This window comes from Hydrogenophaga sp. (assembly GCF_030373245.1).
In the GTDB taxonomy this organism is placed as follows: Bacteria; Pseudomonadota; Gammaproteobacteria; order Burkholderiales; family Burkholderiaceae_C; genus Hydrogenophaga.
Genome location: NZ_JAUCZF010000001.1, coordinates 784463 through 899199, shown reverse-complemented (window position 1 = coordinate 899199; position 114737 = coordinate 784463). Strand labels below are relative to the sequence as shown.

Genomic DNA, 114737 nt, shown 5'->3' with positions numbered 1-114737 from the left:
CCCACGATGGGCGGCACATAGTTGAAGGCGTTGAAAAAGCTGTAGGGTGCGAGGTTGAGTACGCCGTCGGCCGCTCGGGTCGACACCCAGCCGATGGGTCTGGGGCCGACGATGGCATTGAACGGATCGTGCGGCAGGCCGTGGCCTTGGGCGGGTTCGTAGAAGTGGGTGGATTCTTTCATGGTGTCGCCATGCTAGCCCTGCGCTGGCGCCTGCGCTGTCACCGCCGGGCACAATGCGTCCATGCCCGCCCAGCCAGATGTCTCGACCAGCGGCAAGCGCGCCGCGGCTGCGCTCTCCGCCCCCCAGAAGGCCTTGCGCAAACTCGGCCTCGTGCGCGACATCGACCTGGCGCTGCACCTGCCGCTGCGCTACGAGGACGAAACCCGCATCGTTCGCATGAGCGAGGCGCGCGAGGGTGAGGTGGTGCAGGTCGAAGGCACGGTCTCCCACAACGAAGTGAGCTTTCGACCACGGCGCCAGTTGCAGGTGACGCTGGACGACGGCAGCGACACCTGCACCCTGCGCTTTTTCAACTTTTTTCCTTCGCAGCAGAAAGCGCTGGCGGTGGGCGCGCGCATCCGTGTGCGTGGTGAGATCCGGGGCGGCTTCATGGGCCGCACCATGATGCACCCGGCCTTTCACACGGCCGGTGGCGAGCTGCCCGATGCGCTCACCCCGGTCTATCCCACCAGCGCGCAATTGCCCCAGGCCTATCTGCGCAAAGCGGTGGCCAGCGGCCTGAAGCGCGCCGACCTGTCCGAGACCCTGCCGCCCGAGTTGCTGCGCGGGCTGAAGGACGTGGTGCGCAATGTCGAAGGACCGCTGTTCACGCTGCGAGATGCGCTTCATTACCTGCACCACCCTGGTCCTGATGTGTCGATGGCGGCGCTCGAAGACCGCAGCCACCCGGCCTGGCAGCGCCTCAAGGCCGAGGAGCTGCTGGCGCAGCAGCTCTCTCAGCTCACCGCCAAGCGCGAACGCGATGCGCTGCGTGCACCCTCTCTGGCCACACGGCCCGAAGGCTTGCATGAGCAACTGCTGGCGGCCTTGCCGTTTGCGCTCACCAATGCGCAGCGCCGCGTGGGTCATGAGATCGCGCAAGACCTGGCGCGCCCGGTGCCCATGCACCGCCTGCTGCAGGGCGACGTGGGATCAGGCAAGACGGTGGTGGCAGCGTTGGCCGCAGCGATTGCCATCGACAGCGGCTGGCAGTGCGCCCTCATGGCGCCCACCGAAATCCTTGCCGAACAGCACTTCGCCAAGCTGATCGGCTGGCTGGAGCCACTGCTCTCGCCGCTGGGCAAGCGCGTCGCCTGGCTCACTGGCAGTCAGAAGAAAAAGCAGCGCACCGAGATGCTGGCGCTGATCGCTTCCGGCGAGGCGGCACTGGTGGTGGGTACGCACGCCGTGATCCAGGACCAGGTGCAGTTCCAGAATCTGGCGCTGGCCATCATCGACGAGCAGCATCGGTTTGGTGTGGCGCAGCGGCTGGCGCTGCGTTCGAAAATGGGGCCAGTCACCGGCGAGGGAGCCTTAAGGCCAGAACGCGGTGGATCAGGCTTCGCCAGTCCGCACGCGTTGCACCTTGAGGCGCGAAGCGGCGACGCGAAGCGCACAAGCGAAGGGGGGGAGCCCCATCTCTTGATGATGACCGCCACGCCGATTCCAAGAACCTTGGCCATGAGCTACTACGCCGACCTGGATGTGTCGACCATCGATGAGCTACCTCCCGGGCGCACGCCGATCGTCACCAAGGTGATGGCTGACCATCGGCGCGACGAGGTGATTGCCCGCATTGGCGCGCAGGTGGCCGAAGGGCGACAGGTGTATTGGGTGTGTCCCTTGATCGAAGAAAGCGAGGCGTTGGATTTGTCGAACGCCACGCAAACCCACGCCGATCTCAGCGCCGCATTGCCCGGCGTGCTGGTCGGTCTGCTGCATTCGCGCATGAGCTCGCCTGAGAAGAAAGCGGTGATGGAGCTGTTCAAGGCTGGGCAAATGGGCGTGCTGGTGTCGACCACGGTGATCGAGGTCGGTGTGGACGTGCCCAACGCCTCGCTGATGGTGATTGAGCACGCCGAGCGTTTTGGCCTGAGCCAGCTGCACCAGCTGCGCGGCCGCGTCGGCCGCGGCGCTGCGGCCTCGGCCTGCGTGCTGCTCTACACCCCGCCCGATGGCGGGCGCCTGGGCGAGACCGCGCGCGAGCGCCTGAAGGCCATGGCCGAGACCAACGACGGCTTCGAGATCGCCCGCCGCGACCTGGAGATACGAGGCCCGGGCGAATTTCTGGGCGCTCGCCAGTCCGGCGCCGCCATGCTGCGCTTCGCCGACCTCGCCACCGACGGCCACCTGCTGGCCTGGGCGCGCGAGGCCGCCGAGCAGATGCTCAGCCAGCACCCCACCGCCGCCGAGCGCCACATCGCCCGCTGGCACGGCACCAAGGCCGAATTCCTGAAAGCATGAAGTGCCCCCCCGCGACGGCGAAGCCGGCGCGGGGGGAGCAAAATAGCTTTATGACCCTGACCGAACTCAAGTACATCGTCGCCGTGGCGCGCGAGCGCCACTTCGGCAAGGCGGCCGAGGCCTGCTTTGTCTCGCAACCCACGCTCTCGGTGGCCATCAAAAAGCTCGAAGAGGAGCTGGAGCTCAAGATCTTCGAGCGCAATGCCAGCGAGATCGCGGTGACGCCGCTGGGCGAAGAGATCGTGCGTCAGGCGCAAACCGTGCTGGAGCAGGCCGCAGCCATCAAGGAAATCGCCAAGCGCGGGAAAGATCCACTGGCCGGGCCGCTCAAGCTGGGCGTGATCTACACCATCGGCCCTTATCTGCTGCCGAATCTGGTGCGTCAGGTCATCGAGCGCACGCCGCAGATGCCGTTGATGCTGCAAGAAAATTTCACCGTCAAGCTGCTGGAGCAGCTGCGCCTTGGCGAGATCGACTGCGCCATCCTGGCGGAGCCGTTTCCCGACACCAACCTCGCGATTGCGCCGCTGTATGACGAGCCCTTTCTGGCCGCCGTGCCGGTGCAGCACCCGCTGGCCAGCCAGGCCACCATCACCTCGGAACAACTCAAGCGCGAGACCATGCTGCTGCTGGGCACGGGCCACTGTTTTCGAGACCATGTGCTGGAGGTCTGCCCCGAGTTCGCCCGCTTCTCCAACGACACCGAAGGCATCCGCAAGAGCTTTGAGGGCTCCTCGCTGGAGACCATCAAGCACATGGTGGCCGCAGGCATGGGCGTCACTCTCGTGCCGCGCCTGTCGGTGCCCAATTCGGCGCTCGATGGCAGCCCGGCCTCGGTGCAGGACTTTGGCGATTCGTCGTTCGTGCGCTACCTGCCGTTCGACGGCTCGCCACCCACGCGCCGCGTGGTGCTGGCCTGGCGCCGCAGCTTCACCCGCTACGAAGCCATCGCCGAGTTGCGCAACGCCATCTACGCCTGCGAATTGCCTGGCGTGAAGCGGCTTTCTTGAGATCCCCCCTGCGCCGCTTTGCGTCTTACCCCGAGGGGGACCACACCTGCAGCCTGGCTGAGCCGATTCTGCGGTGTGCTGGATTGTCGGGCGTGCCTACCTGAGCTGAGTCCTGCCGTGTTTTTCTCTTCATGTCGCGACTGAATCTTTATCTGGACCTGATCCGCTGGAACCGGCCCGCCGGCTGGTTGCTGCTGCTGTGGCCTTCGCTCGCTGCCCTGTGGGTGGCAGCGGACGGCTTCCCGGGCTGGCATTTGCTGATCGTGTTCACGCTGGGCACCATCCTCATGCGCAGCGCGGGTTGCTGCGTGAACGACGTCGCCGATCGCGAGTTCGACAAACACGTCAAGCGCACCGCGCAACGCCCCGTGACCAGCGGGCGTGTGGCCGTCAAGGAGGCGCTGGGCGTGGGCGCGGTGCTGGCGCTGGTCGCCTTCCTGCTGGTGCTCACCACCGATCTGGCGGCCATCGTGTGGTCGTTCGCCGGACTGGTGCTGGCCCTGGTCTATCCCTACGCCAAACGCCTGGTGTCCATGCCGCAGGCGGTGCTGGGGGTTGCGTTCAGCTTTGGCATTCCCATGGCGTTTGCCGCGGTCAACGGCGGTCCCATGTGGGAGCTGTTTGGAGCCACCAGCCCCTGGGAAGCAAGCGGCTTCTGGTGGGGTGTGTGGCACAGCGTGCCACCACTGGCGTGGCTGCTGATGGCGGGCAACCTGTTCTGGGTGCTGGCCTACGACACCGAATACGCCATGGTCGACCGCGACGACGACCTGCGCATCGGCATGAAGACATCGGCAATCACGCTGGGCGACGCCGACGTGCCCGCCGTCACCGCCTTCTACCTGGTGTTCCTGGCGGTCTGGACTGGCGTGTTGTGGGGGCAGGTGAACCCGGCCGTGTGGGGCGCCATGTTGGTGGTGGCGCTGGGCCAGGTGGTGTGGCACTGGCGGCTGATCAAGGACCGCACGCGCGATGGCTGCTTCAAAGCCTTCCGGCTCAATCACTGGTTGGGATTCACGGTGTTCCTCGGTGTGGTGGCGGGGATTGGCTTGCGCTGACCGCAGACCGAACCTTGCGCGGTTAATCTGATCGCTCGAAAAGTTGCCCGATCAGGACTGCCATGTTTTTTCCACTTTTCTCCGCGCGATCACGTCCTCAACGCCCTGGCGCTCTTTGTGTCGCCTCGCTGCTGAGTGCCTTGTCGCTGGTAGCGCAGGCCGCGCCGGCTTGTGTGCAGGAGGTTTCGATGGTCTTCATCGAAAGCGCTCCGCGCGATCGCTTCGAGATCCGCAACGACTCGTCGGCCGGGCAGCGCATCCAGAGGCTGACGCTCGATCTGTCGCCGTCGGCTGGGAAGTTGATTTTTGACACCATCGAAGGCGGCACGGGTGTGGAGGTGTTCCAGCCGTTTCGCGTCGAGAGTGGGGAGGCCAGGTTCAGGGGCTCGCCGGTGATTCAGGACGGCAGCGAGCGCCTGACGCTGGATTTCACCCGTTTCGAGCCTGGTCAGCGGTTTGTTTTTTCGATTGACGTCGACGATCAGCTGAACGCATCAGACCTGGGTCAGATCCGTGTTTCGGGGCGTGAGATGGAGGGCGCCCTGCTGAACGCCGTCTTCGGTCCGTCCGGCGGCGCCGGCGCCGAGCTGCAAGCCCGGGTAGATGGGAACAACCGCGCGCGGGCGAAAGCGGCCTGCCCCTGAGCTGGGGCGCGAGCCGCTTCAGCCGCCGAACTCCCGCCCCAGCTCGGCCGCGCGCTGTTCAGCAGCTTGCATGGCGGCGATGAAGCGTTGTTTCATCCCGCTGGCTTCCATCGACGTGATAGCCGCATAGGTGGTGCCGCCCTTGGACGTGACGCGTTCGCGCAGCGTCTGCAGCGGGTCGGTCGAGCGCTGGGCCAGGGTGGCCGCGCCGATGAAGGTGCCGATGGCCAGCTGCTGCGCCACCTCGGGCGCCAGGCCCATGCGGGTGCCCGCGTCGCGCATCGCCTCAAGGAAATAGAACACGTAGGCCGGGCCGGAGCCTGAGAGGGCGGTGACGGCGTCGAGGTCCGATTCGACGTTGACCCAGACCAGTTCGCCGGTGGTGCGCACCACGCGCTCGACCAGGGCCTTCTCGTCGTTGCTCACGGCAGCTCGTGCCATCAGGCCAGTCATGCCCAGGCCCACCAGCGCCGGGGTGTTGGGCATGGCGCGCACGATGCGATCGCTGCCCAGCCAGGTGGCGATGCTCTCGCTGGTGATGCCGGCGGCCACGCTCAGGTGCAGCGCCTGTGACACGAAAGGCGCGCTGGACAGGGCCGCGTCCTTGAAAGTTTGCGGCTTCACGGCCCAGACGACCAGCTCGGCCGGCTTCAGCGCTTCGCTGGCCTCAGGCAACACCGATACGCCAGGAAACTGCTGCGCCAGCCGGGCGCGCTGCTCGTCCCAGGGCTCAACCACCTGCAGGGCGCTGGCAAGGTGGCCCTGGCGCAGGAGGCCACCGATGATGGCGCTGGCCATGTTGCCGCCACCGATGAAGCCGATCTGAGGAGGTGAGGTGGGGGAAGTCATGCGGCGGTGTCCTGTGAAGCTCAGTGGCGTGCGCTGGCGCCGATGATGAATGGCCAGCTTGCGGTATCTTCGCAGAATGACTGGTTTCCGCTCCTCCGACTGCGTGCTGGCACTTGACCAGGGCACCACGAGTTCGCGCGCCATCCTGTTCGATCGCGCCGGTCAAGTGCTCGGCGTCTCGCAGCAGACCTTTGCCCAACACTTCCCGCAGCCTGGCTGGGTCGAACACGACGCCCGCGAGATCTGGGCGACGCAGCGGGCGGTGGCCAGAGCCGTGCTGAGCGAGCAGGGCGTGGCGCCGCAGCAGGTGGCTTGCATCGGGATCACCAACCAGCGCGAAACCACCGTGCTGTGGGACCGGCGCACCGGCGAGCCGGTCGGTCCTGCCCTCGTCTGGCAAGACCGCCGCACCGCTGTGCAATGCGATGCTTTGCGCGCCGCTGGTCACACCGCGGACATCCAGCAGCGCACCGGCCTGGTGATCGATGCCTATTTCTCGGCCACGAAGCTGGCCTGGTTGCTCGACGCCCTGCCCGGTGTTCGGGATCGGGCTGCGCGCGGCGAACTGGCCTTTGGCACGGTGGACAGCTGGCTGGTCTGGAAGCTCACCGGTGGCCGGGTGCACGCAACCGACCCGAGCAACGCCAGTCGCACCCAGCTGTTCAACATCCAAACCCAGCAGTGGGACCCTGCTTTGCTGGAGCTGTTCAACATCCCGGCGTCGGTGCTGCCGCAGGTGGTGCCCAGCAGCGGCGTGCTGGGTGAGACCGACGCCGATTTCCTTGGTGCCGCCATCCCGATCGCAGGCATCGCCGGCGACCAGCAGGCCGCGACCTTCGGGCAGGCTTGCCACCAGCCGGGCATGGCGAAAAATACTTACGGCACCGGCTGCTTCATGCTGATGAACGCGGGCAGCCAGGCCGTGTCCTCTCGCCACCGCCTGCTCACCACCGTGGGCTGGACGCTGGGCCAGGGTGCGCCCATCTATTGCCTCGAAGGCTCGGTGTTCATGGCGGGCGCCACGGTGCAGTGGCTGCGAGACGGCCTGCAGATCATCGACCGGGCATCGGATGTTGAAGCCCTGGCCGCCAGCGTCGATGACACCGGTGACGTTTGTCTGGTGCCGGCCTTCGCCGGCCTGGGGGCGCCACACTGGGACGGCCACGCCCGCGCTGTGCTCGTGGGCATGACCCGTGGCACCGGACGCGCCCACATCGCCCGTGCCGCACTGGAGGCCATTGCCCTGCAGAGCGCCGAGGTGTTCGCTGCCATGGTTGCTGACGCGGGTCTGCCGCTGCGCGAGCTGCGCGTCGACGGTGGTGCCAGCGCTAACAACCTGCTGATGCAGCTGCAAGCCGACGTGCTCGGCGTGCCGGTGGTGCGCCCTCGGGTCACCGAAACCACCGCCCTCGGTGCGGCCTTTCTGGCGGGCCTGGCCACCGGCGTCTGGCAGGACAACGCCGAAATTGCCGCCCTGTGGCAGGTGGACCGCGTGTTTGAACCCGCCTGGTCGGCTGATCAGCGCCAAGCCAAGCGCGCACGCTGGGACCAGGCTGTGCAGCGCAGCGCCGGCTGGGCGGCACCTGCCAGCGAAGAGTCCGCGCTTTGACGGCCGATGCCTTGAGCACCGAGCCGGGAAGCGTCAGGGCGCGAGCCTTTGCGCGACTGCGTCAGCCGGTCGTGTGGGACCTGGCTGTGGTTGGTGGCGGTGCCACCGGCCTGGGCGTGGCGCTGGACGCGGCCTTGCGCGGGTTTTCGGTGGTGCTGCTCGAATCGCACGACTTTGCCGGCGGTACCTCGTCGCGCTCCACCAAGCTGCTGCATGGCGGCGTGCGCTACCTGGCCCAGGGCAATGTGGCCCTGGTGCGCGAGGCACTGGCCGAACGCGCCACCGTGTTGCGCATCGCGCCCCACCTGGCGCAGCCGCTGCCTTTCGTGATGCCGTCCTACAGCTGGTGGCAGACGCCGTTTTACGGCATCGGCCTCAAGCTGTACGACCTGATGGCTGGCCGCGCCGGCCTCGGCCGAACCGAGTTCCTGAGCCGCGCTGAGACGCTGGCGGCACTGCCGGGATTGCAGCCCTTGCATCTGCACGGAGGCGTCAAGTACTGGGACGGTCAGTTCGACGACGCGCGCCTGGCCCTGGCACTCGCTCGCAGCGCCGAGGCGGCCGGGGCGCTGGTGATCAACCACGCCGACGTCACCGGGCTGCGCGCGTCTGAGGCCGACGCACAGGGCGCCGTCACCGAACTGGATGTGAGGGATCGCTTCACTCAGGCCGCCCATCGGGTCACGGCACGGTGCGTGATCAACGCCACCGGTGTCTGGGTGGACCATTTGCGCAACCAGGTGCTGAGCGCCCAGACAGCAGGATCCGCGGCGCGCATGGTCAGCCCGAGTCAGGGCGTTCACCTGGTTGTCGATCGCGAATTCATGCCCGGGCACCACGCGCTGCTGGTGCCCAAGACACAAGATGGCCGGGTGCTATTTGCCGTGCCCTGGCTCGGCAAGCTCATCCTGGGCACCACCGATACCCCGCGCCAGGATTTGTCTCGCGAGCCCGACGCTTTTGCCGAAGAGCTGGATTTCATCCTGAGCGAATCGGCCCGTGTCCTCACGCGCCCCTTGACGCCGGCTGACGTTCGCAGCGTCTGGGTCGGCCTGCGTCCACTGGTCGCGCCACCCCAGAGCGCTGATGGTGCAACCAAGACCATCTCGCGCGAGCACACGATCGTGGTCGACGCCCCAGGTCTGGTCACCGTGACCGGCGGCAAATGGACCACCTACCGAGCCATGGCCGAAGAGGTCCTCAACCGATGCTTCGAGGCAGGCCTGCTGCCCAAGCGTCCGCCCGCCGATACCGCGCACCACCAGCTGGTGGGGGCGCCTGCGCTAGGTTCGACCGCCACGCCGATTCACGCCGCGCCCGGGCTGCACCTGTATGGCAGTGACGCGGGCGCGGTGCTGGCCTGCCCAGGCGCCGGACGCCTGCTGGCTCCGGGGTTGAGCGAGGCGATGGTTCGGTTTGCGGTGCGATTCGAATACGCCCAAACGGTGGATGACCTGCTGGCCCGCCGCACCCGATTGCTGTTTCTGGATGCCCGCGCCGCCGCCGCCGCCGCCCCTGAAGTGGCCAGTATCCTGGCCGAGGAGGGCGCCGCCGACCCGTCGGTCGACGCCTTTTTGCTTTTGTGCCAGCGCTATCTGCCCCCTGGCCAGACCATTTGAGCGCCACAGGTGTTGACGGCCGCTTGCGGCAGTGACATAATTAGCGGCTTCGCCCGAAATGGCGAGGATTCTCTGCCCACCGACGTGGGTGCCCAAGGGTGCAATGCCCGGGTGCCTGCAACGACGGGCCCAAGACTGATCACTTCCGGCCACGGTGGCTGGACGGATTCAAGTTGGGACTACAAACAAATGATTCAAACGCAATCTCGACTCGATGTTGCTGACAACACGGGTGCGAAGTCCGTGATGTGCATCAAGGTGCTCGGCGGCTCCAAGCGCCGCTACGCCAGTGTGGGCGACGTGATCAAGGTCACCATCAAAGAAGCTGCGCCGCGCGGCCGCGTCAAAAAAGGCGAGGTCTACAGTGCTGTGGTGGTCCGCACCGCCAAAGGCATCCGCCGTCCCGACGGCGCCCTGATCAAATTCGACGGCAATGCTGCGGTGTTGCTCAATGCCAAGCTGGAGCCCATCGGCACCCGCATCTTCGGACCGGTCACGCGCGAACTGCGCACCGAGAAGTTCATGAAGATCGTGTCACTGGCCCCTGAGGTCCTTTGAGGAGTCCATCATGAACAAAATTCGCAGTGGCGATGAAGTCATCGTGATTGCCGGTCGCGACAAAGGCAAGCGCGGCAAGGTCGCGCAGCGCGTCGACGACAGCAAGCTGTTGGTTGATGGCGTGAACATCGTCAAGAAGCACGCAAAGCCCAACCCCATGAAGGGGATCACCGGCGGCATCATCGAAAAGACCATGCCGATTCACCAGTCCAACGTCGCCATTTTCAATGGCGTCACGGGCAAGGCCGACCGCGTCGGCATCAAGCTCCTGGCAGACGGCAAGAAAGTGCGCGTCTTCAAGTCCAGTGGCGAAGAAATCAAGGTGGCATAAAGATGACACGCCTGTACGAACAATTCCGCGACAAAATCGCGCCCGAGCTGGTGCAGAAGTTTGGCTACAAGTCGGTCATGCAAGTGCCACGCATCACCAAGATCACGCTCAACATGGGTGTGAGCGAGGCGGTGGCCGACAAGAAGGTCATGGACAACGCCGTTGGCGACCTGACCAAGATTGCTGGCCAGAAGCCTGTGGTCACCAAGGCCAAGAAGGCCATCGCGGGTTTCAAGATCCGCGAAGAGCAGCCTATCGGTTGCATGGTGACGCTGCGCGGCGCCCGAATGTACGAATTCCTCGATCGTTTCGTGACTGTGGCTCTGCCCCGCGTGCGTGACTTCCGGGGTATTTCGGGCAAGGCTTTTGACGGCCGTGGCAACTACAACATCGGCGTCAAAGAGCAGATCATTTTCCCTGAGATCGAGTACGACAAGGTGGATGCCTTGCGCGGCCTCAACATCAGCATCACGACGACCGCCAAGACTGATGAAGAGTGCAAAGCTCTTCTGGCTGGTTTCCGTTTCCCGTTCAAGAACTGAGGTGGCGCGTGGCTAAACAAGCACTACTCCAACGTGAACTCAAGCGCGAAAAGCTCGCGGCCAAGTTCGCGACGAAATACAAAGAGCTGCAAGCGGTCGCCAAGAGCGCCAAGCACAGCGACGAAGCGCGCGATGCCGCTCGCCAGGCACTGCAAAAATTGCCTCGCAACGCCAACCCGACCCGCCAGCGCAATCGCTGCGAGATCACCGGCCGTCCGCGTGGCACCTTTGCGCAGTTCGGCCTGGGCCGCGCCAAGATCCGCGAAATGGCGTTTGCCGGCGAGATCCCCGGTATCACCAAAGCCAGCTGGTAAGCACTAGGAGAACCACAAATGAGCATGAGTGATCCTATTGCCGACATGTTGACCCGCATCCGCAACGCGCAGATGGTCGAGAAGTCCACCGTGTCGATGCCGGCCTCCAAGGTCAAAGCCGCGATTGCCCAAGTCCTGAAGGATGAGGGTTACATCGACGGATTCCAGGTCAAGAGCGCTGACGGCAAGAATGAGCTGGAAATCGCCCTGAAATACTACGCCGGTCGCCCTGTGATCGAGCGCATCGAGCGCGTGAGCCGTCCCGGCCTGCGCGTCTACCGCGGGCGCAACGCCATCCCCGAGGTTCAGAACGGCCTGGGTGTGGCGATCGTCACGACGCCGCAGGGCGTGATGACGGACCGCAAGGCGCGCGCCACCGGTGTCGGTGGTGAAGTCCTGTGTTACGTCGCCTGATGCGCGCATTGAGGAGCTACTGAATGTCACGTATTGGAAAACAACCGGTCGCCGTGCCTGCAGGCGTGGAAGTGGCCTTGAAAGACGGCCTGGTCAATGTCAAAGGGTCGCTTGGCGCCTTGGCTTTGGCCATCAACCCCCTGGTCAAGGTGGAAAACAACGCCGGCACGTTGGTGTTTGCGCCGGCAGACGATTCGCGTCAGGCCAACGCCATGTCGGGCACCATGCGCCAGCTGGTGAACAACATGGTCAACGGTGTGAGCAAGGGCTTCGAGAAGAAGCTGACGCTGCTGGGCGTGGGCTACAAAGCCCAGGCGCAGGGTGCCAAACTCAACCTCACCGTGGGCTATTCGCACCCGGTGGTGATGGACATGCCGGCCGGTATCAAGGTGGAGACGCCGACGCCGACCGAGATCGTTATCAAGGGCGCTGACCGTCAGCGCGTGGGCCAGATCGCTTCCGAGGTGCGCGCTGTGCGCCCCCCCGAGCCCTACAAGGGCAAGGGCATCCGTTATGCGGATGAAAAGGTGACGATCAAGGAAACCAAGAAGAAGTAAGGACAGATCATGCTGACCAAAAAAGAGCAACGTCTGCGCCGCGCCCGCCAGACCCGCATCCGGATCGCCCAGCAGGGCGCCGTGCGCCTGGCCGTGAACCGCACCAATCTGCACATCTATGCCACCGTCATCTCCGACGACGGCACCCGTGTGCTCGCCTCTGCGTCGACCGCCGAAGCCGAAGTGCGTGCCCAGATCGGTGGTGCAGGCAAGGGTGGTAATACCGCCGCCGCTGCGCTGATCGGCAAGCGCATCGCCGAAAAGGCGAAGGCTGCCGGCATAGAGAAAGTCGCTTTCGATCGTTCGGGCTTTGCCTACCACGGTCGGGTCAAAGCCCTCGCAGACGCCGCGCGTGAAGCCGGCCTGCAGTTCTGATCGGACGGGACATACCAAATGGCAAAATTTACCGCAAACATCAAGAACGAAGCGAATGAGGATGGTCTTCGCGAGAAGATGATCGCGATCAACCGCGTGACCAAGGTGGTCAAGGGTGGTCGAATTCTCGGTTTCGCCGCATTGACCGTGGTCGGTGATGGCGATGGCCGCGTGGGCATGGGCAAGGGCAAGGCGCGTGAAGTGCCGGTGGCCGTGCAAAAGGCCATGGAAGCCGCTCGTCGCAACATGATCAAGGTTTCGCTGAAGAATGGCTCGCTGCATCACAGCGTGCACGGCGAGCACGGCGCATCCAATGTGATGATGCTCCCGGCCGCCAAGGGTACCGGCATCATTGCTGGCGGCCCGATGCGCGCGGTGTTCGAAGTGCTGGGCATCACCGACGTGGTGGCCAAGAGCCATGGTTCGAGCAACCCGTACAACCTGGTGCGGGCCACGCTGGACGCATTGAAGAACTCGACCACGCCAGCCGACGTCGCTGCCAAGCGCGGCAAGTCGGTTGAAGACATCCTGGGCTGATCGGAGCCATCATGACCACTCAAAATACCGTCAAGGTCCAACTGGTGCGCAGCCCCATTGGCACCAAGCAGTCTCACCGCGACACCGTGCGCGGCCTGGGTCTGCGCAAGCTCAACAGCACCAGCGAGCTGCAGGATACGCCTGCGGTGCGCGGCATGATCAACAAGATCAGCTATCTGGTCAAGGTTCTCTGATCGGAGACACAGACATGGAACTCAACACCATTCAGCCCGCCGCGGGCGCCAAGCATGCCAAACGCCGAGTCGGCCGTGGTATCGGCTCCGGCCTGGGCAAGACCGCTGGACGCGGTCACAAAGGCCAGAAGTCGCGTTCGGGTGGCTACCACAAGGTGGGCTTCGAAGGCGGCCAGATGCCGCTGCAACGTCGCTTGCCCAAGCGCGGCTTCAAATCGGCCCAGCTGCAGTTCAACGCCGAGGTTACCCTGGGCGACCTGAACAAGCTGGAAGCCTCTGAAGTGGATCTGCTCACGCTCAAGCAGGCGGGCCTTGTGTCTCAGCTCGCCAAGCGCGTCAAGGTTATCAAGACCGGTGAGATCACCCGCGCGGTGGTGCTGAAGAACGTCGGTGCAACCGCCGGTGCCAAGCAGGCCATTGAAGCGGCTGGCGGCTCACTGGCTGCCTGATCGAAACGGCTCAAAGGCTTTCTGTGGCAACTGCGTCTTCCACCCTGGCAAAAACCGGCAAGTACGGCGACTTGCGCCGTCGGCTGGTGTTCCTGCTGCTGGCGCTGGTCGTGTACCGCATCGGGACGCATATTCCTGTGCCGGGCATCGACCCCGACACGCTTGCACGCCTGTTCCAGGGTCAGGCGGGCGGCATCCTGAGCCTGTTCAACATGTTCTCGGGCGGTGCGCTGTCTCGCTTCAGCGTCATGGCACTGGGGATCATGCCGTACATCTCGGCGTCCATCATCATGCAGCTCATGACCTACGTGGTACCCACGTTTGAGCAGCTGAAGAAGGAAGGCGAAGCCGGTCGCCGCAAGATCACGTCCTACACCCGATACGGCACCCTCGCCTTGGCCATCTTCCAGTCCATCGGCATCTCCATTGCGCTCGAGGGCCAGGCGGGTCTGGTGATCGACCCGGGCATGGCGTTTCGCGTGACCGCCGTGATCAGCCTGGTGGCCGGAACCATGTTCCTGATGTGGCTGGGTGAGCAGATCACCGAGCGCGGCCTGGGCAATGGCATCTCGCTGCTGATCTTCGCCGGCATCGCCGCTGGCCTGCCCAGTGCGATTGGTGGTCTCTTGGAGCTGGTTCGCACAGGCGCCATGAACATCCTCGTCTCTTTGTTCATCATTGCGGTGGTCATTCTGGTGACCTACTTTGTGGTGTTCGTCGAGCGCGGTCAACGCAAGATCCTGGTCAACTATGCGCGTCGTCAGGTGGGCAACAAGGTGTATGGCGGACAGTCGTCACACCTGCCGCTCAAGCTGAACATGGCTGGCGTGATTCCGCCCATCTTCGCGTCGTCGATCATCTTGCTGCCGACCACGGTGGTGAGCTGGGTCAGCACGGGTGACTCCACCCGCTGGCTGCGTGACATCGCTTCCGCCTTGTCGCCGGGACAGCCGATCTACGTCACGCTGTACGCCGCAGCCATCATCTTCTTCTGCTTCTTCTACACCGCGCTGGTGTTCAACAGCCGCGAGACCGCGGATAACCTGAAGAAGAGCGGCGCGTTCATTCCCGGCATCCGCCCCGGTGACCAGACTGCCCGCCACATCGACAAGATCCTGCTGAGGCTGACGTTTGCGGGTGCGATCTACATCACCGCCGTTTGCTTGTTGCCCGAGTTCCTGATCCTGGAGTACAACGTGCCGTTCTACTTTGGGGGCACGTCCCTGCTGATCATCGTGGTCGTCACGATGGACTTCATGTCTCAGGTACAGAATTACATGATGTCGCAGCAATACGATTCGCTGCTCAAGAAAGCCAATTTCAAGACGTCGATTGGCAACTAACCGGATTGGTTTCCGGTTCTGCCACACAGCTCAGCGACAGTTCAAGATTTTTGAAAGTTTTAGGAGAAGACTATGAGAGTTTCGGCTTCGGTCAAAAAAATGTGCCGCAACTGCAAGATCATCAAGCGTCACGGCATCGTGCGGGTCATCTGTACCGATCCGCGTCACAAGCAGCGTCAAGGCTGACCGGTTCGTTCAGAGGTAAAACATGGCTCGTATTGCAGGCATCAACATTCCGCCGCACAAGCACGCCGAAATCGGCTTGACGGCAATTTTTGGCATTGGTCGCACCCGCGCTCGCAAGATTTGCGAAGCCTGTGGCATCGATTACGCCAAAAAAATCAAAGATCTGACCGACGCAGAACTCGAAAAAGTTCGCGACCAGGTCGGTGTGTTCACGATCGAGGGTGACCTGCGCCGTGAAACCACGATGAACATCAAGCGCTTGATGGACATTGGCTGCTATCGCGGCTTCCGTCACCGCCGCGGCCTGCCGATGCGCGGTCAGCGCACCAAGACCAATGCCCGTACCCGCAAAGGTCCGCGCAAGGCAGCCCAGTCGCTGAAGAAATAATCGGATTGAAGGATCTCCATGGCTAAGTCTCCCTCCAGCAGCGCCGCAGCCCGCGTTCGCAAGAAAGTCCGCAAGAACGTTGCCGATGGTATTGCGCACGTGCATGCCTCGTTCAACAACACCATCATCACCATCACCGATCGCCAGGGCAATGCGTTGTCCTGGGCCTCTTCGGGTGGCCAAGGCTTCAAGGGCTCGCGAAAGTCGACCCCGTTTGCGGCCCAGGTGGCTTCAGAGGTGGCAGGTCGTGCAGCGATTGAACAAGGCATCAAGAACCTGGACGTCGAGATCAAAGGCCCGGGCCCGGGCCGCGAGTCGTCGGTGCGTGCGCTGGGTGCCCTTGGCATCCGGATCAACTCCATCGCCGATGTGACGCCTGTTCCCCACAATGGCTGCCGACCGCAGAAGCGCCGCCGCATCTGATGCCCTACCGCGTCGCGCGGTACAATCAAAAGCTTTTTCGAGCGCCACTGCAAAACCTGCAGTGGCATTTTTTGCTAAGCCCACTGCCCCCGCCTGTCGGGTGGCTCCCGCAATGACGCCAATTGGCGCCGGTTGCGGCAGTGAACAAGGACTCCAACGTGGCACGTTACCTCGGCCCCAAGGCCAAACTCTCCCGCCGTGAAGGCTCTGATCTGTTGCTCAAGAGCGCACGCCGCTCGATCAGCGACAAGGCCAAATTTGATTCCAAGCCTGGCCAACATGGCCGGACCTCCGGTCAGCGTACCTCCGACTTCGGTATCCAGCTGCGTGAAAAGCAGAAGGTCAAGCGCACTTACGGGGTGCTTGAGCGCCAGTTCCGCCGCTACTTCGCCGAAGCAGATCGCCGCCGCGGCAACACCGGTGCCAACCTGCTGTTTCTGTTGGAAGCGCGTCTGGACAACGTCGTGTTCCGCATGGGTTTTGCCTCGACCCGCGCTGAGGCCCGCCAGATCGTGTCGCACAAGGCGATCACCGTCAACGGCAAGGCCGTGAACATCCCGTCTTACTCGGTCAAGGCTGGCGACGTGATCGCCGTGCGCGAGAAGTCCAAGAAGCAGGCCCGCGTGATCGAGGCCCTGGAACTTGCCAAGCAGATTGGCTTCCCCGCCTGGGTGGAAGTCTCGGTCGACAAGGCCGAAGGCGTGTTCAAGAAGTCGCCTGACCGCGATGAATTCGCCGCCGACGTCAACGAATCGCTGATCGTCGAACTGTATTCCCGTTGAGTTCGTTCCCGGGTGACGCCCTCCTGGCGTCGCTCGGCCGTTCTCCGTCTGCCTTATCGGTGTAACGAGCCGAGGGTCCTGAAGGAAGTTTGAATGCTTAACAATCTGCTGAAGCCCAAGACCATCAACGTCGAACAAATTTCGACAAACCGCGCCAAGGTTACCCTGGAGCCGTTCGAGCGAGGCTATGGCCACACGCTGGGCAATGCCCTGCGTCGCGTGCTGCTGTCGTCCATGACCGGACATGCGCCGACCGAAGTGACCATTGCTGGCGTGGTGCACGAGTACTCGTCGATCGATGGCGTGCAGGAAGACGTCGTCAACATGCTGCTCAACCTCAAGGGTGTGGTGTTCAAGCTCCATAACCGCGACGAAGTGACGCTGAGCCTGCGCAAGGACGGCGAAGGCCTGGTGACTGCTGCCGATATCCAGACGCCGCATGACGTCGAGATCGTCAATCCTTCGCACGTGATCGCGACGCTGTCGACCGGCGCCAAGCTGGACATGCAGATCAAGGTGGAAAAAGGCCGTGGCTATGTGCCCGGCAGCCTTCGCCGCACCGATGATCAGTCGCGCTCCATTGGCCGCATCGTGCTGGACGCGTCTTTCTCACCTGTGAAGCGGGTGAGCTACACCGTCGAAAGCGCACGCGTCGAGCAGCGCACCGACCTGGACAAGCTGGTCATGGAAATCGAGACCAATGGATCCATTGGCCCCGAAGAGGCCGTGCGCGCATCAGCCAAGATCCTGGTTGAGCAGCTCGCTGTCTTTGCGCAGCTTGAAGGTGTGGAGCTTTCGGCATTCGACCAGCCTGCTCAGCGCAGCTCGCAGCATTTCGACCCGATCCTGTTGCGCCCTGTGGACGAGCTCGAACTCACGGTGCGCTCGGCCAACTGCCTCAAGGCAGAAAACATCTACTACATCGGTGACCTGATTCAGCGAACCGAAAACGAGTTGCTCAAGACTCCCAACCTGGGTCGCAAGTCGCTCAACGAGATCAAGGAAGTGCTGGCATCTCGCGGGCTCACCTTGGGCATGAAGCTTGAAAACTGGCCACCCGCTGGCCTGGACAAGCACTGATACCGGAGCCTCTGACCCACAAGGGCAGACCCGGGCGAACCTGCAGTACCTGATACGGCTGCGGGCAAAACACTGAAAGGACAGAAAAATGCGTCACGGACACGGACTTCGTAAACTCAACCGCACCAGCGAGCATCGCCAGGCGATGCTTCGCAACATGATGAACTCGTTGCTCACGCATGAAGTCATCAAAACCACCTTGCCCAAGGCCAAGGAACTGCGCCGCGTGGTGGAGCCCATGATCACCTTGGCAAAGGTCGCGACCGTGGCCAACCGCCGTCTGGCGTTCGACCGCTTGCGCGATCGCGATGTGGTCGTCAAGCTGTTCAACGAACTCGGGCCGCGTTTCGCCAAACGCCCCGGTGGCTACACCCGCATCCTCAAGATGGGCTTTCGCGTGGGTGACAACGCTCCGATGGCCCTCGTCGAATTGGTGGATCGTGCCGATGAGACAGCAGCGCCAGCCGAAGACGCAACGAAAGCGTGATAGACTACAAGGCTTGTCGCGGAGTGGAGCAGCCTGGTAGCTCGTTGGGCTCATAACCCAAAGGTCGCAAGTTCAAATCTTGCCTCCGCAACCAAAAAAATCAAGCTCTTAGCTTGTCAACGAAGCCCACGGAAACGTGGGCTTTTTTGTTTTCTGGGCCTGTAGCCCATTCATAGCCCAGCTGTAGACCCACGCCTTTCGGAGGGTTGGGCTTGTGACCAAAGTGTGCTCATCTCCCGACCTGAGTCCGTAGCGCGCGCTCGGGAAGCCCACATGTCCACCTCGACCCGGATGGAGCGCTCGAAGAGCACTCACGCCAATTGAGTCAGTCCAGGCCCAGCGCCTTGTGTGCCAAGGCGAGAAAGGTCTTGCGTTCAGCGGGAGACAGCGGGCCAAGGATCTCGGCCTGCAAGGCTTCCACCACGGGTCGGATGGTGGCCAGCAGCTGCTCGCCCGCAGGGGTGATGTGCAGCACCCGGGCTCGACGATCCTCTTTGCTGACGGTGCGCTTCACGAGGCCCTTGAGCTCCAGCCGGTCGATCACGCCACCGATCGTCGCGCGGTCGAAGCTGATGGTTTCTGCCAGGCTGGCCTGGTCAGTGCCGGGTTGCTGCGCAATTGCATCGAGCGCAGCGAACTGAACCGATGTCAGGTCAAGGCCCGCCGCTTGGGTCTGCGCCTGAAAGATCTGCATCGACTGCTGATGCAGTCGCCGGATCAGGTGCCCGGCCATTTCCATCCTGTTCATGTGCGTGTCCCGCTGTTGCGACCCTCTCACGAAGATAGGGAATGTGAATGGGTGCTTGACCCATTTAATATGCATACATATCATATGCATAAATATTTTAATTGATCCGCAGACTACCTGAAAGAGACGCCATGCAGTACCACCAGAACGGTTTCCGGCCCGGAGATCCCGATATCAGTGTGACTTCGCCGGATCATCGCGCACGTGGCGACCGACTGCCCGATGCGGTTGATGTGCTGATCGCCGGATCGGGCCCGGCGGGCCTGTGTCTGGCAGCGCAGCTCGCCCGAGTGCCGAAGATTCACACCATGTTGGTCGAACCCAAGCTTGGGCCCATGGAAAAAGGTCAGGCCGACGGCATCAGCGTGCGGACAATGGAGATGTTCCAGGCATTCGGTTTTGCCGAAAAGGTCATGCGCGAGTCGATGTGGATCAACCAGACCACCTTCTGGGCGCCAGGCGCTGATGTCACTCTCACCCGATTCGCCCGGATACAAGACGTACCGGACGGCACCTCCGAGATGCCGCATGTGCTGATTAACCAGGCACGGGTGCACGACATGTTCCTTGACATCATGCGGAACTCGCCTCAGCGCCTCGCGCCAGACTACGGATGGAAGGTCGCCGATCTGAAGGTCGATCCGCACGCCACCCAATACCCCGTCACCGTGACGCTTGAAAGCACCGAGCCTGGACGAGAAGGTCAGTCCACCACCGTGCGCGCCAACTACGTGATCGGGTGCGATGGCGCGCGCTCCGGCGTTCGCCGCGCCATCGGCGGACAGCTCCACGGCGATGCGGCGCACCAAGCCTGGGGCGTGATCGACCTGCTGGCTACCACCGACTTTCCGGATTGGCGCATGAAGTCCTTCGTGCGATCGCCAGACGACGGCATTCTGATGGTACTGCCCCGCGAGGGCGGACACCTGGTGCGCCTGTATGTAGAGCTCAACAACCTGAGTGAAGACGAGCGCGCCGCCGACCGCGGGATGAACCACGACCACATCATCGCCAAGGCTCAGCGCATCTTTCACCCCTTCAGGCTGGACGTGAAAGAGGTGGTCTGGTGGTCGATCTACGAGATCGGGCACCGTCTGACCGACAAGTTCGATGATGTGCCCGAGGTTGAGGTCGCCAGCCGTGCGCCCCGCGTGTTGCTCGCTGGCGACGCCTGCCACACCCACAGCCCCAAAGCGGGCCAGGGTATGAACGTGTCAATGGGAGACACCTTCAACCTGGGCTGGAAGCTGATCTCGGTGTTGACCGGTCGCGCCGACGCGTCCCTGTTGCACAGCTACTCCGCCGAGCGGCGCGCCGCTGCCAAGGGTCTCGTGGACTTTGATCACAAATGGTCGCGGGTGGTCGGCGCTAGAGGCGAAGAAGATACTTCAGACCAGCTGCCCCGCGTGGCGCGCGCATTTGTTGACAATTTGCCATTCACCTGTGGCTTGACGATCCAGTACGAACCCAGCGCCCTGATCGGCGCCGACACCCACCAGCATTTGGCCAAGGGTTTCAACATGGGCATGCGCTTTCACTCTGCCCCCGTGATCCGCCTGGCCGATGCAAGGCCCCTGCAGCTAGGCCACACCATCGAGGCCGACGCGCGTTTCCGCTTGTTCATCTTCGCCCCTGCTGGGGACAATGGCGGGGCTGGTAGCGCCGTGGCCAGCCTGTGCGAGTGGTTGCAGTTCGACCCGGCCTCTGCGCTGCGCCGCCACACGGCTAAGGGCGAAGACCTTGACGCCGTGATCGACACCCGAGCGATCTTCCAGCAAGCCTTCGACACGCTGGATTTCACCGCCATGCCGACGCTGCTTCGTCCGCCAGTTGGCCGCTATGGGCTGTGCGACTACGAGAAGGTGTTTTGCGCCGATCTGAAACGGGGCGAGGACGTGTTCGATTTGCGCGGCATACACAGAGCCTCAGGCTGTGTAGTCATCGTGCGACCGGACCAGTATGTGGGCCACATCCTCCCGCTGTCTGCCCGCGGCGAACTCGCGGCGTACTTTTCCGGAGTCTTGCGCGTGCGCGGTTGAAGGGCTGCAGCTTTTCTGCTCAATGGGCCGCAGTCCGAGCTGGACCCAGGTCAATGATGTGCTCGACCATCGCCGCGCCAGGTCGAAAAGCCCTCTGCTTTGGCGTCCTGCACGGCATGAGTAGGACCGATTGGATCGCCCGCGATGTCGCGTTGTGACCAGGTTGGTCGGAATCTGCGCTGCATCGCAAGCTCGCTCGGCGTGCAAGGTCTCGCTGGCATGCTGGCCACCAAATACGATGAAGTGGCGCAAGGCTGTGGGGCTGAGGTCTTCAGATCCTTGTGCCACGGTGGTGGAATCCCTTGCAGCCCTTTTGGAGGTTCGCATGCACCCGGCGGGAAACTTGTCTGTTTGCGGCCTACAGGTACTTCTGAGCTGCATGCAGGCGTTGATGGAGCAGTTCAAGTTTGGTCAGCGCGCCGACCTCGGACGGTGACAGCTTGACGAGAGTGAGTTCGAGTTTCACATCGCCATCCCTGCTCGCTCCCACGCCAGTGATGATCAGGGTTCGAAGGTGTTGGTCGACTGACTGGTGACCGCAGCAGCGTCTGGTTCGGTGATGAGTTTGCGGCTGCAGCAGAGGGACTGAGCTGGAAGGGAGTTCAGAATGCACTCAACTTGATCGGCCGCATATGGCGCTTGGACTGTCGCTGCGAAATCGGCTGGCTTGGGTCCTCGCAGACGAACGTCACTCGATCGATTTCAACGGCAATCACGCGTGCGCCCGTCCAGAGGGTAGTGGGCATCGGGCTGGCTTTGAGCCTTCACATCAGCGAGTGTGAGGTGCCTGGCGCCCAGTGTCTGTCTGGGTAGTGCGTTTCCTGATGGCAGCCAGTCGTTAGTTAGGTCACCGTTTCGTCGTTTTTTTGAAAATCCAATGATCCGATGGTCCGCCGGATCTGTTGCAGGATGTCCACGGCCACTAGAATCCGCGTGTAGTACTTGTTACGTATCCGTTGCTGGATCGGAGCAGGCGGCAAACACCAAACACGAGCCGAGTCCATGTCGTTGGCGACATCCGCCCTTTCCAAACTCTCATCTGCGCTGAAAACGGACAAGTTGCGGCAAACCACGGCGGCAGCTTTCGCGGCTGTGTTGATGTTGTTTTCTGCTGGCGTGCAGGCCCAGACGTCCGTCAGCAATGTGGCCTCGATTGCGCCTCCCCCTAGCGTAGTCAACACCAACCCTTCGACCTCTTGCACGGCAGGTGTCTGTTCTGCTCAGGACACCGATGCGGTCACGCCGAGTGCCGACCTGAGACTGGTCAAGACCAGTGTCTCGCCAAGCGCGGCCGTTGGGCAGACCGTTACTTTCACACTCCAGATCACCAACGCGGGCCCCAGCCCGGCCGTCAGTGCCACGTTTGCGGACGCAGTGCCTTCGCAGTTCACGGCGGTTGCCGTACAGAGCCTCTCGGGTTCGGTCACCGCCACGGTGGTCGGCAACGCGGTCAGCGGAACGACCACCGTTCCTGTGGGTGGGACGACCACCGTCGTGATTCGTGCAGTGGTCAACAGCATTGGCGCGTACACCAACACGGCCTCCGTGTCGCCGCCACCGGGAACCATTGATCCCGTGCCCGGCAACAACACGGGCACCCAGACGGGTGCAGGCCTGGCTGCCGACGTCACGACGACGGTGAACCTGCCGGCCAGCGCGCCTGCGGGCAGCGTGATCACGGTCACGGCGACCTTCAGCAACATTGCCAGCGGCGGCACGGCCACCACGGCCAGCGCCACAGTGGGCACGGTCACGCTGTCCAACGGCGACGTTCGCACCTTCACGGTGGGCAACCTGGCGCCAGGCGCCAGCAGCACCCAGGTGTTCACCACCACGGTGCCAACGAGCACCGGCACGGCAGCGCTGACGGCCACCAGCACGGTGGCGACAGCCACGCCCGAGAGCAACACGGCCAACAACAGCGGCACCGACAGCCTGACGGTGCTGTTCAGCGACCCGGGTGTGGATGTGAACCCGATTCCTTCAGGCAGCCCAGGCACGACGGTGACCACCACCGTGACGCTGAGCAACAACGGCAGCACCACGGTGACCTTCACGCCGGTGGTGACGGTCAACGGCGTGACCACGACCCTCACGGCGGTGACGCTGGCGCCGGGGCAGACACAGACCAGTGCGCCGATCAGCGTTCCGCTGACGCCCACGGGTGCCACCGTCACGGCCAACGTGACCGCGCCGAGCGTGCCCGACAGCAACCCGGCGAACAACACCGACACCGAGACGGCGAACCCGCTGTTTGCCGACGTCACGACGACGGTGAACCTGCCGGCCAGCGCGCCTGCGGGCAGCGTGATCACGGTCACGGCGACCTTCAGCAACATTGCCAGCGGCGGCACGGCCACCACGGCCAGCGCCACAGTGGGCACGGTCACGCTGTCCAACGGCGACGTTCGCACCTTCACGGTGGGCAACCTGGCGCCAGGCGCCAGCAGCACCCAGGTGTTCACCACCACGGTGCCAACGAGCACCGGCACGGCAGCGCTGACGGCCACCAGCACGGTGGCGACAGCCACGCCCGAGAGCAACACGGCCAACAACAGCGGCACCGACAGCCTGACGGTGCTGTTCAGCGACCCGGGTGTGGATGTGAACCCGATTCCTTCAGGCAGCCCAGGCACGACGGTGACCACCACCGTGACGCTGAGCAACAACGGCAGCACCACGGTGACCTTCACGCCGGTGGTGACGGTCAACGGCGTGACCACGACCCTCACGGCGGTGACGCTGGCGCCGGGGCAGACACAGACCAGTGCGCCGATCAGCGTTCCGCTGACGCCCACGGGTGCCACCGTCACGGCCAACGTGACCGCGCCGAGCGTGCCCGACAGCAACCCGGCGAACAACACCGACACCGAGACGGCGAACCCGCTGTTTGCCGACGTCACGACGACGGTGAACCTGCCGGCCAGCGCGCCTGCGGGCAGCGTGATCACGGTCACGGCGACCTTCAGCAACATTGCCAGCGGCGGCACGGCCACCACGGCCAGCGCCACAGTGGGCACGGTCACGCTGTCCAACGGCGATATTCGCACCTTCACGGTGGGCAACCTGGCGCCAGGCGCCAGCAGCACCCAGGTGTTCACCACCACGGTGCCAACGAGCACCGGCACGGCAGCGCTGACGGCCACCAGCACGGTGGCGACAGCCACGCCCGAGAGCAACACGGCCAACAACAGCGGCACCGACAGCCTGACGGTGCTGTTCAGCGACCCGGGTGTGGATGTGAACCCGATTCCTTCAGGCAGCCCAGGCACGACGGTGACCACCACCGTGACGCTGAGCAACAACGGCAGCACCACGGTGACCTTCACGCCGGTGGTGACGGTCAACGGCGTGACCACGACCCTCACGGCGGTGACGCTGGCGCCGGGGCAGACACAGACCAGTGCGCCGATCAGCGTTCCGCTGACGCCCACGGGTGCCACCGTCACGGCCAACGTGACCGCGCCGAGCGTGCCCGACAGCAACCCGGCGAACAACACCGACACCGAGACGGCGAACCCGCTGTTTGCCGACGTCACGACGACGGTGAACCTGCCGGCCAGCGCGCCTGCGGGCAGCGTGATCACGGTCACGGCGACCTTCAGCAACATTGCCAGCGGCGGCACGGCCACCACGGCCAGCGCCACAGTGGGCACGGTCACGCTGTCCAACGGCGATATTCGCACCTTCACGGTGGGCAACCTGGCGCCAGGCGCCAGCAGCACCCAGGTGTTCACCACCACGGTGCCAACGAGCACCGGCACGGCAGCGCTGACGGCCACCAGCACGGTGGCGACAGCCACGCCCGAGAGCAACACGGCCAACAACAGCGGCACCGACAGCCTGACGGTGCTGTTCAGCGACCCGGGTGTGGATGTGAACCCGATTCCCTCGGGCAGCCCAGGCACGACGGTGACCACCACCGTGACGCTGAGCAACAACGGCAGCACCACGGTGACCTTCACGCCGGTGGTGACGGTCAACGGCGTGACCACGACCCTCACGGCGGTGACGCTGGCGCCGGGGCAGAGCACGCCGAGCGCGCCGATCAGCGTGCCGCTGACGCCCACGGGTGCCACCGTCACGGCCAACGTGACCGCGCCGAGCGTGCCCGACAGCAACCCGGCGAACAACACCGACACCGAGACGACGAACCCGTTGTTTGCGGATGTGACGACCGCGATTGATCTGCCGGCCAGCGCGCCTGCGGGCTCGGTGGTCAGCGGCACCGTGGTGTTCACCAACAGCGTGGGTGCGGGTGTCACCGCCAGCGCCACGGTGGGCACGGTCACGCTCTCCAGCGGCGAGGTGCGCACCTTCACGGTGGGCAACCTCACACCAGGACAAAGCGTCACGAGCACCTTCACCGCCACCGTGCCGAGCACGGTGGGTGCGGTGCTCGAGGGCACCAGCACGGTGGCGACTTCCACGCCGGAGAGCAACACCGCGAACAACACGGCCACGGCCAACGCGGGCAACGGCGGCCAGACCACGCCGCTGTTCAGCGACCCGGGTGTGGATGTGAACCCGATTCCTTCAGGCAGCCCAGGCACGACGGTGACCACCACCGTGACGCTGAGCAACAACGGCAGCACCACGGTGACCTTCACGCCGGTGGTGACGGTCAACGGCGTGACCACGACCCTCACGGCGGTGACGCTGGCGCCGGGGCAGAGCACGCCGAGCGCGCCGATCAGCGTGCCGCTGACGCCCACGGGTGCCACCGTCACGGCCAACGTGACCGCGCCGAGCGTGCCCGACAGCAACCCGGCGAACAACACCGACACCGAGACGACGAACCCGTTGTTTGCGGATGTGACGACCGCGATTGATCTGCCGGCCAGCGCGCCTGCGGGCTCGGTGGTCAGCGGCACCGTGGTGTTCACCAACAGCGTGGGTGCGGGTGTCACCGCCAGCGCCACGGTGGGCACGGTCACGCTCTCCAGCGGCGAGGTGCGCACCTTCACGGTGGGCAACCTCACACCAGGACAAAGCGTCACGAGCACCTTCACCGCCACCGTGCCGAGCACGGTGGGTGCGGTGCTCGAGGGCACCAGCACGGTGGCGACTTCCACGCCGGAGAGCAACACCGCGAACAACACGGCCACGGCCAACGCGGGCAACGGCGGCCAGACCACGCCGCTGTTCAGCGACCCGGGTGTGGATGTGAACCCGATTCCTTCAGGCAGCCCAGGCACGACGGTGACCACCACCGTGACGCTGAGCAACAACGGCAGCACCACGGTGACCTTCACGCCGGTGGTGACGGTCAACGGCGTGACCACGACCCTCACGGCGGTGACGCTGGCGCCGGGGCAGAGCACGCTGAGCGCGCCGATCAGCGTGCCGCTGACGCCCACGGGTGCCACCGTCACGGCCAACGTGACCGCGCCGAGCGTGCCCGACAGCAACCCGGCGAACAACACCGACACCGAGACGACGAACCCGTTGTTTGCGGATGTGACGACCGCGATTGATCTGCCGGCCAGCGCGCCTGCGGGCTCGGTGGTCAGCGGCACCGTGGTGTTCACCAACAGCGTGGGTGCGGGTGTCACCGCCAGCGCCACGGTGGGCACGGTCACGCTCTCCAGCGGCGAGGTGCGCACCTTCACGGTGGGCAACCTCACACCAGGACAAAGCGTCACGAGCACCTTCACCGCCACCGTGCCGAGCACGGTGGGTGCGGTGCTCGAGGGCACCAGCACGGTGGCGACTTCCACGCCGGAGAGCAACACCGCGAACAACACGGCCACGGCCAACGCGGGCAACGGCGGCCAGACCACGCCGCTGTTCAGCGACCCGGGTGTGGATGTGAACCCGATTCCTTCAGGCAGCCCAGGCACGACGGTGACCACCACCGTGACGCTGAGCAACAACGGCAGCACCACGGTGACCTTCACGCCGGTGGTGACGGTCAACGGCGTGACCACGACCCTCACGGCGGTGACGCTGGCGCCGGGGCAGAGCACGCCGAGCGCGCCGATCAGCGTGCCGCTGACGCCCACGGGTGCCACCGTCACGGCCAACGTGACCGCGCCGAGCGTGCCCGACAGCAACCCGGCGAACAACACCGACACCGAGACGACGAACCCGTTGTTTGCGGATGTGACGACCGCGATTGATCTGCCGGCCAGCGCGCCTGCGGGCTCGGTGGTCAGCGGCACCGTGGTGTTCACCAACAGCGTGGGTGCGGGTGTCACCGCCAGCGCCACGGTGGGCACGGTCACGCTCTCCAGCGGCGAGGTGCGCACCTTCACGGTGGGCAACCTCACACCAGGACAAAGCGTCACGAGCACCTTCACCGCCACCGTGCCGAGCACGGTGGGTGCGGTGCTCGAGGGCACCAGCACGGTGGCGACTTCCACGCCGGAGAGCAACACCGCGAACAACACGGCCACGGCCAACGCGGGCAACGGCGGCCAGACCACGCCGCTGTTCAGCGACCCGGGTGTGGATGTGAACCCGATTCCTTCAGGCAGCCCAGGCACGACGGTGACCACCACCGTGACGCTGAGCAACAACGGCAGCACCACGGTGACCTTCACGCCGGTGGTGACGGTCAACGGCGTGACCACGACCCTCACGGCGGTGACGCTGGCGCCGGGGCAGAGCACGCTGAGCGCGCCGATCAGCGTGCCGCTGACGCCCACGGGTGCCACCGTCACGGCCAACGTGACCGCGCCGAGCGTGCCCGACAGCAACCCGGCGAACAACACCGACACCGAGACGACGAACCCGTTGTTTGCGGATGTGACGACCGCGATTGATCTGCCGGCCAGCGCGCCTGCGGGCTCGGTGGTCAGCGGCACCGTGGTGTTCACCAACAGCGTGGGTGCGGGTGTCACCGCCAGCGCCACGGTGGGCACGGTCACGCTCTCCAGCGGCGAGGTGCGCACCTTCACGGTGGGCAACCTCACACCAGGACAAAGCGTCACGAGCACCTTCACCGCCACCGTGCCGAGCACGGTGGGTGCGGTGCTCGAGGGCACCAGCACGGTGGCGACTTCCACGCCGGAGAGCAACACCGCGAACAACACGGCCACGGCCAACGCGGGCAACGGCGGCCAGACCACGCCGCTGTTCAGCGACCCGGGTGTGGATGTGAACCCGATTCCTTCAGGCAGCCCAGGCACGACGGTGACCACCACCGTGACGCTGAGCAACAACGGCAGCACCACGGTGACCTTCACGCCGGTGGTGACGGTCAACGGCGTGACCACGACCCTCACGGCGGTGACGCTGGCGCCGGGGCAGAGCACGCCGAGCGCGCCGATCAGCGTGCCGCTGACGCCCACGGGTGCCACCGTCACGGCCAACGTGACCGCGCCGAGCGTGCCCGACAGCAACCCGGCGAACAACACCGACACCGAGACGACGAACCCGTTGTTTGCGGATGTGACGACCGCGATTGATCTGCCGGCCAGCGCGCCTGCGGGCTCGGTGGTCAGCGGCACCGTGGTGTTCACCAACAGCGTGGGTGCGGGTGTCACCGCCAGCGCCACGGTGGGCACGGTCACGCTCTCCAGCGGCGAGGTGCGCACCTTCACGGTGGGCAACCTCACACCAGGACAAAGCGTCACGAGCACCTTCACCGCCACCGTGCCGAGCACGGTGGGTGCGGTGCTCGAGGGCACCAGCACGGTGGCGACTTCCACGCCGGAGAGCAACACCGCGAACAACACGGCCACGGCCAACGCGGGCAACGGCGGCCAGACCACGCCGCTGTTCAGCGACCCGGGTGTGGATGTGAACCCGATTCCTTCAGGCAGCCCAGGCACGACGGTGACCACCACCGTGACGCTGAGCAACAACGGCAGCACCACGGTGACCTTCACGCCGGTGGTGACGGTCAACGGCGTGACCACGACCCTCACGGCGGTGACGCTGGCGCCGGGGCAGAGCACGCCGAGCGCGCCGATCAGCGTGCCGCTGACGCCCACGGGTGCCACCGTCACGGCCAACGTGACCGCGCCGAGCGTGCCCGACAGCAACCCGGCGAACAACACCGACACCGAGACGACGAACCCGCTGGTGGCCGACCCGGCGGTGGATGTGAACCCAATTCCCTCAGGTGTTCCGGGCACGACCGTGACCACCACGGTGACGCTGAGCAACAACGGAACCAACACGGTGACCTTCACGCCGGTGGTTGTGGTCAACGGGGTGAGCACGACCCTCACAGCGGTCACGCTGGCCCCGGGTGCGAGCACCCTGAGCGCGCCCATCAGCGTGCCGGTGACAACCACGGGGGCGACGGTGACGGCCAACGTGACGGGCTCCAGCCTGCCCGATACCGACTCGACGAACAACACCGACACCGAGACAGCCGCTGTTGCAGCGCCCACGGCGTCGATCTCCGGCCGGGTCTTCTTTGACAAAAACCGCACTCGGTTCTTCGAGCCGGCTACTGACGACGGCCTGGCTGGTTACCGGGTGGAGTTGCTGCAATTGCAGGGTGGAGCTCCCGTTGTTGTGGGCACAGCGGTCACCACCAGCACGGGTGGTTACGTCATCGCTGCACAACAACCGGGTACGGGTTATCAGCTGCGTTTCCGGGATCCATCAGGCAATGTGATCCTGGGCACGCCATTCAACCAGTCTGCGTTCACACAGGCCAACAACACTTCGACAGGTACCAACCAGCTGTTTGGCACGGTTCTTCCGGGGGCCGTGTTGCCTGTTGCGGGCGTGATTCAAGACATCACGCTGTACGACGGCGACAACGTGATCCAGCAAAACCTGCCACTTGACCCCAGTGGCGTGGTGTACGACTCGGTGACGCGACAACCCCTGGGCGGAGCGACGGTTCGCCTGGTGGGCCCCGCTGGCTTTGTTCCGGCCACTCAACTGGTGGGAGGTTCGGACGTCTACGTGACAGACCCCGCCACCGGTATCTACCAGTTCCTGTTTGTGAACAATCCACCGAGTGGCGTGTACACCCTGGAGGTGACGCCGCCCGCCAACTACGCTCCGCCCATCGCCTTGCTCGGTGGCGTGTCGACGCCAAGTGCCACCTTGACGGTGCCGGCGGGCGACACCAATGTGCAGCCGCAGGCAGAGGCGCCACCCGTGGGCACCAATGGCACACCGGGCACCACCTACTACCTGGCCTTGGACTTCAACTTCGCCAACCCAGGCAACGTGTTCAACAACCACATCCCGCTGGATCCGCTGTCGACGGGTGCGCTCCTGGTGAGCAAGGTAGGCGATCGTTCGGTGGCCGAGCTAGGCGACTCGATTCGCTACACCATCCGGCTGAGGAACACCACGGCACAGGTGCTGAACAACGTGGTGGTGGAAGACGTCCTCCCCGCGGGCTTCCGTTACATCCCAGGTACGGCGCGACTCGGAACCGCCACGCTGGCCGACCCAGCCGGCGCCACGGGCCGATCGCTGAGCTTCTCCCTGCCGGTGCCGTTGGCAGCCAGCGGCACCCAGGATCTCAGCTACTTCGTGCGCCTGGGTGTGGGTTCGCAGCAAGGTGACGGCATCAACCGGGCCACCGGTGTCTTCGATGGTCCGGGCGGGACCCGCGTGCGATCCAACACGGCGGCCTTCAAGGTCACCGTGCAGGGCGGCGTGTTCAGCAACGAAGGCTGCATCGTCGGCAAGGTCTACACAGACTGCGATGGCAACCATGTGCAGAACAACGCCAGCGGCTCGCGCGAGATCGGCATCCCGGGTGTGCGCCTGGTCATGCTCGATGGCTCGTATGTGATCACCGACAGCGAAGGCAAGTACAGCATGTGTGGCCTGAAGTCGCAGACCCATGTGCTCAAAGTCGACCGCACTACGCTGCCCAAGGGCGCACGCATGCTGCCTTCCAGCAACCGCAACGCGGGCGATGGCAACAGCCTCTTTGTGGACATGAAGGGCGGCGAGCTGCATCGCGCGGACTTCATTGAAGGCTCGTGCTCGGTGGACGTGCTCGATCAGGTCAAGGCACGCCGCGCGCAGGGAGGTGTTCAGGCGCCAGAAACCGAAAACGGAGGAGATCAGCGCATCCGCCCGGGAGGTGAGCTGCCTTTGCAGCAAATCCTGCCAGCGCCGCGCCAGAACGTCCTGCCGCCCTCGACCTCGGGGAGGGCCGTGCAATGAAACACCTCGCTTCACAGAACCAGCGACCGATCGCCGTGAATCACAAGACGCCCGTGGCCCTGGCCGCCGCCCTGCTGGCCACTGCCGTGCTCGCCCAGCCGGCCGCTGATACCACCAGTGCCGATGTGCCTGAGGCTCGCAGCGCATTCACCACGGGGGGCCAGCCCAGCATCGGCCCGCGGCCGTTTACCTCATTCCTGCAGCGCCTGGAGTCACCGGTGGACCGCATCTCGGTGCAGGTCGCTGGAGACAACCTGCCGGCCGATGGCGTGGGCTCGACGGATGTGGTGGTCACGCTCAAGGACAAGAACGGCCAGGTGGTGCAGGCCGATGTTGACGTCACGGTCGAGGTCAACGGCGGCGCACGTCTGATGATGCCGGGCCGGACCACCTCCGAATCCAGCGCCGACCGGGCCGACATCGACCGCATCGCACCGGGTACCCAGTCGCTGGTCTCTGGTGGGTTGCTGCGGTTTAAGCTGTTGTCGCCCTACAAGCCGGAAGCCGTCACTCTGCGGGTGTCGGTCAAGGGCGTGGCGGAGCAGGTGGTGGTGCGCTACGTGCCTGACCTTCGCGAAATGATCGCAGTCGGCTTGATCGAAGGGCGCTTGCGCTCCGACAAATTTGATCCGACGAAGATCGTGCCTGTGCGCGAAGACGATGCGTTTGACGCCGAGCTCAAGGGTTTCGAGAAAGAGTTCAACGGTGGCAGGTCGCGCCTGGGTGCTCGCGCAGCCATCTACCTCAAGGGCAAGATCAAGGGCGAGTACCTCCTGACGCTGGCCTACGACTCGGACAAAGAAACCGACCGTGAGCTGTTCCAGGACATCAATCCGGAAGACTTCTACCCGGTTTACGGCGACTCCAGTGTGCGTGGCGTGGATGCGCAGAGCTCCAAGAAGCTTTATGTGCGCGTGGACCGCAACCGCAGCTTCCTGCTGTATGGCGACTACACCACCATCGACGACAACGGCGCGCGTCGCCTGAGCCAGTACAGCCGCTCGGTGGCGGGCCTCAAGGGCCGTTACGAAGAAGGCCGCGTCACCGCCAACGCCTTCGTGGCGCAGGACAACCTGCGCCAGGTGATCGACGAGTTCCCGGGTCGAGGCGTCTCTGGTCCGTATTCCGTGTCCAACCCGAACGGGGTGACGGGGTCAGAAAAAATCGAAATCCTGGTGCGCGACCGCAACCAGCCCACGACCATTCTGAAATCCACGCTGCTGGCGCGCAACAGCGACTACGAGTTCGAGCCTTTCAGCGGACAGATTCTGTTCCGCGCACCAGTGCCCAGCTTCGATGACCAGCTCAATCCGGTCACCATCCGCGTGACCTACGAGGTCGACCAAGGCGGAGAGAAGTTCTTTGTCTACGGTGGCGATCTCAAGCTTGCCCTGACCGACACGCTCACCCTCGGCGTGGCCGCGGCCAAGGACGAGAACCCACAGTCCCCCTACACCGTGATCGGTGCGAATCTGCAGCTCAAGCTGAGCGAGCAGACCGAGCTGATCGCCGAGATTGCGCGCACCCGCAGCCTGGTCAACGACGGTGCCAGCGGATTCAACAGCAACACGAGCAACAGCTTCAACGGCAAGAGCGGCGAGCTCTCGGGCAGCGCTGTGCGGGTGGAGATTCGCCACAACGACGAGACACTGCGCGGCCGGGCCTATGCGGCCCGGGCCAGCGAAGACTTCAACAACAGCGCCGCCGGCATCACCGGCGGGCGCACCGAGATCGGTGCATCCGGTGTGTATCAGGTCACGCCATCGCTCAGCGTCAATGCCGAGGTGCTGCGCTCACAGGAAAAACTGGAACGCGTGACTGCGCCAGTGGATACCGAGTCCCAGGCGCTGTCGGCGGGTGTCGACTACAAGGTCAACGAAAAACTGACGGTGGGCGGTGGTGTGCGTGTGGTCAAGGAAGACGCCGCCACGCTGGCCAGCCTGACCAGCAGCGTGTGCTCCAACGGCACCACGACCAACAGCTCGGGCTACAACAGCGGTTTTGGCATCAGCCAGGTGGGTAACCAGGCCATCGATCCGGCCACGGGCCTGCCAGTGGTGTGCTCGCCCATCAACCCGACCGTGCCCACCGCACCCGAAGACCTGGACCGCACCTCGGTTTACGGCCGCGCCGCCTACAAGATGACCGAGCGCCTCACGCTCAGCGGTGAACTGCAGCGCGAACTGGGCAACGACGGCACCAACCTCTACCGCATCGGTGCCGACTGGCAGGTGGCGGACAAGACCCGCCTCTATGGTCGCTACGAGCGCTCCCGCGAGTTCGGCGGCGCCTACGGTCTGGGTGTGGGTGACGCGGCGAGCGCCTTTGCCATCGGGGTCGACACCCAGTACATGCAGGATGGTTCGCTGTACAGCGAGTACCGGCTGCGCGATGCGGAGTCCGGCAAGGACATCCAGGCCGCAGTCGGCCTGCGCAACGGCTGGATGCTGAGCCCGGGCCTGAGGCTGGTGACCAACGTCGAGCGGGTCACCGCCACCAGTGGCGACGCCACCGCGCTGGCCGCTGGCCTGGAGTACACCGGCAGCGAACTCTGGAAGTCCTCCGGGCGCGTCGAGTGGCGCCAGGATGCCGACAACACCAACCACCTGCTGACGGTGGGCGTGGCGCGTAAGCTGGACCGTGACTGGACGCTGCTGGCGCGCGACTACTTCAATCGCGTCAAGCCACGCACCGCGACAGGCAGCGACACGCGCCAGAACCGTTTCCAGGTCGGCTTTGCTTACCGGCCAGTCGACAACAACCGTTTCGACGCACTGGGTGTGGTCGAGCAGCGCAGCGAGTACATCGGCGGCACCGATGGCATCGACCGCGACGCGACCATCTTCAGCCTGCGCGGCAACTACCACCCGAGCCGGCCGTGGTGGCTGTCGGGCCGGTTGGCGCACAAGCGCGTCAACGAGGTGTTGCTGGGCTCGATCCGCGACAACTACAGCGCCAGCCTGGTGGGTGCACGCCTGACCTACGACGTCACCAACCGCTGGTCGGTCGGCGGCCTGTTCAATGTGCTGCAAGGCAGCGGAGCAGGCAGCGAGCGCCAGTATGCCTATGGCATCGAAGTGGGCTACGTGCTGATGGACAACCTCTACGCCACGCTGGGCTACAACTGGCGCGGCTTCAGCGACAAAGAGCTCTCGGGCACCGATTACACCAACCGCGGCTGGGTGCTGGGCCTGCGCTACAAGTTCGACGAAGACATCTTCCGCGCGAAAGACGCGGCTGTGAACAAGACCCTGTCGCCATCAGCGACCCAACCCTGACGCAAGGACGGGCCATGAAAGACACCACCGCTGCCAACTCCTTTGCAGGGCACCTTGTGAGCCGCCCGCACCCTGATCCGATGCCCCCTCTTATGCGCAAGACCTTCGCCCTTCCCCTTCTCTTGTCTGCTCTGGCGATCACAGGCTGCGCCGGTTTCAGCCAGCCAGCACCGGCGCCCACCGCGCAAGCCACCGGTCTGACGCCTCAGGCCGCGCGCATCACCGACGAGCGCATCCTTGGTGACCGCAAGACGATGGAGACGGTGCAGCAGCGGCTGCGCGCGCTCAACGAGGCTGGTGTGTTGCAGAACAACTACTCGCTGGCCAAGGCACAGTGCTGGCTGGACACTGCGAAGACGCAATACCACGAGAACGACCGCACCGGCTATGTGGAAGAGTCGCTGGCCGAGTCGATCAAGATCACCCAGGCGCTGGAGGCCGACAAGGCCGCGCGGGCCGGGCTGGACACGCCGCTGGTCGCAGGCAGCGTCAAGTTGCGCGACGATCTCTGGGCCAAGCTGGCTGGCTTCAAGAACAACCCTGCCACGCTGAGCTGCAACGCACGCACCGTTGCGTGCGCCGAAGTTCGTCTGGTGCGCGCCGGACACGCCCAGGAGCAGACTGGCTGGCGCCAGGCCACGCCGCATGTGGCCATGGCTGAAGACGCGGTGCGCCGCGCCGCCGACGAGGCGGCCAGCTGTGCCGTTCCCGCCGCTGCCCCAGGTGCGGGACTTGCGCCGGCACCGGCCCCCGCACCGGCGCCGGTCGTTGTGCAAAAAGAGAGCATCGTGCTGCTCGGCGATGCGCTGTTCAAGTTCAATAAGGCCGGGCGCGACGACTTGCTGCCGGGTGGCCTGGAGCGACTGCGCGAAGTGGCTGAGAGCCTGAAGAAGTACCGCAGCATCGAGACCCTCGACTTCATCGGTCACACCGACCGTTACGGCAGAACGGCGTACAACGATGCTTTGTCCCTCACGCGGGCCAACACGGTGCGCGCCTACCTGGAAGGCCTGGGCGTCAAGGCTGCAAAGACCACCACCGAAGGCCGTGGGTCGCGCGAACCCCTGGTGCAATGCAGCACCACGCCACCCAAAGCCCAGCAGGTGATTTGTCTGCAACCCAACCGTCGGGTGCAGATCGAGGTGCTGGGCATCAAGTGATGCGAGGCGGTCTGGGTGGAGGGCGCTCGCCGCGCCTGTTCATCCGTCCGTAAAAAAAACCGCTCCGGGTCAAGGCCCGGAAGCGGTTTTTTTCTGGTGTGCACCGATGAGGCTGCGCCTTCAGGCGTCGGGCAAAACGGCCGTGACCTCGATCTCCACCCGCGCGCGCGCTTCGACCAGGGCGCTGACCTCCACGCAGGTCATGGCGGGAAAGCACTTGCCCATCACCGCCCGGTAGGCCTCGCCCAACTCACGCAGGCGGGCGTTGTATTCCACCCGGTCGACGATGTACCAGGTCATGCGCACCATGTGCTGCGGCCCGGCGCCTGCGCAGGCCAGCACCGCGTGCACGTTGTCCAGCGCCTGCCGGGTCTGCTCGATGAAATCGTCGCTCTCGAATTGTTGCGCGGCGTTCCAGCCGATCTGGCCCCCCACAAAAATCAGTGTGCCGCGCGCAGCCACGCCATTGGCATAACCTTTGGCGGCGGCCCAGCCAGGGGGTTGCAGCAGTTGCATGAAGGACTCCTGTTCAGGTGCTGGCGCTCGCGGCCAGCTTGCGCAGGGCGAAACGTTGCAGCTTGCCGGTTTCGGTGCGCGGGAGCTGGTCCACAAACACCACATCGCGCGGGTATTTGTAAGGCGCCAGGGTGTTTTTCACATGGTCTTGCAAGGCCTTGGTCTGCGCACCATCGGGCAGCTGACCCGGCTTGAGCACGACGTAGGCCACGATCACCATGCCGCGCTCGTCGTCGGGTCGGCCGACTACACCGCATTCGGCCACCGACGGGTGGGCCAGCAAGGCCGCCTCCACCTCCGGGCCCGCCACGTTGTAGCCCGACGTGATGATCATGTCGTCGGTCCGGGCGTGGTAGAAAAAGTAGCCATCGGCATCTTGCCGGAACGCATCGCCAGGAAAATTCCAGCCGTCCCGCGCGTAGCTGCGCTGGCGCGGGTCGTCGAGGTAGCGGCAGCCGGTCGGGCCTTTGACCGCAAGCCGCCCCACTTCGCCGATGGGCAGTTCGTGGCCGTTGTCGTCCACGATGCGCGCGGTGTAGCCTGGCACCACCTGACCGATGGCGCCGCGGCGCACCGTTTCGGGCGCGCTTGAAATGAAGATGTGGAACATCTCGGTGGCGCCGATGCCGTCGAGCATCTCGATGCCACTGGCATCCTTCCACAGCTGGCGTGTCGCATCGGGCAGGCCTTCGCCCGCGCTCACGGTGATGCGCAGGCGGCCCACGCCGTGTCGCTTCGCAAATGGCGCCATCTGGCGGTAGAAGGTGGGCGCGGTGTAGCAGATGGTGGCACCCACCTGCGCGATCAGCATCACCATGGCTTCGGGCGTGTAGGGGATGCTGGGAAAGTAGACCGATGCACCAGCCCACATGGGGAAAATCAGCAGGCCGCCCAGGCCGAAGGTGAAGGCCAGTGGCGGCGAGCCGACCACGATGTCGTCGGGCGTGGCGCGCAGCACATTGCGCGGCCAGGTTTCACAGGCAGCCAGCACATCGCCATGGCTGTGAACCGCGGCCTTCGGGCTGCCGGTGGTGCCCGAAGTGAAGGCGAGCAGGGCAATGTCGCTGGCGGCGGTGGGGCAGGGTGAGGCGTGGGTGGACTTGGCTTGCGCCAGTGCTTCGAGCGAACCCGGAGACACGTCGGGCGTATTGAAGACCAGAAAGGGAAGGGCGGCTCTGGCCGTGTCGGACAACCATGCGCTGCGCAGCTCATCTTGCAGATGCACGTCGCACAGGGCGGCGCTGGGCTGCGCCTTGTCGAGGATGGTGGTGAGTTCGCGCGCGCGCAGCAGCGGCATGGTGGCCACCGCGATCAGTCCGCTTTGAACCACTGCGAGCCAGGCCAGCGCCATGGCGATGGAATTGCCCCCGCGCAGCAGTACGCGGTTGCCCGGCACCAGGCCCAGCTCGCCGGTGAGCACGTTGGCGATGCGGTTGACCTCGATCTGGGCCTGGGTGTAGCTCAGCGTGCGAACGTCGCTGCGCAGCATCGGTCGCTCGGCGTGTCCGTTGGCGGCTGCGCGCTCAAAGAGCGTCTGCACCAGGTTGAGCTTCGGCGGCAGTTGCAGCTCGGGCAGCTCATGGCAGAACGCCGGCCACTGATCGGGCGGCGGCAGGCGGTCTTGAACAAAGCGGTCGATCTGGGCGCTGGCCATGGCGGACTCCACGGGCGATCAGGGTTTCAGGGCGTGTCTGCCCAGGATCAACAGTTGCACTTCACTCGCTCCTTCATAAATGCGCAGCGAGCGGATGTCGCGGTACAGGTGCTCGATCACCTGCCCCACTTGCACGCCGCGGCCACCAAACAGCTGCAACGCCATGTCGATGACCTTTTGTGCGTTTTCGGTGGCGGTGAGCTTGGCACTCGCCGCGGCGGCGGTGTAGGCAGCTGTACCGGCGCCGCTGGTGGCACTGCGGTCGCGCATCCAGGCCGCGCGGTAGGTGAGCATCGCGGCGGCGTCGATCAGCGCACCCATTTCGCCCAGACGCGCCTGGGTGAGCTGGAAATCGGCCAGGGTCTGGCCGAACATCTTGCGGCTCTTTGCATGCGCCACGGCTTCGGCGAAGGCGCGGCGCGCCATGCCCAGCGCGGCGGCGGCGACCGAGGGTCGGAAAATGTCGAGCGTCTTCATGGCGAGCTTGAAGCCGCCTTGCTGCGGTCCGACGAGCGCATCGCTGGTGACGGCGCAGTCGGTAAAGCGCAGGGTGGCGAGCGGGTGCGGCGCCATCACGTGAAGGTGTTCGCTGCTGTCCAGTCCGGTGCAGTCGGCGTCCACCACGAAGGCACTGATGCCGCGCGAACCGGCGTCTGGATCGGTCTTGGCGAAGACGAGGTAGAAGTCGGCCAGACCGCCGTTGCTGATCCAGGTCTTGCAGCCGTTGAGCGTCCAGCCGCTGGCCGACGGTGTGGCACGGGTGACCATGGCCGCGACGTCGGAGCCGGCGTCGGGCTCGCTCAAGGCAAAGGCGGCGATCTTCTCGCCGCGCCCAACGGCCGGCAGGTAGCGCGTTTGCTGCTCGGGTGTTCCGGCCAGCGACAGTGCGCCGCTGCCCAGGCCTTGCATGGCGAAGGCGAAGTCGGCCAGGGGCGAGTGGTAGGCCAGGGTTTCGCGCAGGATGACCAGCGCGCGCGAGTCCAGCGTGGGCAAAGCGCCGCCATGGTCGGCGGCGACGCAGTAGCGCAGCCAGCCATCGGCGCCCAGGCGCCGCACCCACTCGCGGCAGGCGGTGCGGTCGTCCGACTCATCGACCTCTTGCGATGCCGCCCAGGGCGCCAGCCGGTTGGCCAGCGCGCGGTGCTCGTCGTCGAAAAACGGCAGCTCCAGGTGAGCCAGCGGTGGCAAGGCGCCATGAGGGTGGGGTTGTTCAAACGCCACCACCTCAATCACCTTGGAATTGCGGGCGCTGCTTGGCAGCGAAAGCCTCAAAGGCGCGCTGGAAGTCTTGTGTCTGCATGCAGATGGCCTGTGCCTGGGCTTCGGCTTCGATGGCCTGGTCCAGTGTCATGGCCCATTCCTGGTGCAGCATGGTCTTGGTCATGCCGTGGGCAAAGGTAGGGCCTTGCGCGAGTTGCGAGGCAAGCTTGTGTGCTGCAGGCAGCAGTGCGTCGCTCTCGTGCAGTGCGTTGAAGAAGCCCCAGGCCAGTGCTTCGGTGGCGGACATGGCGCGGCCGGTGAACAGCAGTTCACTGGCGCGGCCCTGGCCGATCATGCGCGGCAGCAGGGCGCAGGCGCCCATGTCGGCTCCGGCCAGACCGACGCGGGTGAAGAGGAAGGCGACCGTGGCCGCGGGCGTGCCCAGCCGCAGATCGGAGGCCAGCGCCATCATGGCGCCGGCACCGGCGCACACGCCGTCGAGGGCCGCGACGATGGGCTGAGGACAGGCGCGCATGGCACTGACCAGAGCGCCGGTCATTCGTGTGAAAGCCAGCAGTTCGGGCATGCACATCTTCGTGAGCGGACCGATGATCTCGAACACATCGCCACCCGAGCAGAAGTTGCCGCCCGCGCCCGTCAGCACCACGGCCTTGACGTCGGTGGCTTGCTGCAACGACACAAACCAGTCGCGCAGCTCGGCGTAGGAGTCGAAGGTGAGTGGGTTCTTGCGCTCGGGCCGGTTGAGCGTGACTGTGGCCACGCCGTCGACCACACTGAGCGCGAAATGCTGCGGGGCGCGATTCGCCACCGGGCCGTACTGGCTGCGCATCGGGTTGTGGTCGGGGATGGGGTGCTTCATGGGCGGCGGGTCCTTGGGGGCGACTTATTCGATCGGGTCGGGGTCCAGACGGGCATTGATATCAAGTTGATGCTGCTTGACCTTGCCCAGCAGCCTGTGGAGCTGGTCCAGATCTCGCGGTGCCAGGCCTTCGAAGGCGTCGACGATCCATTGCTCGTGTTGGGTCGCCATGGCGGCGAACGCAGCGTGACCGCGGCCAGTCAGGCGCACGCGAAACGCGCGGCGGTCCCCGTCCACACCCAGCCGTTCGACCAGCCCCTCGGCCACCAGCTGGTCGGTGATGCCGGTGACGTTGCCGCCGGTGACCATGAGCCGGTGCGACAACTCCTTCATCTTCAGCCCTTCGGGGTGGCGTTCCAGCTGGGCCATGAGGTCAAAACGGGGCAGTGTGGTGTCGAACTGCTCACGCAGGCCTGCGCGTACCCGTTTCTCGATCAGTTGCGAACAGGTCAGCAGGCGCAGCCACAGCCGCAGTTCCTGCGCGTGTTCGCTGTGTGCGCGGGCTTCGAGGTCGAGCGGGGCGTTCATGGTTCATTAGTTTAGGCATGAAATATTGCCTGCCCATGGGGATTACCCGCAGCCCATTTGATCTGTTCGGGATCCTGATCGGTGCTCAGGGTGCAAGAATGGGTCATTGCACGCCATTGAGGAGCACACCATGTCCCTGTACCGATTCAAGTCCCGCGAAACCGGCGATCTCGTGATGCTGCAGCCCGACGGCCAGCACATTTTGGAGATCATTGGCAAAGACGCCAGTGCGGCGGGTGTGATCCTGCCGCAGCAAATTCCCGCGGCGGTACAAGCGTTGCGCGATGCGGTGGTGCTGGAAGAGGCCACGCAGAAACGCCTGCGCGAAGAGGCTCAGGCACAGGGCGAGCCGCCACCCGAATTTCCGAAGGTAAGCCTGCGCCTGCGCAGTGCGCCTTTCATCGAAATGCTGCAGCGCTGCGAAAAGGCGCAGGTCGAGGTGGTCTGGGGCGTTTGAGGCGGGGTCGGAACCGGGTCGCGCCTGCCCTGACGCGCCCGGCGTGTGTCAGGATCAGTCGACCTTGGCGCCCGAGGCCTGGACCACCGGCGCCCACTTCGCGATCTCGGCGGCAATCAGCTGAGTGAACTCGGCGGGGGTGTTGCCGCTCGGGATGGCGCCCAGCGACAGCAACCGCTCCTGGGTGGCTGGCAGGTTCAGGGCCTTGGCGGTTTCCTGCTGCAGCCGGTTGACCACTTCGGGCGGCGTGCCAGCTGGAGCGAGCAAACCAAACCAGGAGCTGGCCTCGAAACCCGGTAGCGCACCGGCTTCTGCGATCGTTGGCAGCTCGGGCAGGCTGGACGAACGCACGGCGCTGGTCACCGCAAACGCCTTCAGGGTGCCTTGTTTGATGTGGGGCATGGCCGAGGGCAGGTTGTCGAACATGACGTCGGTGGCGCCGCCCAGCAGATCGGCCATGGCTGGCGCAGACCCGCGGTAGGGGATGTGGGTCATGAAGATGCCGTTGCGTGCCTTGAACAGTTCACCCGCCAGGTGGATCGAAGTGCCATTGCCGCTGGAGGCCATGTTGAGCTGGCCCGGATGAGCTTTGGCGTAGCGCACGAAGTCGGTCACGGAGTTGATGCCGAGGGCCTGCGCTCGTTTGGCGTTCATCACCATCACGTTGGGCACTCCGGCGACCAGGGTGATGGGAGCGAAGTCTTTCTGGGGGTCGTAGGGCAGCTTGCTGTAAAGCGACTTGTTGATGCCATGCGTGCCCACCGTGCCCATGAGCAGGGTGTAGCCGTCGCCGGGTGACTTGGCCACCGCGTCGGCACCGATGTTGCCGCCAGCGCCACCCTTGTTTTCCACGAGGAAGGGCTGCCCCAGCGCCTTGGAGAGTTCGGGTGCGAGCACGCGTGCGAGGATGTCGGTGGTGCCGCCAGCAGCGAATGGCACCACGATGCGCACCGGTTTGCTGGGCCAGTTGGCCTGAGCCTGCGCGCCGCTGCTGAAGGCGAGGCCAGCGAGCAAGCCGCCCAGCAGGCCAAGACTGCGGCGGCGGGTTCGGGCTGCGGGCAAAAGGGTGGTGGGCGTCATGGGTGTCTCCTTGTGTTTGTGATGATGTCCAACTGGTCGGCCAGTGGCTTTCCGGTCTCGAATCCCAGTGCCAGGGCCTGGGGATTGCAGTGGCTGACGATGCCGTCATGCAGTGTACTGGCGGCCTGTCCGATGCAGGCGCTGGTGTGCGACACCGTGAGCGCTGCCAGGCCAGCGGCTTGCAGGGCGCCGAGTCCCGCGATGCCGGCGTTTTCCCTGCCTACACCTGCGTCGTTGAACACACTCAGACAGGGCCTGGCGGCTATGGCGTAACGGGCTGAGCTCAGGCCACCGTGGGAGCCGCTCAAAGCAATGCAGCCCGCGTCGGCGGGCTGCAGTTCGGTGATGGAGTCCACCACCCGGATCGGGATCGGTGGTGGCAAGGTCTTCACCCAGTGACACCCAGGATCGGGCCATGCCCGTCCGTAGGTGTCGTCCCCTTGGGGGGACGGCGCAAAGCGCCGCAGGGGTGGGTCACAGTCAGTCGGCGAACTGGCCGGCGGCGTCGATCACGGTCTTGAGCTTGGTGATCTGGTCGGCCACGAAAGCCTTGTGGCCAGCGGGCGTCATGCGCTTGTCGGTGACAACGGCAGCACCCAGGGCCTCTTGCTTCTTGATGAAATCGGGATCCTTCAGAGCGACCAGCAACGCGTCGTTCAGCTTTTTGGTCACGTCGGCTGGCGTGCCCTTGGGCGCATACAGACCGTGCCAGATGGTGAGGTTGAAGTCCTTCAGACCCATTTCCTGCAAGGTCGGGTAGTCCTTGAGCACCTTGTTGTTGCTCAGCGGCTTGGCGGTGGTGACGGCAAAACCCTTCACGCGGCCCGCTTCGATCTGGGCGACGGTGTTGGTGGTCTGGTCACACATCACGTCGACCTGGCCGCCGATCAGGTCGTTCATGGCCGGGCCGGTGCCACGGTAGGCGATGGTGGTCATGGCCTTGTCGAGCTTGACGGCCGACTGCCACATCAGACCGCACAGGTGCGAGGCCGATCCCAGGCCGGCATGGGCCAGGTTGAGCTTGCCGCCGTTGGCACGGATGTAGTTCTCGAAGTCGCGGTAAGTGTTGGCGGGCAGCTTGGGCGAGCCGATGAGCGTCATGGGCACGTCGTTGATCATGCCCAGGTACTCGAAATCTTCCAGCGCCTTGAACTGCAGCTTGCGGTAAAGGCCGGCAGTGGATGCCATGCCGATGTGCCAGACCAGCAGGGTGTAGCCATCCGGATTGGCGCGGGCCACCTTGGTGCCTGCGATGGTGCCGCCGGCACCGGCTGCGTTTTCCACGATGATGGTCGCGTCACCCAGCGGCTTGCGCATGGCCTCGGCGAGCTGGCGTGCGACCGTGTCGGTCGGGCCGCCGGCGGCGAACGGCACGACGAAGGTGATGGGTTTGGCGGGATAACCTTGGGCAAAGGCACCGGCGGAGACCACAGCGGTCAGGGCAAAGGCAAGGGCTTTTTTCATGGAAAGTCTCCAGGTTGGGAAAAACTCCGGCGATGTTATCGGCGCCGAACTCGGCGGGCATCGCGGATAGTACTTAGCAACCAGGGTGGGTAAACCCGGGACCGTTTCGGAGCTGACCGCCATGTTGCGCCGCAGCACGACGGTCGCTGCGCGCTCACTGGTAGCTGCGCGCGTCCTCAATCACCTTGCCGTCGTTGGGCAGGCTGCCCGGGCTCACCAGCTGCACCTGAGAGCGCAGCTTGGTGACCTCGCGCACCGCGGCTTCAATCTGCTCGCTCAGCCCTTCAGCCGCCTCGCTAGCCTCGACCTGCAGGCACATCTGGTCATTGGCCATTTCACCGCTCACCACCAGGCGCGCCTTGCCGACCTGCGGAAAACGGCGAGCAACCTCGGCCACCTGCGACGGGTGCACAAACATGCCTTTGACCTTGGTGGTCTGGTCAGCGCGGCCCATCCAGCCTTTGATGCGCGGTGCGGTGCGCCCGGTCGGACAGGTGCCAGGCAGCATGGCCGACAGGTCGCCGGTGCCGAAACGGATCAGCGGGTAGCCTGCATTCAGCGTGGTGACCACCAGCTCGCCCACTTCGCCCGCAGGCAAAGGGTCGCCCGTGCCCGGACGCACGATCTCGACGATCACCTGCTCTTCGAGCAACAGGCCCTCGCGTGCCGGGGTCTCGTAGGCCACCAGGCCAAGGTCCGCGGTGGCGTAGGTCTGGTAAACGTCGACACCGCGCTCCTTGAACCAGGCGGTAAGGCTCGGTGGGCAGGCTTCTCCGCCCACCGAGGCCTTCTGGATGCAGGAGATGTCAACTCCCGCTTCGGCCGCCTTCTCCAGCAGGATCCGCAGGAAGCTGGGGGTGCCGGTGTAGGCGTCGGGATGCAGGTCGCGGATGGCGTCGAGCTGCTGTTCGGTCTGGCCAGTGCCGGCCGGGAACACGGTACAGCCCACTGCGTGGGCACCCGCTTCCAGGATGTAGGCTCCTGGGGTCATGTGGTAGCTGAAAGCGTTGTGCACCAGCTCGCCTTTTCGGAACCCGGCGGCGTACAGCGCACGACCCGTGCGCCAGTAGTCGGCGCCAGAGCCCTCAGGTTCGTAGATCGGTCCAGGGCTAGCAAAGATGCGGGTCATGGCCGGGCCGCGCACCATCGCCGAGAAACCACCGAACGCATCACCACCTGCTGCCCGCGAGGCCTTTTGCCGCTCCAGCAGCTCGTGCTTGCGCGTGACCGGCAGCCGGGCCAGCGCAGCGCGGCTGGAGACGCTGGTCGGGTCCACGTCTTTGAGGATTTCGGCCAGTGCAGCGCTGTGCCGTTGCGCGTGCGCCAGTTGCCCAGCCAGCGCCGCCATCTGCGCAGCCTCGCGCTCGTCAGCAGATCGGGTTTCCAGAGCGTCAAAAAATTCGGTCATGGCTGTTGCGACAAATGGTCGTGTGAGGTGACTGGTTCAAGAACACCGCGGAACTGGCTTTGCCAGGCCGCAGGTGTTGCCCCCTTGAGGGGGTGACGCGCTGAAAGCGCGGCGCGGGGGTGGGCGACAAGCCCGAGAAAAGGTCTCTGGCTAGGCCAGCCACCTTTTCCGACGCTTGTACGACTTCACATCCTTGAACGACTTGCGTTCGCCACCGCCCATGCCAAGGTAAAACTCTTTCACGTCTTCGTTGTTGCGCAGATCGGCAGCGGCGCCGTCCATCACCACCCGGCCGCTTTCCATGATGTAGCCGTAGTCAGCGTATTTCAGGGCCATGTTCGTGTTTTGCTCAGCCAGCAGGAACGTGACTTTTTCCTTGGTGTTGAGGTCGCGCACGATGTTGAACACTTCTTCCACCAGCTGCGGCGCCAGACCCATCGAGGGCTCGTCGAGCAGCACGATGCTGGGGTTGGTCATGAGCGCGCGGCCAATCGCGCACATCTGCTGCTCGCCACCAGAGGTGTAGGCGGCCTGTGAGGTGCGGCGTGTCTTCAGACGTGGGAAATAGGTGTAGACCTTCTCCAGGTTGCGCGCGATCTCAGCCTTGTCGGTCCGTGTGTACGAGCCAGTGAGCAGGTTTTCCTCGATCGTCAGGTGGGCGAAGCAGTGGCGGCCCTCCATCACTTGCACCACACCGCGGTTCACCAGATCGGCCGGGCTCAGGTTCTCGATGCGTTCCCCTTTGAGCTCGATGCTGCCCTTGGTGACCTCACCGCGCTCCCCCTTGAGCAGGTTGGAGATGGCGCGCAGCGTCGTTGTCTTGCCCGCGCCGTTGCCACCCAGGATGGCCGCGATCTGGCCGTCGGCCACGGTCAGCGACACCCCCTTGAGCACCAGGATCACGTGGTTGTAGATGACCTCGATGCCGTTGACGTTGAGGACAGGGGTTGCGGTTTCAGTGCTCATGCGTTGTTCCTTGGGAGCCATTGGCAAGACGCGGCATGCCGGTCTTGACGATGGCGGCTGGAGGGCCAGCCACGATTCAGATGAGAAACCCCGCCGCGCGCGCCGTGTCCCATTCAGGGGACACCGCGGAACCGGCTTTGCCGGGCCGCAGGTGTCGCCCCCTGGAGGGGGGCGGGCGAAGCCCGGCGGGGGTGTTCACATCAGCTCTGGCAGTCGGCCGGTGCGCGGCGCGTCAGCTTCTTCTCGGCGGCGTACTTGTCGGCGGCTGCCTTCACCATCGGGTCGATGATCTGCGAGTCACCCTGCAGCCAGTCAGACGACCAGACGAACTTGGTGCCGTCCCAGGTATGCACTCGGGCCCAGGCTGCACCCATATGGTCCTTGCAGCTGGTAGAGATCGGACGCATCACGCCTTTGAACCCGAGGGCGTCCAGCTTGGCCTGGGTGAGGTTCAGGTTTTCATAGCCCCAGCGAGCCTGCTCGCCGGTCATGACCTTGCCCTTGCCAAAACGCTCCTGGGCGGCGCGCACGCCTTCCACCGCAAACATCGCTGCCGTCAGACCGCGCATGTACAGCACCTGGCCCACTTCCTCTTTCGGCCCGGTGCCCTGGCCCTTGGCGTGCAGCTTTGACAACACTTCCTTGGCCACGTCGGAGTTCGGCTCGGCACCGTGCTGCATCATGATGGCGTTGTAGCCCTTGGCACCCATGCCGACGTCTTTCACGTCAGGCTCGGCACCGGCCCACCACACGCCGTAGATGTTTTCACGCGGGTAGCCGGTGGCCTGTGCTTCCTTCAGCAGGGTGGAGTTCATCACGCCCCAACCCCAGTTGATGACGTAATCAGGGCGGTCGCGGCGGATCTGCAGCCAGGTGGCTTTTTGCTCAACACCGGGGTGGGTCACGGGCAGCAGGCTGAGCGAGAAGCCGTGCATGGCGGCGCGCTCTTGCAGCAGGGGAATCGGCTCTTTGCCGAATGGGCTGTCGTGGTAGACCAGTGCGATCTTCTTGCCCTTGAGCTTGTCCAGGCCACCGTTCTTGTTGCCCAGGTGCTGGATGATGGTGTCGGCAGCCACCCAGTAGGTGCCGGCCAGGGGGAAGTTCCACTTGAACACGCCACCGTCGGCGGATTCGCTGCGGCCATAGCCGCCGGTGAGCAGCGGGATCTTGTCGATGGGTGCTTTCTCCGTCAGCGCGAAGGTGATGCCGGTGGACAGCGGCTGGAACACGGTGGCTCCGCCGTTCTTGCCCTTCAGGCGCTCGTAGCACTCCACGCCACGGTCGGTGGCGTAGCCCGTTTCGCACTCTTCGACCAGGGTCATGACGCCGTTGATGCCGCCGCGGGCATTCACCAGCTTCATGTAGTCGGAATAGCCGTTGGCGAACGGCACGCCGTTGGGCGCGTAGGCGCCGGTTCGGTAGACCAGCGAGGGAAAGAATTGCTCCTTGGCCTGCGCGAAAGCAGCGGTGGACACCAGTGCAGACGACAAGCCCGCGGTGGCGACCGCGATGGAGAGAGCCAGAGTACGCATCTTCATTTCATTTGTCTCCTAAAAAAACCAACACAAAAAAACCCCAGGGCCTGTCAGTTCAACGCGTCTGAGCATCGTGCGCATCGGGAATGTCCCCATCGGGTGTCACCCCAATGCGCGACGAGCTTCAGCCGCGCCGATCTCAGTGCGGGAAAGGCCACAACCGCAGTTTCTGTTTGCCAATGCTCCAAAGTTTGGCCAGACCGTGTGGCTCCACGATCAGGAACCAGACGATGAGCGCACCAAAGATCATGAATTCGGTATGCGAGACCGCCGCCGTGGAGATTTCAATACCAACCATGCTGCCGAGGAAAGGCAGGAACTGGTTCAGGAAGATGGGCAGCACCACGATGAAGGCGGCGCCGAAAAAGCTGCCCATGATGGAACCCATGCCGCCGATGATCACCATGAACAGCAGCTGGAACGAGCGGTCGATAGAGAAGGCGGCCGGCTCCCAGGAGCCCAGGTGCACAAAGCCCCAGAGACCACCGGCGACGCCGATGATGAAAGAACTCACGGCGAACGCGCTGAGCTTGGCGTACATGGGGCGGATGCCAATCACCGCAGCAGCCACGTCCATGTCGCGAATGGCCATCCATTCGCGGCCGATGGCCGAACGCACCAGATTCTTGGCCAGCAGCGCAAACACCACCAGAAAGCCCAGGCAGAACAGGTATTTTTCGACTGGCGTGTTGATGGTCCAGCCCATCACGTTCAGGTTGGACACCGCCACAGAGCCGGACGCGCTGTTGTTGGTGAACCAGCCGATGCGCAGAAACGCCCAGTCGCAGAAGAATTGCGCGGCCAGTGTGGCCACGGCCAGGTAGAGCCCTTTGACGCGCAGGCTCGGAATGCCGAAGATGATGCCCACCAGCGTGGCGAAGAAGCCTCCCGAAAGGAGCGCCACGATGAGTGGCATGCCGTCGATGCGCACATAGGTGTTGTAGGCCATGTAGGCGCCCACCGCCATGAAGGCGCCCGAGCCCAGCGAGATCTGGCCGCAATAGCCCACCAGGATGTTCACGCCGATGGCCGCCAGCGACAGGATCAGGAACGGGATCAGGATGGCGCGGTACATGTACTCGTCCACCAGGAGCGGCACGCCGACGAAAGCAAAGACAATCAGCGCCAGGATCAGCCAGCGGTCTTGCGCAATCGCAAAGATCTGCTGGTCAGCGCGGTAGCTGGTTTTGAACTGGCCGTTTTCTCTGTAGAACATGTTCTTTTCCTTTGTCTCAACCTATTCAGCGAGCGGTGCCTTAACCAGCGCTCCCGAGGAGCCGGCTTTGCCGGGCCTCTGGGAGCGTTCCCCTCCCGCCGCAGGCGAGAAAGGAGGAAGACGCGAAGCGGCGCAGGGGGTGCTTCATCTCAAACGCGGTCGATGATCTTTTGCACGAGGGCGCACCTGCGGTGCTGCGCGGGCACTGAGTGCCCGCGCCCAACACGCTTCGCGCGTTGTGCCTTCTTCGAAAAACAATTGCTCGCGTACTTCATACGCGGTCGATGATCTTTTCACCAAACAGGCCTTGTGGGCGGAACAGCAGGAACACCAGCGCCAGCATGTAGGCGAACCAGATCTCGATGCCGCCGCCCACATAGGGGCCCAAGTAAACCTCGGACAGTTTTTCGCCCACGCCGATGATCAGGCCGCCGATGATGGCGCCGGGCACCGAGGTCAGGCCGCCGAGAATGATCACAGGCAGGGCGCGCAGCGCCAGGGTGGTGAGCGAAAACTGCACGCCCAGTTTGGAGCCCCAGATGATGCCGGCCACCAGTGCGGTCAGGCCGGCAACGAACCAGACGATGACCCAGATGCGGTTCAGCGGAATACCGATGGATTGCGCGGCCTGGTGGTCGTCGGCCACCGCACGCAGAGCGCGGCCAGTGCCAGTTTTCTGGAAGAACAGCGAGAGCACCGCGACCAGCAGCGCGGCGATGCAGGCCGCGTACACATCTTCGAGGTTGACCAGAATGCCGCCGGAAAAGATGCCTTCGAACAGGAACACAGGGTCTTTTGGCATACCGACGTCGATCTGGTAGATCGCGCTGCCGAAGATGGTCTGGCCAAATCCATCGAGAAAGTAGGTGATGCCCAGCGTGGCCATCAGCAGGGTCACGCCCTCCTGATTCACCAGGTGGCGCAGCACCAGCCGCTCGATCAGCCAGGCCAGGATGAACATCAGCACCGCCGACAGCACAAAGGCAATCACGTTGCCCAGAAGCTTGTTCTCGATGCCCAGCCAGCCCGGAATCCACTCCGAGAAACGGGCCATGGCCAGCGCGGCAAACAGCACCATCGCGCCCTGCGCAAAGTTGAATACACCCGAAGCCTTGAAGATCAGCACGAAGCCCAGCGCCACCAGGGAATACAACATGCCGGCCATCAGGCCGCCAATCAGAGTCTCAATGAAAAAAGCCATGTTGTAGTCTCCGCTCAGTGGCTCGTACCGAGGTACGCGCTGATGACTTCTTCGTTGTTGCGCACCTCCTCGGGTGTGCCGTCGCCGATCTTCTTGCCGTAGTCCAGCACGACGACGCGGTCGGAGATGTCCATCACCACGCCCATGTCGTGCTCGATCAGCACGATGGTGGTGCCGAACTCGTCGTTCACGTCCAGGATGAAGCGGCTCATGTCCTGCTTCTCCTCCATGTTCATGCCGGCCATGGGCTCATCGAGCAGCAGCACCTGCGGCTCCATCGCCAGCGCCCGGCCGAGGTCAACGCGTTTTTGCAGGCCATAGGGCAGGGTGCCGACAGCCGTCTTTCGGAAGGCCTGAATCTCGAGAAAGTCGATGATGTGTTCAACAAACTCCCGGTGCTTCTCTTCTTCTTTCTGCGCTGGCCCGATGCGCAGCGCCTGCAGGAACAGGTTGCTCTTGATGCGCAAATTGCGCCCGGTCATGATGTTGTCGATCACGCTCATGCCCTTGAACAGCGCCAGGTTCTGAAACGTGCGGCCGATGCCCATCTCGGCCACCTGGCGCGAGTTCATGTGGCTGAAGGTTTTGCCCTTGAAGGTGATGCTGCCCTCTTGCGGCGTGTAGACGCCGTTGATGCAGTTCAGCATGGAGCTCTTGCCGGCGCCGTTGGGGCCGATGATGGCGCGCACCTCGTGCTCCCTCACATTGAAGGAAATGTCGGTTAAGGCATTGACGCCACCAAAGCGCAAGCTGATGTTGTTGACGTCGAGCACGACGTCGCCGATTTTTTTCGTCATGCTGCAGCCTTCACGGGGGCAAACGTTTTGGCATCGGCCACCTTGAGCGTGGCGCTCACGCTGCCGGTGCGGCCGTCTTCAAATTTCACCTGGGTTTCGATGTACTGCTCGGTCTGGTTGCCGTAGAGCGCGTCGATCAGGGGCTGGTACTTTTCGCCGATGAAGCCACGGCGAACCTTGTTGGTGCGGGTGAGCTCGCCGTCGTCGGCGTCCAGCTCCTTGTGCAGCACCAGGAAGCGGCTGATCTGGCTGCCGGCGAGAAGCTCGTCGCGGCTGAGGTCGGCGTTGACCTTCTCCATGCAGTCGCGGATGAGTTCGTACACCTCAGGTTTCTGCGCCAGATCGGTGTAGCCGGCGTACGGCAGATTGCGGCGCTCGGCCCAGTTGCCTACGGCGTCCATGTCGATGTTGACCATCACGCACACCTTCTCGCGCTGGTCGCCGTAGGCCACGGCTTCCTTGATGTACGAGAAGAACTTGAGCTTGTTCTCCACGTACTTCGGCGCAAACATCGCCTTGTCGAAGGCGCCGCCCTTGATGCGACCCACGTCTTTCACCCGGTCGATGATCTTGAGGTGGCCGCTGGCGTCGATGAAGCCGGCATCGCTGGTGTGGTACCAGCCGTCGGCGGTCAGCACCTCGGCCGTGGCTTCGGGATTCTTGTAGTACTCCTTGAGCAGACCCGGTGACTTCACCAGAATCTCTCCACTCTCCGAGAGCTTTATCTCCACACCTTCGCAGGGCACGCCCACCGTGTCGGCGCGCGCCTCGTGATCCGGTTGCAGGCAGACGAACACCGCGGTTTCCGTCGAGCCGTAGAGCTGCTTCAGGTTGATGCCGATGGAGCGGTAGAAGCTGAACAGGTCGGGGCCAATGGCTTCACCGGCGGTGTAAGCGACCCGGACCCGGCTCATGCCCAGGCTGTTGCGCAGCGGGCCATAGACCAGGGCATTGCCCAGCGCGTATTTCAACGAATCCATGAAGCCCAGCGCCTTGCCGTCCATCTTGTCGGGGCCAACGCGTTTGGCCACGTCCATGAAGGCGTGGAACAGCTTGCGCTTGGGCGCGCTCGCATCTTCCATGCGGATCATCACCGAGGTGAGCAGGCCTTCGAACACCCGCGGTGGCGCGAAATAGTAGGTGGGGCCGACCTCCTTCAGGTCGATGGTCACGGTGCCGCTGGACTCGGGGCAGTTCACCACGTAGCCGGCGACCAGCCACTGCGCGTAGGAAAAGATGTTCTGGCCGATCCAGGCTGGCGGCAGGTAGGCCAGCACCTCGTCATCGGGGGTCAGCTTGTCGAAGCGGGCGCCCACGTCGGCGCGGTCAATCAGCGTGCGGTGTGTGTGCACCACGCCCTTGGGCTTGCCGGTGGTGCCGCTGGTGAAAAACATGGCGGCAACGTCGTCGGGCTGGCCCAGCTCGACCTGTTCACCGAACAGATCCGGGTGCACCTTGGCGAAAGCCCGCCCGGCGGCGATGAGCTCTTCCAGCGCGCTCAGGCCCGGCTCATCGTATTTGCGCAGACCGCGAGGATCATCGAAGTAGATATGGGAAATCTGCGGGCATTGCTCGCGGATTTCCAGCATCTTGTCGACCTGCTCCTGGTCTTCCACCACCACGAAGCGCACCTCGGCGTTGTTGATTGGGAAGACGCATTCGGCGCCCACCGCGTCCTGGTACAGCGGCACGGGGATCGCGCCCAGCGACTGCGCGGCCAGCATGGTGGCGTAGAGACGCGGACGGTTGGAGCCGATCACCACCATGTGCTCGCCGCGTTTCAGGCCGGCCTGGTGCAGACCGCAGGCGAGGGCCTCGACCAGCTTGGCCATGTCGGCCCAGCTGGTGGTCTGCCAGATGCCGTATTCCTTTTCACGCATGGCAGGCGCCGCCGGGCGGGCTTTGGCGTGGTCCAGCAACAGCCGGGGGAAGGTGGTTTGCATGCTTGTCTCCAATGGCGCGGAAGGCTTGGCGCGTGCGGTGCGCAGAGCATCCATGCCGATCATTCTGGGTGTCATCGTAGGTCGATGTTTGACGCTATGTTGTCGGTTGGACGACAATTGAAGGGTCTGCCCTCCTGGGACTTTCCCTAGTACCCATCGCCCGATGAGCCCTTCCGCTTCGCCCAGACCGAGCTCGCCGCTGCGCGCTCGCGCTCGCGCGCTAACCCCCGAAGAGCTTGCGCGCATTCCCTGGTTGCAGGCGCTGAATGCGGGAGAACGTGAGCGCGCGGAAGACGCACTGGTGGTCACTGCCGCGCAAGCGGGCGACTACGTTTGCCGCATCGGGCGCCCGGTCACTTACTGGTTCGGCCTGGTCGACGGCCTGCTCAAAATGAGCAACGACGAATCCCTCGGCCCGGTGATCACCTTCACCGGCGTCGCGCCAGGCGGCTGGTTTGGCGAGGGCACGGTGCTCAAGCACGAGCAATACCGGTACAACATCCAGGCCCTGCGCAAGAGCCATGTGGCCGGCATTCCGGTCGCCACCTTTGACTGGCTGCTCGACCACTCGCTGGGCTTCAACCGCTTCGTGATGAACCAGCTCAATGAGCGCCTGGGTCAGTTCATCGCGGCGCGCGAAATCGATCGCCTTGGCAGCCCCGACCTGCGCGTGGCGCGCAACCTGGCCGCCATGTTCCACCCGCTGCTCTACCCCAGCGTGGGCGGCATCCTGCGCATCACGCAGCAGGAGCTGGCTTATCTGGTCGGCTTGTCGCGCCAGCGGGTCAACGAAGCCCTCTCCACCCTGTCGGCCAAAGGCTGGATTCGGGTGGAGTACGGCGGCGTGCGGGTGCTTGACTTGCAGGCGCTGCGCCAGGGCGAGCTTTGAGGCATGGAGCCCTCAGGCTCCGCTGATGCCAAGCGGGCTGACATACGCCCCGCCTGCGCTGTCTTGCCAACCCGCTGGTGTCGCACCGTGGGATGATCGACCCATGACCTCCGACCCCAAGCCCGGCACCCTCAAGCTCAAGCCTGGCGCTGCCAAAAAAAGCGCCAGCGGCCCGTTCGCCGAGCGGCGTGCGCCGGTGCGCCCGCCGGGCCCGGCGCGCGCCCAGTCTGTTTCGGCCTCGGCGCCCAAGCCACCGCGCGAGCGGCCTCCTGCCTTGAGTGGCGAGCGCCCTTCGCTGCCGGGATCGGGTCGCCAGCGCGCCCACCCGGCCGAAGCCCAGCGCCCAAGCGATGCCGGCAATCGGTCCACGCCTGCCCGATCCAGCGCGCCGCGCGCGCCTCAGGCACCTGCGCGCCTGGCTGAACCGCGCCGGTCCGATCTGGCGCGGGTCGGCAATGTGCGGGGCGAGGTGCGCCTGAACAAGCGCATGGCCGAGCTGGGGCTGTGCTCGCGCCGCGAGGCCGACGAATGGATCGCGCGCGGCTGGGTGCTGGTCAACGGCGAACCCGCTGTCATGGGCATGCCCGTGGCGCCCGACGCGAACGTGGAGGTGCTGCCCCAGGCGCGCCACCAGCAAGCCGGGCAGGTCACCATCCTGCTGCACAAACCCATGGGCTATGTGAGCGGCCAGCCTGAAGACGGCCACGAAGCCGCTGCCACGCTCATCGGCGCGCCCAGCCAGTGGCGCGGCGATGCCCGTCACCCGGCGGAAGGTCGCCGTTTTGCGCCCGAACACACGCGTGGCCTCGCACCCTGCGGCCGGCTCGACATCGATTCCGTCGGCCTGCTCGTGCTCTCTCAGGACGGGCGCATCGCGCGCCAGCTCATCGGTGAAAACAGCGGCATCGAAAAAGAGTACCTGGTGCGCGTGCACTGGGCGCCGAACGGCCCGCACGGTTCTGGCGTGGTCACGCAGAACGTGCAAGCCGCTTTCCCTCCCGAGCAACTGGCCCGGTTGCGCCACGGCCTGAGTCTGGACGACCAGCCCCTCAAGCCCGCCCAGGTGGACTGGATGAACCCCGAGCAGTTGCGTTTCGTTCTGATCGAAGGCAAGAAGCGCCAGATCCGCCGCATGTGCGAGCAGGTCGGGCTGCACGTGGTGGGCCTCAAGCGCATCCGCATCGGCAACGTGGTGCTCGGCAATCTGCCGGTAGGACAGTGGCGTTATCTGGGAGCGGAGGAAGGCTTCTGACGAGAGAGGGCGCTTGAGCTGTTGAACGAAGCGCCGCCAGTCTTCAAGAGCGCGCGAGGTTATCGCCAGGCAGCGGCTATGCGGCTTGCGCCCGCGCCAGAGGTTGGTCGGGTCACACCCTCGCAGCGTTGCCAGACGTTGCTTTTTTCGGTGAATGAGCGTTTTCTGTCCCGACAGACCGGGTACCGATTCCCGAGCGCCCTGCCCACCTTAGACAAGAAACCCACAGACACAAAACCCAGGCACACAATGCCCCATGAGTTCTCCCACGCCACCTGATCGCAAGACAGCTCTCTTGCGCCACCTCCGCCCTTCCGATCTGAAGGCCGCTGCCCAACTCGCGACGCAGGCCACACACGGTGTGATCAACATCGTTGAAGGCGTGCACCGGTCCGTGCACCGGCAACTGGGGCTCTCACGCAACGCGGCACCCGAGCAGACCAGCGGCCTCACCGGACAGATCTACCGCGGTATCCGCGGTGTGGCCGCGCTGGTGGGGCAAGGGTCGGATGCGGTGCTGGGAGCCCTGCTGCCGTTGCTGGACGACCCGGCCACACACCCCGAAGCCTCGCCTCAGCGCGAAGCGGTGGTGGCCGCGTTGAACGGTGTGCTCGGCGACCGGCTGGTGGCCACTGGCAACCCGCTGGCGCAGGCGATGGAGTTGCGATGTGCAGGTCGCCCGCTGTGGCTGGACAACCTCGATGCGCTCAGGCTCCAGCTGGGTCAGGCAGCCAGCTCGCACCTGCTGTTGCTCGTGCACGGCCTTTGCATGAACGACACGCAGTGGATGCGGGGCGGTCACGAGCATGGCGACTTTCTGGCGCAAGCGCTGGGTTGCCAACCGGTCTACCTGCGCTACAACAGCGGCCGGCATGTGTCGGACAACGGGCTCGAGTTGGCGCTGCATCTGGAGCGGCTGATGGCGGCCTGGCCGGTGCCGCTGACGCGCATCACCCTCCTCGGCCACAGCATGGGCGGTCTGGTGGCGCGCGCTGCGGTGCAGGCGGGGCGCGAGGCAGACCAGCAGTGGCCCAATGTGCTGCGCGAACTGGTGTTCCTGGGCACGCCGCACCATGGTGCGCCGTTGGAAAAGGCTGGGCACGGGATTGATGTCTTGCTGGGCGCAACGCCTTTCTCCGCCCCGTTTGCGAAACTGGGCAAGCTGCGCAGCGCCGGCATTTTGGACCTGCGCCACGGCCACGTACAAGAGGCCGACTGGCGCTCCCCCGGCGGCCAGGGCTGGCGCGCCGGCTTTGAAGACCCGCGCCTGCCACTGCCTTTGCCCGAGGGGGTGGCCTGCTTCACGGTGGCCGCGACGCTGGCGGCCCAGCGCGGGGTGCTGGCCGATCGGTTGACGGGCGACGGCCTGGTGCCGCTCAACAGTGCGCTGGGTCAGCACGACGAGACCCGCCGCCGACTGGTGTTCGCCAAGAGCAGCCAACGCATCGTCTACCGCACCGGTCACCTTGACTTGCTGTCGAGCCAGGAAGTGGCCGTGCAAGTGCGCGATTGGTTGCTGCCGCTGGCCTCCGATTGAGCCGCGTCCGGGCTGTGCCCCGAGTGGCCTACCTTGAGCAAGGTTTTTGAGCTTTCTTCGGTTTCTGGCTCTTTGTATGGTCCAGTTTATTCTCTATGGCAGATACGATCGAATATTTCACTAAATTTGGATCTCTTTCCGTCTTTCCAGACAGAAAGCAAGGGTAATTGCTGAGTCGTTTTGCGCGGTTCGTTTTGGTGAGGGGTGGGAGCATGGGGTGGTGGTGTGTCGATGGTTGAGACTGTTGGCGCCACGAGGCCAGCTGAAGATTGAGATGTCAGCACCCACTTCCAAGGAGACCCCGATGCCAAGAAAAAACACACCGCTGGCGCCTCGTGCACCGATCTGGCTGTTGGCCATGCTGCTGGCGGGGCTGGCGGCGCCAGCCTGTGCACAAGGCATTGATCAGGCGATCGACAGCTTTTTTGCCACCACTTTCGGCTGGTTCGTCAACCTGATCTTTTATTCCGTGCCGCTGGGCGAAGCGCAGTTTCCCCTCATCGTGGGCTGGCTGCTTCTGGCGGCCATCATCTTCACGGTCTATTTCGGCTTTCCTCAGCTGTCGCGCTTCAAGCTCGCGGTGGATCTGGTGCGCGGCAAGTACACCGATCCCAACAGCCGCCATCCGGGTGAGGTCAGCCACTTTCAGGCGCTGACCACAGCGCTTTCGGGCACGGTGGGCCTGGGCAACATCGCCGGCGTCGGTGCAGCCCTGGCCATCGGCGGACCAGGGGCTACCTTCTGGATGATCATCGTGGGCCTGATGGGCATGGCTTCGAAGTTCACCGAGTGCACGCTGGGTGTGAAGTACCGGACCATCCTGCCCTCAGGCGTGGTGTCCGGCGGTCCCATGTACTACTTGCGTGACGGTCTGGCCGAGCGCGGCATGCCGCTGCTGGGCAAGATCCTGGCCGTGGGCTTTGCGGTGATGGTGATCCTGGGCGCCCTGGGTGGCGGCAACATGTTCCAGGGCAACCAGGCCAACGCCATGATCGTGCAGACCTTCGGCCTGCCCGACGGCTTTGGCTGGGTGGTGGGCGTCATCCTGGCCGCGTTTGTCTACGGCGTAATCGTGGGCGGCATGCCGTCGATTGCCACCGTCACCTCGCGCCTCGTGCCCTGGATGGCCTTTCTCTACATCGGCCTGTCGGTGATCGTGATCGTGTCCAACTTCAGCCAGATTCCGGCCGCCTTTGCCGCCATCTTCAACGGCGCGTTCAGTGCCGAAGGCGTTGCGGGTGGTTTCATCGGTGCCCTGATCCAGGGCCTAAAGCGCGCCACCTTCTCCAACGAAGCGGGCGTGGGCTCGGCGGCGATCGCGCACAGCGCGGTCAAGACCGACGAGCCGGTCACCGAAGGCCTGGTTTCCCTGCTGGAGCCGTTCATCGACACCGTGGTGATCTGCACCATGACGGCGCTGGTCATCACCATCGCCGGCCTGAATACCGGCCCCTTCCCTAGCCCGAACGGACTCACCGGCGTGAATCTCACCGCCGCCTCGTTCCAGGCCACGGCCGACTGGTTCCGGTACCCGCTGGCGCTGGCCGTGGTGATGTTTGCCATCTCGACCATGATCAGCTGGGCCTACTACGGGCTCAAGGGCTGGACCTACCTGTTTGGTGAAGGCCGGACCCAGGAATACGTCTACAAGATCATGTTCTGCCTGTTCATCGTCGTTGGCGCGTCGGTGAGCTTCGGCGCCGTGATCGACTTCTCGGACGCGGCCATCTTCGCCATGTCGATCTTCAACATCATCGGTTTGTATTTCCTCATGCCCATCGTCAAGCGCGAGTACCAGAAGTTCATGGCCAAGGTGGAGTCGGGCGAGTTCAAACGCTACGGCTAAGCCACCACGCTACCTCCGCTTCGCGCGGTTCGCTGCTCCCCGAGGGGCCTGGGCCTGCCTTGGGGCGGCCCGGCGGCTGGCCCTGGCGCTCCCAAGTCGGGCCATGGTAGCCAAACAGGTAGAAGGGCGCGCCGCCTCACGAGGGCGGCGCGCCCTTTTTCTTGGGTTGCAGGCCCGACCGGCTTGAAAAATGCCGCCATGCCCATAATTCCACGGTCTTCGCCTCGTTGCCGGCCGCTTTGGCCGGTCCATTGCTTTTTCAGCCGGAACCCATGAGCAAACAAACCCTGTCCTTCCAGGCCGAGGTGGCGCAGCTGCTGCACCTCGTCACCCATTCGCTGTATTCCAACCCTGAGATCTTCCTGCGCGAGCTGGTCTCCAATGCCTCGGATGCCTGCGACAAGCTGCGCTTCGAGGGGCTGAACAACGCCGCGCTGTTCGAAGATACGCCGAACCTTGAGGTCCGGGTGGGCTTCGACAAGGAAGCCAAGACCGTCACCATCACCGACAACGGCATCGGCATGAGCCAGGCCGAGGCGGTGGAGCACCTGGGCACGATCGCCAAAAGCGGAACCAAGGATTTCATGGGTCGCCTCAGCGGTGACCAGAAGAAGGACGCCCAGCTCATCGGCCAGTTTGGCGTCGGCTTTTACTCGGGCTTCATCGTGGCCGACAAGATCACGGTGGAAAGCCGCCGCGCGGGTCTGCCTGCGGCTGAGGGCGTTCGCTGGGTCAGTGGCGGTACGGGTGAGTTCGAGGTCGAAACCATCGAGCGGACGGCGCGGGGCACGAGCGTGACCCTGCATCTGCGCGACGACGCGGGTGAGTACCTGAGCCACTGGAAGCTCAAATCGCTGATCACCAAGTACTCCGATCACATCAGCCTGCCCATCCTGATGCAGAAAGAGGAATGGGACGCCGAGAAAAGCGAGCACGTGAAAAAGGACGAGTGGGAGGCCGTGAACTCGGCCAACGCCCTGTGGTCGCGTCCCAAGAAAGACATCAGCGACGAGCAGTACGCCGAGTTCTACAAGAACCTGAGCTACGACCAGCAGGCCCCGCTGGCCTGGAGCCACAACCGCGTCGAGGGCAGCACGGAATACACGCAGCTGCTGTTCATTCCGGCCAAAGCGCCGATGGACCTGTGGAACCGCGATCACAAGTCGGGCATCAAGCTCTATGTGAAGCGCGTGTTCATCATGGACGAGGCGGAAAGCCTGATGCCGTCCTACCTGCGCTGGGTCAAAGGCGTGGTGGACTCGGCCGACCTGCCGCTCAACGTCAGCCGCGAGCTGCTGCAGGAAAGCCGCGACGTGAAGGCCATCCGCGAGGGCAACACCCGTCGCGTGCTGTCCATGCTGGAAGACCTCGCGAAAAAGGACCAGGCGCCGCGGGCTGCCGAGAGCGCCGATGGCGTGACCGACGTGGTGAGCGAGGAAGACAAAGCCGCCGCCGCCCAGGACGCAGGCAAGTACTCGGCCTTTTACGCCGAATTCGGCTCCGTGTTGAAGGAAGGCCTGGGCGAAGACTTCGCCAACCGCGACAAGCTGGCCCGGCTGCTGCGCTACGCCAGTACCGCCTCCGACACCGTGAGCGTGGGCTTTGCCGACTACAAGGCCCGCATGAAAGAGGGCCAGGAAGCCATCTACTACATCACTGCCGACAGCCTGAGCGCGGCGAAAAACAGCCCGCAGCTTGAAGTGTTCCGCAAGAAGGGCATTGAGGTGCTGCTCATGGCAGACCGGGTGGACGAGTGGGCCATGTCGCACCTGCACGAGTTCGACGGCACGCCGCTGCAAAGCGTGGCCAAGGGCGCGGTGGACCTGGGCAAGCTGCAGGACGAAGAAGAAAAGAAGGCGGCCGAAGCTGCCGCCGAGAGCTTCAAGCCGGTGCTGGAGAGGCTCAAGGCCAGCCTGAAAGACAAGGCGCAGGACGTACGCGTGACCACCCGCCTGGTCGACTCACCTGCCTGCCTGGTGGTGCAAGACCACGGCATGAGCACCCAGCTCGCCCGCATGCTCAAGCAGGCCGGCCAGCCTGTGCCCGATAGCAAGCCGATCCTGGAGGTGAACGCCGAGCACGCCCTGGTGAAGAAGCTGGAGGCGAGCGATCACTTTGACGACCTGGCCCACATCCTGTTCGATCAGGCCTTGCTGGCCGAGGGCGGCCTGCCCGACGACCCGGCGGCTTACGTGAAGCGGGTCAACGCGTTGCTCGCCTGAGCGGGAGGCAGCCAGGTCGGGGTGCTCTGGGCACCTTCCGGTTCTGGCTCGGACCCTCGTTGCCAAGCTGCCTCGAAGCGAGCAATCGCTGGCCAGAGTTCGCCCGCCACGAAGTCGGCATCGAGCTGGTAGAGATCGCTGTAAAGGTCGACCATGGACTCTGGGTGGCCCACCAGGTGAATGCCCCGATGCTCGGCACGGGCGATGGCATCCTGATCCGGGAAGCTGCGGTACAGGCCGCTGCGGGCAGGTTGCGGCAGCGGCAGCACAGGGTGGCCGTGCACAAGTCGCCTCAATGTCTGCACCAGCAGGTGGGCGCCTGGCACGGCCAGTTCAATCATGGACGCCAGCACACTGCGGCGGGCGCTGAGGCGCAAACGCGCGGTCGCGACCAGTGCACCCGTGTCGATGCCGTCGGTGACCTCGTGCAACGACACGCCGTGGGCGGATCTGCCTTCCAGGAGATTCCAGAACGGCGCCAGGATGCCCCGGTTGTCGGGCAGCGGCCCGTGATGAAGGTTCCACACGAATCCGCCTCGCTGCCGGATGCGATTCAAATGGCGGTCTTTGAACAGCAGGTAGTTGTGCGCTGAGATGGCGCCGAGAAACTCCGGATGATCCAGCGCCGCCCCCACCAGCGGATCGTCGAGCGTGGCGATGCGATCCCAGTCGCCATAGGCTCTGGCCAGCTCGTTGAATGTTCTCAGTTCCCGATTGCACGCGAATCCCCAGCCGGCAGTGCCTCGTTCCAGTGCGGGGTACAGCACCTCTCTGGGCAGCGTTGTTTCGTAAAACGCCATGCGTGCCAGGGCGGGCGGATGGGGCTGGCGTCTCACCAGGATGGGGGTGAGAAAAACCTGCGCCCTCAGACCGTGGCTTTGGATTTCGCCCAGCGTGTGATTGAGGATGATGTTCGGAATGATGTCTTCCGTACTGAAAATCACAATGCGCCTGCGCGCGGAGGTGCGGTTGATGTTCATGTTGTGGTGCTCCCTGGGAAAGAAGCGAGGAATGCTAGAGCCGCCAAAAAACGGGGTTCTGGCGGCCCTGTCGACATCTGCAACTCCCCTTTCGGCCGGGCTGCGGGGTGAGGCGCTCGCCCAGGCCGCTTGCAGTGGCAGCCCGCAGGGCGGCTTCGTCGCAAAGCCCTCGGACTGACTACACTCTCCCGCTGGGAGTTTTCGCCGAGCCGTGCATCGACGGCCGCCTACCGCTCAAACAACCACCGTGCAACTGCAGCGCCCCTTTGACCCCGTCGTCACGTTCCGCAACAGCCAGGGGGAGGCCGCGCGAGGCACGCTCACCAGCCTGCAGCGCCGCTCGCTGGTGATGGAGATCTACAACCCGTACTCCATCGTGCAGGTCAGCGAGGTGCTCAATGACCTGAACATCCGCAGTGGCGACCGCAGCATTTACAAGGGAAAGGCGGTGGTGGTGAGCCTGCTCAATACCGGGCTGATGGCGGTGGTGTCGGTCACACTCATAGATGAGTGGTCCGACTTCAACGTGTTGGTGGGCAGTGCCCCTAACGTGGGACAAGAGGCGCAGAGGTTTGTCAGTGGTTGGTCGGAGCGCTTTCAGATCAGCCACGAGTACCAGGTTTCCGTCAGCGAAGTCAGAGCCTTCCTTTCCGAGGTGTCGCGCTGGACTGACCATGCCGACCTTTCGGGGTCGCTACCGCGCGCAGCAGATGGCCGAGTACGACCAGAGGTGTTTAGCGAATTGGCCAAACCACTCATGTCGGCAGCGGCGCAATACTTCGCAGATTTCGAAGGGGCCATCGCCTTGGTGCCGCAAGAGCTGGCAGGCACCTACAGGACGTTTGCACAGAGCGCCCTTCATCCCTTGTTGTTACGCGCCCCGTTTGTGTACCGAACATTCGAAAAGCCGTTGGGGTATGCAGGTGATTACGAAATGGTCAATCAGATATTGGCTGACCCTCAGCAAGGGCCCACGACCTATTTCCAGATGGTCAACTCCTTGTTCTTGCAATCGGCAGTGGCCGAGGCGCACAGAAACCGAATCAATATGCTGGTCGAATGGCTTCACCGCGCTGTACAGCAGGCTCGGGTACTGGGGCGGCCAGTGCGCATTCTGAATATCGGGTGTGGGCCAGCGATCGAGATAGAGCGTCTGCTGAAAAGTGATGTACTCGTCGCTGACTTGGAGTTCACTCTGGTCGACTTCAGCGAAGTCACACTCCAGTACACAAAGACCCATATTGACCGGATCACGACAGAAACAGGGAAGAAGTTGCGCGTCAACTGGGTAAATGAATCCGTTCACGACTTGCTTAAGCGGGCCAGCCGCCGCAGCACGGATACCTCTGAGCAATACGATTTTGTTTACTGTGCGGGCTTGTTCGACTACCTGTCGGACAAGGTCTGTATGCGCCTGCTTGAGTACTTTCAGTCCCGAACCCGTCCTCAGGGTGAGGTTTTGGTGACCAACGTTCATCCAAGTAATGCTCAGCGCGGGGTCATGGAGCATGTGCTCGAGTGGTACTTGATCTACCGCGACGAGAAACAACTCCGGTCGGTACTCCCCAAGGAGGCGAACAGCCCGCGCATCTACACCGACAAAACCGGTGTGAATGTGTTTGCGGAGTTTTCTGTCCCGATCCGACAGAGCGCAGCGATGTCATGAGCGAAGTTGCATCCAGAGGGCTGTACAACGCGGTGGAAGATGTCCGCATCGCGTTCAGCAAGACTGGGTGTGTCACCTCTGCCACCCTCGTATTACTCGGCACTTCGCTCGACTATGCGGTCTATCCCGATCGTGCCAATGAGTTTCTCTTGCTGCGGATCGGAGTTGCCGCCGCGACGATGCTCATCCTGTGGTTGACCCAGGGGGAGTTTGGGCGCCGGAACATACGTTGGCTCACGCTCACTTGGCTCTGTCTTCCTCAGGTCATGATCGCGTGGATGATTTATCTGACTGAAGGTTCTTCGTCGATCTATTTTGTCGGCCTCCATCTGGCGCTTTACGCAGTCGGAATGATTGTTCCTATCAGCTATCTGGAAGGGCTTGGATTCGGGTTGTTCACCTGCTTCGTCTATTTTCTGGCCTGCAGGCTTCACCCTGGCGGCATAGCGAGTTACGGAGAGTTCTATGCCCATCTCATCTTCACTGCCTTCTCTGTGCTTATTTCCGTGGGCTGCACCTATTTCAATGAATTGAGCAGGCTTCGCCTCTTCTCTCTCCGCGAAAGGGTAGACGAGCAAAATGCGTCTTTGCAGGAAACCAACCGGTCACTCGCCGAAGTCAAAGGCCAGCTCATCCAGCGCGAAAAAATGGCGGCCATCGGTACCCTGTCGGCAGGACTGCTGCACGAACTCAACAACCCAGTGAACTACAGCCTGATGGCTATCAACATGGGGCTCAGCTTGCCGGCAGCCAAGACCGATGCGATGCTCAAGGAAAGCCTGGTCGATGCCAAGGAGGGCATGGAGCGGATCCAGAACATCGTCTCCGACCTCAAGACCTTTGCCTACCAGAAGCCGGGTCAGGACACCATGCGTCCTTTCTTGCTGGAGCGCGCCTTGCGCTCGGCCCAGCGCCTCGCCGGTCACGAGCTCAAAGGCGTCGAGGTGGTGACGGACTTGCCGGCTGACTCCCATGTGGTGGGTGATGAGCCTGCGCTGATCGGTGTGCTGATCAACCTGTTGAGTAACGCGGCGCATGCGTTGCAGGCGGCCAAGCGCAGCGATCCGCGCATCGAGGTGCGCGCGGTGGTGCGTGGGGATCGGCTTGTCTTTTCGCTGCGCGATTACGGTCAAGGCATCTCGCCCGAGAACCTGAGCCGCGTGTTCGAGCCGTTTTTCACCACCCGCGATGTGGGCGCCGGGCTGGGGCTGGGGCTGAGCGTGAGCTACGGCATCGTGCAGCGCCACGGCAGCACACTGAGCGTGCAGAGCGAATACGGTGCCTGGACCGAGTTCAGCTTTGATCTGGCGAGGCCAGCATGAGTGACCGGGCCCCCATCGCACCTACTCCGCAAGGTGCTCACGCCGTTCTGGTGGTGGACGATGAGCCCCACGCCTGCAAATGGTTTGCCCGGCTGTACGGTAACGAGTTCGTCGTGCTGACCGCCGGGAGTGTGAACGAAGCATTGGCCCTGCTGGAACAGCGTGGGCATGAGGTGGCGGTGCTGCTGACCGATTTCAGCATGCCCGAACGCAACGGAGTGGCCCTGCTCAGCGAAGTGCGCGTACATCACCCGCACATTTCTCGCCTGCTGGTATCCGCCTATGCCGACAAGGACGTGGCCATGTCGGCGGTCAATCAGGGGCAGGTGGAGAAAATCCTGGAGAAGCCGCTGGACGAGACGCTGACCCGTCAGACCTTGCGCCATGCCCTGACCATCAGCCGTGAGCGGGCTCGGGACCAGGCCTTGCTGGCGCGGCGGGCGGCCACGCTGCGTGAAACGCTGGGCTTTCTTGCGCACGAAGTCACCTCACCGCTGGCGACCGTGAGTGGCTATCTGTCGGCCATGAAGAACCTGCAGGAGCAGTCGGGATCAAGTTCCGATGAAAGCCTGCTGGCCATGATCAACGCCGCCCAGCGCCGAACCGACTACGCGCAGTCGCTGGTGTCCACCTTCGTGCAGTCGGCCCGCGATGCGAGTCGAGGCGACAGCAGCGCGCGTCTGTTTGCGAGCGATCTGGTGCAGGCGGTGCGCGACGAGTACCCGTTTGAGCCGAGCGAGGCCGACTGGCTGGCTTGCGACCTCATGGCCGATTTTGAAGTGCCCGGTCGCCGCGACCTGTTGTATCTGGTGCTGTGCACGCTGATCAAGAACGCTCTTATTGCCCTGCGCGACGCGCAGCCTGCCGAGCCGCTGGTCTGGGTGCGTCTGTTGCGGGTGGCGCCGGCGCCGGGACTGGGCGAGCAGCCCGCCATCGAGGTGGTCGACAACGGCCCAGGCATACCGGCCCACCTGCTGCCCAGGCTGACGCGCGAACCGGTCACCACCCGCGCCGACTCTGGTGGCAGCGGCATGGGGCTGCTGTTTTGCCAGCGCGTCATGAGCTCGATCGGCGGCTCGGTCAGTGTGGTCTCGGCCCCAGGTGAGGGCACTACCATCACCCTGCATTTCCCGTTCACCGAACCTCACCAGGCGACGGTCATCACATGAAACCCACCAAGATCCTTTACGTTGACGACGAAGCCATGGCGCTGAAGTACTTCGAGCGCCTCGTCAGCCCGATGGCGCCCGTCCTCACCGCCACCTCGGTTGAGGCGGGCCGAGCTGTGTTGCGCGAGCATGGTGCCGAGATCGCGGTGCTGGTGTGTGACCAGCGCATGCCGGGAGAGCAGGGCAACGAGCTGCTGCGCCATACGCGCGAATACTACCCAGGCATCGTGCGCATGCTGACCACAGCTTACTCCGAGCTGGGCGATGCGATCGAGGCCATCAACACCGGCGAAATCTACCGATACATCAACAAGCCGTGGGAACTGGAGAGCCTGCGCGCCGACCTCAAAAACGCGCTGGAACTCGCCGACCTGCGCAGCGAGCGTGATTCGCTCATGCGCGACAAGCTGCTGGCGCAGCAAGGCCAGCTGCTGGCCAGCCGGCTGGCGATGCTGGCCGGTGTGGCGGCGGCCGTGCACGAGCAGCCCACCGAAGCGGCGCTGCACCCGTTGGCGCACACTGCGCTCTCGGCCGGTTGCAGCATGCCCGAGGTGCCTTGGCACCGCTGGGACCACGCCGACCTGATGCAGGCCGAGGCGCGCCGGGCGGTCGAGGTGGCGGGGCAACTGCGCCAGTGGCTGACCCGGTGGGCGTCGCCTGGCGCAGAGGCGTTGACCGAGCTGGCACAAGCCCTGAGCGGGTCGGCCCAGGGTGACACGGTGAAGGTGGCTGACAAGGCCCCGTTCACGACGCTGCTCGATGGCGCGCCAGGTGAACCGGTGAGTCCGGCCGCCTGCGCCTGGCTGGCCTGGCTGATCGCGCAGCAAGGCCGGGTCTCCGTGGTGGCCGAGGGTGAGGGATGGCGGATTCAGCCGTTGACCACGGCCGTGGTTCCTGTGCCCGACTGGATGGCTGCCGCCATGGAGCAGTTGGGCGGCGCACCGGCCTGAGCCGCTTCAGCAGGGCCGGATGGGCGCGATGCTGCCGTTCAGTCGAGCCGGAACACGTGCCCCTCTTGTGGGTCGCTGCGGCCACCCAGCATCAGCAGGTAGGCGGCCTGAAGGGCCTCAAAGCCTTGGTGCGAGACCACCCGCAGCCAGGGCTGGGTCGGCTCACTCACCCGGGTGGTGAAGCGCTGCCAGCCGGTCAGCAGCCGCTTCCCCAGCTCGGCTGCACCCCAGTCGGTGCGCCGTTTCTTGACCTGGGCTGGCGCGAAGAACAGCGTGGGGCTGGGCCCGGGCAGGCCCTTGCCGCCGCCCAGGTCGGTGACGTGGGTGGCGCCGATCGCGCAGCTGTATTTCAGATGGGTGAAGCGGCGATGAATCTGCTCGCGCATGCCGGCGCTGCCCGCGAAGTCCACGTACACGCAGGGCGCATCGATGGGCAGCGCACCGAGCTGTTCGTAGCTCATCACCCGGGTGTAGCAGCCCAGGCTTTCGCAAAAATCCCGGTTGCTTTCGGAAGTGAGGCCGATCACGTTCAATCCCTGGCGCTGCGCGAGCTGGAACGCGGTGCCGTACGCGGTCTTGCTGGACGCGCTGGAGAGCAGCAGGGTGGGTGCGCCGAAAAATTCGTTGTCGGCCAGAAAATCATCGATCAGCCACGAGGTCATGAACAGCGGGCGCAGCAAGGCCTGCACCGCTTCGCTGTCGGACGTGTAAAACGGATCGCGGCCGCAGCGGGTGTACTGGTTGTAGACCGGGTGCAGGCCGATGCGGTGAGGCGCTGCGTCGACCAGGCTGCCAGGCGCGATCTGGTCGGCCTGCAGCACGGCCGAGGTGGCCATAGGCCAGTAACCGTAGAGCTTTTCGCCCACCGGCAGGTCCGCGTGGGCCGATTCCGTGATGGTGGCAAAACCCCATACCGGGATCACGCCCCAGTCGGCTTCTTCCGTCGGGAAGAAGCGCCAGTAGTCCATGGCATCGCCCATGGCGGCGTAGGTGATGTTGTTCGCGGTGAGTGAAAACAGGTCCACGTGCAGCCGGATCTGGCCGGTGGCGAGCGGCGCCTCTTCCGTGGTGTGCCAGCGGGTGTTGGCCAGGGCGCGCTTTTGGACCTGAAGGGTCTGGGTGGTCATGGTGTGTGCGTGTCCAATTGGAAACCACTCAAGGTAAAGCAAGCAGCCCGCGGGCACAAGGCCGTCGGGCTGCTTGGGCGACAGCGGGCTGGAGCCCGCCATCGGCGGGTCAGGCCAGTGTGAGCGTGACGCCGATGTTGCCGCGGGTGGCGTTCGAGTAGGGGCAGACCTTGTGGGCTGCGTCCACCAGGGCTTGTGCCTGGGTGCGGTCCATGCCGGGCAGGTGGATGGCCATGCGCACCGCGATGCCGTAGCCGCCGGTGATGGGGCCAAGGTCGACCTCGGCGTCCACCGCCACGTCGGCCGGCACGCTGAGTTTCATCGGGCCGGCGACCGCTTTCATGGCACCGATGAAGCAGGCCGAGTAGCCCGCGGCGAACAGCTGCTCGGGGTTGGTACCGTTGCCGGGCGTGCCCGGGGGGCTGTGCTTCACATCGAGGCGGCCGTCGTCGGTGCGTGAGGCGCCATCTCGGCCACCGGTGGTGTGGGCGCGGGCGGTGTAGAGAACTTTGTCGAGCTGGGTCATGGAGCGGCTTTCAGAATGGGCTTCTAGCGAAGCGGGAGAGAAAAGGGGCGGTTGTTCGACCAGGCCTTATGCGAGCAGCTGCTCGCGCAGCGCCTTCACCTGACGCGTGAGTGCCATGGCTTCGTCGACCGTGCAGTGCGAGGCCTGCAGCACGCAACCCGGAATGCGCCGGGCCTGTTTCTTGAGCGCTCGGCCCGCCGTGGTGAGGCGGATCAGCACGCGGCGCTCATCCGCGGTGTCGCGCAGGCGCGAGACCAGATCGGCTGCTTCCATGCGCTTGAGCAAGGGCGTGAGCGTGCCCGAGTCGAGAAACAGGCGCTCGCCGAGCTCGGAGACGGTGATGCCATCGCGCTCCCAGAGCACCAGCAGCGCCAGGTACTGCGGATAGGTGAGGCCCAGCTCGTCGAGCAAGGGCTTGTAAAGCTTGGTCATGGCCAGCGACGCCGAGTACAGCGCAAAGCAGAGCTGATGGTCGAGCAACAAGGCCGGGTCGGATGGGCTGTGGGTGCTGGGCATTCGGCAAAGTATAATGCACAATTAAATTGTGTGCAATGTAAATGATCGATGGGTAGTGAACGAATGGCTGGCTGGCGGGCGGGCGGCCATCTTCACAGCGACACGCACTTAGAACCGTGCGCGCTCAGGCCACCAGAGGCGGGTTCTGCATTTCCTCGATCTGTTCGACCAGCATGTCCACCTGGCCCTGCCAGTAGTCGCGGCTGCCAAACCAGGGGAAGTTGATGGGAAAGGCCGGGTCATCCCAGCGGCGGGCGAGCCAGGCGCTGTAGTGGATGAGACGCAGGGTGCGCAGCGGCTCGACCAGCGCGAGCTCGCGCCGGTCGAATTCCCGGAACTGCTCGTAGCCGTCGACCAGCGCGCCAAGTTGCTGGATCTGCTGGCGTCGTTCGCCGGAAAGCAGCATCCACAGGTCCTGTACCGCAGGCCCAGTTCGAGCGTCGTCCAGATCCACGAAATGCGGGCCGGGCTCGGGGCGACCCTCAGGCGTCCACAGGATGTTGCCGGGGTGGCAATCGCCGTGCAGGCGGATGCGGCGAATCTCGCCTTCGGCTGGTGCGCGTCCCGACAGTGTGGGATGAGACTCGATGAGGGTCAAAGCTTCGGCAAGCGCGCTCGACCAGGCACTTCTCACCTCGGATGCCACCATCTGATGCTCCATCAGCCAGTCGCGTGGCTCATGCGCAAAGGTGGTGACATCCAGCGCTGGGCGGTGCACAAACGGCTTGACCGCACCCACGGTGTGAATGCGGGCCAGGAACCGCCCGATCCACTCGAGCACCTCGGCGTCCTCCAGCTCGGGCCGTCTGCCGCCGCGGCGTGGGCTGACCGAGAACGCGAAACCGCCAAAGTGGTGAAGCGTCTCGCCGTTGATCCGCAGCGGCGGCACCACCGGGACCTCCGCTGATACCAGGTCGTGGGCAAACGCGTGCTCCTCGGCGATCTGAGCATCGCTCCAGCGGTCTGGCCGGTAAAACTTGACCACCACCTGAGGGTGCCCGTCCAGAGGCGACTCCAGGTGCGCCTGGTACACGCGATTCTCGAAGCTGTTGAGTGCCGCCAGTCGACCATCGCCCCAAACGCCGATGCTGGCCAGCGCGTCTTGCACCACATCAGGGGTGAGGGCGGTGTAAGGGTGTTGGCTTGGGTGGGTGTCGGTCATGTGCCGATTGTGGCGCGGCGCGCGTGCCAGAATCGGCGCATGAACCGAATCAGCCAACGACGTGGCTACCTGATCCGACGCGGGCTCTGGTACTCGCTGGCGCTTTGCCTGATCATCTTGATGATCGGTGGTGTTGGCTTCTGGGCGCTGGAGCCAAGCATTGAGTCTCTCCAGGAAGGACTTTGGCTGGCCTTCACCACAGCGGCCACCGTGGGTTATGGCGATGTGGTCCCCAAGACGCCCTTTGGCCGAGCTTTTGCCGTGCTCGTGGTGCTGCTGGGGCTCGCGGTATTGTCCCTGGTCACCGCGTCGCTGGCCGCGCTGTTCGTCGAGCGCGATGTGGAGGCCGAGGAACGCCAGATCGAGCGCGACCTGATGCGGGAAATCCGGGCACTGCGCGAACAGGTGAGCGCACTGGAGCAAAGCCTGCGGGACAACGACGAAACATCCAGCCACCCGAAACGGAGCAACGGTTGAAACCCCAGAAGACCCTGCGAGAACAGCTGCCCGAACTGCGCGAAGGCCAGTCGATCGAGCTGCTCAAAGAGCTGCACATCCTCACACGCGAGGGCAAGCTCAACCAGGACACCCGGCGCAAGCTCAAGCAGGTCTATCACCTGGTGCAATTCATCGAACCGCTGCTCGCCGAAGTGATGAAGACGCGCGGCGATGTGACGCTGGCCGACCACGGCGCGGGCAAGTCGTACCTGGGCTTCATCCTGTACGACCTTTTTTTCAAAGCCAAGACCACCGGCTGGGTGGTGGGCGTGGAGTCCAGGCCCGAACTGGTCGAACGATCCCGGGCACTGGCCAGCCGCCTTGGTTTCGCGCGCATGCGCTTTCTGGCCACCACGGTGCAGCAGGCGCTGAGCCATCCTGAGCTGCCCGCGCACATCGACGTGGTCACGGCCTTGCACGCTTGCGACACCGCGACCGACGACGCCATCCGATTCGGTCTGGCCAAGCAGGCCAGGCACCTGGTGCTGGTTCCCTGTTGCCAGGCCGAGGTGGCCAGTGTGATGAAACAGCACAAGGCCTTGTCGCTCTCGCGCACACCACTGGCCGAACTCTGGCGCCATCCGCTGCACACGCGCGAGTTCGGCAGCCAGATCACCAACGTCTTGCGATGTCTGCAGCTGGAGTCATGCGGTTACGCGGTGACCGTGACCGAGCTGGTGGGCTGGGAACACTCGATGAAAAACGAGCTGATCCTGGCCACGCGCGACGGCAGTGTGCGCGCCGCGCAGCAGGCGCGCGCCCGAGAGCGTTTGTTGCAGGTGCTGGAAGAGCTCGGCCTGCAGCCGCTGACCGAGCGTTTTGCCGGCGAGGCCACGCCGGCCTGAGAGATCGCGCGGCGCTTACTTCGCGGCCGGTGGCGCCGTCACGCCCAGGCGCTTGGCAATGGTCAGCTCCAGGGCCTTGACCTTGGGTTCGATGCTGCCTTTGGTATCGGCAATCAGCTTTTCCAGCAGCACTTTCTGCATGTCATCGGCCTTTGCGACGTACTTCAGGTAGGCCGGAGACTCCAGCATCGCCACGATCTGCTTGAGCTCGTCTTCGGTGAAGTCTTTGTCCAGCATGGTGCCGATGGTGCTGGGCGCAAGCTTCACGGCAGTGGTGCGTACCAGCGGCACGGCCTCATCCGAATACTTCTTTGCATCGGCCTGAATTTCCTTGGCCACTGCTTCCTGCTTGTCTGGAGCAACGCGAGCAGGCAGGGCGGCACCGGCACGGCCCAGCAGCTGCGCGGCCGGCTGTTCGGCGAGCTGGCGCGCGAGCTGCTCCACGTCGGGTTGCTGCAGCTTGAGCAGGCGGGCGACCAGCTCCTTCTTGGCGGGCGAGCTGGCGGCGGAGGACTGTGCAAAGCTCAGGCTGGACATGCCGATCAGAGCGGCACTCAACAAGGCGCGGGGGATGTGTTTTTTCATGATGCGAATGGTAGCGGCAAAGCCGCGGGGTTCATGGGACACCTGCTTCAGGGTGTAAGTTCACTCATCGATCCGGGGGCATGTCTTCAGCACGCCATCTCTCGCAGGTACCATGCGCCTTCGTTGACCACCGCCTGCTGCGTGATCCATGTTTCCCAATCTGCCATTTCTGTTGCAAACCATGGCCTGGCCGCTCGTGCTGTTGCTGGCCTGGGCGCTGGGCGAGCGGCTGCACAGCAGCTGGCAGGTGCCGCGGGTCAGCAGCTACGTGGCAGTAGGGCTGCTGGCCAGTCTGTTCAACCTGCCCGGACTCACGGCCGAGGTGCCGGGGCTGCCGTTTCTGGCCAACGTGGCGTTGGCGCTGTTGCTGTTTGAGCTGGGCTACCGAATCAATCTGCGCTGGTTCCGCCACAACCCGTGGGTACTGGCGCTGGGGCTGTTTGAATCGGTCCTGACTTTTGCACTGGTGTACATCGCCAGTGGCTGGTTTGAACTGGCAACCGACCTGCGTCTGATCATCGCCGCGCTGTCCATCTCGGCCTCGCCCGCCGGCATCGTGCGTGTGGCCAACGAGCTGCGCAGCGCGGGCCAGGTCACCGAGCGGGTGATGCACCTCTGTGCCATCAACTGCCTGGTGTCGGTGCTGGCGCTCAAACTGCTGGTGGGCTACTGGACGCTCAGCACCTCGGGCGACCTGCTGGTCGCCGCTTTCGGCAGCGTGCACGCGCTGCTCACCTCGGTGGCCATGGGGGGCGCGCTGGGCGTGGCGATACCCTGGTTGCTGCGCCGTCCGGGCACCCATGAGCGCGGCGTGACCGTGGTGTTTGCGCTGGCCGTGGTGCTGCTCACCACCATGTCGTACGGCTTCCGGCTTTCACCGTTGCTGGCGGCCCTGGTGTTCGGCATCGTGGCTCGCGAGCGCCGCGTGCACCTCACGAATGCGCAGCGCGGGTTTGGCACGGCCGGCGATCTGCTCACGCTGTTCCTGTTTGTCTACATCGCCTCGCTGCTGGACTGGGGCGCGGTGATGGGCAGTCTTCTGCTCGGGCTGACGCTGATCGCGGTGCGCACGGCGACCAAGGTGGGCTGCAGCGTGGCGGCGGCGCGGCTTTCGGGCAGCACCGAGCGCAAGGGATTGCTGACCGGCCTGGCGCTCATGCCCATGTCGGCGTTTGCCATTCTGCTGATCGAACAAAGCCGCGTTTACGGCTTTGCGCCCGCGGCAGAGGCGCTGTCGCTCATGGCCGGCATGATGCTGATTCAGGAGTTGCTCGGGCCGGTGGTGAGCCAGCGCAGCCTGATGGCGGCACACGAAACCCATGTGACCCAGGCCGACGGGCAGATCACCCGCTCGGTGCTCTGACAACCATGCCGCTCGGAACTTTCAAGAACTCAAGCTCGCTCACGCTGGGCGTGGAGCTGGAACTGCAGCTGGTCAACAGCTACGACATGGATCTCTCCAGCAGCGCCAACGATTTGCTGGAGTTGCTGCAGCGCAAGCCATTTCCGGGCGTGGTCACGCCCGAAATGACACAAAGCATGATCGAGGTGGCGACCGACGTGCAGACCGAACACGGCCCGCTCCTGGCGCAGTTGCAACACATGCGCGACACGCTGGTGCGCGCGGGCGACCGGCTCAACATCGAGATCGCTGGCGGTGGCACCCATCCGTTCCAGCGCTGGTTCGAGCAGCGCATCTTTTCCAAGCCACGGTTCGAAGAGCTCTCGGGCCTGTATGGCTACCTGGCCAAGCAGTTCACCGTGTTCGGCCAGCATGTGCATGTGGGCTGCGCCAGCGCGGACGAGGCGCTTTTTTTGCTGCACGCGCTCAACCGCTACGTGCCCCACTTCATCGCGCTCTCCGCCTCGTCGCCGTTCTCGCAAGGAGTGGACACGCTTTTTGACTCTTCTCGGCTGAACTCGGTGTTTGCGTTTCCTCTCAGCGGACGCGCACCCTTCGTCCTGCGCTGGGAGGAGTTTGCCGACGTCTATTTCGCCAAGATGGAGGCCACCGGCGTGGTGAAGTCCATGAAGGACTTTTACTGGGACATCCGGCCCAAGCCAGAGTACGGCACGATCGAGCTGCGCGTGTGCGACACGCCGCTGACGGTCGAGCGCGCCGCCGCGCTGGCCTGCTACCTGCAGGCGCTGTGTCGCCACCTGCTGGAGCGCAACGAGCCACCGCCCGAGGAAGACGACTATCTGGTCTACACCTACAACCGCTTCCAGGCCTGCCGCTTTGGGCTCGACGGGCACATGGTCAACCCCAAAACGCGAGAGCGCATCAGCATCCGCGAAGACATTCTCGCCACGCTGCGCTTGTTGCAGCCTCATGCCCTCGCCCTGCATGCCCTGCCAGCGCTCGACGAGATCGAGCGCGCAGCAGGTCGCGATGGCAACCACGCGAGCTTTCTGCGTCGGCGCTACGCCGAAAGTGGCAGCGTGCAGGGCGTGGTGCGTGCCAGCGTGGATGCGCTGCGCGCCGGCCCCGGCTGAGTCACGCACCCGCCTCGAACGGGGACAAAAAGGCGGCTGTTTGCCGCGCAATTCGGTGTTTGTCAGGCAACTTCCTACATGCGGAATGGCGCTGGACCGACTTAACCTTTTGAAACGTGGCAACTACAGTTTGTTTCATCGACACCCGAATTGTTTCTTCCCCCGATTTCTCCAGGAGCCCATCATGAACGCATCGAACAGCCGCCTCAACCCCTTCGCCCTCATGCTCGATCCCGAGTTTGTTCTCAACGCGATGGAAAACAGCAAGAACCTGCGCAACCTGCGCCAGCGCATCTGCCGCCCGCTGGACAAGCCACTGATCCCCAAGACCCACAGCATCGACCGCATCGCCCTGCGCCAATACGACGCTGTGATCGACGCCGAGGAATTCATGGACAGCGGCATCGAAGCCTACGTGGAAGCCCAGCCGGCCCTGCAAGCCGTTCACTGAGCCAGTGATTTTTCGATTTGCGCACATGCCGGCTGCGGGCCCGGCAGCGCCGGGCCCTAGGGCAGATCTGCCGTAGACACAAGGAAGCGGGTGCGCACCGCTTCAGTCGCTGGTCTGATCACACAGTGCGGAACCGATGGCGTCCACGACCTGACGGACTTCTTCCTCCGATAGCGCCACCAGCTCCAGCTGTATCGCCCCTTGCTCCAACTGGTGTTCCATCACCCAGATGCTGGGGGAGCCCGCCTTCAAAGCCTGCACGACCGCTCGCGCCATGCCCTCACCTTCCAGGCAACGCACGCGGACCCGCTGAAACGGCATGCCCGCCGGATCGGGATCGGTGGTGACCTCGATGCCGGGGCATTTGTGCAATAGGGCCACCGCCAGCACCACCTTCTCGTCTTGCTGCTTCTTCCAGGCCACCTGGTCTTGTGCCTGGCGTTCCTCCAGCGCAGCCAGTACCCCCACGATCGCTTCCTTGGATGGCTTCATACCGCGGCCGATACCCGCTTCCTGCGCGCGAAATCGTTGAACGAAGTCGCGGGTGCCAAGCACCAGCCCTGCCGTGGGTGATGCCAGGTACTTGTGGGCGCTGACCAGCACGCCATCGGCACCCGTGCTCAGCAGTTCGGGGATGCGCATGTCTTGCGCAGCTCCGTCGATGACGACGGGAATGCCGCGCTGCCGGGCCGCTGCAACCGCGCCTCGGGTGTCCAGGTTCTGAAACGCAGTGAGCCGCGACGACACCAGCAGCAGGCAGCAAACGCCCGGGCGGTCAAGCGCCTGCTCGATGTCATCCAGGCTGCAGGCATCGCGAGAGCCAGCTCGGACCACGGTGGCGCCGGCCAGACGGATGTCGGTCACCAGCGGGTGCCCGTAGTTCACACAATGCCCTTCGGGAATCACCACGGCGTTGGCCCGCCCATGTGTTTCGGGCAGTGCGGCGACGGCGGCCTGGTCGGTGCCGGTGATGCAGGCCGCGACCGCCTGGGTGATGGCCGCGGAAACGCAGTGCGTCACGGCCGCAGCTTCGCAACCGCAGAACGCCGACAGCCGTTCGCTCGCCAACGTCTGCAGTTCGTTGATGATGAAGAACGATTGCAGCGCCGCCGCGACGCTTTGCGCCACGTGTGTGCTGGAGCGCGAAACACCCAACGGGGTGAAGGAACCTGCGGCATTGATCACGGGCGTCAATGCGTAGGCCTGATGAAGGCTGTGGGGTGCAGTGGCTGAGGTCATGGGAAGCGTGTGGGGTGTGTTTACCGGCCAAAGCGCTTGCGGGTGAGCGCCAGTGCGGTCCAGAAGCCCACCACGGTATAGACCAGTAGCACCAGCGCATGCAGCCAGGCCCGATCAGGCCACTGGTCCATGAAGAGAGGGCGCACCAGCTCCACCGCGTTGGTCAGGGGCAGCCAGTCGGAGAAGTGGCGCAACAGGTCCGGCAGTTGCTCGCGCGGAAAGAAAACGCCCGAGAGGAACATCATGGGCGTGAGGAACAGCGTGAAATAGTAGGTGAAGAAGTCGTAGCCCTGTGCGAGCGCGTTGAACACCAGAGCAATGCACGAAAACGCGATGCCTGCGCCCAACAGCACCGGGATGGCCAGCAGCAGTTTGGGTGAGTGGCTGATGCCCAGGGCCAGCATCACCACCATGATGGCGCAGACCGAAAACAGCGCCTTGAATCCGGCCCACAGCATTTCTGCCAGCACCACATCGTCCAGGCTCACCGGCGCGTTCATGATGCCGTCCCAGGTTTTCTGTACGTGCATGCGAGAAAAGGCCGAGTACAGCGCCTCAAAACTGGCCGCGTTCATCGCGCTCATGCAGATGCTTCCACTGGCCAGGAACAGGATGTAGGGCACGGCCACCGTGCCTTGCGGCGTGACCATGTTCACCTGGCCCACCAGTGCGCCCATGCCATAGCCGAACGCCACCAGCCACATCAGCGGCTCGGCGATGTTGCCCACCAGGCTGGGGACGGCCAGCTTTCGCCACACCAGGAGGTTGCGCAAGAACACCGGCCACCAGCGCGCAGACAAACGGGGAGCAGACCAGTGAGAGGGAGGGGTGGTGGTCGGCATCGGAAAAGCTCTCTAAAGAGGGGGAGGGTGATCAGGGCACCGCGGAGCCGGCTTTGCCGGGCCGCCAGTGCCGCCCCCTGGGGGGGGTGGCGCGAAGCGGCGCGCGGGGAGTTTTGTTACCCGTCTTCCCTGATCTGGCGGCCGGTGAGTTTCAAGAACAGATCCTCCAGATTGGCCGGCCGGTGCAGCGTGCGCAGCTCGTGGCGTTCGCTGAGCGCGGCGAGCAAGGGCATGGCTTGTGCCGTGTAGAAGAACACAGTTTCGCCGCTCACTTCCACGCGAGCGGCCAGCGCGCGCAGCGGAGCGTGGGCCTCGTCCTGAGCCAGTGCCAGGGCGCCCTGCCCGTAGACCTCGACCACATCGGACTCCAGGTGTTGCTCGATCAGCTGGCGCGGTCGACCTTCCGCAATTTTTTTGCCATGGTCCAGCACCAGCAGACGCGAGCACAGGCGCTCGGCTTCGTCCATGAAGTGGGTGGTGAGCAGGATGCTCTTGCCCTGTTGCAGCAAGGCCTGAAGCCGTTCCCACATCAGGTGCCGCGCCTGTGGGTCCAGGCCCGTGGTGGGTTCGTCGAGCATCAGCAGGCGCGGGTCGTTGACCAGCGCACGCGCCAGCGACAGGCGGCGCTTCATGCCGCCAGAGAGCTCGCCCGGCTTGGCGTTCGCCTTGTGCGCCAGCGCGGCGAAGTCCAGCAGCTGCGAGATGCGCGGCGCGATCTGTGCCCGACTCATGCCGAAATAGCGGCCATAAACCAGCAGGTTTTCGGCGCAGGAAAAGTCTGGGTCCAAGGTGTCCATTTGGCTCACCACACCCAGCTGCGCCTTGATGGCCAACGCATCGCGCGGCATGTCCAGACCAAACGCAGTGATGGAGCCCGCGTCGGGCGTGGTCAAGCCGAGGCACATGCGGATGGTGGTCGTCTTGCCTGCGCCATTGGGACCGATCACGCCCAGGCATTCGCCCGGCGAAATGTCGAAGGACAGGTCGTCCACCACGGTGGCGGGGCCGTAGCGCTTCACCAGGTTGCGGCATTCAAAGAGCGGAGTGACCATGGAGCGTGATTGTGCCGCCAGGAAATCGGCCGAGCCTGGCCTTCTACAATCCAGGTTCCATCCGCCGCTGTTGCGGGGGCATCTTCACACCTACCCGCCCGCGCCTGTGCCCGACGCTCTTTTTGTTGCCCTTCAGCACCTCCTGCCCAAACAGGCATTGACGCGGTTTGCCGGCCTGTGCGCCCGCTCACAGGCCACCTGGTGGACGCGTCGCGTGATTCCGTGGTTCATCCGCCGCTACGGTGTCAACATGGCCGAAGCGGCCAACCCCGACCCGGCCAGCTACGCGAGCTTCAATGCCTTCTTCACCCGCTCGCTGAAACCCGGTGTGCGGCCGCTGGCGCGCGCGGCCTATGTGTGTCCGGTGGATGGCGCGATCAGCCAGTTCGGCCACATCGAGCGCGACCAGATCTTTCAGGCCAAGGGCCACCACTACAGCACCCGCGCGTTGGTGGGTGGCGACGCGGCGCTGGCTGCGCAGTTTGACGATGGCGAGTTCGCCACCATTTACCTGAGCCCCAAGGACTACCACCGCATCCACATGCCGGTTGACGCCACGCTGCGCCGCATGATCCATGTGCCAGGTGACCTGTTCTCGGTCAATCCCGCCACCGCGCAAGGCGTGCCGGGCCTGTTTGCGCGCAACGAGCGCGTGGTCTGCGTGTTTGACGCGCCTCACGGCACGGATGGCGCCTTGCGGCCTTTTGTGCTGGTGCTGGTGGGCGCCACCATCGTCGGCAGCATGTCGACCGTGTGGCATGGCGTGGTGAATCCGCCGCGGCCCGGGCGCTTGCGCGAATGGACCTATGCCGACGATCCGCTGCTGCTGCGCCGCGGTGAAGAAATGGGCAGCTTCCTGCTCGGCTCCACCGTGGTGATGCTTTGGCCCAAGGACACCATCGCCCTCAACCCGCAGTGGGCGCCTGGCCAGCCTGTGCGACTGGGTGATGCCATGGGCGAGCTGCCCTGATCCCGTAAAAATCAAGAGACGACCATGACCACCCTCGGCACCCCGCTGTCCCCCTCCGCCACCCGCGTCATGCTGCTGGGCAGCGGCGAGCTCGGTAAAGAGGTGCTGATTGCCCTGCAGCGCCTGGGGGTGGAGACCATCGCGGTCGACCGCTACGACCACGCGCCCGGCCAGCAGGTGGCGCACCACGCGCGCACCATCACCATGAGCGATCCGGCCCAGCTCAAGGCGCTGATCGAAGCCGAGCGGCCTCACCTGGTGGTGCCCGAGATCGAGGCGATTGCCACCCCCATGCTGGAACAGCTGGAAGCGGCGGGCGTGGTGAGGGTGATTCCGACCGCTCGCGCCGCTCGCCTGACCATGGATCGCGAAGGCATTCGCCGGCTCGCGGCCGAGACGCTGGGTTTGCCGACCAGCCCTTACAAGTTCTGCGACTCGTTGGCCGAGTTGCAGGCGGCGATCGACGCCGGCATTGGCTACCCCTGCATTGTCAAGCCGGTGATGAGTTCGTCGGGCAAAGGCCAGAGCAAGATCGATGGCCCGGCCGATGTGCAGAACGCCTGGAACTATGCGATGGCGGGTGGCCGTGTGGGGCCAGGCCGCGTCATCGTGGAAGGCTTCATCGACTTCGACTACGAGATCACCCAGCTCACGGTACGCGCACTGGGCGCCAGCGGTGAAGTGGAAACCCATTTTTGCGAACCCATCGGCCATGTGCAGGTGAGCGGTGACTATGTGGAAAGCTGGCAGCCGCACCGCATGACGCCCGCTGCGCTGGCCGAATCGCGCCGCGTGGCCCAGGCCGTGACCGACAACCTGGGTGGCCAGGGCCTGTTTGGCGTGGAGTTGTTCGTGAAGGGCGATCAGGTCTGGTTCAGCGAAGTGAGCCCGCGCCCGCACGACACCGGCATGGTGACCATGATCACGCAGTGGCAAAACGAGTTTGAGCTGCACGCCCGAGCCATCCTCGGTCTGCCGGTGGACACCTCACTCAAGAGCCCGGGCGCCAGCGCGGTGATTTACGGCGGTGTGGACGCCAAGGGAATCGTGTTCGACGGTGTGGACGAAGCCCTGCGCGTGCCCAACAGCGAGGTCCGCCTGTTCGGCAAACCCGAGAGCTTTGTGAAGCGCCGCATGGGCGTGGCGCTGGTGCACGATGCCGATGTCGAGGTAGCTCGGCAACAGGCCAAGCGTGCCGCCGCGCTGGTCAAACCCAGAGCGTCATAGCCCCAAGACCCGAGGGGGGCCTTCAACTTAGGGCCCCGAGGAACGGGTCTTTCCCAAAGCGGCAATTGCCAAGTTGAAGAAGCGGACATTCCAACTGCTCGATGGCCGCCCGAGCGGCAAAGCTGCAAAGGGTATCTGAAATCGATTTTTGCAGGCCGCTTCCTTAGCACCAGGGTTAGACCGCATTTCGCTTCTCGCTCAGTGGAAGCTGGAACAAGCGTAGGTGCGAACCAGTATTGCCACTCCCGCGCCAATAAGCTTCAAGTTCAGGAAAAAGGGCGATAAGTTGCCCAACAACCTGGCCCGGGGGGTAAAGGGACTCGCGCGACAATAGCCTCACAAAAAGAGGCTTGTCTTGTCGAAACCAGCTTGATGTCATCCGCCCTTTCCCCGGCTGCAACCTTCCTTTGACTGAACAGTGTGCGGGGCTCACTTGGTCGGGAGATAACATCTCACCGTTGAACTCAACCCCTTCAGCAGGAGACTTACCGAAGTTAACAACGAATCTCGGCTTTCCGTATTTTTCCCACTGGATGTCGAATAGATGCAATTCCCCGTCAATAATCCGGCGAAACTCAAAAAACTGTGGCGAATGACGTTGATCAAGATTGAAACCACGCACCTCCGCGAACGGGACGAATACTCGCTTGATTTCGCGGCGGAGTTCAGTGGTATTTCCCATGTGGTTCAACAATGGTCGTGAGTCGCGCCGACTCGGGATATGTTCCCAAAGCATCGGCTCCACTTATCCGTTGTCGGCTCAACGGCGTGGATGGGCGTCACCATAGCTTCCACCATGGCTTCCTAGTCAATTGTCCGCTGTTAATGCGCCCATCAAGAATGGACGAAAACTCGGCGAAATCATGTTCGCTTTCATGAGATGAATACTCATGTCTACCAAAGTGCTTCTGGTAATCCTGCGTGTATAAGCCTTGGTCACCGTAGTATTTCTCGGCAAAAGCATTGCCTTGTTCATTCAAAGACTCGCTCGTTAGCTTGCCGTCGCAGTATGTAAGCAGGAAATCCGTTCCAAATAGTCGTCCCTCGATTACGGCTTTAACTGCCTCAGACTCATCCCTTAAGTGAAGAGGACCTGCCCAGCCGTGGATAAAGCACCATTTCAGAAACAGGCCAATGTGTGTGGCGCCGTATTCTTCTGGCTGATCCTTCGGGAAAAAATCTCCGCCATAGTGCCAGCTCGCGTCGTCGTATTTCATAGTTACACTCGACTGAGATCAATCAAAGGTGCCAGGCTCACATTCTCTCGTGCGACAAGTCACTGAACACCAACAGCATAAGCGATGCACAGCGGACTGTCCGCTTCGAGGCGGAATGACCGGCAGCCGCTCCTGGCCGACAGTGTGAGTTCAATAGGCCGCCAGTGAGCTGACTTTCGACGCGCGAGGCCGGTCTGCCCATGGTAGCGGGCGGGGGAATGAAATGTCGGGCGACTGGGACAGATGTGGCCCTGGCTCAGACATCAGCTTTTCTTTGATTGGCCAAGCCGTCGACAGCTGGCCGTTGCCTCAGACGCTGTTGTCTGTGAACACCTACTCGTGTCGCAGCGCCTCGATCGGATCCAGCCGCGCTGCGCGCCGCGCCGGGAAATAGCCGAACAGCACACCGATGGCGGCTGAAAACACGAAGCTCAACAGGTTCACGCCCGGGTTGAACACGTAGGGCACGTCCATCACCGCCGAAAGCCCGATGGACGCGCCGGTGGCGAGCACGATACCGATCAGGCCGCCGATGGCCGCGAGCACCACCGCTTCGATCAGGAACTGCATCAATACCTCGCGCTCCTGAGCCCCAATGGCCAGGCGCAGGCCAATCTCGCGGGTTCGCTCGGTCACGCTGACCAGCATGATGTTCATGATGCCGATGCCACCCACCAGCAGGCTGACCGCCGCGACCGCACCGAGCAGCATGGTCAGCACCCGGGTGGTGCCCGAGAGCGTTTCGCCCAGCTGCTTGGTATCGAGCACGTTGAAGTTGTCTTCGTCGGTGGCGCTGAGTTTGCGGCGCTCGCGCATGAGCTGCGTCAGGCTGGACTTCACGCGCTCGGCATCGCTGCCGTCTTCCATCGACACCAGCAAGGTGTTGACGCGGGTGTTGCCCGTCAGGCGCCGCTGCAGGGTCTTGATCGGCACCAGCACCATGTCGTCCTGGTCGTTGCCGAAGGCACCCTGGCCCTTGGCGCCCAGAACACCGATGATCTCGCACGAAATCTGCTTCACGCGCAGCGCTTCACCCAGGGCTTCCCGATTGCCGAACAGCTCGCGCCGAACCGTCTCGCCGATCAGGCACACGGCAGCACCTGCGCGCAGCTCGTCGCGGGTGAATTCGCGTCCGCTGGCCACGCTCCAGTTGCCGATCTCCAGCCAGGCGTTGGTGCTGCCGGTGACCAGGCTGCTCCAGTTGCGGCCGTTGGCCACCAGGGTCGAGCCGGTGCGTGCCTCCGGGGCCACCGCGGCCACACCACCGATCTGGGTGCCGATGGCCTCGGCGTCGCTTTCTTCAAACGCGGGCGCGCTGCCCCCGCTGCTGCCCGGCCCCATGCGCTGGCCGGGACGAACCTGCAGCAAGTTGGTGCCCAGCCCGGCGATCTGGCTCTGGATCGCCTGCGTGGCGCCATTGCCCAGCGTGACCATGGTGATGACGGCGCTGACGCCGATCACGATGCCGAGCACGGTGAGGAAGGAGCGCATCAGGTTGCGCCGGATCGAGCGCAAGGCCAGCAGCAAGGTGTTGAGCCACATGATCAGGCCTCCGCCTTCGTCGCTTGCAGGGCCAGCGGATGCGGGTTGGCCTCGTCGCTGGCGATCACGCCATCGACAAAGCGCACCACCCGCCGCGCGTAGGCCGCCATTTCTGCTTCGTGGGTGACCATGAGCACGGTGATGCCCTGTTCGGCATTCAGATGCCAGAGCAGCTCCATGATTTCCTTGCTGCGCGCGGTGTCCAGGTTGCCGGTGGGCTCGTCAGCCAGCAGCACGGCCGGCTCGGTGACGATGGCGCGTGCGATCGCCACGCGTTGTTGCTGGCCGCCTGAGAGTTCGCTGGGCGTGTGGTGCTCCCAGCCCTTGAGGCCGACGGCGTCAAGCGCGCGCGCGGCCATGGCGTGGCGCTTGGCGGTGGGCTCTCCGCGGTAGATCAGCGGCAGCTCCACGTTTTCCTGCGCCGAGGTGCGCGCCAGCAGGTTGAAGCCCTGAAACACGAAGCCGAGGTAGCGGCGGCGCAGCAGCGCGCGCTGGTCTCGGCTGAGCGACTGCACCGGCACACCGTTGAACGCGTAGGTGCCGGTGGTGGGTGTGTCGAGACAGCCCAGCGTGTTCATGGCGGTCGACTTGCCTGAGCCGCTGGGCCCCATGATGGCGACGAACTCGCCGCGCTCGATGTCCAGGTCCACGCCCTTGAGCGCCTGGAACGCGGTGGCGCCCTGACCATAAACCTTGGTGATGCCACGCAGGCGGATCAATGGGCCCCCACGCTCCGCCGCTTCGCGGGTCGCTGCCCCCCGAGGGGGCTGATCCGGCTTGGGGCGGCCCTGCGCCGGATCGGTTGGGTCCCCGCGCTCCGCCGCTTCGCGAGTCGCTGCCCCCCGAGGGGGTGCGAATTCAGCTTGGGGCGGTCCGGCGCTGAATTCCCCACGCTCGCGATCATGCGCTTCACGAGCGTTACCGGTCATGGTGTGGCGGCCCGTTGGTCAGTGATCACCGCCAGGCCGGCTTCCAGGCCGTCGCCGCTGACTTCGGTGCTGCGGCCGTCGCTGATGCCGGTGGTCACGTTCAGCGCTGTGGGCTGGCCGTCCTTCAGGATCCAGATCTGGCGCTGACCCGGCGCACGCGGATCGTTGCCGGCCGACTTGCGGGCGCCAGGGCGCGAGGGGCGCGCGAACATGCGGCTCAGGATGCTGGTGCTGCCGACGGTCTGCGCCTCGGCACGGGTGGGGTTGAAGCGCAGCGCGGTGTTGGGCACCAGCAGCACGCCCTGGCGCTCGGTGGCCACGATAGTCGCCGAGGCGGTCATGCCGGGGCGCAGGCTGAGGTCGCTGTTGTCCACCTCCAGCGTGGTCACGTAGGTCACCACGTTGTCGGTTTTGGTGGATCCGAAATCCACGCGCTGGATGGTGGCCGGGTAACGACGCGCGGGGTAGGCGCTGACGGTGAAGCTGGCTTTCTGGCCCGGTTTGACCGCGCCCACGTCGGCTTCGTCCACGTTCACGTGCAGCCGCAGCTGGGTCAGATTTTCTGCCACAGAAAACAGGGTGACGGCCTGCAGCGAAGCCGCCACCGCGTTGCCGGGATCGACCGAGCGCGAGAGCACCACGCCGTCGATGGGCGAGCGGATCGACGCCTTGGACAAATTGGTCTCGTCCGTAGACAGCGCGGCGCGCGCCACCGTCACGTTGGCTTCAGCGCTGGCTTGCGCGGCCAGCGCCCGAGCGACTCCGGCGCGTGCGCTGTCCAGCTCGGCGGCCGAGGGCACCTTGCCACCCGAGAGGCGTGCCACTTCCTCAAAACGCGCCAGCGTGGCCTGCGCCTCCTGCACGGTGGCGCGGCTTTGCGCCAGCTGCGCCTGGGCCGCCGCGAGCGAGGCGCGCGAGCGCTGCACCTGGTCGGTGAACTTGGCGGCGTCGAGCTCCACGAGCACCTGGCCGGCCTGGATGCGGTCGTTCACGTCGACCAGCACGCGCTTGACCGTGCCCGAGAGTTCGCTGCCGATGTTGACCGATCGCGTGGGCTGCAAGGTGCCATTTGCGGACACGGTGAGCGTGAGGTCGCCGGTGCGCAGCGCTTCGGTGACGTAGACCGGCGCCTGGCTGATGGTCTTGCGAGCCTGCCAGACGTAGAGCCCCCCGGCGATCAGCGCCAGCGCCAGCACACCCAGCCAGAGGCTGGGGCGGCGCCACCAGCGCGGCGCGGCGGCGGCGCCGAGCAGGGCTTGCAGTGCGGGATCGGTGGCGGTAGCAGGCTGTTTCATGGGGAGCGATGTGAGCGGGCTCAGCGGGTGGTGGCGGGAGTCTGCCCGCCGGGAAATTCGGTGTTGGCGTCGGGTGTCCACCCACCGCCGAGGGCCTTGTACAGGCGCACGTGGTCGCCGCTGAGGCTGGCCTGGGCGGAGGCGACGCTGTCTTGCGTGGACAGCAGGGTACGCTGGGTGGAGAGCACGGTGGTGAAGTCGATCAGTCCGCTCTGGAAACGCTGGCGCGCCAGCAGGTCGGCATTGGCCGCTGCCTGGCTGGCGGCTTGCAGGCGCGCCAGGCGCTCGCGATTGCCCTGCAGCGACACCAGCGTGTCTTCGACATCCTTCAGCGCGGCGAGCACGGCCGCCCGGTAGGCCGCGCGGGCCTGGTCCAGCGCCGCTTCCTGCGCGCGCACCTGGGCTTCGCTGGCGCCGCCGTCGAACAGCGGCACCGACACGCTGGCCAGCAGGCTGTTGACCACCGAGGCGCCGCTGGTCAGGCCGCTGAGCGTGAGTGCGGACAGGCCCATCGAGCCACTGAGCCTAAAGCTTGGGTAGCGCGCGGCGTCGGCCACCGCCACACGGGCGAGCGCTGCGGACACACGCGACTCGGCGCTGCGCACATCGGGCCGTTGCCGCAAGGTTTCGGTGGGAAAGGCCAGCGCGAGTTCCGCGGGCGCCAGGGGTATGGGCGAGGCTGCGCTGAGCTGTTTCTGGAGCGCGCCCGGCGCTTCGCCGGTGAGCACCGCAAGCGCGTTCATCGCCTGGCTGATGCCGCTTTGCAGGGCGGGCAGCTGGGCGGCGGTCTGTTCGCTCGCGGCCACCGCTTGCTCCACATCCAGCGAAGCGGCCAGGCCCGCCTGGGCACGCCAGCGGGTGATCTGAAGGGTTTCGGTCTGCGCCGCGAGGTTGCTGCGCGCGATCGCCAGTCGCGTTTGCAGGCCGCGCAGCTCGATCAGGTTCACCGCCACTTCGGCGGCGAGCGAGACCTGCACATTGGCCAGGTTGCTGGCGGCGGCGCTCGCGTCAGCTTCGCTGGCGTTGGCGGCACTGCGGTTGCCGCCGAAGATGTCGGGTTCCCAGCTGGCATCAAAACCGGCCTGGAAGTTGTTGCTGGCGTCCTGCGCGCCCGCCTTGCTGCGGCGCGCCGAGGCCGAGGCACCCAGCGAGGGACCGAGCTGTGCCGCCTGCACGTCGCGCTGCGCGCGGGCCTGGGCCAGCGCAGCCTGCGCGCTTTGCACGCTGGTGTTGTTCAGCAAGGCCTGTTCGACCAGCGTGGTGAGCGTCGGGTCTTCAAATCGGGTCCACCATCGGGCCAGGTCGACGGGCGACGCGGTGGCTGAAGCCGGTGCCGCCGTCCATGCGGTGGGCAGGGCGGTGTCGGCGGCTGCCGGCTCCGGGGAACGCAGACTGGCGCAGCCCGAGAGCAGCAGCGCCAGGCCAGTCAGGACCAGCCAGCGCAGGGCGGGATGGGCGGTGTCTGGCGGTTTGGAGGGGCAAGTCATTGGGATAAATGAAGGACGCGGGGCGGGGGTTCAGCGCCATTCTGATGGCGTGACGTGTCCGGTTCGTCAAGCAGAGGTGAAGTTCCTGCGCCAGGGTCGCACCGGCGACCGCAGCCGATCAAGCCTGCGTGGTTTCCGGCTCGGGTGGCTGGGCCAGGTGCAGCGTCTGGGTGGGGAAGGCGATTTCAGCGCCCCGCTTTTCGATGATGCGCCCGATGGCGATCAGCAAGGTCTGCTTGATCGCGTGGTACTCGACCCAGTTGCGCGTCTTGGTGAAGGTGTAGATCATGATGTCGAGCGAGCTGGCGCCAAACTGGTTGAAGTTGACGATCAGGGTCTGCGTGTTGTCGATGTCATCGTGGTCGTGCAGCAGCGTCTTGATATCGGCCACGATGGCTTCCACCTGGTCGAAGTCGTCGTAGCGCAGCCCAATCGTCTCCTTGATGCGGCGGTGGCTCATTCGCGAAGGGTTTTCCACCACGATGGTGGTGAACACCGCGTTGGGCACGTAGATCGGGTTTTTGTTGAAAGCGCGGATGCGGGTATGGCGCCAGCTGATGTATTCCACCGTGCCTTCGATGCTCTTGTCGGGTGAGCGAATCCACTCGCCGACGCTGAACGGCCGGTCCAGGTAGATGGTGAGGCCGCCGAAGAAGTTGGCCAGCAGGTCTCTTGCGGCCAGGCCCACCGCAATGCCGCCCACGCCGCCCAGGGCGAGCAGGGCACCGATGTTGAAGCCCAGCGTCTGCGCCACCGTGATCGCGGTCAGCACAAAGATCAGCAGACGGCCCAGCTTGCTGATGGCGTGCACGGTGGTGACATCGAAGTCCTGACCACCTTCTCGGCCGCGCGCAATCGTGCCGCGCGTGATGTTCGCGATGAAACGCCAGATGAACCAGGCCACGGCGATGATGACAGCCACGTTGCGCGCCTGAACCAGTTCCTCCGCAAAATCGTTGTCGGGCCAATGGGCCAGCAACACACGACCGATCCAGGCCAGCGCCAGGATCCAGATCAGCAGGTGGGCGGGGCGGCGCGCGGCACCCACCAGCGCCTCGTCCCAGACCGTGCGCGAGCGGTCGGCCCAGCGGGCCAGCTGGTTGAACAGCAGGTGCGCGATCTGGCTGAGCAACAGGGCGATGACGACAATGGTCAGCGCCATGGCCAACCAGGCTTCAATGCCGAAGGTTTGGGCGAAAAATGTTCGGATCGTCTGCATGCGGTTTCATGAAAGACGGGATTACTGAAAAGCCACTTCGGCAAAGCTGCGCAGCTTGCGGCTGTGCAACTGGCCGGCGCCGCCTTCGCGCAGTCGCTCCACCGCGCGGATGCCGATGCGCAGGTGCTGGTCGACGCGCTCGCGGTAAAAGTGGTTGGCCATGCCAGGCAGCTTGATCTCGCCGTGCAGCGGCTTGTCGCTCACGCAGAGCAGGGTGCCGTAGGGCACGCGAAAACGGAAGCCGTTGGCGGCGATGGTGGCGCTCTCCATGTCGAGCGCGACCGCACGGCTCTGGCTAAAGCGGCGCTGGGGCGTGTTGTCGGGCAGCAGTTCCCAGTTGCGGTTGTCGGTGCTGGCCACGGTGCCGGTGCGCATGATGCGCTTGAGTTCCTGGGTGGGCACGCCGGTCACGTCGGCCACTGCGGCCTCCAGCGCGAGCTGGATCTCGGCCAGCGCGGGAATCGGTACCCACAGCGGCAGCTCTTCGTCGAGCACATGGTCTTCGCGCACATAGGCGTGGGCCAGCACGTAGTCGCCGAGCTGCTGCGTGCTGCGCAGGCCGGCGCAGTGGCCGATCATGAGCCAGGCGTGCGGACGCAGCACAGCGATGTGGTCGGTGATGGTCTTGGCGTTGGACGGGCCCACGCCGATGTTGACCAGGGTGATGCCGCTGCGGTCGGCACGCATCAGGTGGTAGGCCGGCATTTGTGGCAGCCGGGGCGGCGTGGCGCCGAGATCGTCGCCTGCTTCTGGCGGCAGGTCCGCGCGCCGGGTCACCACATTGCCGGGCTCAATGAATGCGGTGTATTCGCTGGCGGGATTGGCCATTTCCGCATGGCCCAGTTTGATGAATTCGTCGATGTAGAACTGGTAGTTGGTGAACAGCACGAAGTTCTGGAACCAGTCGGGCGCTGTGCCGGTGTAGTGGCGCAGGCGCTGCAGCGAATAGTCGACCCGCGGCGCGGTGAACAACGCCAGCGGCTGCGCCTCGCCCCCACGGGGCTCGTGTGTGCCGTTGGCGATGCCATCGTCCATGGCGGTGAGGTCGGGCAGGTCGAACACGTCGCGCATGAGGGCGCGGCGCTCGGCGCCGAGCTGGCCCTCCACATGCTCATGATCGGCGAACGAGAAATGGATCGGGATCGGCTGGGCGCTGATGCCCACCTCCAGCTCGCCGCCGTGGTTGGCCAGCAGCAGGCTGAACTGCTCCAGCAGATAGCCGCCGTAGAGGTCGGGTCGGGTGATGGTGGTCTCGAAGCGGCCAGGGCCCGCGACGAAGCCGTAGCTCAGGCGCCCAGAACCTCTGTGGGAGGCGCTCTGGGTGTGCAGGCGGACAAACGGATAACACGCGCGCACGCGGCTGCCATTGAAGTCGTCACCCGCCACAAAGCTTCGCATGGCGGCGCGCAGATGGTCCACGGCGCGCTGGTAAATCGCCTGTACCTGAGCCAGGGCGGCGGCTGGATCGCGGTAGAGGACCGGGGCGGTAAAGTCAGGTGTCTTGTGCATGGCGACTATTGTGACCCTGCACCGTGACACCCTTGACTTGACAGGATGTTCGACGCCGTTCCTTCGTTTTTGCCACCACCGGCCGACCTGGCGGGCGCGGTCGCTGCGCTCGCCTCGGCCCTGGGCTGCGGTCTGCTGGTGGGCATCGAGCGCGAGCGGCGCAAGGGCAGTGGCCCGGGCCGGGCATTTGCCGGCCTGCGCACCTTTGCGCTCAGCAGCGTGTTGGGTGCGGTGGCGGCGCTGACCGCGTTGCCGGGGCTGGTCGTCACAGGCGCCTTGCTGGTCGCCGCGCTGAGCCTGGTGGCCTACTGGCGAGACCGATCCGACGATCCGGGTGCCACCACCGAAATCGCGCTGCTGCTCACCTACCTGATCGGCGTGTTGTGTGTCTGGAGCCTGCCGCTGGCCGCTGGGCTGGCGGTGGGGCTGACCGGGGTGCTGGCCGGGCGCGACGCGCTGCACCGGTTTGCCAGCCACTGGCTGCGGCCGGGCGAGGTGCGCGACGGCATCATCCTTGCCGCGCTGGTGCTGATGGCGCTCCCGCTGGTGCCCGACCGGCCTCTGTGGGGCCCGGTGCTCAACCCCTATGTGATCGTGCAGTTGCTCGCGCTGTTGCTGGCGGTACAGTCGCTCGCGCACCTGAGTCGCCGGCTCCTGCAGGCGCGTGAAGCGGTCGCGTTCTCGGCCCTGGCCTCGGGCTTCGTGTCGAGCACCGCCACCATCGCGACCCTTGGTCTGGCTGTGAGAGAAGAGCGATCCGGCGCGCGGCTCATGGCTGGAGGCGGCCTGATGTCCTGTGTGTCCACGCAGCTGCAGGTGCTGCTGGTGGCTGCCGCGGTGCAGCCGGCCTGGCTGGCGGTGCTGTGGTTGCCCACGTTGAGTGCGGCCTTGCTCGCGGCCGCCTGGGCCTGGTGGCTGGTGCAGGGTGCGCCGCCCGAATCGGCCGAAGGCGTGGGGTCGAGTCCGCGCATCGAAGGTCTGCCCGGTCGGAGTGATGACCGCATGTTCAGCCTCTGGGGTGCGGCCGCCGTGGCCGGGTTGCTGGCTGGCATTCAGGCGCTGGTGCATGGGCTGGACCTGTGGCTGGGGCAAGCCGGCCTGATCGCCGGCACCCTGATGGCTTCCCTGGCTGATCTGCACGCTGCGCTGGCGGCCGTGTTCGCGTCATCCGGTGCCGAGCCCGGTCTCGCATCTGCCATTCCCGTGATGGGCGCGTTGGCGGTTCACGCGCTCAGCAAAAGCGTCACGGCTGGCCTGGTGGGGCGCTGGCGCTACCTGCGCTGGCTGGCGCCCGGGCTCTGGGCACACACCGCGCTGGGTGTGGCGCTGATCGGGTGGCTGATGGCCTGAAGGGGCGCAGCGGGGAGTCGCGGGTTGCGTTCGCAGAACGTACGTGGCGCGCGGGGGGGCAACGCTTCAGTTCCGAATGGGTTCTCGCATCGTCACGAATTCTTCCGCTGCCGTGGGGTGGATGCCGATGGTGCTGTCGAACACCGCTTTGGTCGCGCCCGCCTTCATGGCCACCGCGAAACCCTGCACGATCTCGCCCGCGTCGGGGCCGACCATGTGAAGGCCGACCACGCGGTCGCTGGCGCTGTCCACGACCAGCTTCATCAGTGTGCGTTCGCTGCTGCCCGAGAGCGTGTGTTTGAGCGCCCTGAACTCGCTGCGAAACACCGTGATGGCGCCGAACTTCTCACGCGCCTTCTCTTCGCTGTGACCCACGGTGCCGATGTTGGGGTGGGTGAAAACGGCGGTGGGGATGAAGTCGTAGCTCATGTCCCGCCGGGGCTTGCCGGCGGCCGGGCCAAACAGCTGGTCCACCACCACCATGGCTTCGCCCAATGCCACCGGCGTGAGCTGCACACGGTTGGTGACGTCGCCCACGGCATAGATGTGGGGAACGTTGGTCTGGTACTGCGCATTGACGACTACCTCACCCTGGCCACCTTGAGCCACGCCCACGGTGTCCAGCCCCAGCCCCTTGACGTTGGGCACGCGGCCGGTGGCGTAGAGCACGGCGTCGACCATGACGGTGCTGCCGCCTTCGCACTCGACAGCCAGGCCATCGGCGGTCTTGCGCACGTCAACCACGTCGGCGTTGAGCCTCAGGTCCACGCCCGACTTGATCATCTCGCCTGCGACGAAGTGTCGGATCTCGTTGTCGAAGCCGCGCAGCACTTGTTCGCCGCGGTAGAGCTGAGTCACCTTCGCACCCAGCCCGTTGAAGATGGAGGCGAACTCGCAGGCGATGTAGCCGCCGCCCACCACCAGCAGGCGCTGGGGAAAGGGCTCCAGATCAAACACCTCGTTGGAGGTGATCACGTGTTCGCGCCCCTGGAAGTGCGGCACGTAGGGCGTGCCGCCGGTAGCGATCAGGATGTTTTTCGCGGTGAAGTGCTGATGACCGGGGCTGCCATCTGCGTGCAGAGTGGCGAGGGTGATGGCTTGTTCGCCGTCGATGCGCGCAAATCCGTTGAAAACCGAAACGCCCGAGCCGCTCAGCAGGTTGCTGTAGACGCCGTTCAAGCGTCCGATCTCCTTGGCCCGGTTGGTCTTGAGCGTGGACCAGTTGAGCACAGGCGCCTCACCTTCCCATCCGAACCCGGCGGATTCGTGAAAGCTATCGCCGTAGTGCGCTGCGTAGCTGTACAGCTTCTTGGGGATGCAGCCCACGTTGACGCAGGTGCCGCCGAGGCCGTCGGTGCCCAGCATCTCGGCCAGTGCCACGCGGGCACCCCGTTGCGCCGCCATGCGCGCGGCGCGCACGCCTCCGCTGCCGCCGCCAATCACGAAGAAATCGAAGTCAAATGATGAAGCCATGTCCAGAAGTCCTTGTGTGATGCCTTGATGGTAGTTTGCTCCCACAATCGGTGCATGAACACGCTTCAAGACGCCGTTGAAAAGCCTGGCTTGTCGATCGTTCTCGGTGGCACCGGCGGTCTGGGCGCAGCGTTGGTGCAAGGTCTGCGCGAAAGGGGGGAGACCGTGCTGGCGATCGGCCGGCGCACCGATCCACCTCTCAATTTCACTCAGCCTGCCTCCATCGCCGCCTGCGCGCAGCGCGTGGCCGATGAGCTGTCGGCCCGCGGTCAGCGTTTGCAACGGCTGATCGTCGCAACGGGGTTTCTGCATGGCGGCACCGCTTCAGGTTCTCGCGCCGAACCCGAGCGCTCCTGGCAGCACCTGGACGCCGATGCACTGGCGCACAGCTTCGCGGTCAACGCCATTGGCCCGGCGCTGGTGATGCGCCATTTCCTGCCGCTGCTGCCTCGGCAAGGGCCGTGTCTGGCGGCCTTCTTCTCGGCCCGAGTGGGCAGCATCGGTGACAACGCGCTGGGCGGCTGGTACGCCTACCGCGCGTCCAAGGCCGCGCTCAACCAGCTGGTGCGCACGGCCTCAATCGAGCTGGCGCGGCGCAACCGCGAGTCGCTCTGCGTGGCGCTGCACCCAGGAACGGTGGATACGCCGCTTTCACAACCGTTTGCCAAGACCGGCTTGACGGTGCGATCGCCCGAGGTGGCCGCAGCCGAGCTGATCGCGGTGATGGATGGCCTCACCGCCAGCCAGACCGGGGGTTTCTACGACCACCAGGGCCAAACTGTGCCGTGGTGAGGCAACAGAGCTGACCGTCAGGCCCACTCGCTTCCGGCGCGCGTGACCCAACCAAAGATGCCGCGGAACTGGCTTTGCCAAGCCGCCAACATCGCCCCCTGGGGGTTGACGCCGAAGGCGGCGCGGGGGGTCAATACGTATACACGCCGCGCCCCGTCTTGCGCCCCAACCAGCCAGCGGCCACCATCTCTTTGAGCAACGGCGCAGGCCGGTACTTGCTGTCGTTGAACTCGGCCATGTAGACGTTCATCACCGCCAGGCACACGTCCAGGCCAATCATGTCGGCCAGGGCCAGGGGGCCGATCGGCTGGTTGGTGCCGAGCTTCATGCCGGCGTCGATGTCTTCCGGCGTGGCCAGGCCCTCGGCCAGCACGAAAAAGGCCTCGTTGATCATGGGCACCAGGATGCGGTTGACCACGAAGCCGGGCGCGTTCTTCACCGTGATCGGCGTCTTGCCCAGGCGCTCGGCCAAGGATTTCACGGCGTCGTGTGTGGCATCGCTGGTCTGCAGGCCACGGATGATTTCCACCAGCGCCATCATGGGCACCGGGTTGAAGAAGTGCATGCCGACGAAGCGGTCGGCGCGCTGGGTGGCCGCAGCCAGCTTGGTGATGCTGATCGAGCTGGTGTTGGTGGCGACGATCACGTCAGCGGCCAGCACGCCGTCGAGCTGTTGCAGGATCTTGATCTTCAGCGCTTCGTTTTCGGTCGCGGCCTCGATCACGAGCTGGGCACCCTTGAGATCGTCGTAGTTCGTGCTGCCTTGAATCAGGGACAGGGCCTTTGCTTTGTCGGCGGCCGTGATCTTCTCTTTCTTGATCAGCCGGTCCAGGCTGCCCGACACGGTGGCCAGACCTTTGTCGATGGCGGTCTGGGCGATGTCGACCATCACCACGCGGATGCCGTTGGTGGCGCAGGCCTGGGCGATGCCGTTGCCCATGGTGCCGGAACCGATGATGCCGACGGTCTGGATGGGGTTGCTCATGAAATCGTGCTCCTGTGGGTGACGGGTGAGGGGATGGCTTGCATTGTGGCGCGGCACGCAAGAGGGCCGACCCAGGGGCAGTCGCCCACGTGTCGACTCTAGGCTGGCACACCTACAGGGGCCAGAAGTGCTGTGCTAACTTGAGAATGATTGTCCTGCCCGTCCTGACGCCCGCCTGAAACGGGTGTGTGCGCGGCAGATGAAAACAAGTGCCTCCGAAGCCCTCGGACAGGAGAGGCCTGACTCTGGAGCAACCCAACATGTACGACTACATCATTGTCGGCGGTGGATCGGCCGGCAGCGTGCTTGCCGGTCGGCTGACGCAAGACCCGACAGTCCGCGTGGCCCTGCTGGAAGCTGGCCCGGCCGACAAAAGCGTGCTCATCCACTGCCCGGCTGGTCTGGCGGTGATGGCGAAGTTCGAGCTCAATGGCTGGGGTTACAACACGGTGCCCCAGCCGGGTCTGAACGGGCGCCGCGGCTACCAGCCGCGTGGCAAGGTGCTGGGTGGCTCCAGCTCCATCAATGCCATGGTGTACGCCCGGGGCCACGCGACCGATTACGACGCCTGGGCGGCGCGTGGCAACCCGGGCTGGTCGTACGCCGATGTGCTGCCTTACTTCAAGCGTGCCGAGCACAACGAACGCGGTGCCGATGCGCTGCATGGCCAGGGCGGCCCGCTCAACGTGATGGACCTTCGCAGCCCCAACCCGTTTCTGTTCGCCTTCATCCAGGCCGGCAAGCAGGCGGGCTACCGGCACAACCCGGACTTCAACGGTCCGGACCAAGAAGGCATAGGCGCCTACCAGGTGACCCACAAGAATGGGGAGCGCTGGAGTGCCGCCAAGGGCTACCTTACGCCACACCTGGGTCGCAGCAACCTCACCGTGATCACCCACGCGCTGACCACGCGGGTGATGGTTGACACCCACAACGGCCAGCGTCAGGCCAAGGGCGTGGAGTACCGAGCAGAAGGTGGGCGGGGCGCCTTGCAGGCCCTGCAGCTCAAGCCGGGCGGCGAGGTGGTGCTGAGCGCGGGCGCATTCGGTTCGCCCCAGCTGCTCATGCTCTCGGGCATAGGCCCGGCCGAGCACCTGCGCAGCCACGGCATCAGCGTGGTGCACGAATTGCCGGGAGTGGGCGACAACCTGCACGACCATCCAGACGTGGTGATCGTGGTGAACGCGCCGAAGGTGAGCGACCTGTTCGGCATCTCGGCGACCGGCACGCTCAAGCTGCTGCGCGGCATCTTCGAGTGGCGCCGTGCGCGCCGCGGCATGCTCACCACCAACTTCGCCGAAGGCGGGGGTTTCATCAAGAGCGCGCCCGATGAGGCCATCCCCGACCTGCAGTGGCACTTTGTGGTGGGCAAGCTGGTGGACCACGGCCGCAAGACGGTGCTGGGTCATGGCTATTCTTGTCACGTCTGCCTGCTGCGTCCCAAGAGCCGGGGCACGGTGCGACTGGTCAGCGCCGACCCGCAGGTGGCGCCCCTGATCGACCCCGCCTTCCTGAAGGACCCCGAAGACATGGCGCGCATGGTGCGCGGCTTCAAGCTCACGCGCCAGATGCTGCATCAGGATGGGTTGACCCGCCACGGTGGCACCGAATCCAAGGCCTCGGCCTCGGCGCAGAGCGATGCGCAGATCGAGCAATTCATCCGCAACCACGCCGACACCATTTACCACCCGGTGGGCACCTGTCGCATGGGACACGATGACGGGGCGGTGGTCGATGCCCGGCTGCGCGTGCACGGTGTGACCGGTTTGCGTGTGGTCGATGCCTCGGTGATGCCGCAGGTGGTGGGTGGCAACACCAACGCGCCGGTGATCATGATGGCCGAGAAGGCGGTCGATATGATGCAGGAAGACCGTGCGGCTGCTGCAGCAGCCACGGCCGCGCCGACCACCCCACAGCCCATGGAGACCATCGCATGATTCTTGAGCACGCCGATATCCGAATCGACCCGGCCCGAGCCGCTGAATTTGAAGTGGCCATCGTCCGCGGGGCGAGCACCGTGATCGCGCACGCCAAAGGCTTCAAGGGCTACAAAGTCAACCGCAGCATCGAGAGTCCAGGTCGCTACATCCTCATGATTTACTGGCAGGCACTGGAAGACCACACGGTGGGCTTCCGCGAGTCGCCGGCCTTCGCCGAGTGGCGCGCCATCGTCGGTCCGTTCTTTGCCCAGCCACCAGTGGTGGAGCATCTGGAACTGGTGGATAGGTCGGCCTGAGAGCCGACCACTGGCCGCCGACTCAGCGCAGGCCGGCGAGTGCGACACCAAAGGCCACGAACACGCTGCCCGCCAGCCGGTTGATCCAGGTGGCCGAGCTGGGCCGCTCTAGCCAACGCCGCGCCCGGGATGCCAGCCAAACGTAGGTCAGCAAGGTGGACGTGGATGCACACAGGCTCACCCCCATGAGCAGCGCAAACTGAGGCCAGAGCGTGCGCGAGGTGTCGATGAACTGGGGAAACAAGGCGCCGAAGAACAGAATGGCCTTGGGGTTGGTGATCGAGACCCACAGGCCCTGCCGCCACAGTCGCAACGCAGACGCAGGGACGGCATCGGTTCCCGATGCGCCCATGCCCTGCGCTCCGCTGTGCGCCCGCAGCATGCGCCAGCCCAGGTAAATCAGGTAGCCCGCGCCCACCCACTTCACGAGCGTGAACATCCAGGGCAGGGTGTGCAGCATCACGCCCAGCCCCAGGATGGAGGCGCCCGCCAGCAGCACCAGGCCAATGACATTGCCCAGTGTGGACATCAGACCAGAGCGAAACCCGCGTGTGGCGCCATTGCGCAGGGCCAGCAGCACGGCAGGTCCTGGCGTGGCTGCAGCCACCCACGCGACCAGCGCGTAGGCAAGCAAGGCATGTGGGCTCACCGCCATGTTTGCCTCACGCGCGCGGCACGCTTTTGCGCATCAGGGTGGATTTGCCGAAAAGGCTCTCGATCAGGTCCACCGCGAGGATCGCCGTGCGGTTGCGCACGTCGAGTGCCGGGTTGAGTTCCATCACGTCCATCGAGGCCAGCCGGCCGGTGTCGGCAATCATTTCCATGCAGAGCTGAGCCTCGCGGTAGGTCGGCCCGCCCGGTACCGTGGTGCCCACGCCCGGGGCGATTTCCGGGTCGAGAAAGTCGACGTCGAAGCTCACGTGCAGGTGGGTGTTGTCGTCCAGCCCGGCCAGTGCCTGCTCCATGGTGTGACGCATGCCCATCTCGTCGATGTAGCGCATGTCGAACACCTCCAGTCCCGCCTGGTGCACCAGGCGTTTTTCGCCAGCGTCCACGCTGCGGATGCCAATCTGGCGCACCACCGACGGTGAAATGGCCGGCGTGGCCCCGCCGATGCCTGTGAGTTCGGCTGGTCCATGGCCGCACAGCACCGCCACCGGCATGCCGTGCACATTGCCGCTGGGTGTGAGTTCGGCGGTGTTGAAGTCAGCGTGCGCGTCGAGCCAGAGCACGCGCAGCTGCTTGCCTTGCTCGCGGCAGTGCCGCGCCACCGCGCTGATGGAGCCGATGCCCAGGCAGTGGTCACCCCCGAGCACCATGGGCAGGTGGCCCAGGCTCAGCGCGGCGTGCATCGCCTCGTGCAGGGTCTGGTTCCACTGCACCACCTCGGCCAGATGCCGGTAGCCCTGTGCAGGGGGTAGCCAGGGATTGGCCGGGCCCATCAGGTTGCCCGCATCGTGCACCTGCAGGCCGTGGCTCTCCAGCACCGCCGTGAGTCCTGCCACGCGCAATGCCTCGGGCCCCATGGATGCGCCTCGGGCGCCAGCGCCGATGTCGGTCGGCACGCCGATCAGGTGGACAGTGGTCTGTTGCATGAAGCCATTGTGGTCGATGCGGTGCAGCAGCACTTGGCCTCGGCGAAAATAGTGGAAGTCCGATTCGCCGGTATCAAACGCAAGGAGTGGTGCAGAGCGATCAGCCCAAGCGTTCAGGCTGGGCAGAAGGTCAGAAGGGCAGAAGGGCGGGTCAGCGTCAACCCAGCACGTTTGCTGGCTGCATCTGGTTACGCGCATCTGCCTGTGGTCGTGAGTTGCTCAAGCTGTGTGGCGATACTCTGTCCGCGCATCGATTTCGCCCGCTTGCCCCGGACACGTTCCGTCCAAACACCCATTTCAACGCTTCGTGTGTGGGGGGGCGGGTCGACGTACCCCGCGCCTGAGGACACGCGCCGATCGACACCTGATGCGCCTTTGACCCCGCTGGGGGCGGTCCGGCACCCCTGAAGGACAATCGGGTACCCCGAGTGAGGTTGTCTGTGCATCGGGGATTCATTCTTGAACGCCCTGATGCCTGATACCGCACCCTCTGTCTGGACCTCCTGTGGTTATGACCTCCTGCGCCACAACGCCCGAGGCTGGCTGGAGCCGACCGACGACTACTGGCGGCTCTGGCTGTCGCGACCTGAACTCGCGCTGGTCGAAGAGTCCTGCCCTGCGGAGCGGGCGCTCCACGACTTGCTCCTGCACAGGCCAACGCGCAAGGTCACACCGGCCGAACTCGGTGCGGTGAAGGATGCCGACGCGCGCGCCAACCACCAGCTGTTCTTGAAGCTGCGCGACGCCGTCTTGCAGGCGGGCTCACTGGAGGCCGCCTATGCGGGCTTTTTCAGAGCAGGGGCGATCCAGCTGCCGCCGCTCTTTCTTGACCTGATGGTCCAGGCCATCGTGTGCAACCTGCTGGCCGATGAGGCGGACGCCTGGGTCTGGCGTGCAGCTGAGCTGCTGTTTCGCCGCCAGCGGGTACAGGTGCAGGATGGTCGGGTGCTCAGCGGCGATGCCGAGGTGCTGGACATGCTCAACGAAACCGGCGGGATGGGCAACGTGGGACGCCTGCTGCTGCAGGGAGGCGCGACACTTCCTGTGGTGCAGATCGAGGTGCTGGGCGAGGACAACGCGGACCGATACCTCGCAAGCCGCACCGGAGCCGGGCGCTTTAACTTCGTGCTGGACTGCACCCACGCGGTGCAAAACGAGCTGCCCCATGGCCTCACCCTGACCATGACGCGTGCGCGCTCAGGCCTGAAGGCATTGGCTTCCGTGCTGGAGCGCTGGGTACGCCACTTTTTGGGGGTGGCGGTGACGATCCAGCCGGAAGCGCGGGTGGACGATGCATCCTGGCGCTGGCACCTGGGCCTGGACGCCGAATCCACCCAGCTGCTCAACGACCTCTATCAGGGGCATGAGGTCTCCGAGTCGCGACAGCAGCGGCTGATCAGCCTTTTCCGGCTGCGCTTCGACAACCCCGCGGACATGCGCGCCGACCTCAGCGGCAAGCCGGTTTACCTTGGCCTGGCCATGAACGAGCAGGGCTTGCTCAAGCTCAAGCCTCAAAACCTGTTGCTCAACCTGCCGCTGTCGACGACGACCTGAGCGACGCGCGCCCGATCCATTTCCCTCTCAGCAACGCCGAACTGGAAAAGCGCCTTCAGGCGTTGGGCAGTTCGATGTGGAAGGTGGCGCCCTGCCCGGGCGCACTTTCGGCCCAGATGCGGCCTTCCATGCGCTCCACCGCCTTGTGCACCAGTGCCAGACCGATTCCGGTGCCCGGTATCTGTTCCTGCCGGTGCAGCCGCTGGAACATGCCGAAGATGCGGTCGTGATAACGCATATCGAAGCCGATGCCTTGATCGCCCATGCTCAACAGAACACGATCGCCCTCGGCCCGGGCTTCGATGTGGATGCGCGGCGCGTCGTCCTTCGGCGTGAATTTCAAGGCGTTGTCCATCAGGTTGCGCAGCACGATGGCCAGCCCCTGGGAGTTGGCCCTAACCTTCAGGTCCTCGGCGACCCGCACGGTCAGCTCCCCATGGCGCGCCTCCAGTTCGTCGCGGAACGGCGCGGCCACGGACCGCACACAGTCCGCAAGCGCCACTGGCTCCATCTGCTCGCCCAGCTGCTGCAGGCGTGAATAGGCCAGCAGATCGTTGATCAGCTGCGACATGTGCAGGGTGGACTTCTGAATACGTTTCAGGTAGTCGCGCCCCTGGTCGTCCAGCTGCGTCGCGTGTTCGTCCAGCAGCAGCGAACTGAAGCCTTCGATACCACGCAGCGGCGTGCGCAGGTCATGCGAAGCCGAGTAGGTGAACGACTCGAGCTGCAGGTTGACGGTCTTGAGCTGTCGCACGCTGCTCTCCAGTTGCACCGTGCGTTCGGCCACCTTGTGCTCGAGGCCGTCAGTCAGCTCGCGGATCCTGGCTTCCGCTTCCACTCGCAGGCTGATGTTCACCAGCATCTGGGCGAACAGCTGCAGCAAGGTGGCCTCTTCCTCGCCGTAGTTGTGGGTGTTGCGGACCGAATCCAGTCCCACAAAACCCAGGCACTGTTCACCATGCATCAGCGGCAGCGCCATCAGGCTCTGGATGCCTTGTGGCTCCAGGAAGGCGCGCAGGGGACCTTCCGGCAGAGCCCGGACATCGGGAACATACATCACACGTCCGTGGCTGTGCTCGTTGAACCAGTCGGGAATCATGGAGAACGGAATGTTCTGCAGGTCGTCGATCGCCGGGGTGACACCCTCGCCACACCATTCGTGGGTGTTCGACGCTGTCACTGTTGCCATGTCGTAGTCGAACAGATAGGCACGGTCGGCGTCGACAAAGCGGCCCATGTCACCCAGTGCTTCGTTGATGGCGTTGTCCGCCTCGTGTACCGGCAAGTTGATGAAGCGGTTGGCCAGGCTGAACAGGAGCAGGACGAATTCGTTCAGGCGCCCACGCTCGGCCTGGGCAGCCTGCTGGTCTGTGACATCGCGCACCAGGAACATGCAATGCCCGCTCTCGGCCAGCCAGGCCAGCCGGGCATTGAAGTGGCGGCGACCCATGGGCAGCTCCAGGCTGTAGTCCATTTCCTGCAGACCATGTAGGCGTGCACGCGCCATCGCGTCGCGCTGCATCTGGACCAGCTGGGGTGGCAAGACATCGCTGAAGGTGCGACCCAGGAACTGCTCGGGCTGAGCGTACAGCCGGTCGGTCTGCCCGGCCTGAAAGTGCACGAAACGCTCTTGCTCGTCGACCACGAACAGCATGTCCTCCAGCACGTCGAACACCTGTTTCAGCATCGCGCCGCGCTCACTGGCGACGGCCTCTGCCTGCTTGAGTTCGGTCACGTCCAGGCAGGAGCCAATGAAGCCGATGAAGCGGTTGTCGGCGTCGTACCGGGGATTTCCCCGCTCCAGCAACCAGCGGTATTCGCCGTCATGCCGCCGCATGCGGTATTCCATGTTGTACGGTTCACGGGCGTCGAATGCTTCGTCGAACGTACTGGCGCATCGCTCGCGGTCCAGGGGATGCAGGTCCTCCAGCCAGAAGGTGTCGCACTCACTGACCAGATCGCGGCCGGTGAACGCCAGCCATGCCTTGTTCAGCCAGTTGGGGCGCTTGTGGATGTCGGTGGTCCAGAACAGCGCTTGCGATGCATTGGCCACGGTGTCAAGCTGGGCCAGCGTCTGGCGTTGAACCTCCTCTACCGCCTTGCGGTCGGATACATCGAAGATGGTGCCAGCCATGTAGGTGACACGACCATTGGCATCGCGCAGGCCGCCGCCTTGGGTGTCAAACCAGCGGTATCGGCCTTGCGCATCGCGTGCGCGGAACTCCAGCTGGTACTCGCCCTCTCCTTTGAAGAAGCGCCGGATCACCATGCGCAAGCGGGGCCGGTCTTCTGGGTGAATGAGGTCCAGGAATTGCGATCCCATCTGACCGTCCGGCGGCGATGGATGGCCCAGCGTCACAAAAAATTCGTCGCTGGGCTTCAAGAAGCCCTGGCCAAAGTCCCATTCCCAGACCTGGCCATGGGAAGCCGCGAGCCGGAAACGCAGTTCGCTTCGTGCCAGCGCGCGCTGGTCGGCTTCAAGCTGGGTCACATCGCGAAACATCAGCAGCAGGCGCGGTTGCCCGTCGACCACGACCTGTTCGGCGCTGTAGCGCACGTGGATTTCCTGTCCGTCCGGCCGGATGCTCTCGCCCTGGACGTTGCGCACTTTGCCGCCCTTGTCCAGGGCAACCAACAGGCGTTGGCGGTTCTCGTTTGAGCGCCAGAGCCCGAGCTCGGTGGAGGTGAATCCGATGATCTGTTCTCGTGAACGTCCAAACAGGTCGCAGAACGCGTCGTTGACCAGCAGAAGTCGCCCGCTGTCCCATTCGGCCAGCGACATGGCCTCGGGCGCTGCCTGAAAAACCGACTCAAACAGTTGCTGGGCCGCCAGGCGGCGCGCCTCGGCCTCATGGCGTTCGGTGATGTCGCGGCTGATCACCAGCGCCGTGGATTGTTCACCCGCCAGTACCGGTTCGCGGCTGACCTGGGCTTCCCAGTGGCGTTCGCCCAATGGACCCGGGTAGGAGAAGTACAGGGTTTCAGGAGCGCCGGTGGCGAAGACGCGCCCCAGGCAGTCCATCCATCGTCTGGCGATCTCGGGCGGGGTGCCAAACTGCTCCATGGTCCGGCCCACCATGGCTTCCGGTGATGTGCCGTTGACCCTTGCCACCGCAGGGTTTGCGTAGAGGACTCGGCCATCGCGATCGTATCGCACCACCACATCGGGCAGGTGATCGCTCAGGGTCTGGAAGTGCCGCTCGCTGCGGTGCCTCAGTTGAATGGCCCGGTCCAGGCGCCACGCGCCGTAGGCCATGGCGCCGGCCACCAGCAAGCTCAGAGCGATCGCCAGAGGCAGCACCGCTGTCCAGGTGGACATCACGCCTGAAACCGGCAGGGCGTACACCACTGCCAGGCGCTCCGCGCCCTCGGCCAGTCGCTGGTAGCCTACGATTCGGTGCACGCCGTCGATCTGTGCCACCACCTGCATGACCCCGCTGGTGCCACGTTGCAAGGCGCTGGCCACATGGCCGTGCAGCACGCGGCCCTGATCCTGTTCCAGTATCGGGTACCGCGCCAGAATGGTCGTGGCACCGTCATCTTCGACGCGAAACAGGCTCATGCTGCCACCGCTGGGCAGACCCTCTGATGCGAACCGGTCCAGAAGAGCCTTGCGGTCCAGCAGCACCTCATGGGTCTGGCCACCCTTCTCGGTAGCATGTCTCCAGGTCAGCGGAACCACCCATTCACCGGCCTCTTGGCGGGCCAGTTCAGGCCACCACTGGCCGCTGGGTTGATTGGTCTGGGCTGATTGTCGAAGGGAAAATGGCAGGTCCAGGGCGCTGACCATCTGGGCGTGATCACCCATCAGGTTGGCTCCCGCTGGTTCGGGCGACTCCAGCAACACGTCCATGGTGGCCCGGGCAACCCGCAGCGAGGCTTGCAACTCAGCCGCCAGGCGCTTGCTTTCGCGTTGCGCTTGCGCTTCGGCCATGCCCAGGGCCGCAGCGCGTTGCGTGGCCAGCAGGCCGATGGACAGCAGCAGAAACAGCCCGATGGCGACCACCGACAGCGCACGCAGCCAGGTGCGTTCCAGGTCGATCGAAGCGGCTGCTGGTGGCGGGTTCACCGGCGCGTGGCTGACCGGCTCACCCGGCGTGGTGTGTCCAAGGGAAGGTGGCATGGTGCGGGGCGCTGCGGGGTGTGGCTGACTTCCTCTTTCAGTCTAGCAGCCCATGGCAGCTCAGAGCGAGGGAACAGCGCCAGCAATCCGCAACTTATCTGCGCCAGTGGCTCCGGTTGCCCGCCATCACATGTTGCGTCGGTACTGTCCACCCACTTCAAACAGCGCGCTGGTGATCTGGCCCAGCGAGCACACGCGCACCGCGTCCATCAGCACCTCGAACACATTGCGGTTGAGGATCACCGCCTGCTGCAGGCGCTCCAGCATGGCCGGCGCCTCGTTCGCATATCGGGTGTGGAAGTCAGAAAGACGCTTGAGCTGGCTCTGCTTTTCCTCTTCGGTGGAGCGCGCCAACTCCAGCGTTTCCGGCGTGAGGTCCCCGTGTGGGTTGCGGAAGGTGTTGACGCCGACGATGGGGTATTCGCCAGTGTGCTTCAGCATCTCGTAGTGCATGGACTCGTCCTGGATCTTGCCGCGCTGGTAGCCGGTCTCCATCGCGCCCAGCACGCCGCCGCGGTCTGCGATGCGCTCAAACTCGGCCAGCACCGCCTCTTCCACCAGCTCGGTCAGCTCCTCGATGATGAAGGCGCCTTGGTTGGGGTTTTCGTTCTTCGCCAGACCCCATTCGCGGTTGATGATGAGCTGGATCGCCATGGCGCGGCGCACCGATTCTTCGGTCGGCGTGGTGATGGCCTCGTCAAACGCGTTGGTGTGCAGGCTGTTGCAGTTGTCGTAAATGGCGATCAGCGCCTGCAGCGTGGTGCGGATGTCGTTGAACTGGATCTCCTGCGCGTGCAGGCTGCGCCCGCTGGTCTGCACGTGGTACTTCAGCTTCTGGCTGCGTTCGTTGGCGCCGTACTTCTCTTTCATCGCTACTGCCCAGATGCGGCGCGCTACGCGGCCGAGCACGGTGTACTCCGGGTCCATGCCGTTGCTGAAGAAGAAGCTCAGGTTGGGCGCAAAGTCGTCAATGTGCATGCCGCGCGCCAGGTAGGCCTCCACAAAAGTGAAGCCGTTGCTGAGTGTGAAGGCGAGCTGGCTCAAGGGGTTGGCGCCCGCTTCGGCGATGTGGTAACCAGAGATAGACACCGAGTAGAAATTGCGCACGTCGTGGTGAACAAAGTACTCGGCGATGTCGCCCATGACCTTGAGTGAAAACTCGGTGCTGAAGATGCAGGTGTTCTGGCCCTGGTCTTCCTTCAGGATGTCGGCCTGCACCGTGCCGCGCACATTGGCCAGCACCCATTCCTTGATCTTCTGCGCTTCGGTATCGGTGGGCTCTCGCCCGTTGTCGGCCTTGAACTTGTCCAGGTTCTGGTCAATGGCGGTGTTCATGAACATGGCCAGGATGCTGGGTGCCGGGCCGTTGATGGTCATGGATACCGAGGTGCCTGGATGGCACAGGTCAAAGCCGCCGTAGAGCACCTTCATGTCGTCCAGCGTGGCGATCGACACGCCCGAGTTGCCCACCTTGCCGTAGATGTCCGGGCGTCGATCGGGGTCGTTGCCGTACAGCGTGACCGAGTCGAAAGCGGTGGACAGGCGCTTGGCGGGCAGGCCTTCGCTGAGCAGTTTGAAGCGCTTGTTGGTGCGGAAGGCGTCACCTTCACCGGCAAACATTCGGGTTGGATCCTCGCCCTCACGCTTGAAGGCGAAGGTGCCCGCGGTGTACGGGTAGGTGCCCGGCACGTTGTCCAGCATCAGCCACTTGAGGATTTCACCGTGATCTTCGTACTGTGGGAGTGCCACCTTGCGGATGACGGTGCCCGAGAGACTTTTGGTGGTGAGCGATGTGCGGATTTCCTTGTCGCGGATCTTCACCACGTACTCGTCGCCGGCGTAGGCTTTCTGCATGTCGGGCCACTGGGTCAGCAGTTTGCGTGCGTCGTTGTCCTGCTGCAGTTCGCGCTCCTGGGCCAGGCCGATCGCCGCTTCCGAGGCCTTGGGTCGGTTCGGCTTGTCGACTGCGAGCATGCGCGCGGCCTCGCGCAGCTGCTGGATCTCGCGCGCCAGCTGGGCCTGGGCGCGGGCGCGCCGCTTGTAGCCCCGCACCGTCTCGGCAATCTCGGCCAGGTAGCGGGTGCGTGCGGGCGGCACGATGGGGGTCTGGTTGGTGCTGTGGCGCACGTTCACCGCGGGCAGCCGCTCCTCGTTCAGGGCCAGCCCGAGTGTCTGCAGTCGTGCCTTGATCGCCTGGTAGAGCGCAGTCACGCCGTCGTCGTTGAAGCGGGCGGCCATGGTGCCAAACACCGGCATGGTGTCGGGCATCACGGTGAAGGCTTCGCGATTGCGTTGCACCTGCTTGGCCACGTCGCGCAGGGCATCCAGCGATCCCTTGCGGTCGAATTTGTTGATGGCGACAAACTCGGCGAAGTCGAGCATGTCGATCTTCTCCAGCTGGCTGGCCGCCCCGAATTCCGGCGTCATCACATACAAGGGAATGTCCACATGCGGCACGATGGCGGCGTCGCCCTGGCCGATGCCCGAGGTCTCGACCACGATGAGGTTGAATCCCGCCACCTTGCAGGCTGCCAGCACGTCAGGCAAGGCGGCGCTGATCTCGCTGCTGGTGTCTCGCGTGGCGAGGCTGCGCATGTAGACTCGCGGGCCCTGTTGCCAGGGGGTGATGGCGTTCATGCGGATGCGGTCGCCCAGCAGGGCGCCGCCGCTCTTGCGGCGTGAGGGGTCGATTGAAATCACGGCGATGCGCAGAGCATCGTCTTGATCCAGCCGTACGCGGCGGATCAGTTCGTCGGTCAGCGATGACTTGCCGGCGCCGCCGGTACCGGTGATGCCGAGCACCGGTGTCTGGATACCCGTCGCGTGGGTCCGCAGGGTATCCATCAGTGCTGGCTGCACCTGACCGTTTTCGATGGCGGTGATCAGCTGAGCCAGCGCTCGCCAGGCCATGTCGCCATGCCCTTGAATCGCAGAGAGTTCGGTGGGGGCGTGCGCGTTGATGTCGCGGTCGCAGCGCATCACCATCTCGCCGATCATGCCGGCCAGCCCCATAGTCTGGCCATCTTCGGGGCTGTAGATGCGGGCCACGCCGTAGCCTTGCAACTCGCGGATTTCGGCCGGTACGATCACGCCGCCGCCGCCGCCAAACACCTGAATGTGCTGGCCACCGCGCTCGCGCAGCAGGTCAACCATGTATTTGAAATACTCCACATGGCCGCCTTGGTAGGAGCTGATTGCGATGCCCTGCGCGTCTTCCTGCAGCGCAGCCGTGACCACGTCGTCTACCGAGCGGTTGTGACCCAAGTGGATCACCTCGGCACCCATGCCTTGCAGGATGCGGCGCATGATGTTGATGGCGGCGTCGTGACCATCAAACAGGCTGGCAGCGGTCACGAAGCGCACTTTGTTCGTGGGGCGGTAATTGGCGAGGGCCTGGTAGTCGGCGGAGAGCTGGGTCATGGCGGTGTCCGTGGTGCGGTTCAGGTGCTATTCGATGCGCAGACCGGCGTGGGTCGGGTCTTGTGGCGGAAAGCGCAGGTCCAGCGCCTTGAGGCAGTCGCGGACCAGCGTGGCGATCATGAGATTGCGGTGGGTCTTGGTGTCGGCGGGTACCACGGTCCAGGGTGCCCAGGGCGTGCTGGTGGCGCCCAGCAGGTCTTCGTAGGCGCGCTGGTAGTCGTCCCACTGCTTGCGCACCTCGACATCGCCCATGCTGAATTTCCAGTGCTTGGTCGGATCGTCGATGCGGTCTTGCAGGCGTTCGCGCTGCTCTTCCTTGCTGATGTGCAGCATGCACTTGAGGATCACCGTGCCGCTCTCGGCCAGCAACTGCTCAAATTCGTTGATGTGCTGGTAGCGCTGCCGGGTCTGTTCGGGCGTGATCCAGCGATTGACCACCGGCACCAGCACATCTTCGTAGTGGCTGCGGTTGAACACCATGATCTGGCCAGCACCTGGCACGCGCTGGTGGATGCGCCAGAGGAAGTCGTGAGCGCGTTCGGTCTCGGTCGGCGCCTTCCAGCCCACGGTGTGCACGCCCAGCGGGCTGGTGCGCGCAAACACGCCGCGAACCGTGCCGTCTTTGCCGGAGGTGTCGGTGCCTTGCAGCACCACCAGCATCTTGAAACGACCATCGGCAAAGAACAGGTTTTGCAGACCGTCGATTTCCTGAGCGAGGGCCTCGACCGCAGCTTTGTCCTCAAGCTTGTTGCCGGTGGAGTAGGGCATGGCGTCGGACTTGAACTTGGCCAGCGACACCCGGTTGCCATTTTTCTTGTCGTTGTCCGGCGAGCTCTCGCCGACTTGCCAGTCGCGCCACGGGCTGCCTTTGCCTGCATGCAGGGTCGACGACGGAAAGGGCAGGACGACGTCGCTGAAGCTGGCCATGGCGTTCCTTGTTGCTGCGATGCGCCCCATCAGGCGCGTCGCCAATTGACGTTTACGTAAACGTCAATGGTAGCGGTTTTCGCTCCCTTTGTGACTTTCCCTCAGTTGCAGGCGCGAACAATCTCGATGTCGCATCGCCGCGCAGGCAGCCCCAATCACCGATCCATGAAGATCAAGGTGACCCGTCTTCATCGTTGCCGCTTGAAAAATAGTCATAAACCGCCAAACCCAAACCTCCCAGCAAAATGACGGTGATATCGAGTTGCGGCAGCTTCATGATGTAGGGCACCAAAAAAGCGCCCAGCAAGATCAGACCAATGAGGCCCGTGGCACGTCGAAGCGATTTCATGACATGTTCCTCTTGACAAACTCAGACACCAACCAGCGAGACGAGCGCAGCAACCGGCCGTCATTCCGGTACGAACCCACCGCCTGCACGCCCAGCGGCAACCCATTCGACAGGCTCAGCAGTGGCAAATTGACGCTGGGCAATCCAGCAAAGCTCCACGCAGTCTGCATGATCGGGTTGCCGGTGGACGCCAGACCGTGCGGTGCAGTTCCCAATGCAGCCGGACACAAAATCGCATCGAAAGAGGCGAAGTACTCGTCAAACGCACTCATGACGTGGATCATGCGGCCTTTGGCGATCAGGTACTCGGTGCCCGAAATGGCCATGGACTTCTCAACCCGCGCGCGCAAGGTTTCGCTCAGCAGTTCCCGGTTGTGGTTCCACTCCTGCTGCAGGCACACGCCGAGTTCAACCTCGTTGACGGTGGTCAGCCAGAGGGCCGTCTTTTTCACGATGTCGGGCAGCTGAGCGTACTCGACGCAATCACCCAGATGTTCCACGAATGCTTCATAGGCTTCACGTGCCTCGGGCTCCACGTCATCCCACCAAGGGGTTCGGACGAAACAGAATTTTGGCTTCAGAGGCGGCTCTGAAATCGCCACATCGTAGAGAAGTCGCGGCGACTGGCGCGCGCTGGCGGGATCCTGGCCATCGTCACCCGACATGATTTCGGTGACTTTTGCGATGTCTTCAAGGTTACGTGCGAAGACGCCGATTTCGTCGAGCGATGGCGACTGATCAAGTACCCCCGTGCGGGGCAGCAGTCCGCGCGATGGCTTGAACGCGTACACCCCACAAAACGAAGCCGGCCGGATCACGGAGCCGTTGGTCTGCGTACCCAAAGCCACAGGCACCATGCCTGCGGCGACGGCGGCGGCCGAACCGCTGGACGAGCCGCCAGGGGTGTGTTCCACGTTGTGCGGGTTGCGTGTGGCGCCTGGTTGCGAGGTTGCGAACTCGGTGGTCACGGTTTTTCCGAAGATCACCGCACCAGCTGCACGTAAGCGGGACACCACAGTGGCATCGCCCACAGAATAGCGACCGGCATGGATGGGGCTGCCGTACTCGGTCGGGAAATCGGTGGTGTCGATGATGTCCTTGATGCCCACCGGCACACCGTAAAGCGGCCCCGGCAGGTGACCTGCGGTGCGCGCGCGCTGCAGGTGGTCTGCTTGCAGGGCCACCACGCGGTCATCGCGGTGCGCGAAGGCCTTGACCGTTTGGTCTGCCACATCGGCGAAGCGCCCGAGTTTGGCAGTGAACTCTTCCACCGTTTCCTGACCACTGAGCAGATGCTCCCGGATCTCCAAACCATTGAGTTCGGAGACGTTTCTTGTGCGTTCAGTCATCAATCAACTTTGAAGAAATCGGGGTTGACGATGGAAGTATCGTTGGGATCTCTCTCGATTTCCACCGCCTGGTTGAAGAAGTGATCGGGCAGATAGGTCACCATGGCGGGGTAGACATAGGTCATGGCCAGTGTGAACAGCACCATGCCGACAAATGGCAGGCAACCTTTGAAGATGGTCACCAGGTGCAGACTTTTGGGTGCAACCCCTTTCAAATAATAGGCTGACATCGCCATCGGCGGCGTCAGGAACGAAGTCTGCAAGTTGATGGCGATCAGGATGCCGAACAGGATCGGGTCGATGCCGTACAAGGGCAGCAGTGGCAGGAAGATGGGCACGAAGATGATGATGATCTCGCTCCACTCCAGGGGCCAGCCGAGAATGAAAATCAGCAACTGCGAAAGCAAAAGAAACTGGACGGGGGAAAGCTCCAAGGCCAGCATGAAGTCCTTGACCACATGCTCACCACCCAGGTATGAGAATACCGACGCAAAGGTGGCTGCACCCACGAACAGGAAACACACCATGGCCGAGGTGCGCGCGGTAAGGTACACCGACTCGCGAAGCCGCTGCCAGGTGAATGCTCGGTAAACGACGGCAAGGATGATCCCGCCCAGGGCGCCCATCGCCGCCGCTTCGCTGGGGGTGGCCAAGCCAAACAGGATGGAGCCCAGCACCGCCATGATCAGCGCCGCCAAAGGTACGAACGCCTTGAGCACCAGCAGCGCACTCTCCCAAACCGTGTAGTGATCCATGTCTTTGGGTTTGGGGCACAAAGAGGGGTTCAGGGTGGCGCGCACGATGATGTAGATTACGTACAACGCTGCAAGCGTGAAGCCCGGAATGATGGCCGCGGCGTACAACTTGACCACCGACACGCTGGCCGTGGCGGCGTACACGATGAGCAAGATCGAGGGTGGAATCAGGATACCCAGGGTGCCGCCTGCAGTGATGACGCCACTCGCCAGTTTCTGGTCATAGCCGGCCTTGAGCATGGGCGGCAAGGCGATCAAGCCCATCAGAGTGACCACTGCACCCACGATGCCGGTGGCTGTAGCAAAAAGCGCGCAGGTCACCAAGGCTGCCACGGCCATGGAGCCTGGCAAAAAGCGTAAACCCACCTGGAGACTCAGGAACAGTCTGTCCAGGATGTTGGCCCGCTCGATGATGTAGCCCATGAATAAGAACAAGGGTATCGATATCAGCACATCGTTGTTCATCACGCTGAAGGTGTTCTGCGTGAAGAGGTAAAGAATGCGGTTATCCCAGATCAGCTGGTCGGGCGTGAAGTAGGCGTAAAAGCCGAACCCGATGCCCATGGCCATCAAGGTGAAGGCAATGGGGAACCCCAGAAAAATGAAGAAGATAAAAATGCCCAGCATGAAGAGGGCAATGATGGGGTCACTCATGACGCGGCTTTCTCGGTGTGCTGTTGGATCAGTGTTTGTTCAAGTTCTTCGACGTCGCCGCTTCGGGGAAGCCACTCGCCGGTCCGTATGCACACCAGGCAGCGCATCAGCTCGGCCGCGCCAGCAATCAACAAGGTCAGGCCAGCAACAAATATGACCGTCTTCAAGGGCCACACAGGCACCCCGGCAGGGCTGTTCACACTCGACTCCAAAATTCGCGCGCTCTCAAAGGCGTACTGGCCGCCGGTGAAAACCATCGCAAAAATGGCTGGGAAAAAGAACACCAGATACAGCACCAGGTCGACTTTGGCCTGCGTGCGGTTGGACCATTTGCGGTAGAGGAAGTCGCCGCGCACATGTGAGTTGCGCGACACAGCGTAGGCGCCAGACATCATGAACAAAGCACCGTACATCATGTAGCTCATGTCAAAGGCCCAAACGGTAGGGCTGTTGAGCACATAGCGCATGAAAACCTCATAACAGGTGGATGCGGTCAATATCAGCACACACCACGAAAAAGCGTGCCCGATCGATTTGCTCAATACGTCGATCCTGCGAATCCAGAGTTCCATGCGATCTACCTCTTTGCCGACAAAAACAAAGGCTGCCGGAACCAGTTCCGACAGCCTTCAGGTGCGAGCCAGTCGTCAGACGGGCAGCTTGGTTTTCTGCACGTGCTCAAAAGCCATCTTGTAGTTGGCTTCGTTGGTGAAGTGATAAAAACCGACGCGGCGCGACCAGGCTTTGAGGGAGTCGTTCACTTCTTTGAACATGTCGACTTCCTTCTCCAGCTTGGCCGTGACTGTGTCCCAGGCGGCCAGTTGACCGCGGTAAACGTCGGTGGTGGTGCGTGACACCTGAACCTTGTGCTTGACGATCAGCTCTTGCAGATCTTTCGAGTAGTTCTCGTGAGCCAGGGCCGTGGATGCGGTCGAAGCCGCTTCGGCCGCGTACTTCAAGATGGCCTTGAGGTCCGCAGGCAAAGCGTTGTACTTGTCCTTGTTGAAGATGATCTCGAAGAATTCCTGAGCCTGGTGGAAGGAGCCCATCGAATAAAACTTCGACACGTCTTGCGCACCAAAGCGCATGTCAGCAGTGGGGTTGTTGAATTCGAACGCGTCGATCACACCGCGCTGCATGGCGGGAACGATCTCGCCGCCGGGCAGCTGAGCCACGGCCATGCCGAGTTCCTGCATCAGGTCGGCTGCCAGACCGATGGTGCGGTACTTGAAGCCCTTGAGCGCAGCGGCTGTCTTTGGCGGGGCCTGCTTGAACCATCCCAGAGGCTGCGAGGGCATGGGGAAGGAGAAAAAGCCAACGACGTTGAGGTTCATCTTGGCGACAAGCTTGTCCCACAGTTGCTGGCCGCCACCGATGTGGATCCAGCTCAGCCCGATTTCTGGGGTGGCACCGCTGACGGGGCCAGTGCCGAACAAGGAGGCCACTTTGGACTTGCCGTACCAGTATCCGGACACGTGGTGACCACCGTCGAGCACGCCTTTGCTCACGGCATCAATGATCTCGAAAGGCTTGACCACGGCACCCGCAGGCAGGTACTCGATTTTCAGGCGGCCACCGGACATTTCGTTCACGCGGGTGACGTACTGTTGCGCCATTTCGCTGAAGATTTCGTTGGGACCCCAGGACCCCTGCATCTTGAACACCACCGGGGCCTGTGCAACGGCGATCATGGGCGCGCCAATCAGGGGGGCTGCCACGACAGCAGAAGCCGCCTTGCCAAAGAAACGGCGGCGGTTTCCGTCAGGAGCCTTGCTGGCCTGGGATTGAGCGTCTTCGTGAACTTGGGTCATCGTGTCTCCTGTGATGTTGCTTGGGTGCCCCGGTACGGAGGTCGAATTCCCGACAGGGTCACCGTTGATCGTCGCGGCCAACCCGGCTTTCGTGTGCTCGGGTTTTCCCCATTGGCACTTCCCCCTATTTTTTTTAAATGCTTGATTTCAAAGGTAAATTGACCAGCGGGCGCAAAATTCTTTTTTCTCCTTGACGCGTGTGCGACAGACAGCCACCGCATCTGCGCTTCAGTTTGCATCGTCGGCGGAGCGAAAACAGAGAAAATCGACCGACACCCCCAGTGGTATGCGATGAGCTGTCATCGGTACCCCGAAAGCACGCCTTGCACCAACACTGCCATGATCATTCACGACGCCGCCCGAAAAAGATCCATCGTGTTGCGCCTCAAGCGCGCCGAGGGCCAGTTGCGAGGCATTCAAAAGCTCATCGAATCCGATGCCGATTGTGAAAAGGTGGCCCAGCAGCTGGCTGCGGCGCGCAAGGCGCTGGACAAGACCTTTTTCAGCCTGGTGGGCTGTGTGATCGCGCAGGGGGATGTGCCTGCCGACGACGTGGCCGATCTGCTCGCCCGCTTTTCCTGAAACGTCCCGGAGTCATCATGAGACCGATCCAGCTGTTTGATCCCGCGTCCAGTACCTACACCTACGTGCTGTTCGATCTCGCTACCCGCGAGGCGCTGATCATCGACCCGGTCGACGAGCAGATTGAGCGCGATCTGGACACGCTGCGCGAATACGGGCTCAAGCTGGTCTGGACGGTTGAGACCCACGCGCACGCCGATCACATCACCAGCGCAGGCAAGCTCGCCGAGCTGGCCGGTGCGCGCACCGCGGCTCCGGTGGGCTGCGGCATCGGCACCGCTGGCGTTCAGCTGCAGCACGGCGACACACTGAGTTTTGGCGAAGAGGTGTTGAAGGCGTTGCACACGCCTGGCCACACCGAAGGCAGCATGAGTTTCGTCTGGCGCGATCACGTGTTCACCGGTGACACCCTGCTCATCAACGGCTGTGGTCGCACCGACTTTCAGTCTGGCAGCGCGCAGGCGCTTTTCCACAGCATCACGCAGATTTTGTTTGCACTTCCCGACGACACCACCGTCTGGCCCGGACACGATTACCAGGGGCGCACGCATTCCACCATTGGCCAGGAGAAAACCGGCAATGCGCGCGTAGCCGGAAAGAGCGAGGCTGAGTTCGTCGCCATCATGGAGGCGCTGAACCTACCCAGGCCGCGCCGAATTGATGAAGCTGTACCCGCCAACCTCACCTCGGGCCTGCGCCACGATCTGGACGGCGCGCTGCTGATGCAGCCGAGGCCAGTGCAGGCCGGGTATGCCGGCGACGTGTCCGCCCCGCTTGCCTGGGAGTGGATGCAATCGGGCGAGGCGGTGCTGGTCGATGTGCGCACCGATGCCGAGCGCGAGTGGGTGGGCTTTGTGCCTGGAGCGGTGCCGGTGGCCTGGAAACAGTGGCCGGGCATGGCGCTGAACCCGGCGTTTGACGAGCAGATCCGCGCGGCGGCGGCCGGCAACAAGAAACTGGTGCTGATGTGCCGCAGCGGCGTGCGCTCGATTGCCGCTGCCAAGCGCGCCACCGAACTGGGTCTGCTGGCTTTCAACATCCTGGGTGGTTTTGAAGGGGATCCGGATGCCCACGCACAGCGCGGCAAGCTGGGTGGATGGCGGCACCTCGGCCTGCCCTGGCGGCAAAACTGAGCCCGAAGCGCATTTCTGGGCTCCTGGCAAGCACCTGTGCGTTATTTCACGAAACCGTTGTTTTGACGGCGCGTTATCGTCAGCTCTGGCACGGAAATTGATAAGAAAGCGTAACACCCCCTGCTAAGACTGACAGGTGGTGTGCAGTTTTTCACAGATTCCTTTCTTCAATGAGGTTTTGTTCCATCTCATTGAGGATATCCCCATGGAAACGCTTGAACTGGTCCGGGTGCCGACGAGTATTAACCCGGCAATGACCGCACACCTTTGCGATCGTATTGAGCGCGACTTTGTCCAGCGCTGGAATGGCCCTTGGGGTGGCCGGTCGCTGGTGCACGGCAGAGATCCCGGGCCAAACGCCGTGCGACTGAATGGCAACGACTACCTGAGCCTGACGGGGCACCCGCAAATCGTGGCAGCCCAAACCGCCGCCATCCGCGAAGACGCTGAATTCGTGATCCAGTCCGGCTGCTTCCTGTTGGAAACGCACCCAGTGCGGGCCTTTGAAAGGAAGATGGCTCAATGGATTGGCAAAGACGATGGCATCTTGTGCCAGTCTGGGTACGCAGCCAACGTCGGCCTTTTGCAGTGCATCACCGACGAGCAGACCCCCGTTTACATCGACATGCTGGCGCACGCTTCGTTGTGGGAGGGCGCGAGGCGAGGGGGGGCGCCTGTCCACCCATTTCGCCACAACGA

General features: G+C 64.2%; 99 protein-coding genes, 1 tRNA gene and 1 pseudogene (2 of these 101 running past the window's edge). 54 read left to right on the top strand and 47 right to left on the bottom strand.

What is annotated here, in order from left to right; all coding sequences use genetic code 11:
- Nucleotides 1–182 carry the 5' end (the start) of a flavin reductase family protein gene (locus tag QUV25_RS04280; RefSeq protein WP_300861556.1) on the bottom strand. The gene continues 439 nt to the left of window position 1, outside the view, so only the first 182 of its 621 coding nucleotides appear in the window; it begins with the start codon at nucleotides 180–182; its stop codon lies beyond the left edge, outside the window.
- 61 nt (nucleotides 183–243) lie between these two features.
- Between QUV25_RS04280 and recG the strand changes: the two genes are divergently transcribed.
- The 4 genes from recG (at nucleotide 244) to QUV25_RS04260 (ending at nucleotide 5178) form a co-directional block, all read left to right on the top strand.
- Nucleotides 244–2466 carry an ATP-dependent DNA helicase RecG gene (recG, locus tag QUV25_RS04275; protein WP_300861555.1) on the top strand — a complete coding sequence of 741 codons (2223 nt, stop codon included), beginning with the start codon at nucleotides 244–246 and terminating at the stop codon, nucleotides 2464–2466.
- A gap of 50 nt (nucleotides 2467–2516) precedes the next feature.
- Nucleotides 2517–3476, top strand: coding sequence for a hydrogen peroxide-inducible genes activator (locus tag QUV25_RS04270; protein ID WP_300861554.1), 960 nt, complete (start codon nucleotides 2517–2519; stop codon nucleotides 3474–3476).
- A gap of 131 nt (nucleotides 3477–3607) precedes the next feature.
- Complete coding sequence (locus tag QUV25_RS04265) at nucleotides 3608–4534, top strand: 4-hydroxybenzoate octaprenyltransferase (RefSeq protein ID WP_300861552.1); 927 nt, start codon at nucleotides 3608–3610, stop codon at nucleotides 4532–4534.
- A gap of 188 nt (nucleotides 4535–4722) precedes the next feature.
- On the top strand, nucleotides 4723–5178 hold the full coding sequence (locus QUV25_RS04260) for a hypothetical protein (protein ID WP_300861550.1): 456 nt from the start codon (nucleotides 4723–4725) through the stop codon (nucleotides 5176–5178).
- A gap of 18 nt (nucleotides 5179–5196) precedes the next feature.
- On the opposite strand, the gene proC is transcribed toward QUV25_RS04260, so the two are convergent.
- On the bottom strand, nucleotides 5197–6027 hold the full coding sequence (gene proC / locus QUV25_RS04255) for a pyrroline-5-carboxylate reductase (RefSeq protein WP_300861548.1): 831 nt from the start codon (nucleotides 6025–6027) through the stop codon (nucleotides 5197–5199).
- Nucleotides 6028–6103: 76 nt separating this feature from the next.
- On the opposite strand from proC, the gene glpK reads away from it, so the two are divergent.
- The 20 genes from glpK to QUV25_RS04155 all read left to right on the top strand — a co-directional run bounded on the left by glpK (nucleotide 6104) and on the right by QUV25_RS04155 (nucleotide 18309).
- The gene (glpK, locus tag QUV25_RS04250) at nucleotides 6104–7636 is read left to right on the top strand and encodes a glycerol kinase GlpK (RefSeq protein WP_300861546.1); all 1533 of its coding nucleotides are present in this window, start codon (nucleotides 6104–6106) and stop codon (nucleotides 7634–7636) included.
- A gap of 71 nt (nucleotides 7637–7707) precedes the next feature.
- Nucleotides 7708–9255 carry a glycerol-3-phosphate dehydrogenase/oxidase gene (locus QUV25_RS04245; protein ID WP_366945631.1) on the top strand — a complete coding sequence of 516 codons (1548 nt, stop codon included), beginning with the start codon at nucleotides 7708–7710 and terminating at the stop codon, nucleotides 9253–9255.
- Between the two features lie 189 nt (nucleotides 9256–9444).
- Complete coding sequence (gene rplN / locus QUV25_RS04240; RefSeq protein WP_300861544.1) at nucleotides 9445–9813, top strand: 50S ribosomal protein L14; 369 nt, start codon at nucleotides 9445–9447, stop codon at nucleotides 9811–9813.
- A gap of 10 nt (nucleotides 9814–9823) precedes the next feature.
- Nucleotides 9824–10144: a 50S ribosomal protein L24 gene (gene rplX / locus QUV25_RS04235; RefSeq protein ID WP_291014718.1), complete on the top strand. Its 321-nt coding sequence runs from the start codon at nucleotides 9824–9826 to the stop codon at nucleotides 10142–10144.
- Between the two features lie 2 nt (nucleotides 10145–10146).
- A complete protein-coding gene (gene rplE / locus QUV25_RS04230; protein ID WP_291014719.1) occupies nucleotides 10147–10686 on the top strand; it encodes a 50S ribosomal protein L5 in 540 nt (179 codons plus the stop codon).
- A gap of 8 nt (nucleotides 10687–10694) precedes the next feature.
- Nucleotides 10695–11000, top strand: a complete 306-nt coding sequence (gene rpsN / locus QUV25_RS04225) for a 30S ribosomal protein S14 (protein WP_300861542.1) — start codon at nucleotides 10695–10697, stop codon at nucleotides 10998–11000.
- 18 nt (nucleotides 11001–11018) lie between these two features.
- On the top strand, nucleotides 11019–11414 hold the full coding sequence (gene rpsH, locus QUV25_RS04220) for a 30S ribosomal protein S8 (protein WP_300861541.1): 396 nt from the start codon (nucleotides 11019–11021) through the stop codon (nucleotides 11412–11414).
- A 23-nt stretch (nucleotides 11415–11437) separates the two neighbouring features.
- Nucleotides 11438–11971 (top strand): 50S ribosomal protein L6, encoded by a 534-nt coding sequence (gene rplF / locus QUV25_RS04215; protein WP_300861540.1) that lies wholly within the window; start codon nucleotides 11438–11440, stop codon nucleotides 11969–11971.
- Nucleotides 11972–11980: 9 nt separating this feature from the next.
- Entirely contained in the window at nucleotides 11981–12346 is a 366-nt protein-coding gene (gene rplR / locus QUV25_RS04210; protein ID WP_300861539.1) for a 50S ribosomal protein L18, read from the top strand.
- A gap of 18 nt (nucleotides 12347–12364) precedes the next feature.
- Nucleotides 12365–12883 carry a 30S ribosomal protein S5 gene (rpsE, locus tag QUV25_RS04205; RefSeq protein WP_300861537.1) on the top strand — a complete coding sequence of 173 codons (519 nt, stop codon included), beginning with the start codon at nucleotides 12365–12367 and terminating at the stop codon, nucleotides 12881–12883.
- An 11-nt stretch (nucleotides 12884–12894) separates the two neighbouring features.
- Nucleotides 12895–13077 carry a 50S ribosomal protein L30 gene (gene rpmD, locus QUV25_RS04200; protein ID WP_056268982.1) on the top strand — a complete coding sequence of 61 codons (183 nt, stop codon included), beginning with the start codon at nucleotides 12895–12897 and terminating at the stop codon, nucleotides 13075–13077.
- A gap of 14 nt (nucleotides 13078–13091) precedes the next feature.
- A complete protein-coding gene (rplO, locus tag QUV25_RS04195; protein WP_300861536.1) occupies nucleotides 13092–13526 on the top strand; it encodes a 50S ribosomal protein L15 in 435 nt (144 codons plus the stop codon).
- Nucleotides 13527–13549: 23 nt separating this feature from the next.
- Nucleotides 13550–14869, top strand: coding sequence for a preprotein translocase subunit SecY (secY, locus tag QUV25_RS04190; protein WP_300861534.1), 1320 nt, complete (start codon nucleotides 13550–13552; stop codon nucleotides 14867–14869).
- 72 nt (nucleotides 14870–14941) lie between these two features.
- Complete coding sequence (rpmJ, locus tag QUV25_RS04185) at nucleotides 14942–15055, top strand: 50S ribosomal protein L36 (RefSeq protein WP_084236402.1); 114 nt, start codon at nucleotides 14942–14944, stop codon at nucleotides 15053–15055.
- A 22-nt stretch (nucleotides 15056–15077) separates the two neighbouring features.
- Nucleotides 15078–15443: a 30S ribosomal protein S13 gene (rpsM, locus tag QUV25_RS04180; protein ID WP_300861530.1), complete on the top strand. Its 366-nt coding sequence runs from the start codon at nucleotides 15078–15080 to the stop codon at nucleotides 15441–15443.
- Between the two features lie 18 nt (nucleotides 15444–15461).
- Complete coding sequence (gene rpsK / locus QUV25_RS04175; RefSeq protein ID WP_291014745.1) at nucleotides 15462–15866, top strand: 30S ribosomal protein S11; 405 nt, start codon at nucleotides 15462–15464, stop codon at nucleotides 15864–15866.
- A gap of 158 nt (nucleotides 15867–16024) precedes the next feature.
- On the top strand, nucleotides 16025–16648 hold the full coding sequence (gene rpsD, locus QUV25_RS04170; RefSeq protein WP_300861527.1) for a 30S ribosomal protein S4: 624 nt from the start codon (nucleotides 16025–16027) through the stop codon (nucleotides 16646–16648).
- Nucleotides 16649–16741: 93 nt separating this feature from the next.
- Nucleotides 16742–17728, top strand: a complete 987-nt coding sequence (gene rpoA, locus QUV25_RS04165) for a DNA-directed RNA polymerase subunit alpha (RefSeq protein ID WP_300861525.1) — start codon at nucleotides 16742–16744, stop codon at nucleotides 17726–17728.
- 88 nt (nucleotides 17729–17816) lie between these two features.
- On the top strand, nucleotides 17817–18215 hold the full coding sequence (gene rplQ, locus QUV25_RS04160; protein ID WP_300861524.1) for a 50S ribosomal protein L17: 399 nt from the start codon (nucleotides 17817–17819) through the stop codon (nucleotides 18213–18215).
- Nucleotides 18216–18232: 17 nt separating this feature from the next.
- A tRNA-Met gene (locus QUV25_RS04155) sits at nucleotides 18233–18309 on the top strand.
- 231 nt (nucleotides 18310–18540) lie between these two features.
- Here the strand turns inward: QUV25_RS04155 and QUV25_RS04150 are convergent.
- Nucleotides 18541–18963 carry a MarR family transcriptional regulator gene (locus QUV25_RS04150; RefSeq protein ID WP_300861523.1) on the bottom strand — a complete coding sequence of 141 codons (423 nt, stop codon included), beginning with the start codon at nucleotides 18961–18963 and terminating at the stop codon, nucleotides 18541–18543.
- A gap of 131 nt (nucleotides 18964–19094) precedes the next feature.
- On the opposite strand from QUV25_RS04150, the gene QUV25_RS04145 reads away from it, so the two are divergent.
- The 4 genes from QUV25_RS04145 (at nucleotide 19095) to QUV25_RS04130 (ending at nucleotide 35538) form a co-directional block, all read left to right on the top strand.
- Nucleotides 19095–21002, top strand: coding sequence for an FAD-dependent monooxygenase (locus tag QUV25_RS04145; protein WP_300861522.1), 1908 nt, complete (start codon nucleotides 19095–19097; stop codon nucleotides 21000–21002).
- A gap of 1098 nt (nucleotides 21003–22100) precedes the next feature.
- Entirely contained in the window at nucleotides 22101–31100 is a 9000-nt protein-coding gene (locus QUV25_RS04140; RefSeq protein ID WP_300861520.1) for a hypothetical protein, read from the top strand.
- Nucleotides 31097–34378, top strand: a complete 3282-nt coding sequence (locus tag QUV25_RS04135; protein ID WP_300861519.1) for a hypothetical protein — start codon at nucleotides 31097–31099, stop codon at nucleotides 34376–34378. Before QUV25_RS04140 ends, QUV25_RS04135 begins: the two co-directional genes overlap by 4 nt.
- A gap of 14 nt (nucleotides 34379–34392) precedes the next feature.
- On the top strand, nucleotides 34393–35538 hold the full coding sequence (locus tag QUV25_RS04130) for an OmpA family protein (protein WP_300861518.1): 1146 nt from the start codon (nucleotides 34393–34395) through the stop codon (nucleotides 35536–35538).
- Between the two features lie 120 nt (nucleotides 35539–35658).
- Here QUV25_RS04130 and QUV25_RS04125 read toward each other — a convergent pair whose 3' ends face one another.
- From QUV25_RS04125 to QUV25_RS04105, 5 genes are read right to left on the bottom strand one after another with little or no spacing between them, the layout of a single operon-like run.
- Nucleotides 35659–36054 (bottom strand): RidA family protein, encoded by a 396-nt coding sequence (locus QUV25_RS04125; protein WP_300861516.1) that lies wholly within the window; start codon nucleotides 36052–36054, stop codon nucleotides 35659–35661.
- A gap of 13 nt (nucleotides 36055–36067) precedes the next feature.
- Complete coding sequence (locus QUV25_RS04120) at nucleotides 36068–37708, bottom strand: AMP-binding protein (RefSeq protein WP_300861515.1); 1641 nt, start codon at nucleotides 37706–37708, stop codon at nucleotides 36068–36070.
- Nucleotides 37709–37726: 18 nt separating this feature from the next.
- A complete protein-coding gene (locus QUV25_RS04115) occupies nucleotides 37727–38932 on the bottom strand; it encodes an acyl-CoA dehydrogenase family protein (RefSeq protein ID WP_300862025.1) in 1206 nt (401 codons plus the stop codon).
- A gap of 1 nt (nucleotide 38933) precedes the next feature.
- The gene (locus QUV25_RS04110) at nucleotides 38934–39788 is read right to left on the bottom strand and encodes an enoyl-CoA hydratase family protein (protein WP_300861513.1); all 855 of its coding nucleotides are present in this window, start codon (nucleotides 39786–39788) and stop codon (nucleotides 38934–38936) included.
- Between the two features lie 24 nt (nucleotides 39789–39812).
- Nucleotides 39813–40316, bottom strand: coding sequence for a MarR family transcriptional regulator (locus tag QUV25_RS04105; RefSeq protein WP_300861511.1), 504 nt, complete (start codon nucleotides 40314–40316; stop codon nucleotides 39813–39815).
- Nucleotides 40317–40446: 130 nt separating this feature from the next.
- Between QUV25_RS04105 and QUV25_RS04100 the strand changes: the two genes are divergently transcribed.
- Nucleotides 40447–40773, top strand: a complete 327-nt coding sequence (locus QUV25_RS04100) for a DUF1840 domain-containing protein (protein ID WP_300861510.1) — start codon at nucleotides 40447–40449, stop codon at nucleotides 40771–40773.
- Between the two features lie 54 nt (nucleotides 40774–40827).
- Here the strand turns inward: QUV25_RS04100 and QUV25_RS04095 are convergent, their stop codons facing one another.
- The 10 genes from QUV25_RS04095 to QUV25_RS04050 all read right to left on the bottom strand — a co-directional run bounded on the left by QUV25_RS04095 (nucleotide 40828) and on the right by QUV25_RS04050 (nucleotide 52383).
- Complete coding sequence (locus QUV25_RS04095; protein WP_300861508.1) at nucleotides 40828–41853, bottom strand: tripartite tricarboxylate transporter substrate binding protein; 1026 nt, start codon at nucleotides 41851–41853, stop codon at nucleotides 40828–40830.
- Complete coding sequence (locus QUV25_RS04090) at nucleotides 41850–42236, bottom strand: hypothetical protein (protein WP_300861507.1); 387 nt, start codon at nucleotides 42234–42236, stop codon at nucleotides 41850–41852. The genes QUV25_RS04095 and QUV25_RS04090 overlap by 4 nt, the downstream gene beginning before the upstream one ends.
- 97 nt (nucleotides 42237–42333) lie before the next feature.
- Entirely contained in the window at nucleotides 42334–43317 is a 984-nt protein-coding gene (locus QUV25_RS04085) for a tripartite tricarboxylate transporter substrate-binding protein (protein ID WP_300861504.1), read from the bottom strand.
- 154 nt (nucleotides 43318–43471) lie between these two features.
- Nucleotides 43472–44725 (bottom strand): AMP-binding protein, encoded by a 1254-nt coding sequence (locus QUV25_RS04080; protein ID WP_300861502.1) that lies wholly within the window; start codon nucleotides 44723–44725, stop codon nucleotides 43472–43474.
- Nucleotides 44726–44875: 150 nt separating this feature from the next.
- Nucleotides 44876–45691: an ABC transporter ATP-binding protein gene (locus QUV25_RS04075; protein WP_300861500.1), complete on the bottom strand. Its 816-nt coding sequence runs from the start codon at nucleotides 45689–45691 to the stop codon at nucleotides 44876–44878.
- A gap of 200 nt (nucleotides 45692–45891) precedes the next feature.
- Entirely contained in the window at nucleotides 45892–47229 is a 1338-nt protein-coding gene (locus QUV25_RS04070; protein WP_300861499.1) for an ABC transporter substrate-binding protein, read from the bottom strand.
- A gap of 136 nt (nucleotides 47230–47365) precedes the next feature.
- The gene (locus QUV25_RS04065) at nucleotides 47366–48442 is read right to left on the bottom strand and encodes a branched-chain amino acid ABC transporter permease (RefSeq protein WP_300861497.1); all 1077 of its coding nucleotides are present in this window, start codon (nucleotides 48440–48442) and stop codon (nucleotides 47366–47368) included.
- Between the two features lie 271 nt (nucleotides 48443–48713).
- Nucleotides 48714–49643 (bottom strand): branched-chain amino acid ABC transporter permease, encoded by a 930-nt coding sequence (locus tag QUV25_RS04060; RefSeq protein ID WP_300861496.1) that lies wholly within the window; start codon nucleotides 49641–49643, stop codon nucleotides 48714–48716.
- Nucleotides 49644–49657: 14 nt separating this feature from the next.
- A complete protein-coding gene (locus QUV25_RS04055; RefSeq protein WP_300861494.1) occupies nucleotides 49658–50440 on the bottom strand; it encodes an ABC transporter ATP-binding protein in 783 nt (260 codons plus the stop codon).
- Nucleotides 50437–52383, bottom strand: coding sequence for an AMP-binding protein (locus QUV25_RS04050; protein ID WP_300861493.1), 1947 nt, complete (start codon nucleotides 52381–52383; stop codon nucleotides 50437–50439). The genes QUV25_RS04055 and QUV25_RS04050 overlap by 4 nt, the downstream gene beginning before the upstream one ends.
- A gap of 163 nt (nucleotides 52384–52546) precedes the next feature.
- On the opposite strand from QUV25_RS04050, the gene QUV25_RS04045 reads away from it, so the two are divergent.
- From QUV25_RS04045 to htpG, 5 genes are all read left to right on the top strand, one after another.
- Nucleotides 52547–53272, top strand: a complete 726-nt coding sequence (locus QUV25_RS04045) for a Crp/Fnr family transcriptional regulator (RefSeq protein WP_300861491.1) — start codon at nucleotides 52547–52549, stop codon at nucleotides 53270–53272.
- A 439-nt stretch (nucleotides 53273–53711) separates the two neighbouring features.
- On the top strand, nucleotides 53712–54524 hold the full coding sequence (locus tag QUV25_RS04040; protein WP_300862023.1) for a pseudouridine synthase: 813 nt from the start codon (nucleotides 53712–53714) through the stop codon (nucleotides 54522–54524).
- A gap of 256 nt (nucleotides 54525–54780) precedes the next feature.
- Nucleotides 54781–56061 (top strand): alpha/beta hydrolase, encoded by a 1281-nt coding sequence (locus QUV25_RS04035; protein ID WP_300861490.1) that lies wholly within the window; start codon nucleotides 54781–54783, stop codon nucleotides 56059–56061.
- Nucleotides 56062–56365: 304 nt separating this feature from the next.
- Complete coding sequence (locus QUV25_RS04030) at nucleotides 56366–57907, top strand: sodium:alanine symporter family protein (protein WP_300861488.1); 1542 nt, start codon at nucleotides 56366–56368, stop codon at nucleotides 57905–57907.
- A 272-nt stretch (nucleotides 57908–58179) separates the two neighbouring features.
- Entirely contained in the window at nucleotides 58180–60129 is a 1950-nt protein-coding gene (gene htpG / locus QUV25_RS04025; protein ID WP_300861486.1) for a molecular chaperone HtpG, read from the top strand.
- On the opposite strand, the gene QUV25_RS04020 is transcribed toward htpG, so the two are convergent.
- Nucleotides 60096–61109: a formyltransferase family protein gene (locus QUV25_RS04020; RefSeq protein ID WP_300861484.1), complete on the bottom strand. Its 1014-nt coding sequence runs from the start codon at nucleotides 61107–61109 to the stop codon at nucleotides 60096–60098. The genes htpG and QUV25_RS04020 overlap by 34 nt on opposite strands.
- A gap of 247 nt (nucleotides 61110–61356) precedes the next feature.
- Between QUV25_RS04020 and QUV25_RS04015 the strand changes: the two genes are divergently transcribed.
- The 4 genes from QUV25_RS04015 to QUV25_RS04000 are packed head-to-tail and all read left to right on the top strand — an operon-like array spanning nucleotide 61357 to nucleotide 66216.
- Nucleotides 61357–62775: a class I SAM-dependent methyltransferase gene (locus QUV25_RS04015; protein ID WP_300861481.1), complete on the top strand. Its 1419-nt coding sequence runs from the start codon at nucleotides 61357–61359 to the stop codon at nucleotides 62773–62775.
- Complete coding sequence (locus QUV25_RS04010; RefSeq protein ID WP_300861479.1) at nucleotides 62772–64097, top strand: ATP-binding protein; 1326 nt, start codon at nucleotides 62772–62774, stop codon at nucleotides 64095–64097. The genes QUV25_RS04015 and QUV25_RS04010 overlap by 4 nt, the downstream gene beginning before the upstream one ends.
- Complete coding sequence (locus QUV25_RS04005) at nucleotides 64094–65266, top strand: hybrid sensor histidine kinase/response regulator (RefSeq protein ID WP_300861478.1); 1173 nt, start codon at nucleotides 64094–64096, stop codon at nucleotides 65264–65266. Before QUV25_RS04010 ends, QUV25_RS04005 begins: the two co-directional genes overlap by 4 nt.
- Complete coding sequence (locus QUV25_RS04000; RefSeq protein ID WP_300861476.1) at nucleotides 65263–66216, top strand: response regulator; 954 nt, start codon at nucleotides 65263–65265, stop codon at nucleotides 66214–66216. Before QUV25_RS04005 ends, QUV25_RS04000 begins: the two co-directional genes overlap by 4 nt.
- A gap of 38 nt (nucleotides 66217–66254) precedes the next feature.
- On the opposite strand, the gene QUV25_RS03995 is transcribed toward QUV25_RS04000, so the two are convergent.
- From QUV25_RS03995 to QUV25_RS03980, 4 genes are all read right to left on the bottom strand, one after another.
- The gene (locus QUV25_RS03995) at nucleotides 66255–67343 is read right to left on the bottom strand and encodes a DUF2855 family protein (protein WP_300861474.1); all 1089 of its coding nucleotides are present in this window, start codon (nucleotides 67341–67343) and stop codon (nucleotides 66255–66257) included.
- Between the two features lie 109 nt (nucleotides 67344–67452).
- Nucleotides 67453–67869, bottom strand: coding sequence for an organic hydroperoxide resistance protein (locus QUV25_RS03990; RefSeq protein ID WP_300861473.1), 417 nt, complete (start codon nucleotides 67867–67869; stop codon nucleotides 67453–67455).
- 66 nt (nucleotides 67870–67935) lie between these two features.
- Complete coding sequence (locus QUV25_RS03985) at nucleotides 67936–68385, bottom strand: MarR family transcriptional regulator (protein ID WP_300861471.1); 450 nt, start codon at nucleotides 68383–68385, stop codon at nucleotides 67936–67938.
- Between the two features lie 124 nt (nucleotides 68386–68509).
- Nucleotides 68510–69547, bottom strand: a complete 1038-nt coding sequence (locus QUV25_RS03980; RefSeq protein WP_300861469.1) for a serine/threonine protein kinase — start codon at nucleotides 69545–69547, stop codon at nucleotides 68510–68512.
- A gap of 39 nt (nucleotides 69548–69586) precedes the next feature.
- On the opposite strand from QUV25_RS03980, the gene QUV25_RS03975 reads away from it, so the two are divergent.
- Together QUV25_RS03975 and QUV25_RS03970 are read left to right on the top strand one after the other, a co-directional pair.
- Nucleotides 69587–70024: a potassium channel family protein gene (locus QUV25_RS03975; RefSeq protein WP_300861468.1), complete on the top strand. Its 438-nt coding sequence runs from the start codon at nucleotides 69587–69589 to the stop codon at nucleotides 70022–70024.
- Nucleotides 70021–70890 (top strand): SAM-dependent methyltransferase, encoded by an 870-nt coding sequence (locus QUV25_RS03970; RefSeq protein ID WP_300861466.1) that lies wholly within the window; start codon nucleotides 70021–70023, stop codon nucleotides 70888–70890. Before QUV25_RS03975 ends, QUV25_RS03970 begins: the two co-directional genes overlap by 4 nt.
- A gap of 15 nt (nucleotides 70891–70905) precedes the next feature.
- Here the strand turns inward: QUV25_RS03970 and QUV25_RS03965 are convergent, their stop codons facing one another.
- On the bottom strand, nucleotides 70906–71475 hold the full coding sequence (locus tag QUV25_RS03965; RefSeq protein WP_300861465.1) for a hypothetical protein: 570 nt from the start codon (nucleotides 71473–71475) through the stop codon (nucleotides 70906–70908).
- A gap of 181 nt (nucleotides 71476–71656) precedes the next feature.
- Between QUV25_RS03965 and QUV25_RS03960 the strand changes: the two genes are divergently transcribed.
- From QUV25_RS03960 to QUV25_RS03950, 3 genes are all read left to right on the top strand, one after another.
- Complete coding sequence (locus tag QUV25_RS03960) at nucleotides 71657–72838, top strand: cation:proton antiporter (RefSeq protein WP_300861464.1); 1182 nt, start codon at nucleotides 71657–71659, stop codon at nucleotides 72836–72838.
- Nucleotides 72839–72843: 5 nt separating this feature from the next.
- Nucleotides 72844–73971 carry a YbdK family carboxylate-amine ligase gene (locus QUV25_RS03955; RefSeq protein WP_300861463.1) on the top strand — a complete coding sequence of 376 codons (1128 nt, stop codon included), beginning with the start codon at nucleotides 72844–72846 and terminating at the stop codon, nucleotides 73969–73971.
- 184 nt (nucleotides 73972–74155) lie between these two features.
- Entirely contained in the window at nucleotides 74156–74422 is a 267-nt protein-coding gene (locus tag QUV25_RS03950) for a hypothetical protein (RefSeq protein ID WP_300861462.1), read from the top strand.
- Nucleotides 74423–74524: 102 nt separating this feature from the next.
- Here QUV25_RS03950 and QUV25_RS03945 read toward each other — a convergent pair whose 3' ends face one another.
- The 3 genes from QUV25_RS03945 to QUV25_RS03935 all read right to left on the bottom strand — a co-directional run bounded on the left by QUV25_RS03945 (nucleotide 74525) and on the right by QUV25_RS03935 (nucleotide 77555).
- On the bottom strand, nucleotides 74525–75661 hold the full coding sequence (locus tag QUV25_RS03945) for a beta-eliminating lyase-related protein (protein WP_300861460.1): 1137 nt from the start codon (nucleotides 75659–75661) through the stop codon (nucleotides 74525–74527).
- A 20-nt stretch (nucleotides 75662–75681) separates the two neighbouring features.
- Nucleotides 75682–76503, bottom strand: coding sequence for an ABC transporter permease (locus QUV25_RS03940; protein ID WP_300861459.1), 822 nt, complete (start codon nucleotides 76501–76503; stop codon nucleotides 75682–75684).
- Nucleotides 76504–76619: 116 nt separating this feature from the next.
- Nucleotides 76620–77555, bottom strand: a complete 936-nt coding sequence (locus tag QUV25_RS03935) for an ATP-binding cassette domain-containing protein (RefSeq protein WP_300861457.1) — start codon at nucleotides 77553–77555, stop codon at nucleotides 76620–76622.
- A gap of 106 nt (nucleotides 77556–77661) precedes the next feature.
- Here QUV25_RS03935 and asd point away from each other — a divergent pair, with 106 nt between their 5' ends.
- Nucleotides 77662–78525, top strand: a complete 864-nt coding sequence (gene asd, locus QUV25_RS03930; RefSeq protein WP_300861455.1) for an archaetidylserine decarboxylase — start codon at nucleotides 77662–77664, stop codon at nucleotides 78523–78525.
- Nucleotides 78526–78549: 24 nt separating this feature from the next.
- Entirely contained in the window at nucleotides 78550–79752 is a 1203-nt protein-coding gene (gene purT / locus QUV25_RS03925; protein ID WP_300861454.1) for a formate-dependent phosphoribosylglycinamide formyltransferase, read from the top strand.
- A gap of 175 nt (nucleotides 79753–79927) precedes the next feature.
- Here the strand turns inward: purT and QUV25_RS03920 are convergent, their stop codons facing one another.
- The 8 genes from QUV25_RS03920 to QUV25_RS03885 form a co-directional block, all read right to left on the bottom strand.
- The gene (locus QUV25_RS03920; RefSeq protein WP_300861452.1) at nucleotides 79928–80434 is read right to left on the bottom strand and encodes a DUF4304 domain-containing protein; all 507 of its coding nucleotides are present in this window, start codon (nucleotides 80432–80434) and stop codon (nucleotides 79928–79930) included.
- A gap of 97 nt (nucleotides 80435–80531) precedes the next feature.
- A complete protein-coding gene (locus QUV25_RS03915) occupies nucleotides 80532–80969 on the bottom strand; it encodes a hypothetical protein (protein ID WP_300861450.1) in 438 nt (145 codons plus the stop codon).
- 333 nt (nucleotides 80970–81302) lie between these two features.
- Nucleotides 81303–82511, bottom strand: a complete 1209-nt coding sequence (locus QUV25_RS03910; RefSeq protein ID WP_300861449.1) for an ABC transporter permease — start codon at nucleotides 82509–82511, stop codon at nucleotides 81303–81305.
- A gap of 2 nt (nucleotides 82512–82513) precedes the next feature.
- On the bottom strand, nucleotides 82514–83230 hold the full coding sequence (locus QUV25_RS03905) for an ABC transporter ATP-binding protein (RefSeq protein ID WP_300861448.1): 717 nt from the start codon (nucleotides 83228–83230) through the stop codon (nucleotides 82514–82516).
- 206 nt (nucleotides 83231–83436) lie between these two features.
- A complete protein-coding gene (locus QUV25_RS03900; protein WP_300861447.1) occupies nucleotides 83437–84735 on the bottom strand; it encodes an efflux RND transporter periplasmic adaptor subunit in 1299 nt (432 codons plus the stop codon).
- Nucleotides 84736–84755: 20 nt separating this feature from the next.
- On the bottom strand, nucleotides 84756–86222 hold the full coding sequence (locus tag QUV25_RS03895) for an efflux transporter outer membrane subunit (RefSeq protein ID WP_300861446.1): 1467 nt from the start codon (nucleotides 86220–86222) through the stop codon (nucleotides 84756–84758).
- Between the two features lie 118 nt (nucleotides 86223–86340).
- On the bottom strand, nucleotides 86341–87441 hold the full coding sequence (locus tag QUV25_RS03890; protein WP_300861444.1) for a mechanosensitive ion channel family protein: 1101 nt from the start codon (nucleotides 87439–87441) through the stop codon (nucleotides 86341–86343).
- A 21-nt stretch (nucleotides 87442–87462) separates the two neighbouring features.
- Nucleotides 87463–88950 carry an AMP nucleosidase gene (locus QUV25_RS03885; protein ID WP_300861443.1) on the bottom strand — a complete coding sequence of 496 codons (1488 nt, stop codon included), beginning with the start codon at nucleotides 88948–88950 and terminating at the stop codon, nucleotides 87463–87465.
- 45 nt (nucleotides 88951–88995) lie between these two features.
- Between QUV25_RS03885 and QUV25_RS03880 the strand changes: the two genes are divergently transcribed.
- Entirely contained in the window at nucleotides 88996–90300 is a 1305-nt protein-coding gene (locus QUV25_RS03880; protein ID WP_300861442.1) for a DUF4010 domain-containing protein, read from the top strand.
- A 66-nt stretch (nucleotides 90301–90366) separates the two neighbouring features.
- Here the strand turns inward: QUV25_RS03880 and gorA are convergent, their stop codons facing one another.
- Entirely contained in the window at nucleotides 90367–91773 is a 1407-nt protein-coding gene (gorA, locus tag QUV25_RS03875) for a glutathione-disulfide reductase (RefSeq protein WP_300861441.1), read from the bottom strand.
- Between the two features lie 54 nt (nucleotides 91774–91827).
- On the opposite strand from gorA, the gene QUV25_RS03870 reads away from it, so the two are divergent.
- The gene (locus tag QUV25_RS03870; protein WP_300861440.1) at nucleotides 91828–92565 is read left to right on the top strand and encodes an SDR family NAD(P)-dependent oxidoreductase; all 738 of its coding nucleotides are present in this window, start codon (nucleotides 91828–91830) and stop codon (nucleotides 92563–92565) included.
- A 130-nt stretch (nucleotides 92566–92695) separates the two neighbouring features.
- Here the strand turns inward: QUV25_RS03870 and QUV25_RS03865 are convergent, their stop codons facing one another.
- Nucleotides 92696–93550: a 3-hydroxybutyryl-CoA dehydrogenase gene (locus QUV25_RS03865; RefSeq protein WP_300861439.1), complete on the bottom strand. Its 855-nt coding sequence runs from the start codon at nucleotides 93548–93550 to the stop codon at nucleotides 92696–92698.
- A 260-nt stretch (nucleotides 93551–93810) separates the two neighbouring features.
- Between QUV25_RS03865 and QUV25_RS03860 the strand changes: the two genes are divergently transcribed.
- Together QUV25_RS03860 and QUV25_RS03855 are read left to right on the top strand one after the other, a co-directional pair.
- Nucleotides 93811–95487 (top strand): choline dehydrogenase, encoded by a 1677-nt coding sequence (locus QUV25_RS03860; RefSeq protein ID WP_300861437.1) that lies wholly within the window; start codon nucleotides 93811–93813, stop codon nucleotides 95485–95487.
- Nucleotides 95484–95786 (top strand): antibiotic biosynthesis monooxygenase, encoded by a 303-nt coding sequence (locus QUV25_RS03855; RefSeq protein ID WP_300861436.1) that lies wholly within the window; start codon nucleotides 95484–95486, stop codon nucleotides 95784–95786. Before QUV25_RS03860 ends, QUV25_RS03855 begins: the two co-directional genes overlap by 4 nt.
- Nucleotides 95787–95808: 22 nt before the next feature.
- Here QUV25_RS03855 and QUV25_RS03850 read toward each other — a convergent pair whose 3' ends face one another.
- Nucleotides 95809–96441: a LysE family translocator gene (locus QUV25_RS03850; RefSeq protein WP_300861435.1), complete on the bottom strand. Its 633-nt coding sequence runs from the start codon at nucleotides 96439–96441 to the stop codon at nucleotides 95809–95811.
- Between the two features lie 7 nt (nucleotides 96442–96448).
- Entirely contained in the window at nucleotides 96449–97381 is a 933-nt protein-coding gene (gene rocF / locus QUV25_RS03845; RefSeq protein ID WP_300861433.1) for an arginase, read from the bottom strand.
- A 471-nt stretch (nucleotides 97382–97852) separates the two neighbouring features.
- On the opposite strand from rocF, the gene QUV25_RS03840 reads away from it, so the two are divergent.
- Nucleotides 97853–98935 carry a DUF6352 family protein gene (locus QUV25_RS03840; protein ID WP_300861431.1) on the top strand — a complete coding sequence of 361 codons (1083 nt, stop codon included), beginning with the start codon at nucleotides 97853–97855 and terminating at the stop codon, nucleotides 98933–98935.
- Nucleotides 98936–98990: 55 nt separating this feature from the next.
- Here the strand turns inward: QUV25_RS03840 and QUV25_RS03835 are convergent, their stop codons facing one another.
- The 8 genes from QUV25_RS03835 to QUV25_RS03800 all read right to left on the bottom strand — a co-directional run bounded on the left by QUV25_RS03835 (nucleotide 98991) and on the right by QUV25_RS03800 (nucleotide 112323).
- The gene (locus QUV25_RS03835) at nucleotides 98991–103058 is read right to left on the bottom strand and encodes a PAS domain S-box protein (RefSeq protein ID WP_300861429.1); all 4068 of its coding nucleotides are present in this window, start codon (nucleotides 103056–103058) and stop codon (nucleotides 98991–98993) included.
- A 126-nt stretch (nucleotides 103059–103184) separates the two neighbouring features.
- Nucleotides 103185–106478 (bottom strand): fused isobutyryl-CoA mutase/GTPase IcmF, encoded by a 3294-nt coding sequence (gene icmF, locus QUV25_RS03830; protein WP_300861427.1) that lies wholly within the window; start codon nucleotides 106476–106478, stop codon nucleotides 103185–103187.
- A 27-nt stretch (nucleotides 106479–106505) separates the two neighbouring features.
- Nucleotides 106506–107405 carry a PPK2 family polyphosphate kinase gene (locus QUV25_RS03825; RefSeq protein WP_300861426.1) on the bottom strand — a complete coding sequence of 300 codons (900 nt, stop codon included), beginning with the start codon at nucleotides 107403–107405 and terminating at the stop codon, nucleotides 106506–106508.
- Nucleotides 107406–107577: 172 nt separating this feature from the next.
- Nucleotides 107578–107754 carry a hypothetical protein gene (locus tag QUV25_RS03820; protein ID WP_300861425.1) on the bottom strand — a complete coding sequence of 59 codons (177 nt, stop codon included), beginning with the start codon at nucleotides 107752–107754 and terminating at the stop codon, nucleotides 107578–107580.
- Complete coding sequence (locus QUV25_RS03815; protein ID WP_300861424.1) at nucleotides 107751–109103, bottom strand: amidase; 1353 nt, start codon at nucleotides 109101–109103, stop codon at nucleotides 107751–107753. The genes QUV25_RS03820 and QUV25_RS03815 overlap by 4 nt, the downstream gene beginning before the upstream one ends.
- Nucleotides 109103–110512 carry a TRAP transporter large permease subunit gene (locus QUV25_RS03810; RefSeq protein ID WP_300861423.1) on the bottom strand — a complete coding sequence of 470 codons (1410 nt, stop codon included), beginning with the start codon at nucleotides 110510–110512 and terminating at the stop codon, nucleotides 109103–109105. Before QUV25_RS03810 ends, QUV25_RS03815 begins: the two co-directional genes overlap by 1 nt.
- Nucleotides 110509–111084, bottom strand: a complete 576-nt coding sequence (locus tag QUV25_RS03805; protein ID WP_300861421.1) for a TRAP transporter small permease subunit — start codon at nucleotides 111082–111084, stop codon at nucleotides 110509–110511. The genes QUV25_RS03810 and QUV25_RS03805 overlap by 4 nt, the downstream gene beginning before the upstream one ends.
- A gap of 75 nt (nucleotides 111085–111159) precedes the next feature.
- Entirely contained in the window at nucleotides 111160–112323 is a 1164-nt protein-coding gene (locus QUV25_RS03800) for a TRAP transporter substrate-binding protein (RefSeq protein WP_300861420.1), read from the bottom strand.
- A 339-nt stretch (nucleotides 112324–112662) separates the two neighbouring features.
- On the opposite strand from QUV25_RS03800, the gene QUV25_RS03795 reads away from it, so the two are divergent.
- The 4 genes and pseudogenes from QUV25_RS03795 to cqsA form a co-directional block, all read left to right on the top strand.
- Nucleotides 112663–112905, top strand: a complete 243-nt coding sequence (locus tag QUV25_RS03795) for a metal-sensing transcriptional repressor (protein ID WP_300861419.1) — start codon at nucleotides 112663–112665, stop codon at nucleotides 112903–112905.
- Between the two features lie 17 nt (nucleotides 112906–112922).
- A pseudogene (locus QUV25_RS03790) lies at nucleotides 112923–113423 on the top strand (MBL fold metallo-hydrolase); the annotation flags it as partial.
- Between the two features lie 204 nt (nucleotides 113424–113627).
- Nucleotides 113628–114038, top strand: a complete 411-nt coding sequence (locus QUV25_RS03785; protein WP_300862021.1) for a rhodanese-like domain-containing protein — start codon at nucleotides 113628–113630, stop codon at nucleotides 114036–114038.
- Between the two features lie 205 nt (nucleotides 114039–114243).
- Nucleotides 114244–114737, top strand: the 5' portion of a protein-coding gene (gene cqsA / locus QUV25_RS03780) for an alpha-hydroxyketone-type quorum-sensing autoinducer synthase (RefSeq protein ID WP_300861417.1). 754 nt of this gene lie beyond the right edge of the window; the window shows 494 of its 1248 coding nt (coding positions 1–494); its start codon is at nucleotides 114244–114246; its stop codon lies beyond the right edge, outside the window.

Excerpts from the sequence above, each read along its gene's own strand:
- QUV25_RS03885 (WP_300861443.1), bottom strand. The coding sequence starts at position 88,950 with ATGCACAAGACACCTGACTTTACCGCCCCGGTCCTCTACCGCGATCCA.
- glpK (WP_300861546.1), top strand. The coding sequence starts at position 6,104 with ATGACTGGTTTCCGCTCCTCCGACTGCGTGCTGGCACTTGACCAGGGC.
- QUV25_RS04270 (WP_300861554.1), top strand. The coding sequence starts at position 2,517 with ATGACCCTGACCGAACTCAAGTACATCGTCGCCGTGGCGCGCGAGCGC.
- QUV25_RS03800 (WP_300861420.1), bottom strand. The coding sequence starts at position 112,323 with ATGACCCAAGTTCACGAAGACGCTCAATCCCAGGCCAGCAAGGCTCCT.
- QUV25_RS04055 (WP_300861494.1), bottom strand. The coding sequence starts at position 50,440 with ATGACGAAAAAAATCGGCGACGTCGTGCTCGACGTCAACAACATCAGC.
- QUV25_RS03910 (WP_300861449.1), bottom strand. The coding sequence starts at position 82,511 with ATGTGGCTCAACACCTTGCTGCTGGCCTTGCGCTCGATCCGGCGCAAC.
- QUV25_RS03795 (WP_300861419.1), top strand. The coding sequence starts at position 112,663 with ATGATCATTCACGACGCCGCCCGAAAAAGATCCATCGTGTTGCGCCTC.
- gorA (WP_300861441.1), bottom strand. The coding sequence starts at position 91,773 with ATGGCTTCATCATTTGACTTCGATTTCTTCGTGATTGGCGGCGGCAGC.
- QUV25_RS04110 (WP_300861513.1), bottom strand. The coding sequence starts at position 39,788 with ATGAAGCACCCCATCCCCGACCACAACCCGATGCGCAGCCAGTACGGC.
- rplR (WP_300861539.1), top strand. The coding sequence starts at position 11,981 with ATGCTGACCAAAAAAGAGCAACGTCTGCGCCGCGCCCGCCAGACCCGC.
- rplO (WP_300861536.1), top strand. The coding sequence starts at position 13,092 with ATGGAACTCAACACCATTCAGCCCGCCGCGGGCGCCAAGCATGCCAAA.
- QUV25_RS03820 (WP_300861425.1), bottom strand. The coding sequence starts at position 107,754 with ATGAAATCGCTTCGACGTGCCACGGGCCTCATTGGTCTGATCTTGCTG.
- QUV25_RS03840 (WP_300861431.1), top strand. The coding sequence starts at position 97,853 with ATGCCTGATACCGCACCCTCTGTCTGGACCTCCTGTGGTTATGACCTC.
- QUV25_RS03900 (WP_300861447.1), bottom strand. The coding sequence starts at position 84,735 with ATGAAACAGCCTGCTACCGCCACCGATCCCGCACTGCAAGCCCTGCTC.
- QUV25_RS04000 (WP_300861476.1), top strand. The coding sequence starts at position 65,263 with ATGAAACCCACCAAGATCCTTTACGTTGACGACGAAGCCATGGCGCTG.
- QUV25_RS03835 (WP_300861429.1), bottom strand. The coding sequence starts at position 103,058 with ATGCCACCTTCCCTTGGACACACCACGCCGGGTGAGCCGGTCAGCCAC.
- QUV25_RS03960 (WP_300861464.1), top strand. The coding sequence starts at position 71,657 with ATGGCCTGGCCGCTCGTGCTGTTGCTGGCCTGGGCGCTGGGCGAGCGG.
- QUV25_RS03975 (WP_300861468.1), top strand. The coding sequence starts at position 69,587 with ATGAACCGAATCAGCCAACGACGTGGCTACCTGATCCGACGCGGGCTC.
- QUV25_RS03995 (WP_300861474.1), bottom strand. The coding sequence starts at position 67,343 with ATGACCACCCAGACCCTTCAGGTCCAAAAGCGCGCCCTGGCCAACACC.
- htpG (WP_300861486.1), top strand. The coding sequence starts at position 58,180 with ATGAGCAAACAAACCCTGTCCTTCCAGGCCGAGGTGGCGCAGCTGCTG.
- QUV25_RS03955 (WP_300861463.1), top strand. The coding sequence starts at position 72,844 with ATGCCGCTCGGAACTTTCAAGAACTCAAGCTCGCTCACGCTGGGCGTG.
- QUV25_RS03990 (WP_300861473.1), bottom strand. The coding sequence starts at position 67,869 with ATGACCCAGCTCGACAAAGTTCTCTACACCGCCCGCGCCCACACCACC.
- QUV25_RS04135 (WP_300861519.1), top strand. The coding sequence starts at position 31,097 with ATGAAACACCTCGCTTCACAGAACCAGCGACCGATCGCCGTGAATCAC.
- rpsE (WP_300861537.1), top strand. The coding sequence starts at position 12,365 with ATGGCAAAATTTACCGCAAACATCAAGAACGAAGCGAATGAGGATGGT.
- QUV25_RS04030 (WP_300861488.1), top strand. The coding sequence starts at position 56,366 with ATGCCAAGAAAAAACACACCGCTGGCGCCTCGTGCACCGATCTGGCTG.
- QUV25_RS03890 (WP_300861444.1), bottom strand. The coding sequence starts at position 87,441 with ATGCAGACGATCCGAACATTTTTCGCCCAAACCTTCGGCATTGAAGCC.
- QUV25_RS04120 (WP_300861515.1), bottom strand. The coding sequence starts at position 37,708 with ATGGCCAGCGCCCAGATCGACCGCTTTGTTCAAGACCGCCTGCCGCCG.
- QUV25_RS04045 (WP_300861491.1), top strand. The coding sequence starts at position 52,547 with ATGAGCCCTTCCGCTTCGCCCAGACCGAGCTCGCCGCTGCGCGCTCGC.
- QUV25_RS03865 (WP_300861439.1), bottom strand. The coding sequence starts at position 93,550 with ATGAGCAACCCCATCCAGACCGTCGGCATCATCGGTTCCGGCACCATG.
- icmF (WP_300861427.1), bottom strand. The coding sequence starts at position 106,478 with ATGACCCAGCTCTCCGCCGACTACCAGGCCCTCGCCAATTACCGCCCC.
- QUV25_RS03920 (WP_300861452.1), bottom strand. The coding sequence starts at position 80,434 with ATGGGAAATACCACTGAACTCCGCCGCGAAATCAAGCGAGTATTCGTC.
- rpoA (WP_300861525.1), top strand. The coding sequence starts at position 16,742 with ATGCTTAACAATCTGCTGAAGCCCAAGACCATCAACGTCGAACAAATT.
- QUV25_RS03985 (WP_300861471.1), bottom strand. The coding sequence starts at position 68,385 with ATGCCCAGCACCCACAGCCCATCCGACCCGGCCTTGTTGCTCGACCAT.
- QUV25_RS03980 (WP_300861469.1), bottom strand. The coding sequence starts at position 69,547 with ATGACCGACACCCACCCAAGCCAACACCCTTACACCGCCCTCACCCCT.
- QUV25_RS04130 (WP_300861518.1), top strand. The coding sequence starts at position 34,393 with ATGAAAGACACCACCGCTGCCAACTCCTTTGCAGGGCACCTTGTGAGC.
- recG (WP_300861555.1), top strand. The coding sequence starts at position 244 with ATGCCCGCCCAGCCAGATGTCTCGACCAGCGGCAAGCGCGCCGCGGCT.
- purT (WP_300861454.1), top strand. The coding sequence starts at position 78,550 with ATGACCACCCTCGGCACCCCGCTGTCCCCCTCCGCCACCCGCGTCATG.
- QUV25_RS04035 (WP_300861490.1), top strand. The coding sequence starts at position 54,781 with ATGAGTTCTCCCACGCCACCTGATCGCAAGACAGCTCTCTTGCGCCAC.
- QUV25_RS03895 (WP_300861446.1), bottom strand. The coding sequence starts at position 86,222 with ATGACTTGCCCCTCCAAACCGCCAGACACCGCCCATCCCGCCCTGCGC.
- QUV25_RS03915 (WP_300861450.1), bottom strand. The coding sequence starts at position 80,969 with ATGAAATACGACGACGCGAGCTGGCACTATGGCGGAGATTTTTTCCCG.
- proC (WP_300861548.1), bottom strand. The coding sequence starts at position 6,027 with ATGACTTCCCCCACCTCACCTCCTCAGATCGGCTTCATCGGTGGCGGC.
- rpsK (WP_291014745.1), top strand. The coding sequence starts at position 15,462 with ATGGCTAAGTCTCCCTCCAGCAGCGCCGCAGCCCGCGTTCGCAAGAAA.
- QUV25_RS04020 (WP_300861484.1), bottom strand. The coding sequence starts at position 61,109 with ATGAACATCAACCGCACCTCCGCGCGCAGGCGCATTGTGATTTTCAGT.
- rpsH (WP_300861541.1), top strand. The coding sequence starts at position 11,019 with ATGAGCATGAGTGATCCTATTGCCGACATGTTGACCCGCATCCGCAAC.
- QUV25_RS04010 (WP_300861479.1), top strand. The coding sequence starts at position 62,772 with ATGAGCGAAGTTGCATCCAGAGGGCTGTACAACGCGGTGGAAGATGTC.
- QUV25_RS03880 (WP_300861442.1), top strand. The coding sequence starts at position 88,996 with ATGTTCGACGCCGTTCCTTCGTTTTTGCCACCACCGGCCGACCTGGCG.
- QUV25_RS03810 (WP_300861423.1), bottom strand. The coding sequence starts at position 110,512 with ATGAGTGACCCCATCATTGCCCTCTTCATGCTGGGCATTTTTATCTTC.
- QUV25_RS04085 (WP_300861504.1), bottom strand. The coding sequence starts at position 43,317 with ATGAAAAAAGCCCTTGCCTTTGCCCTGACCGCTGTGGTCTCCGCCGGT.
- QUV25_RS03965 (WP_300861465.1), bottom strand. The coding sequence starts at position 71,475 with ATGAAAAAACACATCCCCCGCGCCTTGTTGAGTGCCGCTCTGATCGGC.
- QUV25_RS04050 (WP_300861493.1), bottom strand. The coding sequence starts at position 52,383 with ATGCAAACCACCTTCCCCCGGCTGTTGCTGGACCACGCCAAAGCCCGC.
- QUV25_RS04080 (WP_300861502.1), bottom strand. The coding sequence starts at position 44,725 with ATGACCGAATTTTTTGACGCTCTGGAAACCCGATCTGCTGACGAGCGC.
- rpmJ (WP_084236402.1), top strand. The coding sequence starts at position 14,942 with ATGAGAGTTTCGGCTTCGGTCAAAAAAATGTGCCGCAACTGCAAGATC.
- QUV25_RS03850 (WP_300861435.1), bottom strand. The coding sequence starts at position 96,441 with ATGGCGGTGAGCCCACATGCCTTGCTTGCCTACGCGCTGGTCGCGTGG.
- QUV25_RS03805 (WP_300861421.1), bottom strand. The coding sequence starts at position 111,084 with ATGGAACTCTGGATTCGCAGGATCGACGTATTGAGCAAATCGATCGGG.
- QUV25_RS03785 (WP_300862021.1), top strand. The coding sequence starts at position 113,628 with ATGCAGCCGAGGCCAGTGCAGGCCGGGTATGCCGGCGACGTGTCCGCC.
- QUV25_RS04100 (WP_300861510.1), top strand. The coding sequence starts at position 40,447 with ATGTCCCTGTACCGATTCAAGTCCCGCGAAACCGGCGATCTCGTGATG.
- QUV25_RS04065 (WP_300861497.1), bottom strand. The coding sequence starts at position 48,442 with ATGTTCTACAGAGAAAACGGCCAGTTCAAAACCAGCTACCGCGCTGAC.
- QUV25_RS04150 (WP_300861523.1), bottom strand. The coding sequence starts at position 18,963 with ATGAACAGGATGGAAATGGCCGGGCACCTGATCCGGCGACTGCATCAG.
- QUV25_RS04075 (WP_300861500.1), bottom strand. The coding sequence starts at position 45,691 with ATGAGCACTGAAACCGCAACCCCTGTCCTCAACGTCAACGGCATCGAG.
- QUV25_RS04005 (WP_300861478.1), top strand. The coding sequence starts at position 64,094 with ATGAGTGACCGGGCCCCCATCGCACCTACTCCGCAAGGTGCTCACGCC.
- QUV25_RS04060 (WP_300861496.1), bottom strand. The coding sequence starts at position 49,643 with ATGGCTTTTTTCATTGAGACTCTGATTGGCGGCCTGATGGCCGGCATG.
- QUV25_RS04105 (WP_300861511.1), bottom strand. The coding sequence starts at position 40,316 with ATGAACGCCCCGCTCGACCTCGAAGCCCGCGCACACAGCGAACACGCG.
- QUV25_RS03855 (WP_300861436.1), top strand. The coding sequence starts at position 95,484 with ATGATTCTTGAGCACGCCGATATCCGAATCGACCCGGCCCGAGCCGCT.
- QUV25_RS03815 (WP_300861424.1), bottom strand. The coding sequence starts at position 109,103 with ATGACTGAACGCACAAGAAACGTCTCCGAACTCAATGGTTTGGAGATC.
- rocF (WP_300861433.1), bottom strand. The coding sequence starts at position 97,381 with ATGCAACAGACCACTGTCCACCTGATCGGCGTGCCGACCGACATCGGC.
- rplF (WP_300861540.1), top strand. The coding sequence starts at position 11,438 with ATGTCACGTATTGGAAAACAACCGGTCGCCGTGCCTGCAGGCGTGGAA.
- rplN (WP_300861544.1), top strand. The coding sequence starts at position 9,445 with ATGATTCAAACGCAATCTCGACTCGATGTTGCTGACAACACGGGTGCG.
- rplQ (WP_300861524.1), top strand. The coding sequence starts at position 17,817 with ATGCGTCACGGACACGGACTTCGTAAACTCAACCGCACCAGCGAGCAT.
- QUV25_RS03940 (WP_300861459.1), bottom strand. The coding sequence starts at position 76,503 with ATGCCGACCACCACCCCTCCCTCTCACTGGTCTGCTCCCCGTTTGTCT.
- QUV25_RS04070 (WP_300861499.1), bottom strand. The coding sequence starts at position 47,229 with ATGAAGATGCGTACTCTGGCTCTCTCCATCGCGGTCGCCACCGCGGGC.
- QUV25_RS03950 (WP_300861462.1), top strand. The coding sequence starts at position 74,156 with ATGAACGCATCGAACAGCCGCCTCAACCCCTTCGCCCTCATGCTCGAT.
- QUV25_RS04265 (WP_300861552.1), top strand. The coding sequence starts at position 3,608 with ATGTCGCGACTGAATCTTTATCTGGACCTGATCCGCTGGAACCGGCCC.
- QUV25_RS03825 (WP_300861426.1), bottom strand. The coding sequence starts at position 107,405 with ATGGCCAGCTTCAGCGACGTCGTCCTGCCCTTTCCGTCGTCGACCCTG.
- rplX (WP_291014718.1), top strand. The coding sequence starts at position 9,824 with ATGAACAAAATTCGCAGTGGCGATGAAGTCATCGTGATTGCCGGTCGC.
- QUV25_RS04260 (WP_300861550.1), top strand. The coding sequence starts at position 4,723 with ATGGTCTTCATCGAAAGCGCTCCGCGCGATCGCTTCGAGATCCGCAAC.
- QUV25_RS04140 (WP_300861520.1), top strand. The coding sequence starts at position 22,101 with ATGTTGTTTTCTGCTGGCGTGCAGGCCCAGACGTCCGTCAGCAATGTG.
- QUV25_RS04145 (WP_300861522.1), top strand. The coding sequence starts at position 19,095 with ATGCAGTACCACCAGAACGGTTTCCGGCCCGGAGATCCCGATATCAGT.
- rpsM (WP_300861530.1), top strand. The coding sequence starts at position 15,078 with ATGGCTCGTATTGCAGGCATCAACATTCCGCCGCACAAGCACGCCGAA.
- rpmD (WP_056268982.1), top strand. The coding sequence starts at position 12,895 with ATGACCACTCAAAATACCGTCAAGGTCCAACTGGTGCGCAGCCCCATT.
- QUV25_RS04095 (WP_300861508.1), bottom strand. The coding sequence starts at position 41,853 with ATGACGCCCACCACCCTTTTGCCCGCAGCCCGAACCCGCCGCCGCAGT.
- QUV25_RS03860 (WP_300861437.1), top strand. The coding sequence starts at position 93,811 with ATGTACGACTACATCATTGTCGGCGGTGGATCGGCCGGCAGCGTGCTT.
- rplE (WP_291014719.1), top strand. The coding sequence starts at position 10,147 with ATGACACGCCTGTACGAACAATTCCGCGACAAAATCGCGCCCGAGCTG.
- QUV25_RS03870 (WP_300861440.1), top strand. The coding sequence starts at position 91,828 with ATGAACACGCTTCAAGACGCCGTTGAAAAGCCTGGCTTGTCGATCGTT.
- QUV25_RS03935 (WP_300861457.1), bottom strand. The coding sequence starts at position 77,555 with ATGGTCACTCCGCTCTTTGAATGCCGCAACCTGGTGAAGCGCTACGGC.
- QUV25_RS04125 (WP_300861516.1), bottom strand. The coding sequence starts at position 36,054 with ATGCAACTGCTGCAACCCCCTGGCTGGGCCGCCGCCAAAGGTTATGCC.
- QUV25_RS03945 (WP_300861460.1), bottom strand. The coding sequence starts at position 75,661 with ATGACCTCAGCCACTGCACCCCACAGCCTTCATCAGGCCTACGCATTG.